Source organism: Streptomyces sp. NPDC001056 (assembly GCF_053598955.1).
This window is the reverse complement of the sequence record NZ_JBSFLI010000013.1, coordinates 55,133-167,606: the sequence shown is the minus strand read 5'-3', so window position 1 is coordinate 167,606 and position 112,474 is coordinate 55,133. Positions and strand designations below refer to the sequence as shown.

The 112,474-nt window shown below is 71.5% G+C and carries 113 protein-coding genes (2 of these 113 cut by a window edge); 50 read left to right on the top strand and 63 right to left on the bottom strand.

Annotation, left to right across the window (positions count from 1 at the left end; all coding sequences use genetic code 11):
• The 14 genes in view from nuoN to ACWDD7_RS18015 are tightly spaced (at most 15 nt apart) and all read right to left on the bottom strand, a layout consistent with a single transcriptional unit that may run on beyond the window.
• Window positions 1–195 carry the beginning of an NADH-quinone oxidoreductase subunit NuoN gene (gene nuoN / locus ACWDD7_RS18080; RefSeq protein ID WP_351864365.1) on the bottom strand. It extends 1,455 nt beyond the left edge of the window, so only the first 195 of its 1,650 coding nucleotides appear in the window; the start codon lies at window positions 193–195; its stop codon lies beyond the left edge, outside the window.
• Window positions 192–1,763 (bottom strand): NADH-quinone oxidoreductase subunit M, encoded by a 1,572-nt coding sequence (locus tag ACWDD7_RS18075; protein ID WP_351864368.1) that lies wholly within the window; start codon window positions 1,761–1,763, stop codon window positions 192–194. The genes nuoN and ACWDD7_RS18075 overlap by 4 nt, the downstream gene beginning before the upstream one ends.
• A 5-nt stretch (window positions 1,764–1,768) precedes the next feature.
• Window positions 1,769–3,715: an NADH-quinone oxidoreductase subunit L gene (nuoL, locus tag ACWDD7_RS18070; RefSeq protein WP_351864370.1), complete on the bottom strand. Its 1,947-nt coding sequence runs from the start codon at window positions 3,713–3,715 to the stop codon at window positions 1,769–1,771.
• A gap of 15 nt (window positions 3,716–3,730) precedes the next feature.
• The gene (gene nuoK, locus ACWDD7_RS18065) at window positions 3,731–4,030 is read right to left on the bottom strand and encodes an NADH-quinone oxidoreductase subunit NuoK (RefSeq protein WP_351864372.1); all 300 of its coding nucleotides are present in this window, start codon (window positions 4,028–4,030) and stop codon (window positions 3,731–3,733) included.
• Window positions 4,027–4,869, bottom strand: coding sequence for an NADH-quinone oxidoreductase subunit J (locus ACWDD7_RS18060; protein WP_351864375.1), 843 nt, complete (start codon window positions 4,867–4,869; stop codon window positions 4,027–4,029). Before ACWDD7_RS18060 ends, nuoK begins: the two co-directional genes overlap by 4 nt.
• Window positions 4,866–5,468, bottom strand: coding sequence for an NADH-quinone oxidoreductase subunit NuoI (nuoI, locus tag ACWDD7_RS18055; RefSeq protein ID WP_351864378.1), 603 nt, complete (start codon window positions 5,466–5,468; stop codon window positions 4,866–4,868). The genes ACWDD7_RS18060 and nuoI overlap by 4 nt, the downstream gene beginning before the upstream one ends.
• Window positions 5,461–6,837, bottom strand: coding sequence for an NADH-quinone oxidoreductase subunit NuoH (gene nuoH, locus ACWDD7_RS18050; RefSeq protein WP_351864380.1), 1,377 nt, complete (start codon window positions 6,835–6,837; stop codon window positions 5,461–5,463). The genes nuoI and nuoH overlap by 8 nt, the downstream gene beginning before the upstream one ends.
• Window positions 6,834–9,338, bottom strand: coding sequence for an NADH-quinone oxidoreductase subunit G (locus tag ACWDD7_RS18045; protein WP_450458006.1), 2,505 nt, complete (start codon window positions 9,336–9,338; stop codon window positions 6,834–6,836). Before ACWDD7_RS18045 ends, nuoH begins: the two co-directional genes overlap by 4 nt.
• Complete coding sequence (gene nuoF / locus ACWDD7_RS18040) at window positions 9,335–10,684, bottom strand: NADH-quinone oxidoreductase subunit NuoF (RefSeq protein WP_450458005.1); 1,350 nt, start codon at window positions 10,682–10,684, stop codon at window positions 9,335–9,337. Before nuoF ends, ACWDD7_RS18045 begins: the two co-directional genes overlap by 4 nt.
• The gene (gene nuoE / locus ACWDD7_RS18035; protein ID WP_351864389.1) at window positions 10,681–11,463 is read right to left on the bottom strand and encodes an NADH-quinone oxidoreductase subunit NuoE; all 783 of its coding nucleotides are present in this window, start codon (window positions 11,461–11,463) and stop codon (window positions 10,681–10,683) included. Before nuoE ends, nuoF begins: the two co-directional genes overlap by 4 nt.
• The gene (locus ACWDD7_RS18030) at window positions 11,460–12,785 is read right to left on the bottom strand and encodes an NADH-quinone oxidoreductase subunit D (RefSeq protein ID WP_351864392.1); all 1,326 of its coding nucleotides are present in this window, start codon (window positions 12,783–12,785) and stop codon (window positions 11,460–11,462) included. The genes nuoE and ACWDD7_RS18030 overlap by 4 nt, the downstream gene beginning before the upstream one ends.
• Entirely contained in the window at window positions 12,782–13,540 is a 759-nt protein-coding gene (locus ACWDD7_RS18025; protein ID WP_351864395.1) for an NADH-quinone oxidoreductase subunit C, read from the bottom strand. Before ACWDD7_RS18025 ends, ACWDD7_RS18030 begins: the two co-directional genes overlap by 4 nt.
• On the bottom strand, window positions 13,537–14,091 hold the full coding sequence (locus tag ACWDD7_RS18020; protein ID WP_007383964.1) for a NuoB/complex I 20 kDa subunit family protein: 555 nt from the start codon (window positions 14,089–14,091) through the stop codon (window positions 13,537–13,539). The genes ACWDD7_RS18025 and ACWDD7_RS18020 overlap by 4 nt, the downstream gene beginning before the upstream one ends.
• A 15-nt stretch (window positions 14,092–14,106) precedes the next feature.
• Window positions 14,107–14,466 (bottom strand): NADH-quinone oxidoreductase subunit A, encoded by a 360-nt coding sequence (locus ACWDD7_RS18015; RefSeq protein ID WP_030494815.1) that lies wholly within the window; start codon window positions 14,464–14,466, stop codon window positions 14,107–14,109.
• A 743-nt stretch (window positions 14,467–15,209) separates the two neighbouring features.
• Here ACWDD7_RS18015 and ACWDD7_RS18010 point away from each other — a divergent pair.
• Window positions 15,210–16,034, top strand: a complete 825-nt coding sequence (locus ACWDD7_RS18010; protein ID WP_351864398.1) for a C40 family peptidase — start codon at window positions 15,210–15,212, stop codon at window positions 16,032–16,034.
• Between the two features lie 153 nt (window positions 16,035–16,187).
• On the top strand, window positions 16,188–16,811 hold the full coding sequence (gene def, locus ACWDD7_RS18005) for a peptide deformylase (RefSeq protein ID WP_392214602.1): 624 nt from the start codon (window positions 16,188–16,190) through the stop codon (window positions 16,809–16,811).
• Here def and ACWDD7_RS18000 read toward each other — a convergent pair whose 3' ends face one another.
• Window positions 16,812–18,095 carry a geranylgeranyl reductase family protein gene (locus ACWDD7_RS18000; RefSeq protein WP_450458004.1) on the bottom strand — a complete coding sequence of 428 codons (1,284 nt, stop codon included), beginning with the start codon at window positions 18,093–18,095 and terminating at the stop codon, window positions 16,812–16,814. It lies immediately after the preceding gene.
• Window positions 18,096–18,192: 97 nt separating this feature from the next.
• Here ACWDD7_RS18000 and ACWDD7_RS17995 point away from each other — a divergent pair, with 97 nt between their 5' ends.
• Complete coding sequence (locus ACWDD7_RS17995) at window positions 18,193–18,723, top strand: GNAT family N-acetyltransferase (RefSeq protein WP_351864406.1); 531 nt, start codon at window positions 18,193–18,195, stop codon at window positions 18,721–18,723.
• A gap of 109 nt (window positions 18,724–18,832) precedes the next feature.
• Window positions 18,833–19,141, top strand: coding sequence for a PASTA domain-containing protein (locus ACWDD7_RS17990; protein WP_450458003.1), 309 nt, complete (start codon window positions 18,833–18,835; stop codon window positions 19,139–19,141).
• Between the two features lie 3 nt (window positions 19,142–19,144).
• Here ACWDD7_RS17990 and ACWDD7_RS17985 read toward each other — a convergent pair whose 3' ends face one another.
• From ACWDD7_RS17985 to ACWDD7_RS17970, 4 genes are all read right to left on the bottom strand, one after another.
• Window positions 19,145–19,837, bottom strand: coding sequence for a demethylmenaquinone methyltransferase (locus ACWDD7_RS17985; RefSeq protein WP_450458002.1), 693 nt, complete (start codon window positions 19,835–19,837; stop codon window positions 19,145–19,147).
• Between the two features lie 84 nt (window positions 19,838–19,921).
• Complete coding sequence (locus ACWDD7_RS17980; protein WP_450458001.1) at window positions 19,922–20,527, bottom strand: hypothetical protein; 606 nt, start codon at window positions 20,525–20,527, stop codon at window positions 19,922–19,924.
• Window positions 20,528–20,534: 7 nt separating this feature from the next.
• On the bottom strand, window positions 20,535–21,734 hold the full coding sequence (gene mqnC, locus ACWDD7_RS17975; protein WP_351864414.1) for a cyclic dehypoxanthinyl futalosine synthase: 1,200 nt from the start codon (window positions 21,732–21,734) through the stop codon (window positions 20,535–20,537).
• A gap of 43 nt (window positions 21,735–21,777) precedes the next feature.
• Complete coding sequence (locus ACWDD7_RS17970) at window positions 21,778–22,506, bottom strand: A24 family peptidase (RefSeq protein WP_351864417.1); 729 nt, start codon at window positions 22,504–22,506, stop codon at window positions 21,778–21,780.
• A 251-nt stretch (window positions 22,507–22,757) separates the two neighbouring features.
• Here ACWDD7_RS17970 and ACWDD7_RS17965 point away from each other — a divergent pair, with 251 nt between their 5' ends.
• Complete coding sequence (locus tag ACWDD7_RS17965) at window positions 22,758–23,237, top strand: hypothetical protein (RefSeq protein ID WP_450458000.1); 480 nt, start codon at window positions 22,758–22,760, stop codon at window positions 23,235–23,237.
• Here the strand turns inward: ACWDD7_RS17965 and ACWDD7_RS17960 are convergent.
• Both ACWDD7_RS17960 and ACWDD7_RS17955 read right to left on the bottom strand, forming a co-directional pair.
• On the bottom strand, window positions 23,234–23,914 hold the full coding sequence (locus ACWDD7_RS17960; protein WP_450457999.1) for a hypothetical protein: 681 nt from the start codon (window positions 23,912–23,914) through the stop codon (window positions 23,234–23,236). The genes ACWDD7_RS17965 and ACWDD7_RS17960 overlap by 4 nt on opposite strands.
• A gap of 173 nt (window positions 23,915–24,087) precedes the next feature.
• The gene (locus ACWDD7_RS17955) at window positions 24,088–24,936 is read right to left on the bottom strand and encodes a menaquinone biosynthetic enzyme MqnA/MqnD family protein (protein ID WP_351864425.1); all 849 of its coding nucleotides are present in this window, start codon (window positions 24,934–24,936) and stop codon (window positions 24,088–24,090) included.
• Between the two features lie 288 nt (window positions 24,937–25,224).
• Between ACWDD7_RS17955 and ACWDD7_RS17950 the strand changes: the two genes are divergently transcribed.
• The 3 genes from ACWDD7_RS17950 to ACWDD7_RS17940 all read left to right on the top strand — a co-directional run bounded on the left by ACWDD7_RS17950 (window position 25,225) and on the right by ACWDD7_RS17940 (window position 26,643).
• Window positions 25,225–25,428: a cold-shock protein gene (locus tag ACWDD7_RS17950; protein ID WP_004984723.1), complete on the top strand. Its 204-nt coding sequence runs from the start codon at window positions 25,225–25,227 to the stop codon at window positions 25,426–25,428.
• 140 nt (window positions 25,429–25,568) lie between these two features.
• Window positions 25,569–26,285 (top strand): class I SAM-dependent methyltransferase, encoded by a 717-nt coding sequence (locus ACWDD7_RS17945; RefSeq protein WP_450457998.1) that lies wholly within the window; start codon window positions 25,569–25,571, stop codon window positions 26,283–26,285.
• A 172-nt stretch (window positions 26,286–26,457) separates the two neighbouring features.
• Window positions 26,458–26,643, top strand: a complete 186-nt coding sequence (locus ACWDD7_RS17940) for a hypothetical protein (RefSeq protein WP_351864430.1) — start codon at window positions 26,458–26,460, stop codon at window positions 26,641–26,643.
• A 267-nt stretch (window positions 26,644–26,910) separates the two neighbouring features.
• Here the strand turns inward: ACWDD7_RS17940 and ACWDD7_RS17935 are convergent, their stop codons facing one another.
• The 5 genes from ACWDD7_RS17935 to ACWDD7_RS17915 form a co-directional block, all read right to left on the bottom strand.
• Window positions 26,911–29,931, bottom strand: a complete 3,021-nt coding sequence (locus tag ACWDD7_RS17935) for an AfsR/SARP family transcriptional regulator (RefSeq protein WP_450457997.1) — start codon at window positions 29,929–29,931, stop codon at window positions 26,911–26,913.
• A gap of 172 nt (window positions 29,932–30,103) precedes the next feature.
• A complete protein-coding gene (locus ACWDD7_RS17930) occupies window positions 30,104–30,898 on the bottom strand; it encodes an AfsR/SARP family transcriptional regulator (protein ID WP_450457996.1) in 795 nt (264 codons plus the stop codon).
• A gap of 113 nt (window positions 30,899–31,011) precedes the next feature.
• Window positions 31,012–31,815 carry a hypothetical protein gene (locus tag ACWDD7_RS17925; RefSeq protein ID WP_450457995.1) on the bottom strand — a complete coding sequence of 268 codons (804 nt, stop codon included), beginning with the start codon at window positions 31,813–31,815 and terminating at the stop codon, window positions 31,012–31,014.
• 152 nt (window positions 31,816–31,967) lie between these two features.
• On the bottom strand, window positions 31,968–32,216 hold the full coding sequence (locus ACWDD7_RS17920; RefSeq protein ID WP_450457994.1) for a DUF397 domain-containing protein: 249 nt from the start codon (window positions 32,214–32,216) through the stop codon (window positions 31,968–31,970).
• Complete coding sequence (locus ACWDD7_RS17915) at window positions 32,213–33,007, bottom strand: helix-turn-helix domain-containing protein (protein WP_450458029.1); 795 nt, start codon at window positions 33,005–33,007, stop codon at window positions 32,213–32,215. Before ACWDD7_RS17915 ends, ACWDD7_RS17920 begins: the two co-directional genes overlap by 4 nt.
• A gap of 177 nt (window positions 33,008–33,184) precedes the next feature.
• On the opposite strand from ACWDD7_RS17915, the gene ACWDD7_RS17910 reads away from it, so the two are divergent.
• Window positions 33,185–33,637, top strand: coding sequence for an ATP-binding protein (locus tag ACWDD7_RS17910; RefSeq protein ID WP_450457993.1), 453 nt, complete (start codon window positions 33,185–33,187; stop codon window positions 33,635–33,637).
• A 34-nt stretch (window positions 33,638–33,671) separates the two neighbouring features.
• On the opposite strand, the gene ACWDD7_RS17905 is transcribed toward ACWDD7_RS17910, so the two are convergent.
• Together ACWDD7_RS17905 and ACWDD7_RS17900 are read right to left on the bottom strand one after the other, a co-directional pair.
• Window positions 33,672–34,433 (bottom strand): G1 family glutamic endopeptidase, encoded by a 762-nt coding sequence (locus tag ACWDD7_RS17905; RefSeq protein ID WP_450457992.1) that lies wholly within the window; start codon window positions 34,431–34,433, stop codon window positions 33,672–33,674.
• Window positions 34,434–34,640: 207 nt separating this feature from the next.
• Entirely contained in the window at window positions 34,641–36,566 is a 1,926-nt protein-coding gene (locus tag ACWDD7_RS17900) for an AMP-dependent synthetase/ligase (RefSeq protein ID WP_450457991.1), read from the bottom strand.
• 271 nt (window positions 36,567–36,837) lie between these two features.
• On the opposite strand from ACWDD7_RS17900, the gene ACWDD7_RS17895 reads away from it, so the two are divergent.
• Both ACWDD7_RS17895 and ACWDD7_RS17890 read left to right on the top strand, forming a co-directional pair.
• Entirely contained in the window at window positions 36,838–37,683 is an 846-nt protein-coding gene (locus ACWDD7_RS17895; protein WP_450457990.1) for a MaoC family dehydratase, read from the top strand.
• A 36-nt stretch (window positions 37,684–37,719) separates the two neighbouring features.
• A complete protein-coding gene (locus ACWDD7_RS17890) occupies window positions 37,720–37,878 on the top strand; it encodes a hypothetical protein (protein ID WP_450457988.1) in 159 nt (52 codons plus the stop codon).
• Window positions 37,879–37,957: 79 nt separating this feature from the next.
• Here ACWDD7_RS17890 and ACWDD7_RS17885 read toward each other — a convergent pair whose 3' ends face one another.
• The 5 genes from ACWDD7_RS17885 to ACWDD7_RS17865 form a co-directional block, all read right to left on the bottom strand.
• Window positions 37,958–38,620 carry an alpha/beta fold hydrolase gene (locus tag ACWDD7_RS17885; protein ID WP_450457987.1) on the bottom strand — a complete coding sequence of 221 codons (663 nt, stop codon included), beginning with the start codon at window positions 38,618–38,620 and terminating at the stop codon, window positions 37,958–37,960.
• A 142-nt stretch (window positions 38,621–38,762) separates the two neighbouring features.
• Window positions 38,763–39,413 carry a TetR/AcrR family transcriptional regulator gene (locus ACWDD7_RS17880; protein ID WP_392214624.1) on the bottom strand — a complete coding sequence of 217 codons (651 nt, stop codon included), beginning with the start codon at window positions 39,411–39,413 and terminating at the stop codon, window positions 38,763–38,765.
• 75 nt (window positions 39,414–39,488) lie between these two features.
• A complete protein-coding gene (locus ACWDD7_RS17875) occupies window positions 39,489–39,788 on the bottom strand; it encodes a DUF4229 domain-containing protein (RefSeq protein ID WP_351864454.1) in 300 nt (99 codons plus the stop codon).
• A 118-nt stretch (window positions 39,789–39,906) separates the two neighbouring features.
• Entirely contained in the window at window positions 39,907–40,434 is a 528-nt protein-coding gene (locus tag ACWDD7_RS17870; RefSeq protein ID WP_450457986.1) for an N-acetyltransferase family protein, read from the bottom strand.
• A gap of 16 nt (window positions 40,435–40,450) precedes the next feature.
• A complete protein-coding gene (locus ACWDD7_RS17865; RefSeq protein WP_450457985.1) occupies window positions 40,451–41,101 on the bottom strand; it encodes a UdgX family uracil-DNA binding protein in 651 nt (216 codons plus the stop codon).
• A 73-nt stretch (window positions 41,102–41,174) separates the two neighbouring features.
• Here ACWDD7_RS17865 and ACWDD7_RS17860 point away from each other — a divergent pair, with 73 nt between their 5' ends.
• Window positions 41,175–42,056, top strand: a complete 882-nt coding sequence (locus ACWDD7_RS17860; RefSeq protein ID WP_450457984.1) for a hypothetical protein — start codon at window positions 41,175–41,177, stop codon at window positions 42,054–42,056.
• 139 nt (window positions 42,057–42,195) lie between these two features.
• Here ACWDD7_RS17860 and mqnE read toward each other — a convergent pair whose 3' ends face one another.
• The 5 genes from mqnE to ACWDD7_RS17835 form a co-directional block, all read right to left on the bottom strand.
• A complete protein-coding gene (gene mqnE, locus ACWDD7_RS17855; protein WP_351864464.1) occupies window positions 42,196–43,359 on the bottom strand; it encodes an aminofutalosine synthase MqnE in 1,164 nt (387 codons plus the stop codon).
• A gap of 38 nt (window positions 43,360–43,397) precedes the next feature.
• Window positions 43,398–43,853, bottom strand: coding sequence for an Lrp/AsnC family transcriptional regulator (locus ACWDD7_RS17850; RefSeq protein WP_285562205.1), 456 nt, complete (start codon window positions 43,851–43,853; stop codon window positions 43,398–43,400).
• Window positions 43,854–43,904: 51 nt separating this feature from the next.
• Window positions 43,905–44,561: a UbiX family flavin prenyltransferase gene (locus ACWDD7_RS17845; RefSeq protein WP_450457982.1), complete on the bottom strand. Its 657-nt coding sequence runs from the start codon at window positions 44,559–44,561 to the stop codon at window positions 43,905–43,907.
• Between the two features lie 105 nt (window positions 44,562–44,666).
• Window positions 44,667–45,566, bottom strand: coding sequence for a menaquinone biosynthesis prenyltransferase MqnP (mqnP, locus tag ACWDD7_RS17840; RefSeq protein ID WP_351864470.1), 900 nt, complete (start codon window positions 45,564–45,566; stop codon window positions 44,667–44,669).
• Window positions 45,563–47,014, bottom strand: coding sequence for a menaquinone biosynthesis decarboxylase (locus ACWDD7_RS17835; RefSeq protein WP_351864472.1), 1,452 nt, complete (start codon window positions 47,012–47,014; stop codon window positions 45,563–45,565). Before ACWDD7_RS17835 ends, mqnP begins: the two co-directional genes overlap by 4 nt.
• Window positions 47,015–47,294: 280 nt before the next feature.
• Between ACWDD7_RS17835 and ACWDD7_RS17830 the strand changes: the two genes are divergently transcribed.
• Together ACWDD7_RS17830 and ACWDD7_RS17825 are read left to right on the top strand one after the other, a co-directional pair.
• Window positions 47,295–47,879 carry a DUF6232 family protein gene (locus tag ACWDD7_RS17830; protein ID WP_351864475.1) on the top strand — a complete coding sequence of 195 codons (585 nt, stop codon included), beginning with the start codon at window positions 47,295–47,297 and terminating at the stop codon, window positions 47,877–47,879.
• On the top strand, window positions 47,876–48,226 hold the full coding sequence (locus tag ACWDD7_RS17825) for a hypothetical protein (protein WP_351864478.1): 351 nt from the start codon (window positions 47,876–47,878) through the stop codon (window positions 48,224–48,226). Before ACWDD7_RS17830 ends, ACWDD7_RS17825 begins: the two co-directional genes overlap by 4 nt.
• A 17-nt stretch (window positions 48,227–48,243) precedes the next feature.
• Here ACWDD7_RS17825 and ACWDD7_RS17820 read toward each other — a convergent pair whose 3' ends face one another.
• Window positions 48,244–50,223 (bottom strand): protein kinase domain-containing protein, encoded by a 1,980-nt coding sequence (locus tag ACWDD7_RS17820; protein ID WP_450457981.1) that lies wholly within the window; start codon window positions 50,221–50,223, stop codon window positions 48,244–48,246.
• 90 nt (window positions 50,224–50,313) lie between these two features.
• Between ACWDD7_RS17820 and ACWDD7_RS17815 the strand changes: the two genes are divergently transcribed.
• The 4 genes from ACWDD7_RS17815 to ACWDD7_RS17800 all read left to right on the top strand — a co-directional run bounded on the left by ACWDD7_RS17815 (window position 50,314) and on the right by ACWDD7_RS17800 (window position 56,183).
• A complete protein-coding gene (locus ACWDD7_RS17815; RefSeq protein WP_450457980.1) occupies window positions 50,314–50,922 on the top strand; it encodes a TetR/AcrR family transcriptional regulator in 609 nt (202 codons plus the stop codon).
• A 160-nt stretch (window positions 50,923–51,082) separates the two neighbouring features.
• Complete coding sequence (locus ACWDD7_RS17810) at window positions 51,083–52,489, top strand: condensation domain-containing protein (RefSeq protein ID WP_450457978.1); 1,407 nt, start codon at window positions 51,083–51,085, stop codon at window positions 52,487–52,489.
• A gap of 86 nt (window positions 52,490–52,575) precedes the next feature.
• A complete protein-coding gene (locus ACWDD7_RS17805) occupies window positions 52,576–54,660 on the top strand; it encodes a hypothetical protein (RefSeq protein WP_450457977.1) in 2,085 nt (694 codons plus the stop codon).
• Window positions 54,660–56,183 carry an ABC transporter substrate-binding protein gene (locus ACWDD7_RS17800; RefSeq protein ID WP_450457976.1) on the top strand — a complete coding sequence of 508 codons (1,524 nt, stop codon included), beginning with the start codon at window positions 54,660–54,662 and terminating at the stop codon, window positions 56,181–56,183. The genes ACWDD7_RS17805 and ACWDD7_RS17800 overlap by 1 nt, the downstream gene beginning before the upstream one ends.
• 8 nt (window positions 56,184–56,191) lie before the next feature.
• Here the strand turns inward: ACWDD7_RS17800 and ACWDD7_RS17795 are convergent, their stop codons facing one another.
• The 8 genes from ACWDD7_RS17795 to hemL form a co-directional block, all read right to left on the bottom strand.
• A complete protein-coding gene (locus ACWDD7_RS17795) occupies window positions 56,192–56,602 on the bottom strand; it encodes a hypothetical protein (protein ID WP_450457975.1) in 411 nt (136 codons plus the stop codon).
• 25 nt (window positions 56,603–56,627) lie between these two features.
• Window positions 56,628–57,737: a c-type cytochrome biogenesis protein CcsB gene (gene ccsB / locus ACWDD7_RS17790; protein ID WP_351864494.1), complete on the bottom strand. Its 1,110-nt coding sequence runs from the start codon at window positions 57,735–57,737 to the stop codon at window positions 56,628–56,630.
• The gene (gene resB / locus ACWDD7_RS17785; RefSeq protein ID WP_450457974.1) at window positions 57,734–59,446 is read right to left on the bottom strand and encodes a cytochrome c biogenesis protein ResB; all 1,713 of its coding nucleotides are present in this window, start codon (window positions 59,444–59,446) and stop codon (window positions 57,734–57,736) included. The genes ccsB and resB overlap by 4 nt, the downstream gene beginning before the upstream one ends.
• A 3-nt stretch (window positions 59,447–59,449) precedes the next feature.
• Window positions 59,450–60,202 carry a cytochrome c biogenesis CcdA family protein gene (locus ACWDD7_RS17780; protein ID WP_450458028.1) on the bottom strand — a complete coding sequence of 251 codons (753 nt, stop codon included), beginning with the start codon at window positions 60,200–60,202 and terminating at the stop codon, window positions 59,450–59,452.
• Between the two features lie 31 nt (window positions 60,203–60,233).
• A complete protein-coding gene (locus tag ACWDD7_RS17775; RefSeq protein ID WP_450457972.1) occupies window positions 60,234–60,824 on the bottom strand; it encodes a TlpA family protein disulfide reductase in 591 nt (196 codons plus the stop codon).
• 117 nt (window positions 60,825–60,941) lie between these two features.
• Complete coding sequence (locus tag ACWDD7_RS17770) at window positions 60,942–62,192, bottom strand: polysaccharide deacetylase family protein (protein ID WP_450457971.1); 1,251 nt, start codon at window positions 62,190–62,192, stop codon at window positions 60,942–60,944.
• Window positions 62,193–62,321: 129 nt separating this feature from the next.
• The gene (locus ACWDD7_RS17765) at window positions 62,322–62,969 is read right to left on the bottom strand and encodes a histidine phosphatase family protein (RefSeq protein ID WP_351864638.1); all 648 of its coding nucleotides are present in this window, start codon (window positions 62,967–62,969) and stop codon (window positions 62,322–62,324) included.
• A 53-nt stretch (window positions 62,970–63,022) separates the two neighbouring features.
• Window positions 63,023–64,339, bottom strand: a complete 1,317-nt coding sequence (hemL, locus tag ACWDD7_RS17760) for a glutamate-1-semialdehyde 2,1-aminomutase (protein ID WP_450458027.1) — start codon at window positions 64,337–64,339, stop codon at window positions 63,023–63,025.
• Between the two features lie 836 nt (window positions 64,340–65,175).
• Here hemL and ACWDD7_RS17755 point away from each other — a divergent pair.
• A complete protein-coding gene (locus ACWDD7_RS17755; RefSeq protein ID WP_351864508.1) occupies window positions 65,176–65,613 on the top strand; it encodes a hypothetical protein in 438 nt (145 codons plus the stop codon).
• Between the two features lie 67 nt (window positions 65,614–65,680).
• On the opposite strand, the gene ACWDD7_RS17750 is transcribed toward ACWDD7_RS17755, so the two are convergent.
• Entirely contained in the window at window positions 65,681–67,018 is a 1,338-nt protein-coding gene (locus ACWDD7_RS17750) for a tyrosine-type recombinase/integrase (protein ID WP_450458026.1), read from the bottom strand.
• Window positions 67,019–67,676: 658 nt separating this feature from the next.
• Here ACWDD7_RS17750 and ACWDD7_RS17745 point away from each other — a divergent pair.
• From ACWDD7_RS17745 to ACWDD7_RS17730, 4 genes are all read left to right on the top strand, one after another.
• The gene (locus ACWDD7_RS17745) at window positions 67,677–67,910 is read left to right on the top strand and encodes a helix-turn-helix transcriptional regulator (RefSeq protein ID WP_285562188.1); all 234 of its coding nucleotides are present in this window, start codon (window positions 67,677–67,679) and stop codon (window positions 67,908–67,910) included.
• 678 nt (window positions 67,911–68,588) lie between these two features.
• Window positions 68,589–69,755 (top strand): DUF3631 domain-containing protein, encoded by a 1,167-nt coding sequence (locus ACWDD7_RS17740; RefSeq protein WP_285562187.1) that lies wholly within the window; start codon window positions 68,589–68,591, stop codon window positions 69,753–69,755.
• Between the two features lie 305 nt (window positions 69,756–70,060).
• Entirely contained in the window at window positions 70,061–70,561 is a 501-nt protein-coding gene (locus tag ACWDD7_RS17735; protein WP_285562186.1) for a plasmid mobilization relaxosome protein MobC, read from the top strand.
• Window positions 70,558–72,255, top strand: a complete 1,698-nt coding sequence (locus tag ACWDD7_RS17730; protein ID WP_450457970.1) for a mobilization protein — start codon at window positions 70,558–70,560, stop codon at window positions 72,253–72,255. The genes ACWDD7_RS17735 and ACWDD7_RS17730 overlap by 4 nt, the downstream gene beginning before the upstream one ends.
• Here ACWDD7_RS17730 and ACWDD7_RS17725 read toward each other — a convergent pair whose 3' ends face one another.
• Entirely contained in the window at window positions 72,256–72,801 is a 546-nt protein-coding gene (locus tag ACWDD7_RS17725; RefSeq protein WP_395483539.1) for a flavoprotein, read from the bottom strand.
• Entirely contained in the window at window positions 72,798–74,069 is a 1,272-nt protein-coding gene (locus ACWDD7_RS17720) for a helix-turn-helix domain-containing protein (protein WP_450458025.1), read from the bottom strand. Before ACWDD7_RS17720 ends, ACWDD7_RS17725 begins: the two co-directional genes overlap by 4 nt.
• Before the next feature lie 309 nt (window positions 74,070–74,378).
• Between ACWDD7_RS17720 and ACWDD7_RS17715 the strand changes: the two genes are divergently transcribed.
• The 11 genes from ACWDD7_RS17715 to ACWDD7_RS17665 all read left to right on the top strand — a co-directional run bounded on the left by ACWDD7_RS17715 (window position 74,379) and on the right by ACWDD7_RS17665 (window position 84,347).
• Complete coding sequence (locus ACWDD7_RS17715) at window positions 74,379–74,675, top strand: ATP-binding protein (protein WP_450457969.1); 297 nt, start codon at window positions 74,379–74,381, stop codon at window positions 74,673–74,675.
• A 39-nt stretch (window positions 74,676–74,714) separates the two neighbouring features.
• The gene (locus ACWDD7_RS17710) at window positions 74,715–75,998 is read left to right on the top strand and encodes a UDP-N-acetylglucosamine 1-carboxyvinyltransferase (RefSeq protein WP_450458024.1); all 1,284 of its coding nucleotides are present in this window, start codon (window positions 74,715–74,717) and stop codon (window positions 75,996–75,998) included.
• A complete protein-coding gene (locus ACWDD7_RS17705) occupies window positions 75,995–77,230 on the top strand; it encodes a metallophosphoesterase (RefSeq protein WP_450457968.1) in 1,236 nt (411 codons plus the stop codon). The genes ACWDD7_RS17710 and ACWDD7_RS17705 overlap by 4 nt, the downstream gene beginning before the upstream one ends.
• Entirely contained in the window at window positions 77,227–77,766 is a 540-nt protein-coding gene (gene dcd, locus ACWDD7_RS17700; RefSeq protein WP_285562182.1) for a dCTP deaminase, read from the top strand. Before ACWDD7_RS17705 ends, dcd begins: the two co-directional genes overlap by 4 nt.
• Window positions 77,763–78,299, top strand: a complete 537-nt coding sequence (locus ACWDD7_RS17695; protein WP_388715425.1) for a dCTP deaminase — start codon at window positions 77,763–77,765, stop codon at window positions 78,297–78,299. Before dcd ends, ACWDD7_RS17695 begins: the two co-directional genes overlap by 4 nt.
• A complete protein-coding gene (locus ACWDD7_RS17690) occupies window positions 78,296–79,417 on the top strand; it encodes a glycosyltransferase family 4 protein (RefSeq protein WP_450457967.1) in 1,122 nt (373 codons plus the stop codon). The genes ACWDD7_RS17695 and ACWDD7_RS17690 overlap by 4 nt, the downstream gene beginning before the upstream one ends.
• Before the next feature lie 111 nt (window positions 79,418–79,528).
• Window positions 79,529–80,572, top strand: a complete 1,044-nt coding sequence (locus ACWDD7_RS17685) for a serine hydrolase domain-containing protein (RefSeq protein WP_285562179.1) — start codon at window positions 79,529–79,531, stop codon at window positions 80,570–80,572.
• Between the two features lie 345 nt (window positions 80,573–80,917).
• Window positions 80,918–81,334, top strand: a complete 417-nt coding sequence (locus tag ACWDD7_RS17680; RefSeq protein ID WP_450457966.1) for a hypothetical protein — start codon at window positions 80,918–80,920, stop codon at window positions 81,332–81,334.
• Window positions 81,331–82,164, top strand: a complete 834-nt coding sequence (locus tag ACWDD7_RS17675) for a C1 family peptidase (RefSeq protein WP_450457965.1) — start codon at window positions 81,331–81,333, stop codon at window positions 82,162–82,164. The genes ACWDD7_RS17680 and ACWDD7_RS17675 overlap by 4 nt, the downstream gene beginning before the upstream one ends.
• 228 nt (window positions 82,165–82,392) lie before the next feature.
• Window positions 82,393–83,148 (top strand): hypothetical protein, encoded by a 756-nt coding sequence (locus tag ACWDD7_RS17670; protein WP_395483534.1) that lies wholly within the window; start codon window positions 82,393–82,395, stop codon window positions 83,146–83,148.
• Between the two features lie 344 nt (window positions 83,149–83,492).
• Window positions 83,493–84,347: a patatin-like phospholipase family protein gene (locus ACWDD7_RS17665; RefSeq protein WP_450457964.1), complete on the top strand. Its 855-nt coding sequence runs from the start codon at window positions 83,493–83,495 to the stop codon at window positions 84,345–84,347.
• Window positions 84,348–84,441: 94 nt separating this feature from the next.
• Here ACWDD7_RS17665 and ACWDD7_RS17660 read toward each other — a convergent pair whose 3' ends face one another.
• The 5 genes from ACWDD7_RS17660 to ACWDD7_RS17640 form a co-directional block, all read right to left on the bottom strand.
• Complete coding sequence (locus tag ACWDD7_RS17660; RefSeq protein ID WP_450457963.1) at window positions 84,442–84,996, bottom strand: flavoprotein; 555 nt, start codon at window positions 84,994–84,996, stop codon at window positions 84,442–84,444.
• 181 nt (window positions 84,997–85,177) lie between these two features.
• On the bottom strand, window positions 85,178–86,680 hold the full coding sequence (locus ACWDD7_RS17655) for a protein kinase domain-containing protein (protein WP_450457961.1): 1,503 nt from the start codon (window positions 86,678–86,680) through the stop codon (window positions 85,178–85,180).
• Window positions 86,681–87,016: 336 nt separating this feature from the next.
• On the bottom strand, window positions 87,017–87,871 hold the full coding sequence (locus ACWDD7_RS17650) for a phosphatase PAP2 family protein (RefSeq protein ID WP_450457960.1): 855 nt from the start codon (window positions 87,869–87,871) through the stop codon (window positions 87,017–87,019).
• Window positions 87,868–88,686, bottom strand: a complete 819-nt coding sequence (locus ACWDD7_RS17645) for a polyphosphate polymerase domain-containing protein (RefSeq protein ID WP_450457959.1) — start codon at window positions 88,684–88,686, stop codon at window positions 87,868–87,870. Before ACWDD7_RS17645 ends, ACWDD7_RS17650 begins: the two co-directional genes overlap by 4 nt.
• Window positions 88,683–89,336 (bottom strand): DUF4956 domain-containing protein, encoded by a 654-nt coding sequence (locus tag ACWDD7_RS17640; protein ID WP_450457958.1) that lies wholly within the window; start codon window positions 89,334–89,336, stop codon window positions 88,683–88,685. The genes ACWDD7_RS17645 and ACWDD7_RS17640 overlap by 4 nt, the downstream gene beginning before the upstream one ends.
• 147 nt (window positions 89,337–89,483) lie before the next feature.
• Here ACWDD7_RS17640 and ACWDD7_RS17635 point away from each other — a divergent pair, with 147 nt between their 5' ends.
• Together ACWDD7_RS17635 and ACWDD7_RS17630 are read left to right on the top strand one after the other, a co-directional pair.
• Window positions 89,484–90,155, top strand: a complete 672-nt coding sequence (locus tag ACWDD7_RS17635) for a response regulator transcription factor (protein WP_450457957.1) — start codon at window positions 89,484–89,486, stop codon at window positions 90,153–90,155.
• Window positions 90,152–91,528, top strand: coding sequence for a sensor histidine kinase (locus ACWDD7_RS17630; RefSeq protein WP_450457956.1), 1,377 nt, complete (start codon window positions 90,152–90,154; stop codon window positions 91,526–91,528). Before ACWDD7_RS17635 ends, ACWDD7_RS17630 begins: the two co-directional genes overlap by 4 nt.
• Here ACWDD7_RS17630 and ACWDD7_RS17625 read toward each other — a convergent pair.
• Both ACWDD7_RS17625 and ACWDD7_RS17620 read right to left on the bottom strand, forming a co-directional pair.
• Window positions 91,506–92,405 (bottom strand): potassium channel family protein, encoded by a 900-nt coding sequence (locus ACWDD7_RS17625; protein ID WP_351864532.1) that lies wholly within the window; start codon window positions 92,403–92,405, stop codon window positions 91,506–91,508. The two genes, ACWDD7_RS17630 and ACWDD7_RS17625, sit on opposite strands and share 23 nt — an antisense overlap.
• 142 nt (window positions 92,406–92,547) lie before the next feature.
• Window positions 92,548–93,426 carry a universal stress protein gene (locus tag ACWDD7_RS17620; RefSeq protein WP_450457955.1) on the bottom strand — a complete coding sequence of 293 codons (879 nt, stop codon included), beginning with the start codon at window positions 93,424–93,426 and terminating at the stop codon, window positions 92,548–92,550.
• 288 nt (window positions 93,427–93,714) lie between these two features.
• Between ACWDD7_RS17620 and ACWDD7_RS17615 the strand changes: the two genes are divergently transcribed.
• The 11 genes from ACWDD7_RS17615 (at window position 93,715) to ACWDD7_RS17565 (ending at window position 104,068) form a co-directional block, all read left to right on the top strand.
• Window positions 93,715–94,680 carry a ferritin family protein gene (locus ACWDD7_RS17615; protein WP_450457954.1) on the top strand — a complete coding sequence of 322 codons (966 nt, stop codon included), beginning with the start codon at window positions 93,715–93,717 and terminating at the stop codon, window positions 94,678–94,680.
• A 107-nt stretch (window positions 94,681–94,787) separates the two neighbouring features.
• Entirely contained in the window at window positions 94,788–95,492 is a 705-nt protein-coding gene (locus ACWDD7_RS17610) for a response regulator transcription factor (protein ID WP_351864540.1), read from the top strand.
• Window positions 95,489–96,856 carry a sensor histidine kinase gene (locus ACWDD7_RS17605; RefSeq protein ID WP_450457953.1) on the top strand — a complete coding sequence of 456 codons (1,368 nt, stop codon included), beginning with the start codon at window positions 95,489–95,491 and terminating at the stop codon, window positions 96,854–96,856. The genes ACWDD7_RS17610 and ACWDD7_RS17605 overlap by 4 nt, the downstream gene beginning before the upstream one ends.
• Window positions 96,857–96,971: 115 nt before the next feature.
• Window positions 96,972–97,340: a hypothetical protein gene (locus tag ACWDD7_RS17600; protein WP_450457952.1), complete on the top strand. Its 369-nt coding sequence runs from the start codon at window positions 96,972–96,974 to the stop codon at window positions 97,338–97,340.
• On the top strand, window positions 97,337–98,302 hold the full coding sequence (locus ACWDD7_RS17595; RefSeq protein WP_450457951.1) for an FAD:protein FMN transferase: 966 nt from the start codon (window positions 97,337–97,339) through the stop codon (window positions 98,300–98,302). The genes ACWDD7_RS17600 and ACWDD7_RS17595 overlap by 4 nt, the downstream gene beginning before the upstream one ends.
• Entirely contained in the window at window positions 98,299–98,985 is a 687-nt protein-coding gene (locus tag ACWDD7_RS17590; RefSeq protein WP_351864552.1) for a ferric reductase-like transmembrane domain-containing protein, read from the top strand. The genes ACWDD7_RS17595 and ACWDD7_RS17590 overlap by 4 nt, the downstream gene beginning before the upstream one ends.
• Window positions 98,982–100,313: an NADH-ubiquinone oxidoreductase-F iron-sulfur binding region domain-containing protein gene (locus ACWDD7_RS17585; protein WP_450457950.1), complete on the top strand. Its 1,332-nt coding sequence runs from the start codon at window positions 98,982–98,984 to the stop codon at window positions 100,311–100,313. The genes ACWDD7_RS17590 and ACWDD7_RS17585 overlap by 4 nt, the downstream gene beginning before the upstream one ends.
• Window positions 100,310–100,522 (top strand): ferredoxin, encoded by a 213-nt coding sequence (locus ACWDD7_RS17580; protein ID WP_351864557.1) that lies wholly within the window; start codon window positions 100,310–100,312, stop codon window positions 100,520–100,522. Before ACWDD7_RS17585 ends, ACWDD7_RS17580 begins: the two co-directional genes overlap by 4 nt.
• A gap of 133 nt (window positions 100,523–100,655) precedes the next feature.
• Window positions 100,656–102,983: a heavy metal translocating P-type ATPase gene (locus ACWDD7_RS17575; protein WP_450457948.1), complete on the top strand. Its 2,328-nt coding sequence runs from the start codon at window positions 100,656–100,658 to the stop codon at window positions 102,981–102,983.
• 168 nt (window positions 102,984–103,151) lie between these two features.
• Window positions 103,152–103,433 (top strand): SHOCT domain-containing protein, encoded by a 282-nt coding sequence (locus tag ACWDD7_RS17570; RefSeq protein ID WP_450457947.1) that lies wholly within the window; start codon window positions 103,152–103,154, stop codon window positions 103,431–103,433.
• Window positions 103,430–104,068, top strand: a complete 639-nt coding sequence (locus tag ACWDD7_RS17565) for a hypothetical protein (RefSeq protein ID WP_450457946.1) — start codon at window positions 103,430–103,432, stop codon at window positions 104,066–104,068. The genes ACWDD7_RS17570 and ACWDD7_RS17565 overlap by 4 nt, the downstream gene beginning before the upstream one ends.
• A 61-nt stretch (window positions 104,069–104,129) precedes the next feature.
• Here the strand turns inward: ACWDD7_RS17565 and ACWDD7_RS17560 are convergent, their stop codons facing one another.
• Together ACWDD7_RS17560 and ACWDD7_RS17555 are read right to left on the bottom strand one after the other, a co-directional pair.
• Window positions 104,130–104,546 carry a YeeE/YedE thiosulfate transporter family protein gene (locus ACWDD7_RS17560; RefSeq protein ID WP_351864568.1) on the bottom strand — a complete coding sequence of 139 codons (417 nt, stop codon included), beginning with the start codon at window positions 104,544–104,546 and terminating at the stop codon, window positions 104,130–104,132.
• A complete protein-coding gene (locus ACWDD7_RS17555) occupies window positions 104,546–105,202 on the bottom strand; it encodes a YeeE/YedE family protein (RefSeq protein WP_450457945.1) in 657 nt (218 codons plus the stop codon). Before ACWDD7_RS17555 ends, ACWDD7_RS17560 begins: the two co-directional genes overlap by 1 nt.
• Before the next feature lie 975 nt (window positions 105,203–106,177).
• Between ACWDD7_RS17555 and ACWDD7_RS17550 the strand changes: the two genes are divergently transcribed.
• On the top strand, window positions 106,178–107,452 hold the full coding sequence (locus ACWDD7_RS17550) for a serine/threonine-protein kinase (protein WP_450457944.1): 1,275 nt from the start codon (window positions 106,178–106,180) through the stop codon (window positions 107,450–107,452).
• A 40-nt stretch (window positions 107,453–107,492) separates the two neighbouring features.
• On the opposite strand, the gene ACWDD7_RS17545 is transcribed toward ACWDD7_RS17550, so the two are convergent.
• Window positions 107,493–108,893, bottom strand: coding sequence for an NAD(P)-binding domain-containing protein (locus ACWDD7_RS17545; protein ID WP_450457943.1), 1,401 nt, complete (start codon window positions 108,891–108,893; stop codon window positions 107,493–107,495).
• Window positions 108,894–109,086: 193 nt separating this feature from the next.
• Between ACWDD7_RS17545 and ACWDD7_RS17540 the strand changes: the two genes are divergently transcribed.
• Entirely contained in the window at window positions 109,087–109,461 is a 375-nt protein-coding gene (locus tag ACWDD7_RS17540; protein ID WP_392214682.1) for an ArsR/SmtB family transcription factor, read from the top strand.
• A gap of 64 nt (window positions 109,462–109,525) precedes the next feature.
• On the opposite strand, the gene ACWDD7_RS17535 is transcribed toward ACWDD7_RS17540, so the two are convergent.
• The 3 genes from ACWDD7_RS17535 to ACWDD7_RS17525 all read right to left on the bottom strand — a co-directional run bounded on the left by ACWDD7_RS17535 (window position 109,526) and on the right by ACWDD7_RS17525 (window position 112,060).
• Window positions 109,526–110,584, bottom strand: a complete 1,059-nt coding sequence (locus ACWDD7_RS17535) for an ArsO family NAD(P)H-dependent flavin-containing monooxygenase (RefSeq protein ID WP_450457942.1) — start codon at window positions 110,582–110,584, stop codon at window positions 109,526–109,528.
• 61 nt (window positions 110,585–110,645) lie between these two features.
• Entirely contained in the window at window positions 110,646–111,755 is a 1,110-nt protein-coding gene (gene arsB / locus ACWDD7_RS17530) for an ACR3 family arsenite efflux transporter (RefSeq protein ID WP_450457941.1), read from the bottom strand.
• A complete protein-coding gene (locus tag ACWDD7_RS17525; protein WP_351864587.1) occupies window positions 111,752–112,060 on the bottom strand; it encodes an ArsR/SmtB family transcription factor in 309 nt (102 codons plus the stop codon). The genes arsB and ACWDD7_RS17525 overlap by 4 nt, the downstream gene beginning before the upstream one ends.
• Before the next feature lie 186 nt (window positions 112,061–112,246).
• On the opposite strand from ACWDD7_RS17525, the gene ACWDD7_RS17520 reads away from it, so the two are divergent.
• Window positions 112,247–112,474, top strand: partial view of an arsenate reductase ArsC gene (locus tag ACWDD7_RS17520; RefSeq protein WP_351864590.1) — the 5' portion only. 222 nt of this gene lie beyond the right edge of the window; only the first 228 of its 450 coding nucleotides appear in the window; its start codon is at window positions 112,247–112,249; the stop codon falls past the right edge of the window.

Here is a 112,474-nt window from a genome sequence, read left to right as displayed (position 1 = left end):
GACGGCCGACACGAACACCTGCGCGTAGTAGCGGGACCTGCGCGGGACGAACGCCTCGACCAGCACGCCGACCAGCGCGGCACCGACGATGATCAGCGTGGGCGACAATTGCCCGTATTCGATCTTCGGCGCGCCGATCTGCGGGATGCGGTCGGCTGCGGTTGTCCACAGGCTGTGGACGGCTGGGGTGCTCACTTGGCCGCCTCCACCTCGGGCTTGGGGTCCTTCTTCTGGACGTCGGACATGGTGTGCCGGACCGCCGGGTTGACGATGTCCGTCACGGGCTTCGGGTAGACGCCCAGGAAGATCAGCAGCGCGATCAGCGGGGCGACGACCAGGAGTTCACGCACCCGCAGGTCGGGCATCGCGGACACCTCGGGCCTGACCGGACCCGTCATGGTGCGCTGGTAGAGCACCAGGGTGTAGAGCGCGGCGAGCACGATGCCGAAGGTGGCGATGATCCCGATCACCGGATGCCGCGTGAACGTGCCCACCAGGACCAGGAACTCGCTCACGAACGGCGCGAGGCCGGGCAGCGACAAAGTGGCGAGGCCGCCGATCAGGAAGGTGCCGGCGAGCACCGGGGCGACCTTCTGCACCCCGCCGTAGTCGGCGATGAGCCGCGAGCCGCGCCGGGAGATCAGGAAACCGGCGACCAGCATCAGCGCGGCCGTGGAAATGCCGTGGTTGACCATGTAGAGCGTGGCCCCGGACTGGCCCTGGCTGGTCATCGCGAAGACGCCCATGATGATGAAGCCGAAGTGGGAGATCGACGCGTACGCGATGAGGCGTTTGATGTCGCGCTGGCCGACCGCGAGCAGCGCGCCGTAGACGATGCTGATCAGCGCGAGGACCAGGATCACGGGCGTCGCCCACTTGCTGGCCTCCGGGAACAGCCCGAGGCAGAAGCGGAGCATCGCGAAGGTGCCCACCTTGTCGACCACCGCCGTGATGAGGACGGCGACCGGGGCGGTGGACTCCTGCATGGCGTTGGGCAGCCAGGTGTGCAGCGGCCACAGCGGGGCCTTCACCGCGAAGGCGAAGAAGAAGCCGAGGAACAGCCAGCGTTCGGTGCTCGTCGCCATGTGCAGCGAGCCGGCCGCGCGCGCCTCGGCGATCTGCTGGAGGGAGAAGTTCCCGGCGACCACATAGAGGCCGATCACCGCGGCCAGCATGATCAGACCGCCGACCAGGTTGTAGAGGAGGAACTTCACCGCCGCGTACGAACGCTGGGTGGCGGCCGCCTCCTCGCCCTGGGCATGGGCGCGGTCCCCGAAGCCGCCGATGAGGAAGTACATCGGGATCAGCATGGCTTCGAAGAAGATGTAGAAGAGGAAGACGTCGGTGGCCTCGAACGAGATGAGGACCATCGCCTCGACCGCCAGGATCAGCGCGAAGAAGCCCTGGGTGGGGCGCCAGCGCCGGCTGCCGGTCTCCAGCGGGTCGGCGTCGTGCCAGCCCGCCAGGACGATGAAGGGGATCAGTACGGCGGTCAGCGCGATCAGCGCCACGCCGATGCCGTCCACCCCCAGCTCGTAGCGCACCCCGAAGTCGCGGATCCAGGAATGGGATTCGGTGAGCTGGTAGCGGGCGCCCCCGGGGTCGAAGCGGACCAGGACGGTGACCGCCAGCGCGAGCGTGCCGAGCGAGACGAGCAGGGCGAGCCACTTGGCGGCGGTGCGCCTCGCGGCCGGTACGGCGGCCGTGGCGACGGCTCCCACGGCGGGGAGCGCCGCCGTCGCTGTCAGCAGGGGAAAGGACATCGGTATCAGACCGCCCTCATCAGCAGGGTCGCGGCGACCAGGAGTGCCGCACCGCCGAACATCGAGACCGCGTAGGAGCGGGCGAAGCCGTTCTGGAGCCGGCGCAGCCGCCCGGACAGACCGCCGAAGCCGGCCGCCGTGCCGTTCACGACGCCGTCGACCAGGGTGTGGTCGAGGTAGACCAGGGAGCGCGTCAGGTGCTCGCCGCCACGCACCAGGACCACGTGGTTGAAGTCGTCCTGGAGCAGGTCGCGGCGGGCCGCCCGGGTGAGCAGGGAGCCGCGCGGGGCGACGGCCGGGACAGGTTTGCGGCCGTACTGCGCCCAGGCGATGGCCACGCCGATCACGAGGCAGACCATCGTGGCCGCGGTGACCTCGCCGGCACTGACCGGGGAGTGGCCCTCGCTGTGCCCGGTGACCGGCTCCAGCCAGTGCAGGAAGCGGTCGCCGATGCTGAAGAAGCCACCGCCGAAGACCGAGCCGACGGCCAGCACGATCATCGGGATCGTCATGACCTTCGGGGACTCGTGCGGATGCGGCTCGGCGTGTTCGCCGCGGTGCTCGGCGGCGGGTTCGGCGCTCGGCGCCTCGGGCGAACGCGTCGCCTGGTTCTTCCAGCGCTCCTCGCCGAAGAACGTCATCAGCATCACCCGCGTCATGTAGAACGCGGTGATGGCCGCGCCCACCAGGGCCGCGCCGCCGAGGATCCAGCCCTCGGTGCCGCCCTTGGCGAAGGCCGCCTCGATGATCTTGTCCTTGGAGAAGAAGCCGGACAGGCCCGGGAAGCCGATGATGGCCAGGTAGCCGAGGCCGAAGGTGACGAAGGTGACCGGCATGTACTTCCTGAGGCCGCCGTACCTGCGCATGTCGACCTCGTCGTTCATGCCGTGCATCACGGAGCCCGCGCCGAGGAACAGCCCGGCCTTGAAGAAGCCGTGGGTCACCAGGTGCATGATCGCGAAGACGTAGCCGATGGGGCCGAGGCCCGCGGCGAGCACCATGTAGCCGATCTGCGACATGGTCGAGCCGGCCAGCGCCTTCTTGATGTCGTCCTTGGCGCAACCGACGATCGCACCGAAGAGCAGCGTGACCGTGCCCACCACGGTGACGACCAGCTGCGCGTCCGGCGCCGCGTCGAAGACGGCCGCCGAGCGGACGATCAGGTAGACGCCCGCGGTCACCATGGTCGCCGCGTGAATGAGGGCCGAGACCGGGGTCGGGCCCTCCATGGCGTCCCCGAGCCAGGACTGGAGCGGCACCTGGGCGGACTTGCCGCACGCGGCGAGCAGCAGCATCAGGCCGATCGCGGTGAGCTTGCCCTGGGAGGCTCCGTCGACGTGCCCGAACACCGGGCCGAAGGCGAAGGTGCCGAAGGTGGTGAACATCAGCATGATCGCGATCGACAGGCCCATGTCGCCGACGCGGTTGACCAGGAACGCCTTCTTGGCGGCCGTGGCGGCGCTGGGCTTGTGCTGCCAGAAGCCGATCAGCAGGTACGAGGCGAGGCCCACGCCCTCCCAGCCGACGTACAGCAGAAGGTAGTTGTCGGCGAGGACGAGCAGCAGCATCGCCGCGAGGAACAGGTTCAGATAACCGAAGAAGCGGCGGCGGCGCTCGTCGTGCTCCATGTACCCGACCGAGTACAGGTGGATCAGCGAGCCGACGCCGGTGATCAGCAGGACGAAGGTCATCGACAACTGGTCGAGGCGGAAGGTGACGTCCGCCTGGAAGCCCTCGACCGGGATCCAGGTCCACAGGTGCTGGATCAGGGTGCGGTGCTCGGCGTTCCTGCCGAGCAGGTCGGTGAACAGGATCAGGCCGAACACGAAGGACGCGGTCGACAGCAGGGTGCCGATCCAGTGGCCGACGCGGTCCAGGCGCCGGCCGCCGAGCAGGAGGACGGCCGCTCCGAGCAGGGGCGCCGCGATGAGCAGCGCGATCAGTTTCTCCACGATTCTCCCGACCCCTTACAGCTTCATCAGGCTGGCGTCGTCGACCGAGGCCGAGTGGCGGGCACGGAACAGCGACACGATGATCGCGAGACCCACCACGACCTCCGCGGCGGCGACGACCATCGTGAAGAAGGCGATGACCTGGCCGTCCAGGTTGCCGTGCAGCCGGGAGAAGGTGACGAACGCCAGGTTGCAGGCGTTCAGCATCAGCTCGATGCACATGAAGACCACGATGGCGTTGCGCCGGATCAGGACGCCGGTGGCGCCGATCGTGAACAACAGGCCCGCGAGGTACAGGTAGTTGACCGGGTTCACTTCGACGCCTCCTCGGGCCGCTTGAACGTCTCCGGTGCGATCGGCGTCCGCTCCAGGCGCTCCTTGGAGCGCTGTTCCAGCGCCCGCAGATCGTTGATGGCCTCCGTGGACACGTCCCGGATCTGGCCGCGTTCGCGCAGCGTCTTGCTGACGGTCAGCTCGGAGGGGGTGCCGTCGGGGAGCAGACCCGCGATGTCCACCGCGTTGTGCCGGGCGTAGACGCCCGGGGCGGGCAGCGGCGGCACGTACCTGCCCTCGCGGACGCGCTGTTCGGCCAGCTCGCGCTGGGTCCTGGCGCGCTCGGTGCGCTCGCGGTGGGTGAGCACCATGGCGCCGACGGCGGCCGTGATCAGCAGGGCGCCGGTGATCTCGAAGGCGAAGACGTACTTGGTGAAGATGAGGGCGGCGAGGCCCTCCACGTTGCCGTTCGCGTTCGCCTGGCCGGTGCCGGTGAAGTCCTTCAGGGAGGCGTTGGCGATCCCGGCGAACAGCAGCACGCCGAAGCCGACCCCGCACAGCAGGGCCAGCCAGCGCTGGCCCTTGATGGTCTCCTTCAGCGAGTCCGCGGCCGTGACGCCGACGAGCATCACCACGAACAGGAACAGCATCATGATCGCGCCCGTGTAGACGACGATCTGCACGATGCCCAGGAAGTAGGCGCCGTTGGCGAGGTAGAAGACCGCCAGGACGATCATGGTCCCGGCGAGGCTGAGGGCGCTGTGCACGGCCTTCCTCATGAGGACGGTGCACAGGGCGCCGATCACCGCGACGGTGCCGAGCACCCAGAACTGGAAGGCCTCGCCGGTGGAGGTCGTGTAGGCGGCGAGCTGCGCGCTCATGCGTCCACCTCCTGGTCCTCTTCCTTCTCCCCCTTGGAGACGGCGGCCTGGCGGACCGTGCCGGGGGCGGCCTGCGTGACCAGGCCCCGGTAGTAGTCCTCCTCGGTGGTGCCGGGGAAGATGGAGTGCGGCGTGTCGACCATGCCCTCTTCGAGGCCGGCCAGCAGCTGCTCCTTGGTGTAGATGAGGTTGGCGCGGCTGGAGTCGGCCAGTTCGAACTCGTTGGTCATCGTGAGCGCGCGCGTGGGGCACGCCTCGATGCACAGGCCGCACAGGATGCAGCGGGCGTAGTTGATCTGGTAGACGCGGCCGTAGCGCTCGCCCGGCGAGTAGCGTTCCTCGTCGGTGTTGTCGGCGCCCTCCACATAGATGGCGTCGGCGGGGCAGGCCCAGGCGCACAGCTCGCAGCCGACGCACTTCTCCAGGCCGTCCGGATGGCGGTTGAGCTGGTGCCGTCCGTGGAAACGCGGAGCGGTGGTCTTCTTCTGCTCCGGGTACTGCTCGGTCAGCCGCTTCTTGAACATGGCCTTGAAGGTCACGCCGAAGCCGGCCACGGGGTTCTGGAAACCGGGCTTGATCTCCTTGGGCTCCTCAGCCATCGGACGCCTCCTTTCCATCCGAAGATCCCTGTGACGATCCGTCACCGACAGTGTCGGTCCCACCACTGACAATCAGCTCCCGCTCCCGGCGCGGGCGGCGCCTGGGCACCGGCGGAAGCTCCTGTCCGGGCAGCGGCGGCACCGGGAACCCGCCCGCCATCGGGTCGAACCCGCCCTGCTCGGCCGCCGGTTGCCCGGCCGTCTGCGCCTTCTCGCGGAAGATGTCGACGACGAAGGAGATCAGCAGCAGGGCGAGCACACCGCCGCCCACGTAGAGGGCGATGTCGGCGAAGTCGTAGTGCTCGTTGCGCAGCGCCCGCACGGACGCGACGAGCATCAGCCAGGTCACCGAGACCGGGATGAGGACCTTCCAGCCGAGCTTCATCAGCTGGTCGTAGCGGACGCGGGGCAGGGTGCCGCGCAGCCAGATGAAGAAGAACAGCAGCAGCTGCACCTTGATGACGAACCAGAGCATCGGCCACCAGCCGTGGTTGGCGCCCGCCCAGAAGGTGCTGATCGGCCAGGGGGCCCGCCAGCCGCCGAGGAAGAGGGTGGTGGAGACGGCGGAGACCGTCACCATGTTCACGTACTCGGCGAGCATGAACATCGCGAACTTGATGGACGAGTACTCGGTGTTGAAGCCGCCCACCAGGTCACCCTCGGACTCCGGCATGTCGAAGGGGGCGCGGTTGGTCTCGCCGACCATGGTGACGATGTAGAGGAGGAAGGAGACCGGCAGCAGCAGGATGTACCAGCGGTCGTGCTGCTGGGCCACGATGGTCGACGTCGACATCGACCCCGAGTAGAGGAACACCGAGGCGAACGCGGCGCCCATGGCGATCTCGTAGGAGATCATCTGCGCGCACGAGCGCAGCCCGCCGAGGAGCGGATACGTCGATCCGGAACTCCAGCCGGCGAGGACGATGCCGTAGATGCCGACCGAGGCGACCGCGAGGATGTAGAGCATCGCGATCGGCAGGTCGGTGAGCTGCATCGTCGTACGGGTGCCGAAGATGGAGATCTCGTGGTCGGCGGGGCCGAACGGGATCACCGCGATCGCCATGAAGGCCGGGATGGCCGCCACGATCGGCGCGAGGACGTAGACGGCCTTGTCCGCTCGGCGGACGATCAGGTCCTCCTTGAGCATCAGTTTCACGCCGTCGGCGAGCGACTGGAGCATGCCCCAGGGGCCGTGCCGGTTGGGCCCGATGCGCAGCTGCATCCAGGCGACGACCTTGCGCTCCCAGACGATGGAGAACAGCACGGTCACCATCAGGAAGGCGAAGCAGAAGACGGCCTTGACGACGACCAGCCACCAGGGGTCGCGGCCGAACATCGAGAGGTCTTCAGCGGCGAGGTACGGGCTCATGCCTCCACCTCCTTGGGGGCCGTGTCGGCGGAGGCCGCCGGGCCGATGCGGACGAGGTTGCCGGGCTGTGCGCCGGTGTCGGAGGCGACGCCGCCGCCGACGGAGTTCAGCGGGAGCCAGACCACCCGGTCGGGCATCTCGGTGATCTGGAGCGGGAGTTCGACGGTTCCGGCGGGTCCGGTGACGGCGAGGCGAGCGCCGTCCTCGACACCCGCCTCGGCGGCCGTGGCGGCCGACAGCCGGGCGCGGGCGGCGTGCCGGGTTCCGGCCAGCGCCTCGTCGCCCTCCTGGAGGACGCCCTGGTCGAGCAGCAGCCGGTGGCCCGCGAGCACGGCCTCCCCGGCGGCCGGGCGGGGCACGGCACCCGCCGCCTCCCGGGGGTCGGCGGCGTACGGGCCGTTCCAGAGGCCGAGCCGGTCGATCTCCGCGCGGACGGTGCGCAGGTCCGGCAGGCCGAGGTGGATGTCCATCGCGTCGGCCAGCATGTGCAGCACGCGCGCGTCGGTCGGGGCCAGGCGGCGCGTCATCTGGTCCGGCTTGAGCGCGGCCTCGAAGAGGCGCACCCTGCCCTCCCAGTCGAGGAAGGTCCCGGCCTTCTCGGCGACCGCGGCGACCGGCAGGACGACGTCGGCGCGTTCGGTGACCTCGCTCGGCCGCAGTTCCAGCGAGACCAGGAAGCCGACCTGGTCCAGCGCCTCGCGGGCGCGGGCCGGGTCGGGCAGGCCGGCGACCTCGACGCCCGCGACCACCAGAGCCGCGAGGGCGCCGTCGGCCGCGGCCTCGACGATCCGCTCGGTGTCGCGGCCGTAGCCCGGCGGCAGCTCGGACAGGCCCCAGGCGGCGGCCACCTCGTCGCGGGCGCGCGGGTCGGTCGCGGGGCGGCCGCCCGGCAGCAGCGCGGGCAGCGCGCCGGCCTCCAGGGCGCCGCGCTCCCCGGCCCGGCGCGGGATCCACACCAGTCGGGCGCCGGTCGCGGTGGCGGCCCGTACCGCGGCCGTGAACCCGCCGGGGACCGAGGCCAGCCGTTCCCCTACGACGATGACGGCGCCCTCGCCGCGCAGCGCCTCGGCGGCCCGGGTGCCGGGCGCCTCCAGACCGACCCCGCTCGCGAGCGCGTCCAACCACTCGGTCTCGGTGCCGGGCGCGGCCGGCAGCAGGGTGCCGCCCGCCTTCTGAAGGCCCCGGGTGGCGTGCGTGGCCAGCGCGAACACCAGCTGCTTGTGGCTCCGCCACGCCTTGCGCAGCCGCAGGAAGACGCCGGGCGCCTCCTCCTCCGACTCGAATCCGACGAGCAGGACGGCGGGCGCCTTCTCCAGGGAGGTGTACGTGACCCCGCTGCCGTCCAGGTCACGCCCGCGGCCCGCGACCCGGGAGGCGAGGAAGGCCGCCTCCTCCGCGCTGTGCACGCGGGCGCGGAAATCGATGTCGTTCGTGCCGAGGGCCACCCGCGCGAACTTGCTGTACGCGTAGGCGTCCTCGACGGTGAGCCGGCCGCCGGTCAGGACGCCGGCCCGGGAGCGGGCCGCGGTCAGGCCGCGCGCGGCGGCCTCCAGCGCCTCCGGCCAGGACGCGGGCTCCAGGGTCCCCTCCGCGCTCCGCACCAGCGGGGTGTCGAGGCGGTCCTTGAGCTGCGCGTAACGGAACGCGAAGCGCCCCTTGTCACAGATCCACTCCTCGTTGACCTCGGGGTCGTTGGCGGCGAGTCGCCGCATGACCTTGCCGCGCCGGTGGTCGGTGCGGGTGGCGCAGCCGCCCGCGCAGTGCTCGCACACCGACGGCGAGGAGACCAGGTCGAACGGGCGGGAGCGGAAGCGGTAGGCCGCCGAGGTGAGCGCCCCGACCGGGCAGATCTGGATGGTGTTGCCGGAGAAGTACGACTCGAACGGGTCGCCCTCGCCGGTGCCGACCTGCTGGAGCGCGCCCCGCTCGATCAGCTCGATCATGGGGTCGCCCGCGATCTGGTGGGAGAAGCGGGTGCAGCGGGCGCACAGCACACAGCGCTCGCGGTCCAGCAGCACCTGGCTGGAGATCGCGACCGGCTTCTCGTAGGTGCGCTTGCGGCCCTCGAAGCGGGACTCGGCGTTGCCGTGCGACATGGCCTGGTTCTGCAGCGGGCACTCGCCGCCCTTGTCGCAGACCGGGCAGTCCAGCGGGTGGTTGATGAGCAGCAGCTCCATCACACCGTGCTGGGCCTTCTCGGCGACCGGCGAGGTCAGCTGGGTGCGCACCACCATGCCGTCGGTGCAGGTGATGGTGCAGGAGGCCATGGGCTTGCGCTGGCCCTCCACCTCCACGATGCACTGCCGGCAGGCGCCGGCCGGGGCGAGCAGCGGGTGGTCGCAGAAGCGGGGGATCTCGATGCCGAGCTGTTCGGCGGCCCGGATGACCAGAGTGCCCTTGGGCACGCTGATCCCGATGCCGTCGATCGTCAGCGTGACGAGGTCTTCCGGCGGGAGGGCCGCCTCTCCGCCACCCGCGGGAGCGTTGGTGGTCACGGTCATGCGTTCACCTCCGGGCGGTCCGCCCAGGCCGTCGACTTGGCCGGGTCGAAGGGGCAGCCCCGGCCCGTGATGTGCTGCTCGTACTCCTCGCGGAAGTACTTCAGCGAGGAGAAGATCGGGGAGGCCGCGCCGTCGCCGAGGGCGCAGAAGGACTTGCCGTTGATGTTGTCGGCGATGTCCGCGAGCTTGTCGAGGTCGGACCTGGCGCCCTTGCCGGCCTCGATGTCCCGCAGCAACTGCACCAGCCAGTACGTCCCTTCACGGCACGGGGTGCACTTGCCGCAGGACTCGTGGGCGTAGAACTCGGTCCAGCGGGTGACCGCGCGGACCACGCAGGTGGTCTCGTCGAAGCACTGCAGGGCCTTGGTGCCGAGCATCGAGCCCGCGGCGCCGACGCCCTCGTAGTCGAGGGGCACGTCGAGGTGTTCGGCGGTGAACATCGGCGTGGAGGAGCCGCCCGGCGTCCAGAACTTCAGCCGGTGGCCGGGGCGCATCCCGCCGCTCATCTCCAGCAGCTGGCGCAGGGTGACGCCGAGCGGGGCCTCGTACTGGCCGGGGCTCGCGACATGGCCGCTGAGCGAGTAGAGCGTGAAGCCCGGGGACTTCTCGCTGCCCATCGACCTGAACCATTCTTTCCCGTTCTTCAGGATCGCGGGAACCGAGGCGATGGACTCGACGTTGTTCACCACAGTGGGGCAGGCGTAGAGCCCCTCGACGGCGGGGAAGGGGGGACGCAGTCGCGGTTGGCCGCGGCGGCCTTCGAGCGAGTCGAGCAGCGCGGTCTCCTCGCCGCAGATGTACGCGCCGGCGCCGGCGTGCACGGTGAGGTCGAGGTCCATTCCGCTGCCGAGGATGTTCTCGCCGAGGTAGCCCGCCGCGTAGGCCTCGCGCACGGCCTCGTGCAACCGCCTCAGCACGGGAACCACTTCACCCCGGAGGTAGATGAAGGCATGCGAGGACCGGATGGCGTAGCACGCGATCACGATGCCCTCGACGAGGCTGTGCGGGTTCGCGTACAGGAGCGGGATGTCCTTGCAGGTGCCCGGCTCCGACTCGTCGGCGTTGACCACGAGATAGTGCGGTTTGCCGTCGCCCTGCGGGATGAACTGCCACTTCATCCCGGTCGGGAAGCCCGCGCCGCCGCGGCCGCGCAGGCCGGATTCCTTGACGTAGGCGATCAGGTCGTCGGGCGACATGGCGAGCGCCCTGCGGAGCCCCTCGTATCCTTCGTGCCGCCGGTAGACGTCCAGGGACCAGGAGCGGTCCTCGTCCCAGAAGGCCGACAGCACGGGTGCGAGCAGCTTCTCCGGGCTGGAGTCCTTGAGTTCGGCTGCCACGCTCATCACTCCCCCTCCTCTTCGGCCTGGCGGGAGGACGGCCCGTCCTGGGGTTCCTGGCCGCGGGGATGCACCACGCGCGCGGGTGCGGGCTCGCCCTTGGCGAGGCGCAGGCCCACCAGCGAGGCGGGTCCGGCGCTGCCGCCCTCCTCGACGGCTCCGGGCCGCTCGTCCGGGAAGCCGGCCAGGATCCGGGCGGTCTCCTTGAAGGTGCAGAGCCGGGCGCCGCGGGTGGGCTGTACGGCCCGTCCGGCGCGCAGGTCGTCCACCAGGTCCCGGGCGCTGGCGGGCGTCTGGTTGTCGAAGAACTCCCAGTTGACCATCACGACGGGCGCGAAGTCGCAGGCCGCGTTGCACTCGATGTGCTCCAGGGTGACCAGGCCGTCGTCGGTGGTCTCCCCGTTGCCGACGCCCAGGTGTTCCTGGAGCGCCTCGAAGATCGCGTCGCCGCCCATCACCGCGCACAGCGTGTTGGTGCACACCCCGACCTGGTAGTCGCCGGAGGGGCGGCGCCGGTACATGGTGTAGAAGGTGGCCACCGCGGTGACCTCGGCCGTGGTGAGGCCGAGCGTCTCCGCGCAGAACCGCATTCCGGTGCGCGTGACATGGCCCTCCTCGGACTGCACGAGGTGGAGCAGCGGCAGCAGCGCGGAGCGGGAGTCGGGGTAGCGCGCGATGACCTCGCGCGCGTCCGCCTCCAGGCGCTCCCGTACGTCGTCCGGGTAGGCGGGGGCGGGCGGTTCGGGCATGCCCAGGCTGACGCCGTGCTCCGAAGAAGAGGTGGTCACCGGTCGACGCCTCCCATCACGGGGTCGATGGACGCGACGGCGACGATCACGTCGGCGACCTGGCCGCCCTCGCACATCGCCGCCATGGCCTGAAGATTGGTGAAGGACGGGTCGCGGAAGTGGACCCGGTAGGGGCGGGTGCCGCCGTCGGACACGGCGTGCACGCCGAGCTCGCCCTTGGGGGACTCGACGGCCGCGTACGCCTGGCCGGGCGGGACCCGGAAGCCCTCGGTGACCAGCTTGAAGTGGTGGATCAGGGCCTCCATGGAGGTGCCCATGATCTTCTTGATGTGGTCGAGGGAGTTGCCGAGTCCGTCCGGGCCGAGGGCCAGCTGGGCGGGCCAGGCGATCTTCTTGTCGGCGACCATGACCGGTCCGGGTGCCAGCCGGTCCAGGCACTGCTCGATGATCCCGAGCGACTGGCGCATCTCCTCCAGGCGGATCAGGAAGCGGCCGTAGGCGTCGCAGCTGTCGGCGGTCGGGACCTCGAAGTCATAGGTCTCGTAGCCGCAGTACGGCTGGGACTTGCGCAGGTCGTGCGGCAGGCCGGTGGCGCGCAGGATCGGGCCGGTGGCGCCGAGGGCCATGCAGCCGGCCAGGTCGAGATAGCCGATGTCGCCCATGCGGGCCTTGAAGATGGGGTTCCCGGTGGCGAGCTTGTCGTACTCCGGGAGGTTTCGGCGCATCTTCTTGACGAACTCGCGGATCTGGTCGACCGCGCCGGGCGGCAGGTCCTGGGCGAGTCCGCCGGGGCGGATGTACGCGTGGTTCATCCGCAGGCCGGTGATCAGCTCGTAGAGGTCGAGAATCATTTCACGATCGCGGAAGCCGTAGATCATGATCGTGGTCGCGCCCAGCTCCATGCCGCCGGTGGCGATGCACACCAGGTGGGAGGAGAGCCGGTTCAGCTCCATCAGGAGCACCCGGATGATCGTGGCGCGCTCGGTGACGTCGTCCTCGATGCCGAGGAGTTTCTCGACGGCGAGACAGTAGGCGGTCTCGTTGAAGAAGGACGTCAGGTAGTCCATGCGCGTGACGAAGGTGGTGCCCTGCGTCCACGTGCGGTATTCGAGGTTCTTCTCGATGCCCGTGTGCAGGTAGCCGATGCCGCAGCGGGCCTCGGTGACCGTCTCGCCCTCGATCTCCAGGATGAGCCGGAGCACCCCGTGGGTGGAGGGGTGCTGGGGACCCATGTTGACGACGATGCGCTCGTCGTCGGCGCGGGCCGCGGACTGGACGACCTCGTCCCAGTCGCCACCGGTGACCGTGTAGACGGTGCCCTCGGTGGTTTCCCGGGAGGCTGCTGACTGGGTGCTGCTCACGAGTACGACCTCCGCTGGTCCGGAGCCGGGATCTGGGCGCCCTTGTACTCGACGGGGATGCCGCCGAGCGGGTAGTCCTTGCGCTGCGGGTGGCCCTGCCAGTCGTCCGGCATCATGATCCGCGTGAGGGCCGGGTGGCCGTCGAAGACGATTCCGAAGAAGTCGTAGGTCTCGCGCTCGTGCCAGTCGTTGGTGGGGTACACGGAGACCAGGGACGGGATGCGCGGGTCGGCGTCGGGGGCGCTGACCTCCAGCCGGATCAGCCGGTTGTGGGTGATCGAGCGCAGGTGGTAGACGGCGTGCAGCTCGCGGCCCTTGTCGTGCGGGTAGTGCACGCCGCTGACGCCGGTGCACAGCTCGAAGCGCAGGGCGGGGTCGTCGCGCAGGGTGCGGGCGACGCGGAGCAGGTGCTCGCGCTCGATGTGGAAGGTGAGTTCGCCGCGGTCGACGACCGTCTTCTCGATGGCGTTGTCCGGCAGCAGGCCCTGTTCCTCCAGGGCGCCCTCCAGCTCGTCGGCGACCTCGTCGAACCATCCCCCGTAGGGCCGGTTCGCCGGTCCGGGCAGGCGGATCGAGCGGACCAGGCCGCCGTAGCCGGAGGTGTCGCCGCCGTTGTCGGCGCCGAACATGCCGCGCTGGACGCGGATCTCCTCACCGCCCTGGCCGCGCTGGCCGGGGAGGTTGGAGGCGGAGAGGTCCTTCTCGGGGTTCACCCCGTTCGCTCCGCCGCCCTGGGTGCCGTTGGCGTCACTCACCGCAGCAGCCCCTTCATCTCGATGGTGGGCAGGGCCTTGAGCGCCGCCTCCTCCGCCTCGCGGGCCGCTTCCTCCGCGTTCACGCCGAGCTTGGAGGACTGGATCTTCTGGTGGAGCTTGAGGATCGCGTCCATCAGCATCTCGGGGCGGGGCGGGCAGCCGGGGAGGTAGATGTCGACCGGGACGATGTGGTCGACGCCCTGGACGATCGCGTAGTTGTTGAACATGCCGCCCGAGGAGGCGCAGACGCCCATGGAGATCACCCACTTGGGGTTGGGCATCTGGTCGTAGACCTGCCGCAGTACCGGCGCCATCTTCTGGCTGACCCGGCCGGCCACGATCATCAGGTCCGCCTGGCGCGGCGAGCCGCGGAACACCTCCATGCCGAAGCGCGCGAGGTCATAGCGGCCGGCGCCGGTGGTCATCATCTCGATGGCACAACAGGCCAGGCCGAAGGTCGCCGGGAAGACGGATGCCTTGCGCACCCAGCCCGCGGCCTGTTCGACGGTGGTCAGCAGGAAGCCGCTCGGCAGCTTTTCTTCGAGTCCCATGTCTTATATGGCCCCTCAGTCCCATTCCAGGCCGCCGCGCCGCCATACGTACGCGTACGCGACGAAGACGGTGAGCACGAAGAGCAGCATCTCCACGAGCCCGAAAAGCCCCAGGGCGTCGAAGGTGACGGCCCAGGGGTAGAGGAAGACGATCTCGATGTCGAAGACGATGAAGAGCATCGCCGTCAGGTAGTACTTGATGGGGAAGCGCCCGCCGCCGGCCGGCGTGGGGGTCGGCTCGATACCGCACTCGTAGGCTTCGAGCTTGGCGCGGTTGTACCGCTTCGGACCGATCAGCGTGGCCATGACCACGGAGAAGATCGCAAAGCCTGCCCCGAGGGCTCCCAGTACGAGGATGGGCGCATACGCGTTCACCGCTCCTCGCTCCTCTCAGTCGGCACTGACTGCTGGCGGTTCGCTGGGCTCACATCCGCCCCACCGGCCCCACGAACCCCGCTCGTCCCGGCGAAGATCGAGAACATGTGAAGCAGGTCACAAGCCCAACTGCCTCGCATCTTATGCCCGCCGATCTGTGATCTGCGACACGGGGTATTCCACAAGCTTTGTGATCTCCACCACCTGACGAAGGATCATGAAGTCGGATGATGGGTGATCTTCATACGCGAAGCGTTCACTTGATCACCAGAAGTGACATTCCCGCCCGTCACCGCAGGCCGGAGGGGGCGTCTCAATATCAAGAGAGTTCGCTTGCATGCAAATTGGCGTTGGACACTCGATCTTGGTAGTGGATCTCGTTCACACATCAGGGGGAGACGGGAGGTGCGGTGTGGACGGGAGTGAAAGCGCGTGCGCGCGTTCACGAGCCCCACACGCGCGGGACGCCGGCCCTCGTGCGACCGTTCCGTGACCTCGGTCACAGTCACAGCAGCCTCCCAGGAACCGGGCTTGGCCAACCACCCCAACCGGTGGTAAGCGTGGGGCAATTCGGACGTAATGATCAAAGACCGTGATCAAGGGCTTGATCACGGGCGTCCGTAATGTCCGTTACGGCGTCAATAAGGAACGACACGCCCGAGGTTTGAGGTCTCGATTGGGCAACTGTGGCGCAGCACACGTTTCTTGAAGATATGGAGTAGCCCCTGATACCGGTTGTTCCCATGTCCCACACCGCTCACATACGCAGCCACCGGAAGCCCCGCCGCAGCGCGTCGTCCCTCGCGATGCGGGCCGGAGTTGCCGGTGGCGTCCTCAGCACCCTGGCCGTCGCCGGGTCCGCCGGTTCGGCCAGCGCCGCCGAGCCGGTGACGCAGACCCTCGAACTGCCCACCCTGACGGCCGACCTGGCCGCCCAGGCGGCCCAGTCCGCGGACGCCACGCAGCAGGCCGCGGCGAACTACCAGCTCCAGGCCGAGCGCGACGCGGCCGCCGCGAAGGCCGCGAAGCAGGCCAAGGCGGACCTCGCCGAGGCCAAGCAGAAGGCGGCCGAGGCCAAGAAGAAGGCCGAGGAGGCCGCCCGCAAGGCGGCCGCCGAGCGCGCCTCCCGCAGCACGGCCCGTACGACCCTCTCGACGAGCGCCTCCACCGGCTCCACCGCCACGAGCACCAGCACCAGCTCCTCCACGGCCACCGGTTCCGCCGCGGCCGTCGTCAGCTTCGTCAAGTCGCAGCTGGGCAAGGCGTACGTCTCCGGTGCCACCGGCCCCTCCGCGTACGACTGCTCGGGCCTCGTGCAGACCGCCTTCAAGCAGGTCGGCGTGAACCTGCCGCGCGTCTCCCAGGACCAGTCGACCGCCGGCACCCAGGTCTCGCTGAGCAACCTCCAGCCGGGCGACATCCTGTACTGGGGCAGCGCGGGCAGCGCGTACCACGTCGCGGTGTACGTGGGCGGCGGCATGTTCGTCGGCGCGCAGAACCCGTCGGACGGCGTCGCGGAGCACCCGCTGTCGTACGACCAGCCGACGGGCGCCGTGCGGGTGCTCTGAGACATCCCGTACCGTTTCGCATACATGGGGCGCTTCGCGCGCCTTGCGCAGGGCCGCAGCCGCTCGGGGGCAGCGGCCCTGCGGCGTTCCCTGGCATGCTCGGGACTCGGCCGCCGCACGGCGGTCTCGTCCACGAGTGAAGGAGAAGACGCGATGCCACGCGTGTTCGTACAGGGCGCCCCCGTCGCCCGATTCCCCCGGTACGCCCCCGAGGCCGGGCGCGGCGCGGTGCGCCGGATCACCGAGGTCGGCGAGGCGGTGCTGCACAAGCCGTGCCGGGACGTCACGGAGTTCGGGCCCGACCTCGCGGCGCTCGTCGACGACATGTTCCGCACGATGTACGTCGCCGAGGGGGCGGGGCTCGCGGCGAATCAGGTCGGGGTCGATCTGCGCCTTTTCGTGTACGACTGCCCCGATGACGACGGGAACCGACATGTCGGACACATCGTCAACCCCGTACTGGAATCACCCCTCGGCGGCCGGCGGCTGCTGGACGAGGGCGAGGGGTGCCTGTCGGTGCCGGGCGCGGTGATGGCCGTACCGCGGCCGGACCGGGCCGTCGTGCGCGGGCAGGACCGGGACGGCAACCCCGTGGAGATCGAGGGCACGGGCTACTTCGCGCGCTGCCTCGCCCACGAGACGGATCACACCGGTGGGTACATCTACCTCGATCGGCTGACCAAACGGGAGAAAAAGGACGCGCTGCGACAGATGGCGGACCGGCGGGAGGAGGTTTACGCCCGCAGGTCCGCCAAAGAGGCCGCCCTCGACGCCTGATCAGGCCTTCGGGGTCACCTTCGTCAGCCCGTTGATGATCCGGTCCATCGCGTCGCCGCCCGTCGGGTCGGTCAGGTTGGCCAGGAGCTTCAGGGTGAACTTCATCAGGACCGGGTGGGTCAGGCCGCGTTGGGTGGCGATCTGCATGACCTTGGGGTTGCCGATGAGCTTCACGAAGGCGCGGCCGAGGTTGTAGTAGCCGCCGTAGGTGTCCTTGAGGACGCGCGGGTAGCGCTGCAACGCGATCTCGCGCTGCGCCGGCGTCGCCCGCGCGTGTGCCTGGACGATGACGTCGGCGGCGATCTGGCCGGACTCCATGGCGTAGGCGATGCCCTCACCGTTGAAGGGGTTCACCAGGCCGCCGGCGTCGCCGACCAGCAGCAGCCCGCGGGTGTAGTGGGGCTGGCGGTTGAAGGCCATCGGCAGCGCGGCGCCGCGGATCGGGCCGGTCATGTTCTCGGGGGTGTAGCCCCAGTCCTCGGGCATGGACGCGCACCAGGCCTTGAGGATCTCGCGCCAGTCCAGTTCCTTGAAGGCGGCGGAGGTGTTGAGGACGCCGAGGCCGACGTTGGACGTGCCGTCGCCCATGCCGAAGATCCAGCCGTAGCCGGGCAGCAGCCGCTCCTGGGGGCCGCGCCGGTCCCACAGCTCCAGCCAGGACTCCAGGTAGTCGTCGTCGTGGCGGGGCGAGGTGAAGTACGTGCGCACCGCGACGCCCATCGGCCGGTCCTCTCGGCGGTGCAGGCCCATCGCCAGCGACAGCCGGGTGGAGTTGCCGTCGGCCGCGACGACGAGCGGCGCGTGATAGCGGACCTCGCGCTTCTCCTCGCCGAGCCTGGCGGTCACACCGGTGATGCGGCCGGTGCGCTCGTCCACGATCGGGCCGGAGACATTGCAGCGCTCGTACAGCCGCGCGCCCGCCTTCTGCGCGTTTCGGGCCAGGATCTCGTCGAAGTCGTCGCGCTTGCGCACGAGTCCGTAGTTCGGGTAGGCCGCGAGGTCCGGCCAGTCCAGCTGGAGACGGGAGCCGCCGCCGATGATGCGCAGGCCCTTGTTGCGCAGCCAGCCGGCCTCCTCGGAGATGTCGATGCCCATGGCGACGAGCTGCTTGACCGCGCGGGGCGTGAGGCCGTCGCCGCACACCTTCTCGCGCGGGAACTCCGTCTTCTCCAGGAGCAGGACGTCGAGACCGGCCTTGGCCAGGTGGTACGCGGTCGCGGAGCCGGCTGGCCCCGCGCCCACGACGATCACATCGGCGGAGTGGTCGGAGAGGGGCTCGGTCACGGCGGGATCTCCCCAAGTTCGAAATCTGCGTGCCGACCGGCACTGGACATGGGCAGTCTATTCAGCGGAATAGATCACCCGGCTGAAGGGCTGCCCTGTGAACCGACCTCTCCCCGCGCTGCGGCTGCGTGTTCCCACCCATGAGGACGCCCTCGACTGGCACCGGGTCTTCGCCGATCCCGAGGTGATGGAGTTCCACGGCGGCAAGCCCGCCGGGCTGTCGGTGTACGAGGAACTGACCGCGCGCCAGCGGCGGCACGACGCGGAACTCGGCTTCTGCCTCTGGACGGTCCTGGACGAGTCCGACGAGGTCCTCGGCTTCACCGGCGCCCAGCCCTGGCGCCCCGAGTGGGGCCCGGTCGGCGCGATCGAGATCGGCTGGCGGCTCGGCCGGGCGCACTGGGGCAAGGGGTACGTCACCGCCGCCGCGCGCGAGACCCTGCGGCGGGTGCGGGAGGCGGGGGTGCCGGAGGTGGTGGCGATGGTACGGCCGGGCAACGAGCGGTCCATCGCGGTGACCCGGCGCCTGGGCATGCGCCCCGCGGAGACCTACCCGCACCCGGTCCTGGACGAGGAAGCGCTCTGCTTCCGGCTGGCCCTCGACCCCCTTGACAGTGACGTAAAGTAACCAACTGTCACAGTATGACACCGACTCCTTCCGGCCGGAACGCACCGGGGCTACCCTGCCAGTACCGCTGGGGGTGACGTCTGTGCACACAACACCCAAAACACCCGAAGTGCGTGTGCCACGGCTGGTCGGTCTGATGGCCGTGGACGCGCGCGAGACCGCCCGGGCCCGGGGCCTGTTCCTGGCCGCGCCGGACCGCCCGGACTTCCAACGGGCGGTCGTGGACTACGTCGTACGCCAGTACCCGCAGCCCGGCGCGGAGGTCCCGGTGGACTCGATGGTGTACGTGTGGTTCGACTTCACGGAGGGCGAGGGCGGCGGGGGCGTGCGCGAACCGCGCGTCCCCCGGCCGCCGACGGGCGGGCTCCAGCGGGAACTGGGGGAACCGGGGGACGCGTTCGAGATGATCGGCCGGTGAGGCTCAGTCCTTGAAGCCGCGGTGCAGGGCGACCACGCCCCCGGTGAGGTTGCGCCAGGCCACCCGGGACCAGCCCGCCTCGCGGAGCCGTTCGGCGAGGCCGGGCTGGTCCGGCCAGGCGCGGATGGACTCGGCGAGGTAGACGTACGCGTCCGGGTTCGAGGACACCGCGCGCGCGACCGGGGGCAGGGCGCGCATCAGGTACTCGGTGTAGACGGTCCGGAAGGGCGTCCAGGTCGGGTGCGAGAACTCGCAGATCACGACGCGCCCGCCGGGCCTGGTGACGCGGTACATCTCGCGCAGCGCGGCGTCGGTGTCCTGCACGTTGCGCAGGCCGAAGGAGATGGTCACGGCGTCGAAGGTGTCGTCCTTGAACGGCAGCCTCGTCGCGTCGCCCGCCGTGAACGGCAGCCAGGTGTGACGCTTCTTGCCGACCTGGAGCATGCCGAGCGAGAAGTCGCAGGGCACGACGTACGCGCCGGTGCGGGCGAAGGGCAGGGAGGAGGTGGCGGTGCCGGCGGCGAGGTCCAGGATCTTCTGCGCGGGGCGGGCGTCGACGGCCCGGGCGACCTCCTTGCGCCAGCGGCGGTCCTGTCCCAGGGACAGCACGTCGTTGGTCAGGTCGTACCGTTCCGCCACGTTGTCGAACATCGAGGCGACTTCGTGCGGCTGCTTGTCCAGGGATGCGCGGGTCACCCGGCCATTGTCGCAGCCCGGTCCCGGCGGACGGCTCCGGGTCGGGCGTGTTCGGGTCCTCGCCGGCTGCCAGGAGGACCGACGTCAGCGACGCCGGTACAGCAGCCGTCCCCCGATCACCGTCGCCACGCACGTCGACGCCCCCCGCTCGGCGAGTTCCGACGCGTCGGACACGTCGAAGACGGCGAAGCGGGCGGCGGAACCCGGCTCACGCGGCGACGGCACCTCCGGGGGCAGCCCGCACGCGAGGGGGTCCAGGGAAGGCACCCCGCCGGGACGGCCCGCGCGGCTCACCAGGTCCAGCCCGGTGCGCCGTACCGCGTCCACGACGGCCGGCCTGCGCAGCGCCTCGCACGCCACCGCCACCGTCCCGTGCGCCAGCATCCGCTGCACCCCGCGCCGTGCGCTCCCGCCCCACCGGACGTCGTCCGGCGCGAGGGCGGCGAGCGCGTCGCCCGTCAGCGGTTCGGTGCCCAGCTCCTCGGCCTCCCGGGGGTCCGGGTGGTACGTCTCCTCCAGCAGCTCCGTGCCGTGGAGGTTGACGAAACCGGGCGTCAGGATGCCCGGCCACCGCCGCACCCGCGCCCGCGGATACGCGTCGGCCAGCTGCCGGACATCGCCCGCGGCCACGACCCACGCGCCCTCGACGGCGAGCGCGTGCCCCGTGGAGTCCGCGTGAATCGTCAGCACGGCGCGCTCAGTTCGCGGAGAGCAGCTTCAGCTCGGGGTGCGCGGTGCCGCCCTCGATCGCCGTGGAGGAGATGTGGGAGACCACGCGGTCGTCGACGGGGTCGTCGGCCGGGTCGTCGTGCACGACGAGGTGCTCGTACGTCGTCGCGCGCTGCGCCGGCACCCGCCCCGCCTTGCGGATGAGGTCGATGATCTCCAGCCGGTTGGAGCGGTGCCGGGCGCCGGCCGAGGAGACCACGTTCTCCTCCAGCATGATCGAGCCGAGGTCGTCCGCGCCGTAGTGCAGGGACAGCTGGCCGACCTCCTTGCCCGTGGTGAGCCAGGAGCCCTGGATGTGCTGGACGTTGTCGAGGAACAGCCGCGCGATGGCGATCATCCGCAGGTACTCGAAGAGGGTCGCCTGGGTACGGCCCTTGAGGTGGTTGTTCTCGGGCTGGTACGTGTACGGGATGAACGCGCGGAAGCCGCCCGTGCGGTCCTGCACGTCACGGATCATCCGCAGGTGCTCGATGCGCTCGGCGTTGGTCTCGCCGGTGCCCATCAGCATGGTGGAGGTGGACTCCACGCCCAGGCCGTGCGCCGTCTCCATGATCTCCAGCCAGCGCTCGCCGCTCTCCTTGAGCGGGGCGATGGCCTTGCGCGGCCGCTCGGGCAGCAGCTCGGCGCCGGCGCCGGCGAAGGAGTCGAGACCGGCCGCGTGGATGCGGGTGATGGCCTCCTCGACCGACACCCCGCTGATCCGGGCCATGTGCTCGACCTCGGACGCGCCCAGCGAGTGGATCACCAGTTGGGGGAAGGCGTCCTTGATGGCCTTGAAGTGCTTCTCGTAGTACTCGACGCCGTAGTCCGGGTGGTGGCCGCCCTGGAACATGATCTGGGTGCCGCCCAGCTCGACGGTCTCCGCGCAGCGGCGCAGGATGTCGTCCAGGTCGCGGGTCCAGCCCTTGTCCGTGTCCTTGGGGGCCGCGTAGAAGGCGCAGAACCTGCACGCCGTGACACACACGTTCGTGTAGTTGATGTTGCGCTCGATGATGTACGTCGCGATGTGCTCGATACCCGCGTACTTACGGCGGCGTACGGCATCGGCGGCGGCGCCCAGCGCGTGCAGCGGGGCGTCGCGGTAGAGGGCGACGGCCTCTTCCGGGGTGATCCGCCCGCCGGCGGCGGCACGGTCGAGGACGGACTGGAGGTCGGCCTTCTCGGTCACCGGGGGGTCCCTTTCGTAAGGGGTACGGACGGACCGGACCAGCCTACGACAGCGCCGTATACGCGCCGATCAGCACCCCGGCGAGCGTCCCGCCCAGCAGGAACGGCCCGAAGGCGATCCCCGCCCTGCGCGACGCCCGCCGCACGGCGACGAGCGCACCGCCGTACAGCGCCCCGGCGAGGACCGCGGCGAAGGTCCCCAGCAGTACGGCACTCCACCCGTACCACCCGAGCACGGCCCCCATCCCCAGGGCCAGCTTCGCGTCCCCGAGTCCCATCCCGCCCGGGTTCACCAGGTGCAGCACCGCGTACCCGACCCCGAGCGCGCCCGCCCCGCCCCACGCGGTGGGCCAGTGCCCGGCGTGCCCGGGGAACAGCGAGGCGAGCCCCAGCAGCGCGAGGGCGGCGGCGGCGAGCGGCAGCGTCAGCACGTCGGGCAGCCGTCGCACCCGGACGTCGACCACGCCCAGCAGCACGCCCACCGGCGCGAGCAGCAGCCAGACCGCCAGCTCGGGCCTCGGGCCGGTCGCGGCGGCGAGGGCGGCGCACAGGAGGGCGGTGACGGCGGAGAGAGGGGCGAAGGGCGCGCCCTGGCGCGCGCATTCCCGGCACTCCACCGGTCCGAGCCATCCCCGCAGTACGTGTTCCCCCGGGCACCGGGCGCGCCACGCCTCCTCCACCGGCACGGCGAACCGGTAGGCGGCCCTGGGCAGCAGCGCTCCCGCCACCGCACCCCACAGCGCGGCGGCGCCCCACAGCGGCACGTCACCCATCCCGGCTCGACGAGTGCACGGGCCGGGAACCGGTCGGGGTCGAGATCCTGCGTCGCGCCATGGCAGGTGTCCTGGGTCGTATGAGCGGGAGAAGTGGTGCTCGGGACGCTGAGAGACTACAGAGATCGCGGGCGGCGGACGGCCGGTCCCGTGAGGTCCGTGACGGTCCGAAGGCGGCGGCGAGGGCGTGGTCGCGCGCTTCGGAACACTTCTTCGATGGGTGGGTTGTGAGCATAACGGAACGGTTGTCCATGAGAGCCGCGGCCGTGGCGGTGGCCGCGTTGGCGGTGACCACGGGCTGTGGAGGTCCGGGCGGCGACACGGATCCCGGGTCGGTGGTGAAGAAGGCACAGTCGCTCGCGCAGGAGACGCTCGACGCGGTCCGGCCCGCCGCCGGGTCGGCCGCCACGTCGGTCGAGGGCGGCAGTTGGGAGAAGTGTCCGTCCGAGGAGCCCGGCCCGGACAGGTTCAGCTACGACTACGGCCTGAGGCTCGATGTCCCGAAGGACTCGTCCCGACGAGTCCTGGACGCGGCGAAAGCCCACTTCGTCAAGGCCGGATACACGCTCGACGCCCCGGACCCGAAGGTGGCCCGGGTCGGGGGGACGCTCCCCAAGTCGCAGTGGTGGGTCGGTGTCGGCGTGCAGAACGCGTCGTCGATGTTCATCAGCACCGGTTCGGGATGCGTCCCCCTGTCCGCCGACCCGAGGTCTGACGCCGGCAGGTCCTAGCCGACCTTCGTCAGCACCGCCACCGTGTCGCCCTGCGTCTCGCTGCCCGAGGTGTACGTCAAATCGCCGTAGGTGGGCGTGAGTTCCACCACGTGGGTGGCCGCGTCGCAGCCGGCGTGGCCGGCCGAGGTGGCGGTCAGCCGAGAGGCGGTGGCCTGTTTCAGGACGAGGACGTCGGTGCAGACCCTGCCCCGTTGATCCGTCTGTCTCAGGCTGCCCAACTCCGCGCCCACCGCGGCCTGGTGAACGGTGAGGCGGTAAGTGCCGATACGCCGGCCGCTGTCCAGGCCGGTGGCCGGCCCCTCCCACGTCCCGAGACAGCGGGCCGGTATCGCGCCGGGACCCTTGGTCCCACCGCCGCCGGAACCGCCCTGGGGAGGGTCCGTGGAGGTCCCGGTGGGCTCGGGCTCGGAGTCGCCGGGAGGTGTCGCGCCCGAAGTCGCCGAGCCTGCGGCGGGGTTGGGCGCACCGCCCGCCTCGCTGGTGTGGCCGCCGGACCACGGGCGCAGCAGGGCGCCCGTCCCGACCGTCGCCACGGCCAGCGCGCCGGCGACCGCGAGCGCCACCGTGCAGCTGATCCGGCGCCCGCCGCGGGGGTCCGAGGGCGACGCGCTCGCCGCCACGCTCACCGAAAGCTTCCCGGGCCGCGCGCCGTCCCCGTCCCGGGGCGCGGGCACGACGGTCGGCGTACCGGGCGGCGCGGGGGCGTGGGCGGGCGGGGCGGGGAAGCCGGAGGCGGGGGCGGACGGGACCGAGAACGCGGACGCGGTTCCCGGTCCGAGTCCCAGCCTCGGCCCCGGTTCCCGGTCCCGGGCGGAATCCCGGTCCCGATCCCCCCGCAGCGTAGTGATTACGGCTGGAGCAGATCCACCTTCACATCCGCCGGGAAGCCCGTCGTCGGACCGACCCGGCGCGCGAACTCGGCGACCGCGGCCAGCTGCGGCTCGCCGAAGCTGAAGTCGAGGGTGGTGAAGTACTTGGCGAGGGTCTCCGCGTCGAAGGCCTCCCAGTGGGCCGCCTGCTCGGCGACCTTGTCGACCTCTTCGAGGGAGATCTTCTTGGACTCCAGGAAGGCCTGGTGCACCTGGTGGGTGATGAGCGGTTCGCGCTCCAGGTAGTCCCGCCGGGCCGCCCACACCGCGAAGACGAACGGCAGGCCGGTCCACTCCTTCCACAGCGCGCCCAGGTCGTGCACGGCGAGGCCGTAGCGCGGGCCGTCGTGCAGGTTGGCGCGCAGGGCCGCGTCGCCGATCAGCACGGCGGCCTCGGCCTCCTGCATCATCAGGCTGAGGTCGGGCGGGCACGTGTAGTACTCGGGCCGGACGCCGTACCGCTCGGCCAGCAGGAGCTGCGCGAGGCGGACCGAGGTGCGGGAGGTCGAGCCGAGGGCGACCTTGGCGCCGTCCAGCTGCTCCAGCGGCACCTGCGAGACGATCACGCAGGACATCACCGGGCCGTCGCAGCCGACCGCGATGTCCGGGAAGGCGACCAGATCATCCGAGTTCTTCAGGTACTCGACCAGGGTGACCGGGGCCACGTCGAGCTCTCCTTGGATCAACCGCTCGCTGAGCTTCTCCGGCGTGTCCTTGGTCAGCTGGAAGTCGAGGAGGGTGCCGGTTCTCGCGAGCCCCCAGTAGAGGGGCAGGCAGTTCAGGAACTGGATGTGGCCGACGCGCGGCCGGGTGCGAGAAATGTCCACATCGCGGGACTCTAGCCCTCGGCTGGTACGGTGCTTGGACCGGCCCCACCGTCAAACGGGTTACCGACTTTCAAACATCCGGGTGAAGTGATCTTGCCCTCTATTGCTTTCGGCTGCCCGCATGCTAGGCTCGCCGCAAGTTGCAGTTTGGTTTCCCTTGCAGTACAGAGCCTGCGGAGCATGTGACCGCGGGCTCTCGTCGTTTTCAGACGTATGCAGTGGTGCAGCAGGTTTTCGCACTTGCAGGTTCTGGAGCAGGGCAAACCCTTTTGAGCCCAAGGAGGGCTTATGGCTACCGGAACCGTTAAGTGGTTCAACGCCGAAAAGGGCTTTGGCTTCATCGCCCAGGAGGGCGGCGGCCCCGACGTCTTCGTTCACTACTCCGCGATCAACGCCACCGGCTTCCGCTCCCTGGAGGAGAACCAGCAGGTGTCCTTCGACGTGACGCAGGGCCCGAAGGGCCCGCAGGCGGAGAACGTCACCCCCGTCTGATCACTGCCTGATCGCAGAACCTGAGAGCAGTACCCAAGGAGCCCCGTGCCGTCTTCGGCAACGGGGCTCCTGCCTTTCCCCGCATCCGGAGCAATTTCTTCCGCTGTTCCCTATTCGTTCATGAACTACGTTCCATGCTCATGACCGAAACCCAGGATCAAACCCAGGACCAGTCCCAGGACCAGACCCGGGACCAGACCCGGGACTTCCCGGACTTCCTCACCGCCACCCGCGCCTTCTACGACACCGTCGCCGAGGACTACGCCCAGCACTTCGCGAATCCGCTCGCCGACAAGCCACTGGAGCGGGCCCTGCTCGCCGCCTTCGCCGAGCTGGTGGGCCCCGGCGGCGCGGTCGCGGACCTCGGCTGCGGTCCCGGCGCGGTCACCGGGCACCTCGCCGCCCTGGGCCTGGACGTCCTCGGGCTCGACCTCTCCGCCGCCATGCTCGACGTGGCCCGCCGCGAGCACCCCGGGCTGCGCTTCGGGCAGGGCTCCATGCTGGACCTCCCGCTCCCCGACGGGGGCCTCGCCGGTGCCGTCTCCTGGTACTCCTCCATCCACACCCCGGACGAGCGGCTCCCGGACCTGTTCGCCGAGCTGTACCGCGTCCTCGCCCCCGGCGGGCAGCTGCTGCTGGCCTTCCAGGTCGGCGAGGAGCCCCTGCGGCCGGCGGACCCCTGGGGCCACCCGGTGACGCTGGACTTCCGGCGGCGCCGGCCCGAGGACATGGCCCGGCTGCTGACGCGGGCGGGGTTCGCGCCCGTCTTCCGCACCGTCCGCGCGCCCGACGAAACGCTCGGCGCGGGTGTCGCCCAGGTCCCACAGGCCTTCCTGGGAGCCGCCAAACCCGCCTGACACCCTTCCGACACCTGTTCTGACCTGCGTCGTCGAACAGGGGTACCGACGGCCTCCCCGGCCCCGGTACCCAGCGGGGACGGCATGGGGACCGCTTACCCCAAACATCGGTCGTGGCGTCGGGGAGGGCCCGGCGACCGGAACACGGTCCGTCTCTCACAAGGGGTTGCACATGCGTTCCATCGCACTGCGTACGAAGACGGTTCTGACGGCTCTGACCGGCGCGGGCGTCCTCGCCCTGGGTGCCGCCGCGGCCCTGCCCGCCACCGGGCTGCACCAGGCCGTGGTGCACGGCACCAGCAGCCACCCGAGCACCGTGCTGGCCGACGACCGTGGTCCGGGCGTCGTCGGCTCCTGACCGTCCGTCCGCACACCAGCGGGCGCCCGCCGCAGCGCGTCACACCCCCCGCCTTCCCCGAACACCGCACCACCGCACCACCGCACCCCCACACCACCGCACCCCCCACACCACCGCACCCCCCCACACCACCGCACCCCCCCCCACACCACCACTCCCCCGCACACGAGCGCTCAACGGCACCGGCCGGGTCCCGCACCCCCGGTGCCGTTGCCGTTGCCGTCCCGTACGACACCGGTGCCGGACGAACCGAAGGCCGGCCGGGTCCTACAGCCGCCGCCCGGCCTCCGTGACCCCCATCGCGTCGTACAGCGCCCGCGCCTCCGCGCTGTGCCGCTCGGCCGTCTTCTCGTCGTCCAGCGCCTGCGCCGCCTCCGCCATCCCGTGCAGGGCGTGCGCGATCTCTATCCGGTACCCGTGCCGGGAGGCCAGTTCGTGGGCCTGCCCGTGCAGTTCCATCGCCCGCTCCGGCGCCCCGCTGCGCAGATGGACGAGCCCCACCACGTTGGACACCGTCGCCTGGCGCAGCGCCGTGCCCTCCGCGGAGACCAGGTCGAGCGCCCGCTCGGCATGCTCCGCGGCCGAGCGGAGATCGCCGAGCCGCTGGCAGACCCGCGCCCAGTGGGCGAGGACCACGGCGACGTTGGCCGGCTTGCGGGACTCGTCGCACAGCTCCAGGGCCTGGGCGAGGCAGGCGCGCGCCCGCTCGTCCTCGCCGGTGCCGAGGTGGGCGAGGGCGAGGAAGGTCAGGGAGTGGATCTCGTTGCTGCGCTCGCCCAGGCGCCGGTTCAGCTCGGTGGCGCGGGCCGCGTTGCGGGCGCCCTCCGCGTAGTGCCCGGTCCAGATCTGCACGGTGGAGAGGTTGACCAGCGCCTGCGCCTCCATCCGGGACAGGCCCAGCTCCCGGTGCAGCGCGATGCCCTGGTCCAGGTAGGCGCGGGCCTGTTCGAAGTTGCCGAGGGAGCCGTGCAGCAGGCCGAGCACGTCCAGGCACATCGCCTCGGAGCGCGGATCGCTGCCCTGGGACAGCTCCAGGCCCTCCTGGGCGGTGGTGATGCCGTCCTGGAAGTCGCCGAGCCACCAGTGCGCCACCGCCAGGTTGCACAGGCTGATGCCGAGCAGCGCCGGGTTCTCCAGCCGGCGGCAGGCGGCGACCCCGATCCGGCCGACCACCCGGAACTCCTCGTAGCGGCCGCGCAGGTCCAGGTAGAAGAGCAGGTTGCGGGCGAGCAGGGCGGCCGGGCGGTGCAGGCCCTGGGTGCCGGCCTGGGCGACGACCGCGAGCAGCGCCTCGTACTCCCGGTCGAACCAGCGCAGCGCCTGCTCGCCGTCGTCCAGGCGGGGCAGGTCGGGCACGCTCCTGGCCGGGTCGTCGCCGTAGCGGCTGCGGCCGGGGAAGAGGGTCTCGCAGGCTTGGTCCGTGGTCTCGATGTAGTACGCCACGAGGCGCTCGACGGCGGACTCCTCGTCGTCCTCCGCCTCGCGGACGCTGAGGGCGTAGGTGCGCACCAGGTCGTGGAAGCCGTACAGGCCCGCCTCGTGCTGCTCCAGCAGGTGCGCGTCGAGCAGGCACTCCAGCAGGTCCTCGGCCTCGTGGCCGTCGGTGCCGAGCAGGGCGGCGGCGGAGGGCACGTCGATGGCGCTGCCGGGGTGCAGCCCGAGCAGCCGGAAGGCGCCGCGCTGGTCCTCGTCCATCGCCTGGTACGACAGCCGGAGCGTGGCCTCGACGCTGCGTTCCCCGGCACTCAGTTCGCGCAGCCGCCGGGTCTCGTCGGCGAGCCGGTCGACCAGGTACTGCACGGTCCAGCGGGGCCGGTTGCGCAGCCGGGCGGTGGTGATGCGCAGGGCGAGCGGCAGCCCCCCGCACAGCCGCGCCAGCCGGTCCACGGCCCGGGGCTCGGCGGCGGTGCGGTCGGCGCCCAGCATCCGGGTGAGCAGGGTGGCGCTGTCACCGGCCGACAGGAGCCCCAGCGACAGCCACTCGGAGCCGTCGAGGTCGAGCATCCGGACCCGGCTGGTGACGATGGCGAGGCAGTCCTCGGAGGCCGGCAGCAGGGGCCGTACCTGGGCGGCGTCGGCAGCGTTGTCAAGGAGCAGCAATAACTTGCGCTGCGCGGAAACGGTCCGCCAGAAGGTGGTACGCCGTTCCAGATCGTCCGGTATTCGATCATCCGGTATGCCCAGTGTGTGCAATAAGGAGTGCAATACGGCCCCCGGTTCCTGGGCCTTCTCGCCCGGACTGAAGCCGCGCAGGTCCACGAAGAGCTGTCCGTCGGGATACTCGGGGGCCAGCAGGTGGGCGGCGTGCACCGCGAGCGCGGTCTTGCCGCTGCCGCCCATGCCGTCCACGCCGACGATCCGGGTGCCGCCGGTGGCCGGGGCGCAGCCCACGGTGACCAGCCGGGACAGTTCCTCGTCGCGGCCGGTGAAGTCCGGCAGGTCGTAGGGCAGGGTGCAGGGCGCGGGCTCGGTGCCGGAGGTCTGGGTGGTGTACGGCGCGGGGACCAGCAGCGCGGCGCGGTCGGCCACCGACTGCGGTACCCGGGCGGCCACTTCGGGGCTGTCGCGCAGGATCGCCTCGTAGAGCCGGGTGAGTTCGGCGCCCGGGTCGATGCCCAGCTCCTCCACCAGCAGGTCGCGCACCCGCCCGAACTCCTCCAGCGCCTCGGCCTGCCGCCCGGCCCGGTACAGCGCCACCATCAGCCGCCCGCGCAGGGTCTCCCGCAGCGGGTGCGCGGTCACCAACTCCCTCAGCGGGCCCACGAGTTCGCCGGACTGTCCCAGCTCCAGCTGGAGTTCGAAGTACTGCTCGGCGACCGCCATGTGGCGTTCTTCGAGGGCCGCCGACGCCGCGCTGATCACGGAACCGCCCGCGCCCGCCATCACCGGGCCCCGCCACAGCTCCAGGCAGGACCGCAGATGGCCGACGGCCTCCTCGGGCCGGCCGGCCGCCACCGCCTGCCGCGCCTGTCGGGACCGTTCGGTGAACTCGTGCAGGTCCAGCTGGCGTTCGCCCAGCACGGCCCGGTAGCCGGCGCCGTCGGTGACGATCAGGGCCGCGCCGTCCGGGATGCGGGTGCGCAGCGCGGCGACGCACTTGCGTATCTGGTGACTCGCGGTCTGCGGTGGCTCGTCGTCCCACGCCGCGGCGACCAGCCGGGCCATCGGGACCATCCGGCCGGGTTCGAGCAGCAGGGTGACCAGCACCCGCTCCTGTGTGGGACTGCCCAGCCGCAACCGGCGCTCGCCGCACCAGCCTTCCAGCGAGCCGAGGATGTTGAAGCGCACGACAGGACGACCGGATGCCGCCGATTCCACGAACCCGTCCCCTCCGCCCCCGCCGCACCGCCCGGCCCGAGATGTTCGGGACCACCCTAGGTTGTACCCGAACGAGCAGCACGGAGGAGGCGATTCCGGCTACCTGGGGTCTTCCTCGGTCCTGGCGAACAGGCTAACCACCTCAGGCGATCTGGAGGAGGGCCGAACGCGCATCGCCGAGGAGGGCCGGATCATGACGGAGGATCGCGCTCTCCACCCGGCGCAGCGCGGGCGAGGGCTGGATGCCCAGTTCGTCGTCGAGCTGGCGGCGCATCCGGCGGAACACGTCGAGCGCGTCCGCCTGCCGCCCCGAGCAGTACAGGGCGACCATCAACTGCTCACAGAACCGTTCGCGCAGCGGGTGGTTGGTATGGGCCTCGGCCAGCTCCGCGAGCACCGCCGCATGCCGTCCGAGCCGCAGTTCGGCGTCGAACCGCAGCTCCATCGCCCGCATCCGGTACTCCTCGTAGCGCGCCCCGGCCAGCTGGCACAGGGGCCCGCCGGCGAACCCGCCGAACACCGGCCCCCGCCACAGCGCGAGCGCCTGCCCCAGCATCCGGGCGGTGCCCTCCGCGTCGTACGGCGACGCCGACTCGGCCTCCCGCACGGTCCGCACGAACTCGGCGGCGTCCACTTCGTCCTCGTCCACGGTCAGCCGGTAACCGGAGGGATGAATCGTCACCCGAGATACCGGACGCCCCGGTTCCAGGGCCTTCAGCTTCCGTCGAAGCCTGCTCACGTGCGCTTGGAGGGCGTTGGCCTGGTTGTCCGGCGCGGCCTCACCCCACATCTCCTCGACCAGGCTCTCCCCGGAAACCGGCTGACCCTCGCTGACCAGCAGCGTTTGTACGAGGGTCCGCTGTAGGTCGCCGCAGATCTCCGCCGGCCCGGACACGGTACGGACCTGCAGTGCCCCGAGGATCGAGAACTTCAGCATCCTTGCTCCGCCTCCTGTTGACGTCGCTGGCGTCGTCGTCCTTCTTCCGGCGACGTATCAACAGTGGGACGGACTCGTACCGGTTCGTTACCGATCCGTTCCCCGGACCGGGGTCAGCTCGCCTCGCCCGCGCCGGGCGCGCCGAGCGAGGTGACCCGCTGGGCGGCGCCCGCCGGGGAGTCGGCGCAGACGACGAAGTGCCCGGGGCGGCGGGCTCCGGGGCCCGGCACGAACCGGACATCCGGCAGCATGGCCGCGGAACCCGGCGGCCGGCTCGATTCCACCGCCGCGGCGAACCGTTCCGGCCGTACCGCCTCCACGAGCTTCCCGGCCAGGACCCGTAGGGCTCCGGCGGCGAGATCGAATCCCCCCGCCGCCTTCAGCAGCTCGGGAATCGGATCGTCCGGGAGGCCCGCCCGGCAGCCGGTGATCACCGGGCCCTGCCGGGTGAGGGTGACGCCGGTGTGGGCGGGACCGTACTGGTACCCGGTCAGGTCCAGCAGCGCGGTCACCACGGCCCGCACCTCCGCCGCGGTGTCCTCCGTCAGCGGGGCCGGGGAGAGCAGGCCGTACGACGTCCGGGCCGTGATCCCCACGGTCTGGTGCATCCCGTGCACGCTCAGCGTCTCCACGGTCAGCCGGGGCGCGCCGGAGACCGCGCCGGCGTCCGGCGACAGCCGGTTGTCCCGGACCAGGCGCTGTACGGCGTCCACGTCCGCGAGCAGGCGCAGGGCGCGCGCGGGATTGACGAAGAGCCCGGCGGCCTCGGCCTCGTCCAGGAGGGGCCGCAGCGCGGACTCGTCGTGCGGGTCGACGCGGGCCGAGCGCACGTGCACACCGGCCCGGTGTGCCTCGCTGAGGAGGCGCGGGTCCGGGTTCAGCAGAAAGATCCGGCTGACGTCGTTGTCTTCTTTCATACCTCTGCTCGGATGACGAAGTCGGCGAGGGGGGAAAGGCAGGCTACGAGCGGGCGTTACCGATCCGGTCCCGGACGGTTCCCCAGCGGTTGGTTGCGGACGGAACGCCCCGTACGGTACTCGTCCCACCGCCCCGCCGACCCGTCAACGGCTCACCTCGCCCGTACTTGGGCAACTGTGAGGAAGGCTGCCCAGGTGGCGGGGCGGATGGTGACGTGCGCGGTGGGCTGTTTGGAGTCGCGGATGTGGATGGCGGTGGGGTGCTCGGCGAGTTCGAGGCAATCGCCGCCCTCGCCGCTGCTGTAGCTGGATTTACGCCAGGCGTAGGCGGCTTCGACGCACTGGCCGCCCTCACCGTCGCTGTAGCTCGACTTGAACCAGTTCAACTGTTCTATGGTCATCGCTTTTCCAGCATCTCCTCGATCAACTCAAGGGACTCGTAGGGGTTGAGAGCCTGCGCCCGGATGATCCCATAGCGAGCAGCAAGGAGGCGGACCTCCTCGCGGTCGGCGATCAGCTTGGGGTGACCCTGGACCTCCATGTATGCAACCTGCTCCTTCCCCTTCGGGATAAGCAAGGTAAATGGGCCGCCCAGCGACGGATGCACCTCACGGCCTGTGGGCATCACCTGCAACTGCACGTTGCGCATGCGGCCGATGCGCAGCAGGTGGCGAAGCTGCCCCTTGTGCACCTCGGGCCCGCCGATCGGTCGCTCCAGGACCGCCTGCTCCATGACGAAGCTGAACTCCGGCAGCGGCCACCGTTCGAAGATCTGCTGGCGCGAGAGCCGGTCGGCCACCCGCTTCTCGATCGTCTCCTCATCCAGCGGCGGATACCTCTGCGTGAACACCGCCCTGGCGTAATCCTCGGTCTGCAACAGACCGAGGACACCCATCGTGCTGTAGTCGTGCAGAGACACCGCCAGCGCCTCCAGGCCGGCGTAATCCCGGTACCACTCGGGATGCCGCGTCCGTGCCCTGGTCATCGCCTCCTCCACGTCGGGGATGACCGCGATCAGCATCCTGTTGGCGCCGAGGATCGGGTCCGCCTTGATCAGGAACTCCGGCCTCGGGGTCCGTACCCCCCGCTCCATGGCCGAGATCTGATCCGGGCCGTAGCCGACCAGTGCCCCGAACTCCGACTGGCTGAGCCCCGCCCGCTCCCGCAGTAACTTCAACTGCCTGCCCACCATGGCGAAGACACCCGCCGCCCCGTTTTCCTCACCGGGTGTCTCCGGCCGCCGCTCCTGCTCCGCTACCACTCCGCCCTCCGCCCATTCCGTACACGCACCGACTCGCACCCGTACGACTACGCAGAGTCGCCGGGCCCCTCCTGGTCAGCGTAGGGAGAACCGGCCACGCTCGGTGATGTGAATCTGGAAATCTCCACCCCCCTCCCTCAGCTGGTCCAGCGCCTCAGCGCCACCCCCCGCGGCGCCCGACTGGCCCGGCGGCTCACCGCGTCCTCGCTCGCCGAGTGGGGTTACTCCTACGACAGCGAGCCGAACGAGACCGCCCAGCTCCTCGTCTCCGAACTCGCGACGAACGCCGTCACCCACGGTCGCGTACCCGGCCGGGACTTCGAGCTGCGCCTGGCCCTCCTGCCGGAGGCGGACACGCTCCGCGTCGAGGTGAGCGACCCCCGGGGCGACCGGCCGCTGAAAACCCTCCGCGCCGCGCCGTGGGACGAGCACGGCCGGGGTCTGATCGTCGTGGACGCCCTCGCCCGGACCTGGGGCGTGCGCGAGCGCGTCGTGGGCAAGACGGTGTGGGCCGAGCTGCCGCTGACACCCGAAAAGCGGGGCGGTCCCGGGACGCCGTAGCGCCCGGGACCGCCCCGCCGAAGCGAGCCGCGGATCAGCTGTGGTTGTAGGTGACCGAGAAGTTCTCCCCGCCGCTCAGCGAGGAGGTCGTGGCCTTGGTGGTGCTGCCCGAGGCCATGTCGATCTTGTCGGGCGAGTAGTTGCCGATCGCCTGGCCGTTGGCCGTGGCGCCGGTGAAGCTCGCGGTGCCGAAGTTCGACAGCGGCAGCACACCGGTGGAGCTGGACGGCGCCTCGGCTATGACCTCGGCGGAGGCGTTGGACAAGCCGCTCTGCGTCTTCGTGGTGGTCTTCGTCCAGCCCCTGGTGGTGTCCGAGAGGGTGAGCGTGTACGTGCTGCCGCTGCGGCTGACGGTGGCGGTGAAGTGGTCACCGGCGCTCACCGTGTTGCTGTAGTTGACGGGGTACGCGGGGTACATCTCGTACCAGGACGAGTAGACCGCCCGGCCGCTGGAGCAGTCCGCCTCGGTGCCCGTCTGCTCCACCGAGTTGCTGCCGTCACCGTCGATGCCGACCCAGAACGAGGAGTACGTGGTCGCGCTGGAGCAGCTGACCGCCGGTTGCACCCAGCTCGCGGAGACGCTGGTGAACGTCGTGCCGGTCGCGGCGTAGCCGGCCCAGTTGGAGCTGGTGCTGTTCCTGATGCCGCCGACCATGTGGTGGCCGCTGAGGTGCCCGCTGACCGGGGTCATGCGCAGCGCCGGCGCGGCGACGGCGGCCGCGGGGGAGGTCGCCAGGGCGGACAGGACGGCGGCGGCTACGGCTGTGGCGGCGGTGAGGCGGATCGTTGCAGACATGCTGCTCCTTCTCGCTGACTCGCGGTGCAGACGTGACTGGCGGCCACCAGTGGGGGGAGACGTGCGCCCGTGCTTGTCAGTGTGCAGTCAATCTGCGGTCCGCTGTCACCCGGCTACCGGGTTTTCACAGCAAAGCTCCTGCCAAGTGCCCGCTACAAAAGGCGTGTTGGCGGTGATATTGCCCGGAAGGCGAAGCCCGGGGACCGCTCACGCCCGGTCGTACAGCCCCTCCACCTCTCGGCCGAAGTCCGCCAGGATCTGCCGGCGCCGGAGCTTCATGGAGGGGGTGAGATGCCCGGCCTCCTCCGTGAAGTCGACGGGGAGGACGGTGAAGCGGCGGATGGACTCGGGGCGGGAGACGAGGCGGTTGGCGTCGTCGACGGCGCGCTGGAGGAGGGCCCGCAACTCGGGGTCGTCGGCGATGAGTTCCGGCGGGACCGGGTGCCTGCCGTTCATCTGCCGCCAGTGGACGATGCCCTCGGGGTCGAGCGTGAGGAGGGCGGCGACGTAGGGGCGGTCGTCGCCGACGAGCATCACCTGGGAGATCAGGGGGTGTTGGCGCAGCCAGTCCTCCAGCGGGGCGGGGGCGACCGACTTGCCGCCGGAGGTGATGAGGAGTTCCTTCTTGCGGCCGGTGATGGTGAGGTAGCCCTCGTCGTCCAGCTCGCCCAGGTCCCCCGTGTGCAGCCAGCCGTCGCGGGTGACGGGGACGACGCCGCCGGCCTGCGGGTCCCAGTAGCCGCGCAGCACATGGTCACCGGCGATCAGGATCTCCCCGTCGGCGGCGATCCGCACCCGGGTGCCGGGCAGCGGCCAGCCCACGGTGCCCAGACGGGGCTTGAGCGGCGGCGTGACGGTGGTGGCGCCGGTGGTCTCCGTGAGGCCGTACCCCTCGTAGATCTCGATGCCCGCCCCGGCGTAGAACGCGGCGAGGCCGCGCCCGAGCGGCGAGCCCCCGCAGATGACGTGCCGGACGCGGCCGCCCATCGCGGCACGGATACGTCGGTAGACGAGGGGGTCGTAGAAGCCGCGCTGGGTCTTGAGCGCGCGGCCGGGCCCGCCGCCGGTGCCGGACTGGCCGGCCTGGAGCGCCTCGCCGTAGCGCCGGGCGACGGCGGCGGCGCGGTCGAAGGCGGCACCCCGGCCGCCCGACTCGGCCTGTGCGCGCGCGGAGTTGAAGATCTTCTCCAGCATGTAGGGGATGGTCAGCAGGCAGGTGGGCTTGAAAGCGGCGAGGTCGGGCAGCAGGTCGTCGGCCTTGAGGCTGGGCGCGTGCCCGAGGCGGACGCGGGCGCGGACGCAGGCGATGGCGACCATGCGTCCGAAGACGTGCGAGAGGGGGAGGAAGAGCAGCACGGAGGGGTCGTTGTCGTGCTGCTTGAAGACGGGGTGGAGGAGTTCGATCGCGTTGTCGACCTCGGCGAAGAAGTTGCCGTGCGACAGGGCGCAGCCCTTGGGGCGGCCCGTGGTGCCGGAGGTGTAGACGAGGGTGGCGAGGGTGGCGGGCCCGAGCATGCCGCGCCGCACCCCGACCTCTCCTTCCGGCACGGGCGCCCCCGCGTCGGCGAGCCGCTCCACGTGCCCCTTCTCCATGACCCACAAGTGCCGTAGACCGGGCAGGTGTTGCAGTTCGGGCCCGAGCGCGGCGGCCTGGGCGGCCGTCTCCGTCACGAGGGCGACGGCGCCGGAGTCGTGCAGGATCCACCGGGTCTGGAAGACGGAGGAGGTGGGATAGACGGGGACGGTGACGAGCCCCGCGGCCCACGCGGCGAAGTCGAGCAGCGTCCACTCGTACGTCGTGCGCGCCATGATCGCGATCCGGTCCCCGGGCACGAGCCCCTCCGCGATCAGCCCCTTCGCCACCGCGAGCACCTCCTCGGCGAACCGCGCGGCGGTGATGTCCTGCCAGTGGCCGCCGGGGAGCTTGCGGCTGAGTACGACCGCGCCCGGGTCCTCGGCGGCGTTGTCGAACGGCAGGTCGGCCAGCGACCCATGGGTCACCGGCGCGGCGAAGGGCGGCACGACCGCTTCCCGCACGGCCCCGTCGAGCCGCCGTGTCCCGGGGGCGACGAGTACCGGTCTGCCGTCGTAGTCCACGGCGGACACAGGGGAGTTGTGGGGGTGGGGGGACACGTGGGGCTCCTCGGGCGTACGGCGAGGCGATCAACGGCGGCCGGAGCGCGCGGTGAACGAGCTGAGGTGTTACCGCCGGTCAGGCGAGTGATCGTACGGGCCCGTTGTGGGGGCTTTGTGCGGTTCCGGGGACGGTCCGGAGGTGGTCCGGGGGTGGTCCGGGGACGGGGCCGTGCGGGGCGGTCGCAGCTTCCGTCACTGGCCCACCTGGTCTTACCTGCGGTAACTTTACTACCGCGTAAAGAAATTGTTCCCGTCCCCAGGGGGTTTCATGTCGACCGTCCTCGACAAGCCGCCGGCCCTGGGTCCGGTGCTGCTGGCCGGCGCGGTGCGCTCCCTGCGCAAACGGCCGTCGCCGGGGGCGCCGTACCCCCGCACCCGCCTGGTCCTGCGGGACGCCCGCGCCGACGGGTCACGCCTGTCGGCCTACTCCCGCCTGTGCGCCTTTCCCGTCCCGGCCGCCGCCCTGCCCCTCCCCTATCCCCATGTCCTCGCCTTCCCGCTGGCCATGCGGCTGCTCGGCACGCGCGACTTCCCGCTCCCGCTGCCGGGGCTGGTGCACACGTCGATCGAGGCCGTGCGCCATGCGCCGCTGCCGGTCTCGGGGTCGTACGAACTCACGGTGTACGTCTCGGGGTTGGCCCCGCACCGTCGCGGGACGGAGGCGACGGTGGTGACGGAGGCGCGACTGGCGGGCGAGCTGGTGTGGGAGTCCCGCAGCACGTACCTGTCCCGGCACCGGACGGCGGGTGAGGGCACGCCCCCGTCTCCCCCGAAGGCGGCGAGCCCCCTCCCCTGCCTGGAGGAGTGGGAGGTGCCGGGGAACCTGGGCCGCGCCTACGCCTCCGCCTCGGGCGACCGCAACCCGATCCATCTCACCGCCCTCACGGCCCGCCTCTTCGGCTTCCGCCGGGCGATCGCGCACGGCATGTGGACGGCGGCCCGGTGCCTGGCGGCGTACGGGGAGGTGCCCGACGGTTCCCTGGTCCGGGTGGAGTTCCGGGCGCCGGTGCCGCTGCCGGGGGTGGTGCGGTACGGGTCGGAGGGCCGCGAGTTCGAACTGCGCGGCCCCGAGGGCCGCCTGCACCTGTCCGGAACGGTGGGCGAGGCGCCGTAGGGCCCGCCGGGACCCGGCCCGCGTCCCCTCGACCGCATGCCTCTCGCCGCCATCCCCTCGCCTTCGGTGAACGGCTTCTTCCTGGGCCCGTTGCCCATCCACGTCTACGGGCTGACGGACATCGTGGGCATCGCCCTCGCCGTCTTCCTGGGCCGCCGCCGGCGGGCGACGGGCGGCGATCCGGCCCGCTCCTGACAAAGGCCGACGACCGCCACGGCTCCGGCACCTCCACGTCGGCGGGGCGGTAGCGGCCGGCCCTTTCGCTCACGGCCGCTCACGTCAGTAGTGCGGCGACGGCGTCCGGGGCCTCGCGCATGGCGTTGTGGCCGGTCGGGAGGTCGTGCACGTGCCAGTCCGGATCGGCTTGGAGCCGGGTGCGGAGTCCGGTGAAGGGGGTGCGGTCCTCCCATCCGGAGCAGTAGACGAACTCGCGGCGGGGCACCTGGTCGACGGCGCCGGTGAGCCGGATCGTCTGCGTGAACGAGGCGAGCGGATGGGGGCGGCGGCGGGGATCGCCGCCGGCCGGCGGAAGCACGGAGTAGCCGGTGGTCGCGGCGCCGGTGATGAACGCCTGCCGGTAGCGCTCGGTGGTCGCCGACCAGCACGACTCGCCGTCGCGCGGCACGTAGGCGTCGAGATGCACCAGGCGGGAGACCCGGCCGCGGGCACGGTCGGCGGCGGCGGAGATCACCATCCCGCCGTAGCTGTGGCCGACCAGCGTGGCGCCGGTGAGGCGAGCGCGGTCCAGGAGGCGCAGTACGTCGTCGGCATGGGTGTCGAGGTTGGCGGCCGCGACCGTCGCCTCGTCGTCGTCGGGCCGCAGACCGGTCAGGGTCAGGGCGTGGACGGTGTGACCGGCGCGCTCCAGCAGCGGAACCACCGCCTCGAACGACCACGAGCCGTGCCAGCCACCGGGCACGAGGACGAACGTCGCCATGGGCTTCCCCCTCTCTTCGGCCGCGGCACCGAGGCACGCTCCCGCGGCTCCCCACCGCTCCAGATCATCATGCCGGGCCATGCCGACCACCAGAATCCGCCGCGTGATGCCCGAGCGCCGCCTCGCACGCGCGAGGTCCGTCTCAGGGCAGGCCGACCGGGGTCGCCCAGCGGTTGCCCGACATCAGGTCGCCCAGGCCGGACCAGGCGAAGTTCATCAGGGTGGCGGCGGCCTGGGGGGCGGTGATGCCCTCGGTCGTGTTGGCCCAGTCCGCGAGGGACTCCGCCGCGCCGATCAGGGCCGTCGCGAGGCCCTCGATCTCGTCGGCGGGGAGGTCGCGGGAGTGGGGGGACTCGTGGGCGGCCGAGGCGATCAGGCGGGTGACGAAGGCGGTCATCTCCGCGCGCATGACGTCGGCCTCGGCGGTGAACCTCGGGCCGTGGGTGCGGGCTTGGAGGTGGAGGACGGTCCAGCCGTCGGGGTGTTCGGCGGTGTAGGCGAAGAACGCCTGGACGCCGTCCCAGAGTTGGCGGTCGGCGGGAAGAGCGGGGCGGACCGCCGCGCGGACGGCCTCGGTCAGGGCGGCGGCCTCGCGGCGGATGCACGCGGTGAAGAGGTCGTCCTTGGAGTTGAGGTAGAGGTAGACCAACGGCTTGGAGACGCCCGCCAGTTCGGCGATCTCGTCCATCGACGCGGCCGTGTACCCGTGCCGGGCGATGACCTTCACGGCGGCGTCGAGCATCTGCCGCTCGCGCTCCGCCCTCGGCATCCGTTTGGTCCTGCCGCCACTCATGAGGGCAAGACTAGAGGGATGCCGGGTCCGTCATCCGGCCTTCGGCGATCTTGGCCGGGGGACGGTGGGTGTCGGTTACGACGGCTGGCTCTGCGCCCGCGCGCTGTCGTCGGCGACGTCCTCCTGGCTGCGGTTCGCCTCCAGGTTCGCCTTCATGCGGTCGACGCGGCCCACGACCTGCATCGACGCCCGGTCCCGCTCCTTGCGCAGCACCACCCAGCTGATCGGCGCCGAGATGACCAGGGCGAGCAGCAGCACCCACAGGCCGTTGGAGGCGCCGAAGCCGCGCGGGAAGATGCCGGAGTAGACGGCTCCCCAGACGACCAGGAGGCAGCCCGCGAAGATACCGAGGCGCATCAGCGTGTAGCGGAGCATCTCAATCCACTCGTCCGATTCCAAAAGGGGTCATCGTCCAGTGAAGCACGTGTCACGGGCGATCATGCAGCGGGGTCGGCGGCGGGTCCGGCGGCCGGGGGCCCGGCCGGCCGGGCGTTCAGCGCCCGAGGGACAGCAGCATGAAGATCTCGTCGCGGTCGTCGTCCGGCGCGACGCGTACGGCGCCGGGGACGCGGCCGACCTCCTTGTAGCCGCAGGAGGCGTAGAACCGCTCCAGGCCGTGGCCGCCCCGGCAGGACAGGCGGATCGCCTCGATGCCGTCGGTCGCGCGGGCCGCGTCCTCGGCGGCGGCCAGCAGATCGCGGCCGTAGCCCTTGCCCTGGTGGCGGGGGTGGACCATCACGGAGTACAGCGACAGCCAGTGCGCGTTCAGGTGCTGCGGGTTCGAGGTGAGGAACGCGGCGGCGACCGGCGTGCCGTGCGGGTCCTGGCCGACGAGGAGTCGGGTGTGACCCTCGGCCATCCGCACCAGGTGGCGCACCAGCTCGGGCCGTATCTCCTCGCGGCGGACCGGCGGGACGAAACCGACGGCACCGCCCGCGTTCGTGACGTCCGTCCACAGGTCGAGGAGGCCGTCGCGGAGGACGGGGGTGATGGGGGGTTCCAGGGTGAAAGTAAGGGACACTGACGCATCTTATCCATTACCCGAGGATGCGAGCGGCGATTTTCAGATCGGCGAGAAAACCCTGGTAGGCCGTGTCGCGGTCGTCCGCGCGAAGCACCGAGGACGGGTGGACGGTGGGGAGGAGGCGTTCGGGGCGGCCGTGGAGCTCCCGCTCGATGACGGTGCCGCGGACCCGGCCGACCCGGAAGGACGACCCGAGGAGGGCCCTGCCCGCGGTGGCGCCGAGGACGACGACCAGTTCCGGCTCGACCAGCGCCAGTTCCCTCGCCGGCCAGGGGGCGCAGGCGGTCATCTCCCGCAGGGTCGGGGCGCGGTGGATCCGCCGCTTGCGGGGCTCGGTCCGCGCGAACTTGAAGTGCTTGACCGCGTTCGTGACGTACGCCTCCGCCGGGTCCAGACCGGCCTCCGCCAGCGCCTTGTGCAGCAGCCGCCCCGCCGGCCCCACGAACGGCCTGCCCTGGCGGTCCTCCTGATCACCGGGCTGCTCCCCCACGAACATCACACGGGCGTCCTTGTCCCCCTCCCCGAAGACGGTCTGGGTGGCCGGGCCGTGCAGGGGGCAGCCCCGGCAGTCGGCCGCCGCCCTGCGCAACGCGTCGAGCCCACCGCGGTCGGGAACGAAGGGGGCCGCGGTGTAGGCGTCCTCGGGGGTGGTCGCGGAGGGCATGTCCGCCGGGTACCCGTGTGGGGGGGAAGGCGAACGGGGAGGCTCTGGGTAGGACGTTTTTTCGGGGGGTCCCATGCGGGTACGGGCACTGCGCTCGGTGAGCCTGTTCGGAGCGGTGGCCTTGGCGGCCGTCGCCGGCTGCGGTGGGCAGAAGGGCGCCGGTGACGACGCGAAGGCGTCCGCGCGCCGGGCCGCCCTGGTCGCGGAGGCGTGGGACGGGTCGGCCGCCGCGGCCGCGTGGCGGGCCGGTTATCACCCCATGGGGGACGTGGTCCAGCTGCCGCGGGGCGGGTTGCGGAGCCGGGCGGAAGAAGAGGCCCTTCGAGACCACGCCGTCGTCCTGCGGGGCACGCTGCCCGGTGCCGGGCCGAAGAACGGACGGGTGACGTGGGTCGGGGGCGGGTCGGTCGCGCGGCCGATGGTGGGGGCGGCGGAGTCGTACGAAGCCCTGGCGGGGGGCCGCGCCGACGGAAAGCCGCACCTCACCGTGACCGGTGCGAAGCCGGGCCGGATGACCGTGGCCACCAGCCGGGGCCCGGCGGTGGTCCCTGCCTGGCTGTTCTCCCTGGAGGGCTACGCGGACCCGCTCAAGCGGTCCGCCGTCACCGCGTCACCGCTCCCCCGGCCGCCGATCGGGTGGAGCCGCGGCGTCCCGGGGCTTCCCCTCGCCCGGGTGGTCCGGATCGCCGCGGACGGGCGTTCGGTGACGGTGATCGCCCTCGACGGCGCCTGCGACGACGGGCCCGTGGTGACCGTCCTGGAGACCGCAGGCAGCGTCGTGCTCTCCGGCGCCGTCGAGAACCGGGAGCACGGCGACTGCACCAAGCAGGCGAGGCTGCGCCAGGTGACGGTGAAGCTCGCGCGGCCCGTCGGCGATCGGGTCGTGCTCGACGCGCACACCGGCCGGCCGATTCCTTGCGAGCCGGCGTACGGACCGTCACCCAGCCGGAGTTGAGGGGGCGCGGTCACGGGGCACGGGCCGGTCGTGGCTGGTCGCGCGGTTTCCCGCGTCCCTCGGGGCGGGCCACTCGCGCCAGCCGGACCGCCACCGCCCACCCGCCGGCCGACCGAGGCGGGTGGCGGGCGAGAGGTCGTCAGATGCGCATCGGCTGGGGGGAGTCCCGGCGTGCCGGGTCGGCGGGGTCGTACTCGCGGATGATCTCGTAGCGCGTGTTGCGTTCCACCGGGCGGAAGCCGGCGTCGCGGATCAGCTCCAGGAGGTCCTCGCGGGTCAGCTTGTTCGGGGTGCCGTAGTTGTCCGCGTCGTGGGTGATCTTGTACTCCACCACCGAGCCGTCCATGTCGTCCGCGCCGTGCTGGAGGGCCAGCTGCGCGGTCTGGACGCCGTGCATGACCCAGAAGACCTTCACATGCGGGATGTTGTCGAACAGCAGGCGGGAGACCGCGAAGGTCTTCAGGGCCTCGGCACCCGTCGCCATCGTCGTCCGCGCCTGGAGGCGGTTGCGGACCTTGCCGTCCTTCATGTCCACGAAGTCGTGCTGGTAGCGCAGGGGGATGAAGACCTGGAAGCCGCCGGTCTCGTCCTGGAGTTCACGCAGCCGCAGGACGTGGTCCACCCGGTGGCGCGGCTCCTCGATGTGGCCGTAGAGCATCGTGGCCGGGGTCTTCAGACCCTTCTGGTGCGCCAGCCGGTGGATCCGGGACCAGTCCTCCCAGTGGGTCCGGTGGTCCACGATGTGCTGGCGGACCTCCCAGTCGAAGATCTCCGCGCCCCCGCCGGTGAGCGACTCCAGACCCGCGTCGATCAGCTCGTCCAGGATCTCGGAGGCCGACAGCCCGGAGATCGTCTCGAAGTGGTGGATCTCCGTCGCCGTGAAGGCCTTGAGGGAGACGTTCGGGAGCGCCGCCTTCAGCTCGCGCAGCGAGCGCGGGTAGTAGCGCCACGGCAGGTTCGGGTGCAGGCCGTTGACGATGTGCAGCTCGGTGAGGTTCTCCGTCTCCATCGCCTTCGCGAGCTTGACGGCCTCCTCGATCCGCATCGTGTACGCGTCCTTCTCCCCCGGCTTGCGCTGGAAGGAGCAGTACGCGCAGGAGGCCGTGCACACGTTCGTCATGTTCAGGTGCCGGTTGACGTTGAAGTGCACGACGTCGCCGTTCTTGCGCGTCCGCACCTCGTGCGCCAGCCCGCCGAGCCAGGCCAGGTCGTCCGACTCGTACAGCGCGATGCCGTCCTCGCGGGTCAGCCGCTCACCGGAGCGGACCTTCTCCTCCAGCTCGCGCTTGAGCCCGACGTCCATGCCAACACCTTTCTACGACAGCTCGGCCTACGGTATCCCTAGACCTCTTCCGGCAGTTCCCCGACCCGGTTCTCCCACTTCGTGGACAGCACGATGGTGGTACGGGTCCGCGACACGCCCTTCGTCCCGCTGAGCCGGCGGATGATCCGCTCCAGGCCGTCCACGTCCGCCGCGCGCGCCTTGAGCATGAAGGAGTCGTCGCCGGCGATGAACCAGCAGTCCTCGATCTCCTTGAGGTCCCGCAGCCGCTGCGCCACGTCCTCGTGGTCGGCCGCGTCGGACAGCGAGATGCCGATCAGGGCGGTGACGCCGAGACCGAGCGAGGCCGCGTCGACCGTGGCGCGGTAGCCGGTGATGACCCCGGCCGCCTCCAGCCGGTTGATGCGGTCCGTGACGCTCGGGCCCGACAGGCCGACGAGGCGCCCCAGCTCCGCGTAGGAGGCCCGGCCGTTCTCCCTCAGGGCCTGGATGAGCTGCCTGTCCACCGCGTCCATGCGATCGAAGCCTTCCGCTGAAGAGTTCTTGAGTGATGAGGGGTAACGGCGCTACTGCTGCTGACGGGCGGAGCCGCCGCCCAGCTCGCCCCTCCAGCGCCGGTACAGCCCGTGCTCGACGCCCGCCGCGTCCAGCACGCGCCCGGCGACGAAGTCCACCAGATCCTGGATGTGCGTGGCACCCGCGTAGAAGGCGGGCGAGGCGGGGACGACCGAGGCGCCGGCGTCGTCCAGGGCGACGAGGTGCCGCAGGGTCTGACCGTTCAGGGGAGTCTCCCGCACGGCGACGACGAGGGTGCGGCGTTCCTTCAGTGTGACGCTCGCCGTGCGCTGGAGCAGGTCCTTGGACAGCCCCAGCGCGACCCCGGCCACACAGGCCGTGGAGGCGGGCACGATCAGCATGCCCTTCGCCGGGTACGACCCCGACGACGGTCCCGCCGCGAGGTCGCCCGCGTTCCAGTACCGCACCCCGCTGAGGTCCACATCGAAGGTCCCGGGCTTGCCGTCGGCGCCACGGGCCAGCCATTCCCGCAGGTCGTCCTGCCAGTGGGCGTCCCGGAACGAGATCCCCGTCTCGTCCAGCAGCGTCAGCCGGGAGGCCCGGCTGACCACCAGGTCCACCGCCTCCCCCGCCCCCAGCAGCGCCCGCAGCACGGCAGCCGCATACGGCGTCCCGGAAGCACCGGACACCCCCACGATCCAAGGCACGCGCCGCGTTTCTCCTGCGTTCACACCTTGAGCGTACCGGCGCGCCCACCCGGGCTCAGGCCGGGTGGGCGCAAGAAGCGGGCCGAGGCCCCTTGTCCGGCGTCATCAGGCCGTGAGACCCCGGACCAGCAGGTCCAGCAGGGCGCACACGAAGAGCGCGATGCCGATGAACCCGTTGACGCTGAAGAACGCCCGGTTCAGCCGGGACAGGTCGTGCGGGCGCACGATGCTGTGCTCGTAGAGGAAGGCCCCGGCGACGATCACCAGGCCGAGCCAGAAGAACGCTCCGGCGTGGGTCGCGAGGGCGTACCAGACGAAGAGCGCGGTGGTGATCGCGTGGCAGGCGCGGGCGCCCCGGATGGCGGCCGGGATGCCGAAGCGGGCCGGGACGGACTTCACGCCGATCGCACGGTCGGTCTCCACGTCCTGGCAGGCGTAGATCAGGTCGAAGCCGCCGATCCAGACACCGACCGCGAGGCCGAGGATCACCGCGTCCCAGGACCAGCTGCCGGAGATCGCGAGCCAGCCGCCGATGGGGCCCATGGCCTGGGCGATCCCCAGGATGGCCTGCGGGAAGTTCGTGAACCGCTTCCCGTAGGGGTAGACCACCATCGGGATCACCGCGACGGGGGCGAGGGCCAGGCAGAGCGGGTTCAGGAGCGCCGCCGCGCCCAGGAAGACCACCAGCGCGACCAGCGCGCCCGTCCACGCGTGCCGTACCGACATCGCGCCGGTCACCAGCTCGCGGTGGGCCGTGCGCGGGTTACGGGCGTCGATCTCCCGGTCGATGATCCGGTTCACGGCCATCGCGAAGGTGCGCAGACCGACCATGCAGACCGTGACCAGCAGCAGCCGGGCCCAGTGGATGTTCTTGTCCAGCTCGAACATCGCCGTCAGCGAGGCGATGTAGGCGAAGGGCAGCGCGAAGACCGAGTGCTCGATCATCACCAGGCGCAGGAACGCCTTGGTGCGTCCCGGCCGGGGGATTGCGGCGGCCGTGCTCACAGGCCGTACTCCTTCCAGCGGCGGTCGACCAGGGCCGCCGTATCCGGGTCCGACAGGACCATCTCCGGCCACCCGCCGTCGCGCGTGTAGCCCTCCTCCGGCCACTTGCGGGTGGCGTCGATCCCGGCCTTGCCGCCCCAGAACTGCTGGTAGGAGGCGTGGTCGAGGTGGTCCACGGGGCCTTCCACGACCGTGAGGTCACGGGAGTAGTCGGTGTTGCCGAGGGCGCGCCAGGCGACCTCGTGCAGATCGTGGACGTCGCAGTCCGCGTCCACGACCACGATCAGCTTGGTGAGCGACATCATGTGCGCCCCCCAGACCGCGTGCATGACCTTCTGCGCGTGCTTCGGGTACTTCTTGTCGATCGAGACGATCGCGCAGTTGTGGAAGCCGCCGGCCTCGGGCAGGTGGTAGTCCACGATGTCCGGCACGATGATCTTCAGCAGCGGCAGGAAGAAGCGTTCCGTGGCGCGGCCGAGCGGGCCGTCCTCGGTCGGCGGGCGGCCGACCACGATCGACTGGAGCAGCGGCCGCTTCCGCATCGTCACGCAGTCGATCTTCAGCGCGGGGAACGGCTCCTGCGGGGTGTAGAAGCCGGTGTGGTCGCCGAAGGGGCCCTCGGGCAGCATCTCGCCCGGCTCCAGCCAGCCCTCCAGGACGACCTCGGCATTGGCCGGGACCTGGAGCGGGACCGTCTTGCAGTCGACCATCTCGATCCGCTTGCCCGCGATGAACCCGGCGAACAGGTACTCGTCGATGTCGCCGGGCAGCGGCGCGGTGGAGGCGTAGGTGACGGCCGGGGGGCAGCCGAAGGCGATGGCGACCGGCAGCCGCTCGCCCCGGCGGGCGGCGACCTGGTAGTGGTTCCGGCTGTCCTTGTGGATCTGCCAGTGCATGCCGATGGTGCGCTTGTCGTGGCGCTGGAGGCGGTAGAGGCCGAGGTTGCGGATGCCGCTCTCGGGGTCCTTGGTGTGGGTCAGGCCCAGGTTGAAGAAGGAGCCGCCGTCCTCGGGCCAGGTGAACAGCGCGGGGAGCCGGTCGAGGTCGACGTCGTCGCCCTGGAGGACGACCTCCTGCACCGGCGCTTCCTTGATCTTCCTCGGCGGCACGTGCGCCATCGCGCCCAGCTTGCCGAAGGCCTCGCGCACACCGACGAAGCCGTGCGGCAGCTCGGGCCGCAGCAGCCCGCCGATCTTGTCGGAGATCTCTCCGTACGACTTCAGGCCCAGCGCCTTCAGCAGTCGGCGGTCGGTGCCGAAGACGTTCATGGCCAGCGGCATCGCCGAGCCCTTGACGTTCTCGAAGAGCAGCGCCGGGCCGCCGGACTTCTGCACCCGGTCGACGATCTCCCCGACTTCCAGGTAGGGGTCGACCTCGGCCTTGATGCGCTTGAGGTCTCCCTCGCGCTCCAGGGCCCGCAGCAGGGAGCGAAGATCGTCGTAAGCCATGCGTCCCAGTATCTGCCACGGCCCACCCGGACCCGGCCACCGGGCCCGGCCCACGGCCGGACGAGGCGTGCTCAACCCCTTGCCAGTGCCGCGCGCGGCTCGCCTTAATGGTCAGTCACCGAGCAGTCACTTCTGCCCGACCTCTGGGGGACGACAGCAGATGCAGTACGGCCAGGGGCCCGAACGCCCCGCGCAGGACCCACCACCCACTCCGGCCACCCCGCCGCCCGGCCCACCGCCCGGCCCGCCGCCCACCCCGGCGCCGGCCTCCGCGCCTCCCATGCCGGACGTGCCCGCGCCCCCGCCGCACCAGGCGCCGCAGATGATCGACCTGCGGGTCAGCAAGCGCATCCTGTGGATCGGCAGGGCCGTCTACCCGCTGGCCAACATCGCCCGCGTCTACTCCTTCGACCTGCGCCCCAAGCGCAAGGAGGCGGTGCTGCGGTTCCTGCGGTACAGCGCCGGGGCCATCGCCGTCGCGATGCTCGTGATGCTGCCCAGCCTGCCCGTGCTGGCGCTGGGCGGGTCGGACGGGCGGTCCGGCGCGGCCGGCTACGTCGGCTTCGTATGGATCGTCACCGCCCTCGCCGAGATCTTCTTCCTGATCGACATGCTCGGCGTCCTGACCGCGCCCTCGCAGTACGTCCTCGCGGTGGAGACCTCGGGCGCGTCCACCGCGCTGGTCACCAGCCCGGACCGGGGATACCTGGACCAGCTCGTGGGGCAGCTCTCGTACGCCATCGAACACCCGGACACCGAGCTGCGGGTGACGGTGCACAGCCTCACCGTCTCGCCCAGGAACTACTACTTCGGCGACAACGTCAACATGTACGGCGGCAGCGGAAACGTGGGGATCGGCTCATGAGCGGCAACAGCTACCACTACGGCGACAACGTGAACATGTACGGCGGTCAGAACAACCGGGGCATCGTCAAGAACATGGGCGGCGCGCAGCCGGCGCAGGACCCCGCGCTGGTCGCGGCGCTCGCCGAACTCCGGCGCCTGGTCGCGGAGTTGCGGACGCAGGTGCCGGAGTCCAGCGCGGCGCTGCTCGACGAGTCCGTGCAGGCGGCGACCACCGACGCGGCCGTGCCCGCCCAGGAACGACAGCGGGCGCTCATGGCCGTCGCCGGGATCGCGTCGATGGTCGGGACGGTGGGGCAGCCGGTCGCCGAGGCGGTGCGGGCGGTCATCGGGATGATCAGCGGCTGACGGGTACGGCGGCGGCGTCAGGTCCTCGCCCAGTTCTGGGCGGCCGTGCCCGGCTGGCAGGTCTGGGTGGAGACGTTGTTCCCGAAGGACAGGGCGAGGCAGCCGCCGTCGAACGCGGTGCTCAGGGTGTTGCCGGAGCCGGTGTGCCACAGGATCGCGGAGCTGACGCTGCCGCAGTCGCCGACGAACACGTTCTGGCCCTTCATGTTGGCGCTGAGGCAGGCGCCCGTGGAGACGTTGATGATCTTCACGGTGCCGCCGGAGGCGCTGCGGAAGGTCCAGCGGGCGGTGGAGGCGTCGCAGCCGCCGAAGCCGGCGGCGCCGTAGACCTGGGTGACGCACTCGCCGTTCTCGGCGTTCTTGAGGCGGAACGAGCCTCCGGTGGACCCGCCCGAGCCGCCGGAACCGCTGGTGGAGCCGCCGCTGCCGGAGGAGCCGCCGGAGGAGGAGCCGCCGGTGGAGCCGCCGCCCGACGTGCCGCCGGTGGAACCGCCGCTCCCTCCGCCGGTGGTGCCCGAGCCCCCGGAACCGGACCCGGAACCGGACCCGGACCCGGACCCACCGCCGGAAGCCGAACCGGCACCCGAGCCGGAGCCGGTGCCGGAGGCCGAGCCCGAGCCGTCGGCGCCCTTGCCGTCCTGCCCCTTCCCGGCCCCCTTGTCGTGCTTCTTGTCCCCGGCCGGGGACGCCGAGCCCTTGCCGGTCGGTTCGGGGGTTCCCGACGCGCCGGACGCCGTGGCACCGGCCGACACGGAGACGGAGGGACCCGGCGTGCCGGCCGCGCCGTCGCGGTGGGGGCCGGTGACGTACGGCACCAGTTGCACGGCGAGGGTGGCGGCACCGGCCACGACCACGACCGGCACGACGGCCAGGAACACCTTGGTACGACGGCTCCGTTCGGGCCGTTTCGCCCCGCCCTTGCCCACGACGACTGCGGGCTCGGACACGGGCTCGGACGCGGGCTCGGACGCGGGCCGGGGGTCGGGCGCGCTCCCGCCGGGCCCCGGAGCGGTCGGCGCGGGCTCGGACACCGTCCGCGCCTCCTCCCCCGCCTCCCCCGCCTCCGGCACCTCCGGCACCTCCGGCACCTGCGCCGCGAACTCGGCCCGGGGCCGCAGGAGTTCGGTGATCGACGCGGGCCAGAGCGGCTCGGCGGACGGCGCCCGGCCGGCGGCCAGTTCCGCCAGGTCCGCCGCCGTGGGCCGGTTCTCCGGGTCCTTGTCCAGGCAGGCGGCGACGACCTCGGCCAGCTCCGCGTCGATCTCGCGCAGTTCGCCGAGATCGGGCTCCTCGTGCACGATCCGGTACAGCACCGCGTGCCCGGACTCGTCGCCGAACGGCGGGCGCCCGCAGCCTGCGTAGGCCACGACCGAGCCGAGCGCGAAGACGTCCACGGCACTGGTCAACGGCCGCTGGCCCGCCGCCTGTTCGGGCGACATGTACGCCGGGGTGCCCACCACCACGCCGGTCCGGGTCAGCTGGCTCTGGTCGGCGGCGCGGGCGACCCCGAAGTCGATGAGGGTCACGCCGTCGAGGGTCAGCATGACGTTGGACGGCTTGACGTCCCGGTGCACCATGTCCAGGTCGTGCACCGCCGCGAGGTCGGCCGCCGCCATGCGGAGCAGCAGCCACAGCGACCCGGCCGGCAGCGGTCCGCCGTGCGCCTCGACGGCCTCGCGCAGGGTCAGGCCGGGCACGTACGCGGTGGCGAACCACGGCGGACGGGCGTCCTTGTCGCCGACGAGCAGCCGGGCGGTGGCGTCGGCGGGCAGCCGGGCGAGGTTGTCCAGCTCGTGCCCGAAGCGGCGGACGAAGTCCTTGTCCTCGCCGACGACGGAGGGCAGCACCTGTTTCACGGCGGCGTAGCGGCCCTCGTACACCCCGAGGTACACCCGCCCCATGCCGCCCGCCCCGAGCCGCCCCACCAGCGGAATCGGCCCGATCCGCCGAGGGTCCGCACCGTCCAGCGGCTCGACCCCGTTGTCTTCCCCGTTCACCTGTCTCCCCCCGCGGGATGTGAGGATGGTGGCACCAGTGTGAGCGGTCCAGCCCACCGAAACAAAATATCCTTCTAGAAAAACACTCCAATGAGCCGCAAGCAGCAGCGTGGCGAGGCCACCGTCGAACAGCTCCTGGACGCAGCGCTCCGCGTGTACGCGGAGACGGGCGAACAGGGGCTGACGGTTGCCGCGATCACCCGGACGAGCGGCGTCAGTCTGGGCAGCCTCTACCACCACTTCGGCAGCATCGACGGCCTGCTGGACGCCCTGGTGGACCGGTGGCTCGGGCACCTGCTCGGGGAGACGCTGGCCGCGCTGGAGCACACGCGTACGGCGCGCACCGGTATCCGGGCGCTGGTCAGGGCGTACCTGGGCTTCGTGCAGGAGCACCGGGACGCGGCGCGACTGCTGCACTCGGCGCACGCCGACCGCCGGGCCGTGGCCGACGGGCGGCGGCTGCGGGACGCGCAGGAGGCCCGCGTCTCGCCCCTCGTCCAGTGGATCCAGGGGTATGTCGAGCGGGGTGAACTCGCGCCGCTGGAGCCCCCGTTGATCGAGTCCCTGATCCTCGGTCCGGTGGTCGGGATCGCCCGGCGGTGGCTGTCCGGGATCGACGACGTTGACCTCGACCGGGCGGCCGTTCTCCTGCCCGAGCGGATCTGGCGGGCGGTCGCGGCGGACCACGGCACCGGCTGAGAAGCGACACCCACGCGGTCACCGTCGGTTAATCAGTCCCCCGTTCGGCCTGACACCCGTTTCGTTGAAATGGTCCGGGCGGGCATGTCCCCGTCGCCCCCCACGGCATTGCCCTGAAGGGGGCCCTGTCCAGCGGGCCCCCTTCTTCGATGGGAGACGCGTGCGAATCACTGACATCCAGCGTTGCGGGGTACGGCCGGGACGGCTCGTCGAGTGGACGCTGAGCCCGGCCACCGTGGCGGCGGCGGCGCGGTTGCCGGAGGACTCCAGGCCGCCGGCCTACATCCAGGAGTCGCACATCCGCACCGCCAAGTGCGTACGGGACGACGGGCTGTTCGTGCCCACCTGGCTCGGCACCGCCTTCGACCTGCCGGGCCGGGCCGACCTCGACGCGCTCCAGGAGGCGCTGCGGTCCTGGACGTTGCGGCACGAGACGCTGCGCAGCGGGTTCCGCTGGGCCGGTGAGGAACTGCGCCGGTTCACCCTCGACCCCGCCGACGTGTCCCTCCACCGGGAGGAGATCGGGGACTTCGACGACGCCGACGCGCTCGTCCGGCATCTCCAGGACCGGTTCGACGCCGTCGCCGACGCCCTGCGCTGGCCCAACCTCATCTACACCGCCGTCGTGCGCGACGACTCCACCAGCGTCTACCTGGCGTTCGACCACAGCAACGTGGACGCCTACTCGCTGACCCGGATCGCCGCCGAGGTGCACGGGCTGTACGCCGCGATCACGGAGGGCCGCCCCGCCGAGACCCCCGCCCCCGCCGCCAGTTACGTCGACTTCTGCGAGATCGAGCGGGCCGACGCGGACCGGCTGGACGGCGGGCACGACACCGTGGCGCGCTGGCGGGAGTTCATCCGGCGCGGCGGCGGCGTGCTGCCGGCCTTCCCGCTGGACCTCGGCCTCACGCCCGGTGCGCTGCTGCCCCGGCAGTCGATGCTGTGCGAACCGCTCGCGGACGCGGAGACGGCGGCCGCCTTCGAGGCGTACTGCCGGCCGTACGGCGGGAGCCTCGTCGGCGTGCTCGCGGCGACCGCGCTCATCGTGCAGGAGCTGGGCGGGCAGTCGGTGTACCGGACGGTGGTGCCGTTCCACACCCGGGTGCGCTCGCGCTGGACCGACTCGGTGGGCTGGTACGTGGGCGGCGCCCCCATCGAGGTACCGCTGACGGGCACCCGCGGCTTCCCGGACGTCCTGCGGGCCGTGCGCGCCGAGTTGGGCGCGGCCCGGAAGCTGGCCCGGATGCCGCTGGCCCGGGTGCTGGCGCTGCTCGGCACGGACTTCCGGCCCACCTCGCCGGACCTGTACTCGATCGTCTCCTACGTCGACACCCGCGCCGTGCCCGGCGCCGACCGGTGGGAGGACATGCGGGCGCACGCGCTGCTGCGGGTGTCGTACGGCGACCAGGTCTGCGTGTGGGTGAACCGGCAGCACGAGGGGCTGTGGGTGGCCGGACGCTACCCGGACACCGATGTCGCCGCGAAGAACATGCGCCTGTACGTGGAACGGCTGCGGGACCACATCGCCTCGGCGGGCCACGGTCGCCTGTCGGCGGTGTCGTGAGCGCACATCGTTATCCAACCGGGCAACACTGGCCCTGGCACGGAGCAACTACCCCTTTCTACACTGCTGTTGAGGGGGGAGATGCGGTGCACACACAGTTGCACGGGCGGGGGGCGCTCTTCGACGCGGAACCGGCCGGCCTCGCGCCGCGCCTGGTGGGCCTGGTCCCCGGACGCCATCGCGCCCACTCCCTGGAGCACCCGGACGAGCCGCCCTTCGTGGTGCTCACCGGCGCCCGGGGAATGGGCAAGAGCGCGGCGCTCGGCGCGCTGCGGGACGCCTACCAGGGGCACACGCCGGTCGCGTTGATCGACTGTGCGGCGCGCCAGTTCGCCGAGCCGCCCACGGGGCGGCCCCCCGAGTCCTGGTCGCCGTCGGCCACGGCGCTGCTGGTGATCGCCGAGCAGCTGGCCGAGCCGGTGACCGGCGCCGGGCGGATCGCCTTCCCGCGGCTGATGGCGGGCCTGGTCGCGGTGGCCGCGGGCGGCTGGGGCGACGCCGAGGCGGACCGGATCCGCCGGGAGGTCGAGCGCATCCTGCTGCTGAACGACCGGGGCGGGAAGTTCGGCGCGTTCGCCGGCCGCTGGGCGGGCAAGGTCGCGGCGAAGGTGGTGGCGGCCACCACCCACACCACTCCGCTGGTCTCGGGCGCCATCGAGGCCACCCTGGAGTCCATCGCCGAGGGGTTCACGGGCCACCGGCAGCAGAAGGCGTCCGAGTGGTACCGGTCGTATCCCAACGCGGGCGGCAACGCCCAGCGCGGGCTGATCCTGCTGTCCCAGCACTTCCGCGACGGCGGTGGCTCGCGCGAGCACGCGGAGCGGTATCTGGTCCGGGCCCTGCTCGCCGACCTCACCGAGGCGTACACGGGGTTCATGGCGAGGATGCAGCGCCTCGGCCGGCCCCTGGTGCTGCTCGACAACGCCCAGACGACACCGGGCCCCGAGCTGACCGCGGCCGTGCTGCGCGACCGCGCCGAGGGCATCGGCGACCGCGTCGCCTTCGTGGCCGCCCGGCGCGGCGACGGACGCGAGGAGCTGCCCAACGCGGCGCGCCGGCAGTTGGCCGAGGTCGCCCGGCGCACCGACTGGGCGCCGGACCCGGCTCCCTCCTCGCGCGCCCTGCTGGTCGCGCTGCCCCCGCTGAGCGCCGACGACACCCTGCACATCGTCGGCGCGCTCTGCGCGGACACCGCCGTCCCCTCCCATCTCCCGTCCGCTACCCACCGGTTGACCGGCGGCAACCCGCTCGGTGTCGTGCTGCTCGCCCAGTCGGCCGCCCAGCACCTGCCCGGGGTCACCTCGCTGGGCGAGCTGCTCACCGCGGAGGTCCGGCCGGCCGAGGACCAGCCGGCGCTGCCCGCCCACCAGGCGCTGCTGGACCGGCTGGTGCCGGCCGAGTACCTGGAGGAGCTGACCGTGCTGGCCGCCGCCCACGACCACGGCTCGGCCCGCGCCCTGGCCGCGGCGCTGCTGCCGGACACCTTCGGGCCCGCGGACATACGGGCTCTTCAGACCTCGCTCGCGGCGGAGGGACTGCCCGTCGTCCCGGACCAGTTCGTCGGCGATCCGTTCGTGCGGGCGCTGCTGTTGCTGAGGCTGCATCTGCGCGACGAGGACCACGCGTCCTGGCGCCGCGCGCACGAGACGCTGATCGAGCACTACGCGGAACCGGAGCAGGCGCCGTACCGGCTGCACCACGAACTCGCCCTCGGGGACGCCGAGCCGGCGGTCGCGCGACTGCGGGACGACTTCGCCACCGCCGACACCCGCGTGTGGCTGCGCACCCTGCGCTTCATCGCGTCCGCGCCCTACTTCCACGCGCACGACGCCGAGGGCCGCGACTTCGGCGGGCGCGGCGACCGGCGGGCCGCGGTCGCGCTCGGGACGACGGACGCCGCCTACCCGGTGCCGCGGGACGTCGACGCCGTACTGCACCTGCGGATACGGCGGTTGCTGCACGCCGTGTGGGAGCTGACGGACCCGCTGGTGCTGCCCGACCCGAAGGTGTGCGACCGGCTCCGCTTCGAGCTGGAACAGCTGTCCAACCTGCGCCCCGCGGCGGGCGCGCTGCTCTGGCGGGCCTCCCGGGACTGGCCGGCCGCGGTGCTGGCCGGGCGCCCGCTGGACGGCCCGGAGGATTCCGATGACGACGGGCGTGGGGAGGCCTGATGGCGGGCGGGGGCATGGGGAGCTGGGTACGCGAGCACGTGTGGGAGATCCCGCTGCGCCGGTATCTGTCCCTGGCGCTGGCGGCGGCGCTGGTGGCCGGCGGGGTCTTCGGGGTGCGCACCGCGATGCGCGAGGCCCGCCAGTGCGCGCCGGGAGTGTCGCGGCCTGCGGGCGGCAGCGAGTGCCTGGGCGTGGCGACCGGGCCGTACGACTTCGGGCAGGACCAGTTCCACCAGGTGGTGGATTCGATCCGCAAGGAGAACTCCACGCTGGAGGCGGGCAGTTACGTGACGGTGGCGCTGATGCTGCCGTTCACCTCCAGCACGCCGACCGATCTGAACGACATCGGGCACCAGCTCCAGGGCGCCTATCTCGCGCAGTACGCGGCCAACCACGACCCCACCGGGCAGCCCCCGAAGATCCGTCTGGTGCTCGCCAACTCGGGTACGGGCAAGGACAGCTGGAAGCCGACGGTCGATCAGCTGGACCGCATGACCCGGAGCGCGGACCGGCTGCGGGCGGTGGTCGGCATAGGGCAGAGCACCGACCCCAACAAGGAAGCCGTCGCGGCACTGACCAAGTACCACATCCCGGTGGTCGGCTCCTCCATCACCGCCGACGACCTCGCCAACGGACGGCCCGGCAAGGACCCGGACCCCTACCCCGGCCTCGCCCGGGTGGCGCCGACCAACACCGACGAGGCCCGCGCGCTCGCCTCCTTCGCCAAGAAGAACGCGAGCAAGCCCGTCCTCGTGTACGACGATCCGGGCGACCCGTACACGAACTCGCTCAAGCGGTCGCTCACGTCCCTGCTGGACATCTCGTACGACAGGCAGCAGTCCTTCGCCCGGTCCGACGCCTCGACGGAGTTCGGGAACATCGTGCCCACGCTGTGCAGCACCTCCCAGGGCACCCGCACGATCCTGTTCGCGGGACGGCACACCCAGCTCCAGCAGTTCATCAACGCGCTGGGCGGCCACAACGGCTGCCCCGGCAACTCCTTCCAGGTCCTCACCGGCGACGAGGCGTCCTACCTCACCTACGACAAGAACCTGGACCGGGACGCCCTGGGGAACAACATCACCTTGCTCTACACGTCCCTCGCCCATCCGGACGCCTGGGCGAAGAACCCGCCGAAGACCGGCGGCTCCACGGCGGACTACGACATCCTGAAGGGGCTGCTGGACAACGACAAGCGGAGGCCGATCGGCCCGGTCGCGCTCGACGACGGCCAGCTGATCATCGGCTACGACGCGATGCAGCTCGCGGTGAACGGCATCCACCACTCGGTGCCGCGGGGCGGGAAGACACCCCCTCTCTCGGCTGTCGGACGTGCCTGGTCGCACGTCCGGGGCCCGCTGAAGGTGCACGGGGCGAGCGGTTGGATCTGCCTGGACGGGCACGGCAACCCCTATGACAAGGCCGTCCCGATCGTGCGGCTCAACGCGAAGAACGGCACGCAGTTCGTCCAGCTGGCCTGGCCGCAGGGCAGGCCCCCGACCGAGAACTGTCCGATGACCTGAGGGCGGGGTCAGGGCGCCGCCCCCAGCATGGTGATCAGTTGTTCGAATTTACGGCGCCAGTCCATGTCCGAAGGGCCGCTCTCGCCCTGGAACTCGTGGGTGAAGCGCAGCACGCACTCCGCCGCCCCGTCCCGCTCCAGGTGGAACCGCAGCCGGCCGCCGCCCTCGTCGAGGGTGTACTCCGCGACCCGGTCCACGTCCCACGCGGTGACCCGCCCCGAGCCGAGGCCCCGCAGCGAGACGGCGCCGTCGAGCCGGGGTTCGAGAGCGTGGACGGCGGTGCACCACGCCCCGATCCCCTCGGGGGTGGCCACCGCCGTCCAGACGTCTTCCATGGGCCTCGGGAGCCGCACCAGGAAGTGGAGTATGTGCGTGTTCCCGTGGGTCTGACTGGTGCCCTGTGCGATGGAACCGCTCATGACTCCAGTGTGGGCGACCCTCGGCTCACACGCCCGCGTAGGAGTGCTTGCCGCTGACGAAGATGTTCACGCCGTAGAAGTTGAACAGCCAACAGGCGAACGCGATCATCGCCAGGTAGGCGGCCTTGCGGCCCTTCCAGCCGGCCGTCGCACGGGCGTGCAGGTAGCAGGCGTAGGCGACCCAGGTGATGAACGACCAGGTCTCCTTCGGGTCCCAGTTCCAGTAGCGGCCCCAGGCGTCGCCCGCCCAGATCGCGCCCGCGATGATCGTGAACGTCCACAGCGGGAAGACGGCCGCGTTGATGCGGTAGGCGAACTTGTCCAGGGAGACGGAGGCGGGCAGCCGCTCCAGGACCGAGGACGCGAAGGAGCCCGGCTTGATCCCGGCCTCCAGCTTGTTCTCGTACGAGTCCTTGAACAGGTACAGGATGGTGGCGACCGCGCCGACGTAGAACACCGCGCCGCAGAAGATCGCGGTGGAGACGTGGATGTACAGCCAGTACGAGTGCAGGGCCGGGACCAGCTGGTCGCTGGCCGTGTAGAGCACGGTCACGGCGAGGCCGAGGAGCAGCAGCACCGTGGTGGTCAGGAACAGGCCCAGCCAGCGCACGTTCTTCTTCAGGCCCAGCAGCGCCAGGTACACGCCGACGGCGACCGTGGTGAACGTGATGCTGAACTCGTACATGTTGCCCCACGGCGCCCGCTGCACCGAGGCCGCGCGGGCGACCACACCGGCCAGCTGCACCACGAAGGCCAGCACGGTCAGCGACACGGCGATCCGGCCGTACAGGTCGCCCTGGACGTCCCCGCCGTGCGCGCCGGGCCCGTCCGGCACGTCGCGGGAACCGGTCGCCGAGCGGACGACGACCTTCGGGCGCTCCAGTACGGCGGTGCCGCCCGCCTTCTGGACGGTGACGGCCGGACGGCTCACCTTCTGGACCGTGTCGGCGGTGCCGGCGGTGAGCGCGTTGGCGGTACGGGCCACCTTGCTGCGGCTGCCGAAGATCCATTCGGCGATGTAGGCAAAGAAGGCCAGGGTGTAGACGGCCATCGCGGAGTAGATGAGCGTGTTGCTCATGCTCGCGAGATGCTCGTTGGTCGCGACGGCCAACTGTGTTGCGGCGGCGAGAGTCACTTCTCAGCCCCTTCGGCAGGTACGACGTGAGGGTCGGGGGAGGTGGAAGGGTCGTCGTCGGGGTCGGGTGCCCCCGGCGCCTGGTCGTAGAGGATTCCGGCGAGGTCGCCCAGTTCCTCCGGCAGCTTCGCGGACTCGCTGCGGCCGAGCCCCGCCATCTCGACGACCGTCACGCCGTCGGCGCCACGCACCGCCCGCACCCACACGCGGCGGCGCTGGATGAACAGGGACGCGGCCAGGCCGAAGATGGCGGCGAGCGCGCCGGCCAGGGCCCAGGCGCTGCCCGGCTCCTGGACGATCTCGAAGCCGGCCCACTGCTTGACGTCCTTCTCGAAGGTGATCGAGCCCGCGCCGTTCGGCAGCGTCAGGGTGTCGCCGGGCTTGAGCAGCTTCTTCAGCAGCTGGCCCTTGTCGTCCTTGAACGCCTTCATGTGGGTCTTGTCGAGCTGGTACACGCTCTGCGGGATGCCCGCGTCCACGCCCAGGTCGCCGTGGTAGGCGTTCACCGCGAGCAGCGGGTTCACCAGCGCCGGGAACTGCGACAGCATCGTGCCGGCCTTCGGGTCGAAGGTGGGCACGAAGAACGCCTGGAAGCCGAGCTGCTCGCTCTTGCCCTGCGGGTTCGTGTAGCCGTCCATCACCTTGACCACACCGTTGGAGGTGACGTTGCCGTCGAGCGGCAGCAGGGGCACGGCGTCCTTGTAGACGATCTTGCCCTTGCCGTCGCGGACCGTGACGACGGGGGCGTAGCCGTGGCTGACGAGGTAGACCTTGGAGTCGCCGATGTGCAGCGGCTCGTTGACCTTGATGGTCGTCGTCTTCCGCGCGCCGTCCGCGCCCACGCTGTAGTCGATCTTCGCCTGGTAGGTGCGGGGCGTGCCCCGGTTGGGCCCGCTGACCTCGTAGGTGCCGGTGAACTTCTTCAGGTCGAAGCTGAACGGCACCAGCCCGTCCGGCTGGAACAGGCTGCCCGACTTGAAGTCGTCGTACATCGGCAGCGCGTTGGAGAAGCCGTCGCCCTCCACCATCAGCTTGGTGCCGTCCGACTTGTACATCTGGCCCCAGGCGAAGGAGATCAGCAGCACGATCAGGGCGACGTGGAAGACCAGGTTGCCCAGTTCACGCACATAGCCCTTCTCGGCGGCGACCGCGTCGCCCTCGGTGTGGGCGCGGAAGCGGCGCTTGCGCAGCAGCGCGAGCGCGGCCGCGCGCACCTCCTCGGGCTCGGCCGTCGTCCGCCACGTCGTGTACGCGGGCAGCCGGGTCAGCCGCTTGGGCGCGCCCGGCGGACGGCCGCGCAGCTGGCCGACGAACTGCCAGGTGCGCGGCACGATGCAGCCGATGAGGGAGATGAACAGCAGGATGTAGATCGCGGAGAACCACACCGAGCTGTAGACGTGGAACAGGCCGAGCTTGTCGTAGACCGGCGCAAGCGTCTTGTGCATGTCCTTGAAGGCGTCGACCTTGTTGACGTCGGCGCCGGTCTGCGGGATCAGCGATCCGGGGATCGCGGCGAGCGACAGCAGCAGGAGCAGCAGCAGCGCGACCCGCATGGACGTCAGCTGCCGCCAGAACCAGCGGATCCAGCCGACGACCCCGAGGGCGGGCATGCCGGAGAGCGGCTCCTCGGTCGGAGCGGTGGACAGCTGGGAGCCGGCGGCGCCGAGGTCCTCCTGGTCCCGGCCGGCGTCGGTTTCGGTCTTGCTCATCGATCAGATCCCCACAGTGAAGCCGTTGGACCAGGTCTGCATCTGCTGCACCAGACTGTCCCAGGCACCGGTCAGCAGCAGCACACCGGTCACGATCATCATCGTGCCGCCGATGCGCATCACCCACACATAGTGGCGTTTGACCCAGCCGAAGGCGCCCAGGGCCTTGCGGAAGGCCACGGCCGCCAGGACGAAGGGCACGCCGAGACCCAGGCAGTAGGCGACCATCAGGACCGCCCCGCGCCCGGCGCTCGACTCCTGCATCGCCAGCATGTTCACCGACGCGAGGGTCGGACCGATGCAGGGCGTCCAGCCGACCCCGAACAGCGCGCCCACTATCGGCGCGCCGACCAGACCGGTGGAGGGGCGCTGGTGGAAGCGGAACTCGCGCTGGGTGAACCAGGGCATCAGCCCCATGAAGAAGACGCCCATGAGGATCATGACGACGCCGAGCACCTTGGACAGCGTGTCCTTGTGCTCCTGGAGGGTCCAGCCGAAGGACCCGAACAGCGCCCCGCCGGAGACGAACACCGCGCTGAAGCCGAGCACGAACAGGGCGGCGCCGGCCGCCATGCGCCCGCGCCGGGCCTCGGCCAGGTCGGTGCCGACCACCCCGGTGACGTAGGAGAGGTAGCCGGGCACCAGCGGCAGCACACAGGGCGAGAAGAAGGAGACGAGCCCGCCGAGCAGGGCGACGGGCAGCGCGACCAGCAGTGCCCCGTGGAGCACTGTCTGGTTGTTCGCGGCCAGCGTCACCGTCTGGCCCAGCGTCACGGTCGCGACCACGTCACTTCTCCGCGACGACCGGCTTGAGCATCTTCAGCAGCGTGGTGTCGTCCAACGCCTCCAGGGCTCGCGCGGCGACCTTCCCGTGCCGGTCGATGACGAGCGTGGAAGGGATCAGCTGGGGGTTCAGGGTGCCCTTCTTGAAGCGCAGCATGAGCTTGCCCGTGGGGTCGTACAGGCTCGGGTAGGTGATCCCGTGCGACTTCTCGAACGCGACCGCGGGAGTCGTGCTGGAGTCGCGGGTGTTGATCCCGACGAACTGCACGCCCTTGCCCTCGTACGCCTTGGACACCTTGGCGAAGTACTGGGCCTCTTCCCGGCAGGGGCTGCACCACGAGCCCCAGACGTTGATGACGACGACCTGGCCCTTGTAGTCGGCCACGTCCACGTTCTTGCCGTCGATCGTCCTGCCGGACAGGTCCGGGGCCGCGGCGCGCTCGTTCGCCGACACGGTGTCGATGCCGTTGTTGCCGGTGACGAAGTTGGTGTTGCCGCCGCCGCCCGAAGTGCCGCCCTTGCCACACGCGGACAGGGACAGGGCCGCGGTGACGGCCACAGCGCTGAGCAGGACGGCGCGGCTACGGGTACTCATGTGAAAAGTTTCGCATGTCGCTCCCGGGGTTCTCGCGCACCCCCCCGTGGTACGGAAAACCGCATTTCAGGAGCTATTTACATGGGACATTCCGGGCGATTTTCGGCTGTGGGAGCGTCAGGCGAGGAACGTCTTCCAGCCACCCGCGGGCTGCTGCCCGACCTCCAGGGTGCGCAGCTTGTCGAGCACCTCGGGCTTCTGGACGTCGATCCAGTCCACGAACTGCTTGAAGGAGACGAGCCGCACGTCGGCGCCCTTGTCCCGCTGGGCCGCGATGTGCTTGAAGGCCTCCTCGACGGAGTCCATGTAGATGCCGCCGTTCCACTGCTCGAAGTGGTTGCCGACGAAGAACGGCGCCCGGTTCGTCTCGTACGCCCGCTGGAAGCCGGCGATGTACGCCGCCGCGGACTGCTTGCGCCAGCCCGGGTAGTTGTAGGCGGGCGCCTTGGTGGAGTTCACGGACTGGTTCGCCAGCATGTTGTAGTCCATGGACAGCACTTCGAAGCTGTGCCCGGGGAACGGCACCTGCTGCAACGGCAGATCCCAGATCCCCTGCCGCTTCACCGGCCACACCTGGCGGCCGCCCGGGGACGAGGCGTCGTAACGCCAGCCCAGCTGGCGGGCGGTGGGCAGCAGGTTGTCCTGGCCCAGCAGACAGGGGGTGCGGCCGCCGGCCAGCTCCTTGTCGTAGTCGAAGGGGAGCGCGGGCAGGTCGTGCCAGCCGGTGTTGGTCTTCCACTCCTTGACGAAGGACTTCGCCTGCTCGATCTCGCTCCTCCACTGCTGTGGCGTCCACCACTTGACCGAACCGTGCGTCTCGCCGCAGAAATGCCCGTTGAAGTGGGTGCCTATCTCGTGGCCCTCCAGCCATGCCCGGCGGACGTTGGTGAGGGTGGCCCTGACGTGCTCGTCGGTGAGGTAGCCGATGGCGGAGGCGCCGCGCGGGTTGTTCGGGGGCTCGTACATCCGCTTCTTGCTCTCGGGGAGCAGGTACAGCCCCGAGAGGAAGAAGGTCATGTGCGCGCCGTGCTCCTTGGCGAGGTCCAGGAAGCGCGGGAAGAGGCCGTTGCCGACCTCGCCGGCGCCGTCCCAGGAGAAGACGACGAACTGCGGCGGGGTCTGCCCCGGCTCCAGCGGCTCGGGCTTCGCGGGCCGGCCCGGCTGCTTACCGGTGAAGGAGGTGGAGCCGTCGCCGATCAGCTTGGCCGGCCGCTCCTTGCCGCCCTGCGCCTGGTGGGAACCGCCCGCGTGCCCGTCGCCGTCCGACGATGTGAGGCTTCCGCAGCCGGACAGCGTGGCGGCGGCCGCCGCGCCCACGCCGAGGCCGAGCATTCCCCTGCGGGAGAGGTTCCGGGAGACGGTGCGCATGAGGAATCCCCGATTCGTCGCGCGTGCTGGTGGTCACCCAGACAGAGGACGCGACGATCGGGGGGGTTCCGTGAACTTGTATGTTTTTCGTAATACTCCCGGCAAAAGCGCAGTAAGTGCCGCTGCGGGTCAGGCGCCGAAGGCCTTCCCGCCGCCCTTCTGCGGCTGGGCCCCGGCCCGCAGATGCGCGGGGACCAGATCGATGGCGGGCTCGCTGTAGCCCACGGACACGATCTTGTCGCCGAGGTAGGTGAAGGTCGTCAGCGACGCGAGGGTGCACTGCCGCTTGCGCGGGTCGTGCCACAGCCGCCGCCGCTCGACGTACGACCGCACGATCCACACCGGCAGCTGATGGCTGACCAGCACCGCCTCGTGGCCGCGCGCCTGGTCCTTGGCCGCGTTCAACGCGCCCATCATCCGCACGACCTGGTCCACGTACGGTTCGCCCCAGGACGGCCGGAACGGGTTGACGAGGTGCTTCCAGTTCCCCGGTCGCCGGAGCGCGCCGTCGCCCACGCCGAAGGTCTTGCCCTGGAAGACGTTCTCGGCCTCGATCAGCCGCTCGTCGGTGTCCAGGTCGAGGCCGTGCGCCTTGGCGATCGGGGCGGCGGTCTCCTGCGCGCGCTCCAGCGGGGAGGCGCAGACGTAGGTGATGTCGCGCGGGGCGAGGTGCTCGGCGACCCGGTCGGCCATCCGCCGCCCCAGCTCGGAGAGGTGGTAGCCGGGCAGCCGGCCGTACAGCACGCCGCTCGGGTTCTCCACCTCCCCGTGCCGCATGAGATGGACGACGGTGACGTCCTTGGCGCTGCCGCTCACGCTGTTTCCGATGGTCACGCGGTGGCCTCCGCAGCCGCACGGGCCGCCGCCGGAAGGGCGTCGGCGATCTTCTGGACGGCCCGCTCGTCGTGGGCCGTGGACACGAACCAGGACTCGAAGGACGACGGCGGCAGGTAGACGCCGTTCGACAGCAGCGAGTGGAAGAACGCGGTGAAGCGGTACGACTCCTGCCGCTTGGCGTCCTCGTAGTTGCGCACCTGACGGTCGGTGAAGAACACGGAGAACATGTTGGACGCGTTCTGCAGCCGGTGTGCCACGCCCTCCTTGCTCAGCGCCTCGGTGACCAGGGACCGGATCTGCGCGGAGACGGCGTCGACGGTGTCGTACGCCGCCTCGTCCAGCAGCCGCAGCTGGGCGAGGCCGGCGGCGGTGGCGACGGGGTTCCCGGAGAGGGTGCCGGCCTGGTAGACGGGTCCGGCGGGCGCGAGATGCGCCATGACGTCCGCCCGTCCGCCGAAGGCGGCGGCGGGGAACCCGCCGCCCATCACCTTGCCGAAGGTCATCAGGTCGGGCTTGACCCCGTCGACGCCGTACCAGCCGGCGCGGCTGGTACGGAAGCCGGTCATGACCTCGTCGGAGATGTAGAGGGCGCCGTTCTTGTGGCAGGCGTCCCTGAGGCCCTGGTTGAACCCGGGGGACGGCGGCACCACACCCATGTTGCCGGGCGAGGCCTCGGTGATCACACAGGCGATCTCGCCGGGGTGGCGGTGGAACGCCTCCTGCACGGCCTCCAGGTCGTTGTACGGCAGCACGATCGTGTCGCTCGCCTGGGCACCGGTGACACCGGGGGTGTCGGGCAGCGCGAAGGTGGCCACGCCGGAGCCCGCGGCGGCCAGCAGGGCGTCCACGTGCCCGTGGTAGCAGCCGGCGAACTTGATCACCTTGGACCGCCCGGTGAAGCCGCGGGCAAGCCGGATGGCGCTCATGGTCGCCTCGGTGCCGCTGCTCACCAGCCGCACCTGCTCCACGGGCTCGACCCGGGCGACGATCTCCTCGGCGAGCGCGACCTCGCCCTCGCCGGGCGTGCCGAAGCTCGTACCGCGGGCGACGGCCTCCTGGACGGCGGCGATGACCTCGGGGTGCGCGTGGCCGAGGATCATCGGGCCCCAGGAGCAGACGAGGTCGACGTACTCCCGCCCGTCGGCGTCGGTGAGGTAGGGGCCGCGGCCGGACACCATGAAGCGGGGCGTGCCGCCGACGGCGCGGAAGGCGCGCACCGGGGAGTTCACACCCCCGGGCGTGACGGCGGAGGCACGGTCGAAGAGCGCCTGGGAGACGGGCGCGTCGTAGGGATAGGGCGTTTCGCTCAGGGCACTCATGACGTGCGGCTTCTCCGGCTTCTCGGACTCCGGTTGCGGGGTGACCTCCTCAGGGTAGGCCGCCGGCCGGGCGTGGTGACGGCCCGCCCGCAGTTCCGCGCCGCTCCGGTCCGCCATCTGCGAGACTGAGACCTGACACACACAGCTCCTGGGCACGGAAGGATCAGGGACCGGGCGGATCCCCGTGGACTGTTGTTCCACCGCACGTTTCGGCGGGCGGCCGTGGGGGAGGTCACTGACACGATGATCGGGTTGCGCGGCGGGGGCCACGCGTCCTAGAAAAGCAGTCGGGTGGAGATATGCATCGCGGTGGCGGACTGGGCGAGGGGACCGATGACCTCGGTCCTCGACGTGCCCGGCGGGGAAGGCACCGGCGCGAAGCGGAGGAAGCGACCGAAGCACGTCATACACAGGGTGCGGCGGGCGAGCCCGAGCGGTACGAGCGGCAGAGCGAACGTCTGCACGACCAGCAGACCGAGCGGGGCGCCGAGCGGCCGGTGGACGTCCCGAGAGAGGTTCGGGGAGATCGGACGGCGGACTTTCCCAGAGACCTTCGCGGGGACAGAGCCGCGGACCGTACGACGGACTTTCCCCGGACCCCGGACCGTACGGCGGACTTTCCCCGGACCCCGGACCGTACGGCGGACTTTCCCCGGACCCCGGACCGTACGGCGGACTTTCCCCGGAACGTGGGCGGCGGCCCTTCGGACTTCCCCCGGGAACTCCCCTCGGACCCTCCGTCGGAGCGGCGGTCCGGCCGCGCGGGTGGCCGGCGGCGCGGCCCCCGGGCCGAGCGCCTGGAGGCGGGGAGCGGGAGTGGTGGCCGGGTGGGGGTGACCTACAAGTACTTCGGCGCACCGGACGGCGCGACCGCGGCCCGCGTCCCCATCTCGATGCGCCCCGAGGAACTCGGCGGCGACGAGCTGGGCATGAACGGCATGTTCACCAGGATCAAGCCGGAGACGATGGCCGCGATGGTCCTGACGGGCATCGAGGGCATCCCCCTGCACAAGGTCCCGCCCCTCGAACTGGTCGTCCTGCACCCCGACTACGCCGTCGTCAAACTCCCCATGACCGTCGTGGACCCCCTGCGCGGCATCGGCGAGGAAGCCGTCGGCGCCGCGGCCTTCATCTGGTCGACGGTCCCGGACCGGGGCGGCCCGCGGGACGCGTTCAACGTGTACCAGTTGCTGCACGAGTGGCAGGACTTCTCGCACCGGCTGCATGAGGCGGGGCATCAGGCGTACTGCCTGGTGTGGCCCTGAACTGGGGTTTCTTGCGGATCGGGCGGGGTCTTCGGGCCTCGCCCTTTTCAGTGCCGGAGAGGGGCCGTCAGGCGGCCAGGGCACATTGAGGGCACATTGGTTTCGTTGGGGGCACGGATGTGCCCTGGGCGGCGGGCGGGGGGCCGTCGTCTTTCGCCTCGGCTTCCGTTTCCGTGAAAGCGTCGTCGATCGCCTTGCGGGTGCGGGTCTCGCTGGACGGCAGCAGGTGCGTGTACGTCCGCAGCGTGAAACCCGGGTCCGAGTGACCGAGGTACTCGGAGAGCGCCTTGATGCTTTCCCCCGCGTCCAGGAGTACGGAGGCGTAAGCGTGCCGGAGGGCGTGCATGCCGTCCTCGGGGGCCGCCTGGAGGTAGCGCGCGCCGCGCTCGCGGGGAGGGATCACGCCGGCGGCGGCCAGGGCGCGCTTCCAGTCGCCCATGTTGAAGACGCTGCGGTTGTACGCCCGCTCCTTCGCGTCGACGAAGAGGAGGTGGAAGGTCTTCGGCTCACCGTCCGGCTTGGCCCAGGGCAGGGTGACCTCGACCGCCGGGAACTCCTTCATGTGGGCCTTGACGGCGACGGCAAGCTGGGCCGGTAGGGGCACCGACCGGATCTTGTTGCCCTTGGGGAGGGCAAAGACGGGCTTCGTGCCGACGAGCCGCACCTGGCGGTTGATGTGGATCCAGCCGCCCTTGAAGTCGATGTCCTCGACGGCGAAGCCGAACACCTCGCCCTGGCGCAGGCCACAGCCGAAGGCGAGCTTGCCGCCGGCCTGGAAGCGCTTCGGGAGAGCGGCGATGACCGCTCGCACGCGCTCCAACGACCAAGGGATGATCCTCTTCTTGGTCGCCGTCGGCAACTTGACCGACTTCGCCTTGCAGGGGTTCTTCGGCAGCAGCCCGTCCTCCACGGCCATGCCGAGGATGCTGGAGAGGATGTCGAAGATGCCCTCGATCGTCGACACCTCCAGTTCGGCGTCTTGGAGCGTGCGAATCCAACCCTGAATGATCGAGGGCTGGTTGAGGGACCGCAGCTCGCGTCGGCCGAGGTGCTCGACGATGTGGTTGCGGACCGTAGCCTCGTAGCGGAGCGCGGTCGTCGGGCCGACGGAGTTCGCGTCGAGCCACTTCTGCGCGTAGGCGCCGAGCGTCTGCTTCGTCTCGGCCGGGACGACGTAGGAGCCGCGCCGGATTTCGACGTCGACCTCGGCGGCGCGGTTGTCCGCCTCGGCCTTCGTGTGGAAGTTCTCCTTGCGCTGATGGCCGTCCAGGTCGCGGTAACGGACCTGCCAGCGCTTGCCGATGCCGTGGTCGGCGGTGGGGACCATCCGCTTCGTACGGCTCTTGTGTTCGCCGCACTCGGCCTCGGCGGGCTTGGGGTGGGACTTGTGCCAGCGGTCGTACACGTCAGCCAAGAAGGGCCTCCTGGATGGGGTTAGGGGACTGGGCGGTGGCGTAGGGCGTGGCGATGCGCGTCAGCCACGGGAGCAACAGGACTGCGGGCGGGGTCGCGAGCTGGCTGCGCACGAGGCGTAGGTGCTCGATAGCGCGGGCGGTGTGGAGGCCGGCGGGGCCTATTTCGATAGGTCGGTTGGGCATGACAAAAAGCTGTAACTTGCAGTCGGCCGTCATGGCAAGAGTTAGTTCTTAAACTCTCCAAAAGTCACCCGAGGGCGAAGTGATGTTCGTCTCGTCGAATTTCGGCACATCACGAGCCGTTTCGGCGGGGAGGTTGTGCTACCTTCCCTCCGTATCAAAGAAGTGGGCGATTTGAGCGACTATCGGGCGCGATGTCCGCTGGACTGGCCACGTCACTCCTCAGCGCTGGACGCCGCCTCTGAGCTGCTGAGGTACCGGATTCCGGCACTTCAGCCAGTTACTGCGCCCCAGAAAATTTCGGCTTTAGTGGGAGCGATTTCGGCAACCGGGGATCCGCCCTTACTGTTTTGGTCTTCCCCGGCGATGCCGAGGAAAGTAGCCGGGGGTTCCAGAATTCACTCTGGACGCTTCCCAGGTGGTGTGGATGTGTTGCCCACGCTTGCCATCCAAAACTCTGATTCCTATATGGAGACCTCATTGCCGAACAACTCCCCGCGCCTTGCCGGCGCCGAGCGTGACCAACTCGCCACTCCCGCCGACGTGGCCGCGTACCTCGGGGTACCGGTGAAGACCCTCTACCAGTGGAAGTACCGGGGCATCGGCCCCAGCGTCCACAAGGTCGGCCGTCACCTGCGCTACCGCTGGCGGGAGGTGGACGCGTGGCTGGATGCCCGGACGTCGTACGACCTCACGGCCTGACCCCGCGTCTGGCGCGAACAACGAAGCAGCCCCCGGCGCGCCAACGCCGAGGGCCGAAGACTTCCAACTGATCGCCCATCCCTGAACGAATGAGCTGGTGAGGAGCGGGACATTGCCCGTCCTGCCCCTCACCGGAGAGGAACGCCTATGGAGGACTCTACGTCCCCCAGCTCCACGAACACCTCCCCGACCGGCTGGCCCACTCCCGCGGTCCCCGGCGAAGGCATCCCCTGGCGCCGCAGAGATCAGGCGGACACACGGTCCCCGGCGTCGGGGACCGTCGAGCACTCGGCGGATGTGGAAGCACACGGGGACCGTCCCCAGCCGTCTGCTGATGCCGCTGTTGGGGACCGTCCCCGCGACGTGGCCGCTGCTCGGTCCCCGCACGTCCCGGTCCCCGTATTGACATCCGACGCAAATCCGCAGGTCAGCGGCGTCAAAATGGGGACCGGTCCCCAAGAGGCTGCAGTTGCACCAGGGGACCGCAGCGGGGACCGTGATCACGGTCTGCGCCAGTCGCTGGGGACCGACAACCCCGTGGCGGGAACCGCCCAGCAGGAGGGGACCGGTCCCGTCGACGCACGGGGACCGGATCACGGGACCGGCTCCCGGCCTCCTCGGGGACCGGCAGGCCCCAGGGAACAGGGTTCTGGCAAGGGTGCGGAACTGCTGGATGAGTTGCGGGCGGCGATCGGCAAGTACGTCGTGCTGCCCAGCGAGGAGGCGCTGACAGCGGTCACCCTGTGGGTGGCGGCCACGCACATCCAGACCGTTCTGCAGCACGCGCCGCGTCTGGCGGTCGTAGGCCCGACGAAGGGCTGCGGCAAGTCCCGTGTTCTGGACGTGCTCCACGAGACCGTGCACCAGCCGATCATGACGGTGAACATGTCCACGGCGGTGCTGTTCCGCGTCATCGGCATGAACCCGCGCACGATCCTGGTGGACGAGGCCGACACCATCTTCAGCAAGGCTGGCGAGAACGAGGAACTGCGCGGCCTGCTGAACGCCGGACACCAGCGCAACCGGCCGGCCTGGCGCATCTCCGGTCCGGAGCACAAGCCGACCCCGTATCCGACCTTCGCCATGGCCGCGCTGGCCTCGATCGGCGACCTGCCCGACACGATCACAGACCGGGCGGTCGTGCTCCGCATGCAAAAGCGCAAGCCGGGCGAGAAGGTGACCCCGTTCCGCTCGCGCTACGCCACACCGGAGCTGAACGCACTGCGGGACAAGCTGGCCACCTGGCTGGGACCGCTGCGCGGCACAGCCGGCCGCATGGCGCCGACGATGCCGGTGGAAGACCGGGCGGCGGACACCTGGGAACCGCTGGTCATCATCGCCGACCTGGCCGGCGGCCACTGGCCCGCCAGTGCGCGTGCGGCCTGTGTGGCGATGACCCGGTTCGAGGCCGTCCAGGACGAGCAGACCAACCTGAAAACGCGGTTGCTGCGCGACATCCACCGCGTCTTCGAGGCACACGGCAACCCCGAGGCCCTGTCCAGCCAGGATCTGGTCGCCGCCTTGCTCCAGGACCCCGACGCCCCCTGGGCGGAGCACGGCACCAAGGGACTCAACGCCTACTACCTGGGCAGAATGCTCCGGGACTTCGATATCCGTCCGGCCAACTACCGGTTCGATAAAGGCAGGCAGGCGAAGGGGTACGCCCGTAACCGGTTCCTCGACAGCTGGGCCCGACACTGCCCCGACCTCGCCGAGACGGCGCCTGCCCCCACGCACGACGCCACGCCCGCGCGCCCGGCCCAGGGCAAGCCGCCCGCCGCCCCGGCGGGCTCGCTGCCCATCGGCCCGCCCGGCGGCACCGCCGGCCCCAAACGCGCCCGCTGACCCGCCTCCCCCTGGGTCCGTATCACTGCGTCGCATCCGTCCCCGCGCAGGTCAGCGCGGGGACGGATGTCCTCACCGGGACGGACATCTCCGTACCTGCCCGCGCGTCCGTACCTGTGCTGACCAGGCATGGGACGCATGCGACGCACGTGACACATCTCCCGCCCCCTCAGCACCGGAGCACCCCCATGCACGAAGAGCACCACGAACTCCCCACAGCTCAACAGCAGACGCCCACCACCTCAGCCCCAGACAGCGCAGCAAGTTGTCGGGTAAGGAGTCCTTACCCGCCTTCCGCCCCTGGGGTGGCGGAGGCACCCGGCGCCGTGGGGGCGCCGGGATCGGCTGGCCTGGGGGAGCCGACCGATACGGGAGACACCAGACCGTCGCCGCACGCCGCGCAGACCCCGAAGCCGCAGCGCCGTCTGCGTCAGCCGCGCCTGCGCGAGCGCCGCGTCCACCCCCGTTACAGCGACAGCGAGTTCACCGACCTCGCCCACGCCGCCGCGCTCAGCCGTATGCAGATCGGCGGCTACGTCGCCGAGGCGTCGCTCGCCGCGGCCCGCGCCGAGGACCCCACGGCGGCGATCGCCGACTACCGCGCCATGGTGCAGGTGCTTATGGCCGCCAACCGGCAGCTCGCCTGGCTCGGCAACAACCTCAACCAGCTCACCTGGCATCTCCACAAGGACGGCGCCTGGCCCGAGCCCGACGTCGTTCACCGGCTCCTGGCCCGCGTCGAAGCATCGATCACCGACGTGGACACCGCGATCGCCCAGGTCACCGAGGGAAGGCAGGGCCGGTGATACCGAAGATCATCACCGGCAAGGGCAGCACCCGCCATCTGATCGCCTACCTCTTCGGCAAGGGCGACGCCAACGAGCACGTCGACCCTCACCTGGTCGCGTCCTGGAACGACTTCGCCCCCGACCCCGGCCGCAGCCCGCACCGCGACCCCAAGGAGGTGGAGAAGCAGCTCTACACCCAGCTCGACCAGCCGGTGGCCATGCTCGGCCGCCGGGCTCCCCAGACCACGGTCTGGCACTGCCCCGTCCGTGCCGCCCCAGAGGACCCCATCCTGTCCGACGCCCAGTGGGCAGAGATCGCCCGCCGGATCGTGGCCGCCGCCGGCATCGCCCCCGCCGGAGACACCGAAGCCTGCCGCTGGGTGGCCGTACGCCACGCCGACGACCACATCCACATCGCCGCCACCCTCGTCCGCCAAGACGGCCGCCGCCCCAAACGGGACTACGACATCCGAGCCGTCCAGCGCAAGGCCCGTCAGATCGAAGTCGACTATGGGCTCAGGCGGTTGAAGCCGGGCGACGGCACCGCCGCCAAACGCCCCACCAGCAAGGAACACTTCAAGGCCAAACGCCTGGACCAGGACGCCACCGCCCGCGAGGTCCTGCGTATGCGGGTGCGCAGCGCGGTCGCCGCCGCGGCCGACGAGGCCGAGTTCTTCTCGCTGCTGGAGGCGACCGGCGTGGACGTGCGCCTCAAGCTCGCTCCCTCCGGCGACGCGCTCGGCTGCAACTTCGCCCTGCCCGGCAACGTGAACGAGGAAGGCGACCCGGTGTGGTTCGCGGGCTTCACCCTTGCCCCTGACCTCTCCCTGCCCAAGATCCGCGAACGCCTCGCCACCACCAGCCCCGAGCCGGCCACCGTCCAGCCTGGCAACCCGTGGCACCAGGCCTCCGCTGCCACCGAACGCATCCCCCACCACCTCACGAAAGGCGACGAGCAGACGGCCCAGGGCCAACTCGTCGCGCTCGGCGCGACGCTGGACCTGCTGCCCGTCATGGCACCGACCACGGCGCGAGCCGAACTCGAACAAGCCGCCGCTGCCTTCGAGCGCGCCACCCGCTCCCGCATCGCCGCCGACCTCGTCAGCACCCGCGCCCTGCACCGCAGCATCCAGACCATCTGGCGCGAGAGGCCACAGGACAGTGACGGCACCGGGCTCATCATGCTCCTGGACGCCGCACTCACCGCGGTCGCCTTCGCGCTGCACTGGCACCGCACCCGCCAGCACGCCCAGCAGGAGGCGGCAGCCGAACAGGCCCTCCTCCATCTACAGACCGCGTACGCGCGGACCGCCGAGCCCGTCCTGGTCGGCCTCGCCAGCCGGGCACCCGGCCCGCAGACCAAGCGCCGCTTCGCCCACCACCTTCAGGATGTGGTTCCGGAGCACGCCGAGCGCATCCTCAACGACCCCGCTTGGGACGCACTCGCCACCGTGCTCGCCGAGGCAGAGGCAGCAGGACACAACGCAGCCACCGTCCTCGGCCAAGCGCTGCACCAACGTGCCCTGGACGACGCCCGCAGTCCCGCCCGCGCGCTGACCTGGCGTATCCGCCGCCTCGGCGAGCGCCACGTTCCCGGTCCGTGGGCCCAGGCAGCCAGGGCCCACAGTGCCATGCAACGGCCCAGCGTGCCGGTCCACCCCGCGGCAGCCATTGGCCGGCCACCACAGGGGTCACCGACACGGCAGCGCTGATCAGGCCGGTGCGGACAGCTTGGGCGCGAGGAGCTCCAGGGCTTCCTCCCAGCGGTAGCGGTCGGCCCCGCCGCCGGCCTTTGGCCGGTGCGGTTCGTACGAGCCGATCAGGACGCCCATCTCGCGTAGCCGTTCCAGACTCCGGCGGTACGCGGGGTGGGCGGCCTGGGCCGAGTTCAGGTACGGCAGCACGGCGACCGGGATGTCCATGGCGGGTGCTTCGCACAGGACGCCCAGGGCGAGATTGTCGGAGATCCCGGCGGCCCACTTGTTGACGGTGTTGAAGCTGGCCGGAGCGACCGCGATCGCGTCCGCGGGCCGAGTCGGGCGCGGTTCGCCCGGTGATCGCCAGGCCGAGCGGATGGGGCGGCCGGTCTGCGCCTCGACCGCCTCCGCGTCGAGGAAGCCGAGTCCTTGTGGGGTGGCAATCACGCCGACGTCCCAGTGCCGTTCATGTGCTGCGGTGATCAGCTTGCCGACGTCGGCGGCGACCCCGGACGCGCAGACCACGATCTGGAGGAACGGCTTGTCGGGCTGATCACTCACGCGGGCACTCCCAGTTGGCGGCTGAAGTGGTGCAGCTCGGGCAGTGCCCGGCGGCGGTCGCGGGCTGCCATGTCGGCGACCAGTTCGCGTACGGCCGGGCGGCGGATGTCCTGTGCCGCGCAGCTCTCGGCGATACGCAGGGCCTGGTAGCCCTCGGCGAGCCTGCCCTGCTGACTGTAGGCGCGGGCGGTCTCCACCCACAGCGCGGCCCGACGCTCGGGGACAGGAATGTGCCGCCGCATGAGCGGCCGTGCGGTTTCCAGGGCGATGCCGGCGTCACCGAAGGAGACGGCTGCGCTGATCTCGTGGAGTGCAACGTTGGTGGGGCTGAAGTTCGCCCAGGCGTCCGGCCGGTCGAAGGCGACGTAGCGAGCAACTTCCTTGGCCTCGGTGAGGAAGTCCTGGGTGGTGTCGCGGTCACCGTTTCTGCTGGCGGCGGTCGCCCCGCGGAGCAACAGCAGACCAACCGCTGCCAGGTACCGGGGCGAGCGCTGGTCGTAGGAGCCGGTGAGCTGGTCGGCAGTGTGGCGGACCATGTTCACGGCCTGGGCCGTGTGCTTCTCCCGCACGAGGACGTGAGCGTGGACGCGGACACTCGCGGCGAGGACGACGGGATCCCCGGACCGTTCCGCCTCGGCCATGGCCCGACCGGCCGCGAGCCAAGCGTTGCCCTGATCGGCCCGCTTCAGCAACAGGCTCACCGATGTCTGGTAGGCGGTCGCGAGCAGCCCGGACACCTCCGCCGAGCCGGATGAGCCTCCGGCGGCCTGACGCAGGTCGGCGATCAGACCCGGCAAGGTCTGCTCCAGTTCCGCGTAGTCGCACGTGCAGAACATCCGGCGTACGGCCCGTGCCCGGTCCCGCAGCTCGTCGATGCCCAGGGCTTGCCCGGTGGCCGCGGGGCTCGTGCCTGGCAACAGGACTTGGATCAGCTCGTGATGTGCTGCGGTCGATGACGGCGGAGCCGCGAGGGCGGCGACGCTCGCGGCAAGGAAGGTACGGCGGTGCATGTCCTCTGTTCCGGGCTCGGCGGGGCTGGCATCAGAAGCGGCGGCGAGGCCGAGACGTTGCGGCGGAATCTCCAGCACCTGCGCGATCTCGCGCAGCACTCGCACGTCCTCCGTGCCCCTGCCGCTCTCCAGGCGGCTCACCTTCGACTGGTGATACCCAAGCGCGGCGGCAACGTCCTTCTGCGAGCGCCGCTGTAACACGCGTGCCTGACGGATCACTTCGCCGATCCGTCTCGCTTCACTCTGTGCCTCGGCCATCTGTGCCACGGCCCCTTCTGCCGTCGCCGATCCTGCCTGCTCAACCGAGAGTAACCGAGCGGCATTTGGCAGTGATGCAGCTCCTGCATAAGTGATGCAGCCTCGGCACACCGACTGGTTCCGCTTACCTCCGGAGCGATTGCGTGGAGTGGCCGAACCGACCAGGAGGCCGCTCATGGAAGCGCATCACATCCGGATTCCCGTCTCCGGCACGCCAGCTGCCGCAGCGTCCGCGCGCCAGCAGCTCGCGGACGGGATAGGACTTTCAGCGCCTTCCTCGGCCCCGAACTCCTGGACGCGGCAGAGCTGGTGGCCGCAGAGCTCATCGCGAACGCGGTCCGGCACGCAAACGGCGGCCCGATCACGGCCGGCGCCTGCCTGAGCGACAAGGGACTGCGGATCGGGGTGAACGACGCCAACCCCGCCGTCCCACAGGTCGGCCTGTCGGATGTGGACGAGGAAGGCGGACGCGGGCTGTTCCTCGTCGCAGCACTCGCGGACCGCCACGGCTTCGATCCGCTGCCGCCCGGCAAACGCTGCTGGGCCGAGTTCAAGGTCAGCACCCTACTACCCACCGCATCACACCTGCCCCTGCAGAGGAGTTGACCGTTGACAGCCGTACGCATTCCCCCCGTCGCCGCAGAAGTGGTCGCCGTGCGACCCGGCAGCCCACTCGCTGGCTCCATCACCGTCGACGGCTCCAAGAACGCGGCCCTGCCCCTGCTGGCCGCCGCCGCGGCCCTGCACCGCCCGGTGCATCTGAGCAACGTCCCGTCGAACACGGACGTCGAGACCATGCTCGCCCTGCTCCAACAGGCCGGCTGGCACACGGCCCGTCCGGTCAGCGATCCGCACACCATCGTGATCCTGCCGAGCGACAAGCCCCAGCCAGACCCCGATCCCGAGGTCGCCGCCCGCATCCGGGCCTCGTACTACCTCGTACCGGCCCTGCTCGGCGCGTCCGGGCGAGCCCGGCTGCCCTGGCCGGGAGGCTGCCGGATCGGGGAACGCGGGATGGAGCAGCACTTCAACGTCTACGAGCGCTTCGGTGACCGCACAACGGTCGATGGACGCGGCTACCTCGTGGAAGCAGCCACTGGTGGGACCGGAACCGTGTCCGTGGTGCTGCCATTCCGCTCTCGTGGGGCGAGCGTCGCTGCACTCCTGCGCGCGGTCGTAGCCGACCGACCCCTGCGCCTTGGCCATCCCAATCTCTCGCCTGAAGTGATCAGCGTCGTAGAGGCGTTGCAAGTAGCGGGATGGGAGTGCCGGGTCAGTGCGTCGGTCCTGACGCTGTCACCACCCACTTCCGTCCCGACGGAGACCACCGTCTGGTCGGTGCCCGGCGACAAGGTCGAAGCCGGGACCCTGGCCTGTGCGGTCGCGGCGACCGGCGGGGACGCACGCATCTGTGGCGTACGCGGCGACGACGTCGCTCCCCTGGTCTCCGCCTTGAACTGGCTGGGAGTCCCCGCCGACGCCGAGGGCGATGCTCTCACCGTCCGGGCCCACGCCGCCGAGCCGACCGGGCGATCGCTGCGCGCCATCGCCTCCCTCTCCCCCGACGGCCTGGACGCCGACTTCGAACCATCGCTGATGGCCCTCGCCCTCGGGCTGCCCGGCACTCACCTGTTCGCCGACACCATCAACCCCGGCCGTCACGGCAACCTGCTCCCCCAGCTCGCGCGCCTCGGCGCCGAGATCCACGAGCTCTCGCCCACCGAATGCCGCCTCACCGGACCGCAGCAGCTGACCGGCGCCGGCGTGGCGGCCACCGACATCCGCACGGGCTCGGCCCTGCTCATCGCCAGCCTCACAGCGAGCGGCGTCACCACCCTCGGCGGCCTCGAACAGCTCCGGCGCGGCCACGCCGACCTGCCCACCAAACTGCACGCCTTGGGCGCCGACATCTGCGAGGTCACTCCATGACCCGGCAGCTCCAGCGAATCACCGCCACGACCGACGTCCACTCCTCCTTCGCCCAGGCCACTCCGATGCTCGCCTACCTCCACGCGGCCAGGGCCGAGAGCCTGGTCGTGGACTGCGGCGACTTCTTCGAAGGCACCGGCTTCTACCGCTTCGGCCAGGGACAGATCGAGCGCGAGGTCCTCACCAGCCTGTACGACCTGCTCGCCCCCGGAAACCACGGCTGGCCGCACTACTTCGAACCGCAGCTGCACGAGATGACCGTGTGCGCGAACGCAGCCGATAGCAGTGGCAAGCCGCTCTTCGACCGCGTGCGCATCGAGCACATCGGCGGCCGGCGAGTTGCCGTCACCGCGGTAATCGGCCTGCAAGCCTTCAACGCGATCCCTGCCAACCAGCGCACGGGCCACCACGTCACCGACCCGGCCCAGGCCCTACGCGAGGTGATGCTGGAGCACCATCACCGTGCCGACGCCTGGATGGTGCTGTCCCACTCGGGCTTCGACGAGGACCTGAAGCTGGCCGCCGCCTGCCCGTTCGTGGACGTCATCTTCGCCGGGCACTGCCACAGCGACACCTACGGCCCCGTGCCCGTCGGTGACACCCTCGTCGTCAAGGGCCACGAACTCGGCGTCGGGTACGCCACCGCCGAGCCGGTCGGGGCCGGCTGGGCCGTCCGCGTAGGCACCTTCCCCGACACGTCCCTCATCCCCGAGGACCTCGCCGTACTGCAGCAGAAGATCGCCCTCGTCGGCAGCACCCTGGGGAGCCAGCTCGGCATCGTAAACGAGCCGTATCTCAATACCCTGCTGGACCGGCGCCTCCTCTTGGACGAGATCGCCACCCGCCTGCACACCGGCCTCGGAGCGGATGCGGTCATCCTTAACGAAACCGCTCTGCGCCCCGTACCGCTAGGCGATGTCCTCACCCTCGGCGACCTGCTCGCCATCGAGCCCTTCGGCAACCAGCTCGTCCACGCCTTCCTCTCCGACGATCAGTCCGAGGACCACGCCAAGCTGCTCGCTCATCTCGTCGAACACATCGGACCCTTGGCAGTCGCGCCCACGCCCCTTCCGCCCACAGCGCGCATCGTGCTGACCACCGACTACATCGCCGACACCTATCTCGGCGGCCGCACTCATCAAGCCGGACTGCGTCTGGGCCAGGCGGTACGCAGCATCCTGGCGGCCCCGTTCGCTGACTCTGCCGATGCTCTTCAAGGGGGCGCTCAATGATCCTCACCGGGCCCGAAATCAACACGGCCGTCGCCGACGGACGCCTTCGTATCACCCCATTCGACCCGAAGCAGACGAACCCCAACAGCTACAACGTCCGCCTGGGCGCCACCCTGCTGACGTACGCCACCAAGGTCATCGACGCCCACCACGCCAACCCCACGCACACGATCCGAATCGACACGGACGGATACGTCCTCCAGCCCGGCGAGCTGTACCTCGGCCACACCGTCGAGGAGGTCGGCTCGGACCTCTTCATCCCACTGCTGTTCGGCCGCTCCTCGGTCGGACGACTGGGGTTATTCGTCGAGATCACCGCCCCTATCGGTGACATCGGCTTCCACGGCCAGTGGACTTTGATGCTGTCCCCCATCCGCCCTCTGCGGGTGTACGCGGGCATGAAGATCGGGCAGATCATGTTCTTCGTCTCCACCGGGGACGTCGACCTGTACCGAGGCAAGTACCAGGGCGCCGCCGGCCCCCAGCCTTCCCGCTACTGGCGGGATGCGGCACACGTGCAGGCGGGCGCCTCGTGATCCTCACCGGCTCCGCCATTGCCGCCGCCGTCAGCGCAGGCGAGATCACCATCGCGCCCTACGACCCGGCACGCCTGTCCCCCAATGCCTACGACTGGCGGCTGGGCGACACGATCCGCATCTGCGACGGCGACCTGGACGCCGCCGCCCCCACCGCCTTCACCGAACTGGCCATCCCCGCCTCCGGATTGGTCCTGCAGCCTGGCGTGCTCTACCTCGGCGTCACGCTGGAGAGGACCGGCTCGGAAACGTATGCCCAACTTCTCAACGGCAACCGCACCATCGGCGCCCTCGGCATCTGGGTCCACGTCTCCGCTCCACTTGGCCACCAGGGCCACGCGATCCGCTGGACCTTGGAGATCCGGGCCGCCAAGCCCGCCCGGGTCTATCCGGGAATGACCTTCGGCAAGCTCGTCTTCCTGACCACTCTCGGCACCCCGGCCAGCTACCAGCAGCAGCGCGCCAAGTACGCCGCAACGCACGGCATCGACATCTCCCGCCTGTACGAAGAGATCCCCCAAGGAGCGCTGTGAGCCCCCTCGTCCGCCCGGCCGCGGGGCCGCTGGCCGCCACCTTCCTCGACCTCCCAGCCGGAAGCCCCGGCGGCAGCGTCGAACTCTTCCTCGACCTGTACACCGGCGACAAGCCCCTCATTCCCGCACGGGCCTTCATGCTGGCCCCCACCCGCCCCAATCCCCACCTCCCCGCCGGGCTCGACCTGCTGACGGTCGCCGGCAAGTGCCTGGAGGGCGCCGCCTTCAGCCGCTACGTCGCGGCCCTGCGCCGGGCGCTGGTGACCGCGATCGATCCAGCCCAGATCGGGGTACTGCACCTCCAGCACCTCACCTTCGGCGCCACGCCCGCCCTGCTCCGGGCTCTGCCCGCCCACCCCAGGATCGCCTTGGTCCACGGCACCGACCTGATCTTCGCTGAGGCCCACCGCGACCAGCTCCAAGTCCTCCGCGAGACGGCGAGGGCCGCCGACGCGATCGTCGTCCCCACCGGCGCGATGGCCGACCGCCTTCTCAAGCTCGCCCCGCAGATCGACCGCCGCAAGGTCGTCTGCATTCCATGGGGCATCCCCGACCATCTGCTCACCGATCCGCCGACGCGGCCCGCCCGCACCTCCACCAGCCACCTACGACTGCTCTACGCAGGCAGGCTGACCGCCGAGAAGGGCGCAGAGCACCTGATCACGGGCCTGGCGCCCATTCCAGGAGTCGAGCTGAGCATCGCCGCCCCCAGAGCCCAGTTCCACGCCTTGGCCCCACTCCTCCAGCGGACCGGAGTGCGGGCCCGGTACCTCGGCTGGCTCCGCCGTCCACAGCTGTGGAACGCCTTCGCCGAGCACGACGTCCTGGTCATGCCGTCCACCACCCTGGAAGCCATGGGCCTGGTCGCGCTGGAGGCCCAAGCATGCGGTCTGCCTGTCCTGTACCAACCCGTGTCCGGCCTCAACGAAGTCGTCGCCTCGTCCGGAGTGGCCACCGACTTCACCCATTCCGCCGCACTCGCCCGCGACCTCGACCGCCTACGGACCGCCCCCGGCCTGTTGCCCGCCCTGCGACAGGCGGGCTACGCGAACGCCGCCCGCTACCCCCTCACCACTACCGCTCAGGCCCTGGCCGACCTTGGCTGCCAGCTCGCCTGAGACGCACACCGATCTGGCCCCGCAGCCGACGTCCGACACGCCATTGCCCCACTGGTGCCGCCCGCGTCACTACGCTGATCCGGCGGGTTGGCCACGGCGAACAGGGAGACCATGACGTACAGCACCGACCGCATCGAAGCCCTCCTGAACGAAGGCGTCCGCGACAAGGTCTACCCCGGCGCCGTATGGGCAGTCGGTGACGCCACCGGCACCCGCGCCCACGGCGCCGCCGGGGTCCTCGACCCCAACGAGCCGAACGTGCCGATGCAGCCCGACACCGTCTTCGACGCCGCCAGCCTCACCAAGATCCTCGCCGTGTGGGCCTCGATCGGAGCCCTGTGGGAGGAAGGCAAGCTCAACCTCGACACCCCGCTCGGTGCCTTCTGGTCCGAAGTCGACGGCCACCCACTCGGCGCCGTGACCGCCCGCCACCTGCTGACCCACACGGCCGGCGCACCGCTCCGCGCCCAACTCAAAAACCTCTACGGCACCGACCCCCAGGACATCCGCGACGGAGTCCTCCACGAGGCCCTGCACCGCCCGCCCGGCGAGGCCGTCGAATACACCGACCGGGCCGCCCTCATCCTCGGATTCCTCGCTGAGCACCTTTCCGGCCAGCGCCTCGACCAGCTCGCCACAGAGCGGACCTGGCAGCCACTGGGCATGGACTCCACCCGGTTCGGACCGCTGCCCGCCGAGATCGCCGCCCGGTGCGCGCCGACCGAACTCGACCAGGACACCGACACTCATCTCAAGGGCATCGCCCACGACTTCTCCGCCCGGCTCCTGGGCGGAGTGTGCGGCATCGCCGGCGCCTTCACCACCCTCGACGACATCACCGTCTTCCTGCGCTACATGCTGGACACCTCGACCGGCCTGGTGCGAGCCGGATTCGGCCCCGCCTGGACCAGACAGTCGCTGACGGTCCAGACCGGCACCCTGGAACCTGTACGCGGCCTGTTCTGGCACCCCGCCCCTGGCACGCACCTCGCCGACGGCATCTGGGTCCACTACGGCTTCACCGGCACCGGCATGTGGATCTCGCCCCAGCAAGGACGGTGGGCAGTACTGCTGACCAACAAGCTCTACTACACCCGTGACCGCCAGCCCCTGACCGACGTCCGCAACGCCTTCCGCGCGCTTACGTTCGCCTGAAGCAACCAGTGCCCGTCCTGGCTACGCCTCGATAAACCACAGGCGACGTGGTGAAGGCTTCGGCCCGTCGTCAGGACCAGCAGGGCCCTGACCAGCACGGTTGCCCGCTTCGGGTCGGTGCAGACCTTGCCCAGAACCCCCAGGTCTTGAGGTGGGCAAAGCCGTGCTCGACCGGGGCGCGGGCCGTGTGAGGACCGAAGCGTCTTTCAGACAGTCCCGCTCGTGGGCGGAGAATGTGGCATCGTCGGCCTCTTCACCGACCTTGAGCCCCTTCCATCTTCCGGTGCCGGATGCTTGGCTCTGTTGCAGTGTCCCGGCCGGAACAGCCCAGCGAGTCGTGTTGGCATGAAGCAGTGTGCCCGTTTCTGCATTGATCAAGCCACCGCGCAGGCGCACGCCCTCATGGGGCCGCGCATGATCGAGGCCGTCACCGGCCACGTCCCGGTGACCGACTGGGAGGACCACACCGGCGGCGGCGCCGCGCACGTTGCCCTCGGTTCCTGGGCGGATGTGCTGGTGGCGCTGCCGGCCACCGCGAACACACCGCGAGTCTCTCCCACCGCGGGCGAGGACAGCGCCCTGCTCGTCCGCGGAACGGACACCGGTGCTTTCCTGCCCGAGCGCAGGCCCGAGTCTGACTTCGACCAGGCCGCCCTGAACGATTCCTACTCCGCTGTCACTCGTCGCCAGAAGCGGATCAACCAGACGGTCCAGAACCGGAACGCCGGGAAAGGCCCTGACACACTCCGGGACCCGTCGTGACGACGGCACGCCCTGCCGGCAAGGAATCCGACTCCACGGTCTCCGAGGCCGCCGACGCCGACTGGCTGTCCGGGATCGCGCCTCCCTGGTGGACGGCCGGAAGCGTCCCTCACCGGATGGACCTGTCCGGCTGGATGCCGCCCGTGATCGACCAGGGGCAGGTCCCACTGTGCACCGCCGCGGTCACCACGGCGATCGCCGGCTATTACGCCCGCCGGGCCAAGCAGATGGAGTTCACCCCCTCAGTCCTTTTCAATTACCGGCTCTCGCGCCGACTCGCCGGTTCCGCGGATCGTAAGGGCTCCCGTCTGGAACACAGCTTCCGCGCCTGGGCGGAGTCGGGGCTGTGCGAGGAGGCAGCCTGGCCGTACGACGAACTCGGTCCGACCCGGGTCGACCGGGATCCGCCCGAGCACTGCCACGTCACCGCGCGGCACTCCCGCCCGATCGCGCGTCCGCTGCGCGCGCCGGACGGGGCCGGCCTGCTCAACCTAGCGCGCCGGTCCATCGCGCTGGGCATCCCTGTGAGCGTGGAGATCCGGCTCTGCCCGTCGATCTCCATGTCCCTGCTGAACGGCGGTGTCATCCCAGTACAGCTGCCCACGGAGCAGTCGGTGGGACCTCATGTGGTGCTGTTGACCGGCTACGACGACGAGGCGGACACCGCTCCCTACGACCGGGGTACCGGCTCGGGAGCCTTCCGCGTCCGGAACAGCTGGGGAACCGGCTGGGGGGTCCAGGGCTACGGCCTCCTTCCCTACGCCTTCCTCGAACAGAAGCTCACTGGCGAGAACTGGATCGTCGTGGAAGAGGACTGGCAGAAACAGTGAGTGCGGCTCGTCCGGACAGCTCTCTTTTTCGGCCCGCGTCTACGAAAGAAAGAAGCCGGTACGGGTCTTCGCGTCGCTTAGCCACGAAGAGCCAGCGGGAATAATAACCAGTGAACCTAACACCCCCCACAGGAAAGTTGGTTGACGTTGCGGAGGTTCCTGGCGACCACCGCCCGTTGGGCGGCACCTACCGTTGTCCTCGCTCAGGTCTGCCTCGTATGGACCGGCGTGTTCAGCCTCGGCGAGGCGGTGGCGGTCGGACTGTTACTCGAACTCCTCCTGGCCGGGATCGTGATCACCGAATTTACCCTTGCCACGCGGGCCTACAAGACCTCCCGGAGCCGGGGGGCCGACGGGCAGGAGGCCCTCAACCAGGCGCTATCCACCGTGCTCCCTGCCCCGGTGGCCAAGGTGATGGGGATGGAATTCGGCCTTTTCCGCGCTCTTTGGCGCTGGATCCGCCGCAAGCCGGACGCACCGGAAGGCCACCAGATCCTGACCTACGGCTCGGAAATCAAGCCAATCATGTGGGCAATGGTGTTTCTCGTGCCTCTGGAGATCCTCGCCGTCGAGTTCCTCGTCCCCTGGTCCGTGGTGCGCATCATCCTGCTGGCGCTCTCCATCTATGGAACCCTCTGGGTGCTCGGCTTCATCGCGGCACTGTCCATCCGCCCGCACAGCGTCGGCGACGGCAAAATGGTGCTGCGGTTTGCTCACTTCGTACAGATCGCGATCCCGCTTGACCTCGTCGAATCGGTCCGCACGACCCGGCACAGCGGCTATCGCAGGGCCGTCCAGATCGACGACGGCGTCCTGGCGATGCCGATCGGCGACTCCACCACGCTCAGCGTCAAGCTGCGCGAGCCGTACCCTGTGGCACCCAAGACTGGCAAGCCACTTCAGGAAGTACGAGAGGTCCGCTTCGCCGCGGACAACACTCGTGAAGCCGTCCGCATCCTTACGGCGAACATCGTCGCCGACTGATCCGGTTGTCGACCCTCGACGGTCACGGTCGCCGAGGGCACATCCAGGGCACATGAGCCCGGGAAACGGCGTTGACCTGTGAGAACTACCGAGACGAGTTCCCGCAGGTCAACGCACACTTCACCGAGAAACCCCGGGTCAGCGCCCCGCCGCCCCCAATCGCTGCACGAGTGGCAGGACTTCTCGCACCGGCTGCATGAGGCGGGGCATCAGGCGTACTGCCTGGTGTGGCCCTGAACTGGGGTTTTGGTCGGTTCGGGCAGGGCTTTCGGGTCCCGCCGGGCCGCAGCGGTGCGCCGGGGCGGCCTAGGGTCGAGATCGCCACAGCAACGGATGGGGGAACGATGCATTCGCTGGACAGTGCGCTCGTGCTCGGCCCGGGCGGACACGTTGGTACTGCCTGGACGGCGGGACTCGCCCACGGCCTGCGCGGCCTGGGCGTCGACCTGGGCGCGGCGGATCTGGTCGTCGGCACCTCAGCCGGCGCGATCGTGGGCGCCGCGCTGGCCACGGGCCAGGACCTCTCGCACTTCGCCGACCCCGCCGGCAGCAGCGGCGACGGTCCCCGGCCGCCGCAGGCCGATCCGCAGCGCATGGGTGAGGTCTTCGCGGTCCTCGGTGCCGGCCTGCCACCGGAGGAGGCCCGTCGGCGGGTCGGGCGGATCGCCCTCGACGCGGCCGATCCGGAGGCCGAGTGGACCTTGGTCGCGGTGCGACGTCGGCTCATCGGCACGGACTCCTGGCCGACTGGGCGTCGCCTGCTCATCCCTGCCGTGGAGGCGGGAAGCGGCGAGCCGGTGGTCTGGGATCGCGACAGTGGCGTTCCACTGGCGACTGCGGTCGCGGCCTCCAGCGCGTTCCCGGGCGCGGCGCCTCCCGTCTCCATCGGCGGACGCCACTACATCGACGGCGCGCTGCGGGCAGGCACCAACGTGGACCTCGCGGCCGGCGCACGTACGTTGGTCGTCGTGGAGCCGATGGCGCGTCAGGCTCCCGGACAGGAGGCGTTGGCCGCGCTGGGCGCGGAGACGGTGGTGTCGCTGTTCCCGGACGAGGCATCGGCGGCGGCGCTCGGCACGGACCCGTCGGACCCCTCGGCGTGGGTGCCTGCGTTCCAGGCGGGGCAGCTGCAGGCCGCTGCCGCGCGGAAGCAGCTGGCCGGCCTCTGGGCGCCGGCGAGAGGCGAAAGCTCGGCATGAACGCCTCCCCAGGCACGTGCCCCACGGCAGGACTTCCCGCACCGGCTGTATGAGGCGGGGCATCAGGCGTACTGCCGTGGTCGTCGAGGACCTGTCACCGCACGGTGCCGACCAGCGGTTCCAGCAGTTCCAGAGCCTCGTCCCAGCGGAAGCGGTCCGCGCCTCCGCCGGCCTTCGGCCGGTGCGGTTCGCACGAGCCGAACAGGACGCCCATCCCTCGCAGCCGGTCCAGGCTCTGCCGGTAGGCGGGGTGGGCGGCCTGCGCGGAGTTCAGGTAGGGCAGCGCCGCGGTAGGGATGCCCGTGCCGTACGCCTCGCACAGGATTCCGAGCGCCAGGGTGTCGGATATCCCGGCGGCCCACTTGTTGATCGTGTTGAAGGTGGCGGGAGCCGCGGCGATCGCGTTCGCCGGGGGCAGGGGGCGCGGGTCTCCCGGTGAACGCCAGGCGGAGCGGATCGGGTAGCCGGTCTGTGCCTCGATCGCCTTGGTGTCGATGAAGCCGAGCCCCTGCGGTGTGGCGATGACGCCGACATCCCAGTTCGCCTCCTGGGCGGCGGTGATGAGCTTGCCGACGTCATGGGCGACACCCGCCGCGCACACGACGACGTACAGGAAGGGCTTCTTGTCCGGGGCGGTCGGTTCGGTCACGCGGGGACTCCCGGTCGGCGGCTGAAGTGGTGTGGTTCCGGCAGCGTACGACGGCGGTCACGGGCGGCCATGTCGGCGACCATGTGGCGGGCATCGGGGCGGAGGAGGTCCGCCCCGGCCTCGGCCAGGAAGTCTCTCGTGGCCGCGCGGTCGCCTCTGCCGCCGGCCGCGGTCACACCCGTCATGTCCTGAGGTCCCGGGGCGAGGTCGTCGTCGGCCGGCGGCCAGGCGTCGTCACGCCGCCGGACGACCCTTTCAGCGCCGCCTCGCTGCGCCCGGCTCGGCCGCGCACGGATCGGACGGTCTCCCATGACACGGAGGCGACGGCCACCAGCGCCAGGAGCAGGTAGAAGACGAACAGTTTGTGCAGGTCGTCCATGAAGTACCAGATCGATGCGGTGGCGCTGAACCAGAAGGCGGCCACTGCGGCGCTGCGCCCCTGGCCGCGTACCGCGCTGATGAGACAACAGGCGGCGGTCAGTGCCAGCAAGGCGGCGATGGCGACATAGGAGCCGGCCCACCCGACCTCGGCGCGCCGCAGTTCGGAGTTGACCGCCACGGCCTCGGCCACCGGTCCCCAGCTCACCGCGCATGCCAGGCGTGCCGACCATGGCAGCGTCACCATTCCCAACACCCCGGCCGCGACGGCGACCTGGCCGAAGTGAGCGGTGTCCACCAGGTCGCCGTGGGCGCACAGCAGCGAAAGCAGGGATCCGAGCAGAGCGAGAGCGCTGTCGGCGGAAGGACGCGGTGAGATGCGGAACCTGTCGCGGGAAGCCGTTCGGCCGCCGGGCCGCATCGCTCGGGACGGGGGCGGCGGAGCGGTGGCCTCGGCCGTCGGCAGAGAACTCTGTGTGAGGGCGTCGGCGAGGGACGCGCGCATCTCCCCCGCATCGGCGAATCGTTCCGCCGGGTCCTTGCGCAGTGCGCGCAGGATCACCGCCTCGACCGCCGGCGGTGTCTGCGGTCGGAGCCGGGAGACCGGCTCGGGTGCGGTGTAGAGATGCTGGTGCATGACGGCGAACGGCGATTCACCGCGGAACGGGGTCTGTCCCGCCAGGAGTTCGTGCAGCAGGCACCCCATCGCGTACAGATCGGCCCGGTGGTCGATCTCCGCGCCGCTGATCTGCTCGGGCGAGAGATAGGAGGGGGTGCCGATGGCCGCGCCACTGCCGGTGATACGGGTGGCGGCCTCGGTGAACGCCTTGGCGATGCCGAAGTCGAGGACCTTCACGGTGCCAGGCCCGGTGACCATGATGTTCGAGGGCTTGATGTCCCTGTGCACGATGCCGCGTTCATGGCTGTGCCGCAGCGCGTCGAGTACCGCGCAGGCCACGTCGATCGCCTCGGCGACGGGGAGTGGACCGCGCCGCAGGGCATCGGCGAGAGTGGCGCCTTCCACGTACTCCATGACCAGGTAGAGCCGCGGGCCGTCCGGGTGCGCCTCCTCGCCGACGTCGTGGATGGTGGCCACCGCTGGATGGTTCAGCGCGGCGACCGCGTGCGCCTCGCGCCGGAAGCGGGCTCGCGACTGCGGATCGTGGGCCAGCTCCGAGGAGAGCAGCTTGACCGCGACGGTGCGGCGCAACTGCCGGTCCACCCCCCGATGGACCGTTCCCATGCCGCCCTGCCCGAGCTTCTCGGCCAACTCGTACCGGCCGCCCAGGACCAAGTCCCGCCCCACTGATACCTCCCCTGAATCAGAACCCGCGCAGCTTACGGCGCGAGGTCGACGGGCCGGTCGCCACCACCGCACCGGCGAGTCGCAGAGAAGGTGCGCACAGGCGCGCCGCCGAACTCACGTGACCGGTCGGCCCGGTCCCGGGACTCGGCGGTTCCGGGCGAGATCAGGCGGACGCCCCGTGGAGCAGGAGCGCGGTGATGAAGTCCGGCCCCTAGGGCACGTACGCGGCGACCGGCACGGCCGACACCTGGCACCCGGTCGTGCTCGACGCGCCACCCCCCTGGCTCGCCACCACCTTCGTGCCCGGCCCTCCCTCCAGCAGGTCGTCCACCGCCCTCAGCGTCCGCTGACGGTGAGTTCGTAGTCGCCGATCAGGTCGCCGAGGAGCGTGCCGGCGGTGATGTCGCTGGTGACGTGGCCGGACATGTAGAGGCGGGAGTAGAGGACCTCGTCCCGCATCCAGCGGTAGTCCTCGGCCCGGTGCGGGGAGAGGGACCCGAGGTAGGTGACGGCGGTGGCCGAGAGGGTGGCGTGCCGGGAGGGGTAGGAGTACGGGCCCTTGGTGCCGGGCTTGATGTGCTTGTCCGGGCGCAGCGTGGGGTCCAGGACGTACGGGGCCGGCTGCCTGTCCTCGGCCGCCACCTGGTCGCTGATCGTCTTGGCCATCTTCAGGGCCGCCTTGAGTTCCGCCTTCTCGGCCGCGCCCTGCCGGGCCGGGACCAGTTCGCGCCGGTCGTGGAGGTAGAGCTTCCAGACGTCCTTCTTGCCGTGGAGTTCCAGCCAGGTGGCCGCCTTCTTCCCGGCCGCCGTACGGGTCCTGGCGAGCCGCTGGTCCTGGTGGAGTTCGGCGGTGCGCTGGGCCGCGGTGGGCGGGGCGGGTACCTGCCGGGCGGCCCAGGCGGCGAACGCCTTGTCGTCGCGGGCGGTGCCGTGCGTCTTCTTCCACCGGGCGAACAGGGCGTCGGCCTTCTTGCGCTGGTCGTCCGCCTGCCTGCCGATCGCGGCGATCTCGTTGTCCGTGAAGAGCGTGGGCGGCGGATCCTGCTTGATCTTGTCCGTCGCGCTGGGCTTCTTCTTCGAGGAGGTGACGGCCGTGACCAGCTGCGGTCGCAGCGCGCCGAGGGCGACGGCCCCGACGGCGAGCAGCGCGACCAGCGCGTAGGGCCATTTGACACCGCGCAGGACGTTCATGCGGCGGGAATCCTTTCGGGGAGCGGCGCGGGGTCGGCCGCTGTGGTGAAGTGGGCGCGGGCGAGGCGGCGTACGTCGTTGTCGGGCAGGCCCGGGGTGAGCAGGGACTGGCCGACGACGTACTTGCTCAGCGAGACCGGCCGCACGCCCATGCCGAGCAGCAGCCGGTCGGCGGGTGCGGGCCGCGGCCCGCCCTTGGTCTCGATGAGGACGTGGCCGTGGTCGAGCGTGGCGGTGCGGCCGTCGCCGTGGCAGCTGAGGGTGCCGTCGAGGGTGACGCGGCTGCCGCGGTCGAGGTCGGCGAGGGCCGCGCGAACGTAACGGACCTCGGCGGTGGCGGACAGTCCCCCGGCCCTGACGGGGACGCCGGCCCGGCCCAGCGCGTCGTCGACGAACCCGGCCGCCTCGGCGGTCAGTTCGCCGTACTCGGCGGCCGGAACCGTGAGGGCGTGCTTGACCGTGGCGCCGCGGCCGTCCTTCGTCTTGACCTCCACCCGGCACAGCCCGTCCTCGGCGTAGAGGCGGGTACGGACCTTCCAGCGCCGGCGACGCCCCTGGACGTGGGCCCGCCAGGCGCCCAGCTCCGGGGTGTCGAAGTAGGTGCTGAGGTAACTCGTCGTACGACGGCCGCCGAGGTCGAGGACGCGGTGGCTGCCGGCGAGAGCGGCGATGAGACGGCGGGCCCGGTCGACCGGGACCAGGTACTTGCGGTCGACCCGGTGCTGGAGCGCCGCGGCCGCGTCGACCTCGGCGAGCGTGGCGCCGCGCAGTCCCTCCAGGCACAGGTCGGCCGCGAGGGAGGAGCCCGGGATCACAGCGCCGTCACCGGTTCACGCGGCTCGGGGTCCGAAGCGAGGGCGGGCTCCTGCGGCTCGGCCGGATAGCGGGCGGAGACCCGGGTGGTCTCGCGGACGTAGTCCACCTCGTCCACGACGACGGACAGCGGCGCCCGGCCGAAGCGGGAGGCCACGTCCCCGGCGATCGCGGAGGCGTCCGGGTAGATCCGGTCGAGGGTGAGCTTCACCGTGCGGGTCGGGGGCCCGTACGACGTGGGGTCGTCGACCATGAGCACCGCCACCAGCACCACGACGTCCAGAGCGACGACGAGCCACGTCTGGCGATGCGGCAGGCCCGTGCACAACGCGATCACCAGCGTGACGAAGGTGTAGGCGACGTCGCGCAGGGTGAAGGCGGCGCTGCGCAGACGGACCAGGGAGAGGATGCCGAACAGTCCGAAGCCGACCCCTGCCGGGAATTTGCCGGCGCTGATGGTGCTCATCGCGGCGAACAGGCCGATGTTCAGCGCGGCCAGCACCAACGGCATCGCCGGGGCGCTCGGGCGGCGCCGGTAGAGCCGGCCGACCAGGATCAGCAGGGCGATGACATCGAGACCGCCGCGGGTCAGCAGGTCGGTGACCGCGAGGTGGTGGGTGATGCCCTTGGCGGCAAGCACCAGTGCGTGCATGGCTGTTCCTTCCGTCGCGGCACGTCGGACGGCGGACCGGTCGCGGTCCGCGGAGCACCGCGACCGGAAGGACAGTAGGGATTTCACATGAACAGACCATGAAGGCTTCCGGCCGGCCCCGTCCGGGGGGCGGCTAGTCTGCCCGGCATGCACTGCCTGGTCGTCGACGACGAGACCCGCCTGACCGATCTGGTCGTCCGCTACCTGACCGAGTCCGGACACACCGCCGAGGGCCGCTACGACGGCACCTCCGGCCTGGCCGCGGCCCGCGATCCACGAGTCGACGGCGTCCTCCTGGACGTGATGCTGCCCGGCCTCGACGGCATCGAGGTGTGCCGCACACTGCGCGAGGAGGGCATCGACGTGCCCGTCATCCTGCTCACCGCGCGCGGGGCGATCAGCGAACGCGTCGCCGGCCTGGACGCCGGCGCCGACGACTACATGGTCAAGCCCTTCGCCATGGAGGAGTTGCTCGCCCGGCTGCGCGCGATATCCCGGCGCCGCCCCGACACCGCCGGCCGCCTGCGGGTCGGCGACCTCGTCCTCGACTCCGAACAGCAGCGTGCCTGGCGTGCGGACACCGAACTCGACCTGTCCCGGCGGGAGTTCGCCGTACTGCGGGTGCTCATGGAGAACGCCGGCCGGGTCGTCTCGCGCCTCCAGCTGCTCGACGAGGTCTGGGACGGCGAGACCGACCTGCGCAGCAACGCCATCGACGTGCACGTCTCCAAGGTGCGGGCCAAGGCCGACCGGGCCTTCGGCCGTACGAGCATCACGACCCTGCGCGGACGCGGCTACCGGCTGGAGACCGCCTCGTGAGACGGGCCGGACGCCTGTGGGCGTGGTTCAGGCGCCTGCCCGTCGTGGCCCGCCTCGTGCTGGCCGTCGCACTGACCATGTCCATGGTCCTGGCGGGTGCCGCCGGCCTGGTCTACTGGCGGGTCCAGACCGCCCTCGACCAGCAGCTCGACGACGACCTCACCACCTACCGGCACAGCCTGGACCAGGCCGTCCGCACCGGCACCCCGCTGCCGCCCGGCCCCAGCGGAAGCCTCCACCAGGTCCTCGACGAGCGCGGCCGCGTCCTGGGTTCCAGCGACGCCGTACGCCACCGGCAGCTCCTCACCGTCGCCGAACTCTCCGCGGTCGCTCGCGGGCGGACGGTGCGGCACGACGTCGGCTCCCTGCTGCCCATCACCTCGGGCACACTGCGCCTCCAGGCCAGGCGCGTCACCACCGCCGGACAGGTGCGGATCGTGGTCGCGGCCGTCCGGCGCGGCCACCGCGACGAGGCGCTGCGCGAACTCCTCGGCCAGCTCGCCTTCGCCTCCGGGCTGACGCTGATCGCCGCGTCGTACGTCGGTTACCGCACCGCCCGCGCCGCCCTGCGCCCCGTGGAGCGCTACCGCCGCGGTGCCGCCACCTTCGCCGACGGCGCCCAGGACCTCCGCCTGGACGTGCCCGCCGACCGCGACGACGAGATCACCCGCCTCGGGCACACCCTCAACCACATGCTCGACCAGCTGGCCGCCGCCAGCGCGCGCGAGCACCAGTTCATCGCCGACGCCAGCCACGAACTGCGCACCCCGCTCACCCTGATGCGGGCCGAACTCGATGTCGCCCTGCACCGCCCGCGCACCGCCGAGGAGCTCACCGAGACACTGCGCTCGGTCGACACCGAGGTCGGCCGCCTGGTCACCCTCGCCAACGCCCTCCTCGATCTGGAGCAGTTCGCGAGCGGCGAGCACATCCAGCGCGCCCCGGTCGAGCTGGCCCGCTTCCTCGACGAGGCCTCTGCCCCCTACCGCAGCGCCGCCGAGCGCGACGGACGCGGGTTCGAGGTCGAGTACGACCAGAAGGCCACCGTCGAGGTCGACCCGCGGTGGCTGGAGCCGGCCGTCGGGACACTGCTGGACAACGCCCTGCGCCACGGGACCGGCACGATCCGGCTGCGCGCCGTCACCCGCGGCGGGCGGCTGTGCCTGTCGGTGTCCGACGAGGGCCCCGGCTTCCCGCCCGACTTCCTCGCGCACGCCTTCGACCGCTTCACCCGCGCCGAGTCCAGCCGCACCACGTCCGGCACCGGCCTCGGCCTCGCCCTGGTCGCGGCGGTCGCCGCCTCCCACGACGGCACCGCACGCGCCGGGAACATCTCGCCGGGGGCCGTCGTCACCCTCGACATCGCGTGCTGAGGCGGGTCCCCGTACGGTCTCCGTGGTCGCGGGCGTAGGTCGCGAAGACGCCGGCCGTGGCCGCCCCCGTGTGCAGGAAGCGTTCGTCCAGGATGACCGCCAGATCGTCCAGCGCCCTGCGCAGCACCGCGGCGGAGAGCCGGACATCGGGATGCCGGGCGCCGGCGGCCCGCTCCGCGAGGTCGGTGGCGTGGCCGAGCTGAAGGGGCAGCGAGGTGTTCTCGTCGCCGTCGTAGAAGTAGTACGACTCGGCGTACTGGAGGAAGTCGACCGTGATCACCGAGACGGCCGAGGCCAGGCTGTCCAGGAGGGCCGCGCCCCCGTCCGAGTCGAGCGCCTCGGAGGTCACCCCGCCGCGACGCACGTGGGAGAGGCGCAGCGCGAAGGTGCGGCGCCTGGCCAGAGCGGGGTAGATGCCGAGGATCCACGACACGGTCGCCGACAGCAGGGCGAAGCCGACGAGCGCCTCCAGCGGGCCGGCGACGCGCAGCCAGCCCGTGGCCGGCGCGATGTCCCCGAAGCCGAGGGTCGAGAGCGTGACCAGGGAGACGTACAGGGCGTCCACCGGCCCCGCGTGCTCGGCCGCGACGAGTTTCGAGGAGTACGCGAAGCTCTCCGGCATGTGCGGCCAGTAGACCAGGGCCCACCCCACGGCCACGGTCAGCGCCCACACCGCGACGACGCAGACCATGCCCATGGGGCCGGCGAGCCCGGCCGCGCGCCACCGCATGCTCAGGCGCGAGGACAGGCGCCACAACCCCGTCATCACCATCCTGCTCAGGCCGCCATGGCGGGTCGGGTGCCAGATGGTGTGGAACACGTCCCGGAGGATGACCATCACGAGGACGACGCCGAGGAGCGTCACGAACCACGTCATGTCCTCGCCCTTCCCGCCCGGGGCGGCGGCCTCCCGCACCCGGGGTGGTCTCAGCCCGTGCGAGTGACCGGAGCGTCACCCCGGTCGGGAGCCACCGCCACACCGGTCGGGGAAAGGGCGGCCGGCAGGCGGGAAGCGGTGGTCACTCCTTGCCGCGGACCACCGCGACGGAGCAGTGCGCGTGATGCAGCAGGGCCTGGCTGACCGAGCCGAGGAGCAGGCCGGCGAAGCCGCCGCGCCCGCGTGCGCCACACACGACCAGCTGTGCGTCGCGACTCGCCTCGATCAGCGCCGAGCGGATCCGCGAGCGCACCAGGCGCCGCTCCACCACGACCTGCGGGTAACGCTTCTGCCACCGGGACAGCGTCTCGTCCAGCAGTCGCTGCTGCTCCTCGCGGAGCCGCTCGATGTCGACGACCAGGTTCAACGGGTCGCCCGGCCCCTCGTACGGCCGCTCGCTCCGGGTGTTCCACACGTGCAGGGCCAGCAGGTCCGCCCGGCGCATCGACGCCTCGGCGAAGGCGAACTCGACAGCGCGTTCCCCGGCCGGGGAGCCGTCCACCGCCAGCAGCACGGGACCGGCCGGGTTCGGCCTGCCCCGGACCACCAGCACCGGGCAATGGCTGTAGGCGGCCAGATGCACGGTGGTGGAACCGAGGAGCAGGCTGCCGAACCCGCCGAGCCCGCGGCTGCCCACCACGACGAGCGAGGCGGTGCGCGACTCCAGTTCCAGCACCATCAACGGCTCGCCGACGGGGACCTCTCGGGTGATGTCCACCCGCGGGGCGGCCTCGCGTGCCCGCCGTTCGGCCTCGGCCAGAGTGCCGTCCACCAGCTCACGCACCCCCGCTCTGGCGGGATCCCAGGGGGGCCCGCCGGACGGCGGATGGATCGACGGCCATCCGAAGGCGTGCACCAACCGCAGGCCGACCCCGCTGAGCGCCGCCTCGTGCGCCGCCGCCTCGACCGCGTCCAGGCTGGACGGTGAGCCGTCGACTCCCACGACGACCGGTTTCGCCATGCCGCGCCTCCTCGCCTCGCCGCCCGTGCGTTCGCCCTGCCCGGCTCTCGTCCATCGTCCGCCACCGTGCCGGGCTGCGCATCGGACCGAAGCCTTCCGGCAACCCCTCAGCATCGGTGCCGAACCCGGCCATGGGCGGCCCCTGGATACCGCGGCAGCCGCCGCGCCCTGAGCCTGATCACACTCCGTCATCACCCGGAAGGCTCAGCAGAAACGGCGTGGGCGCACCCGTGCGGGTCGTATGAGGGAGGAGTGCCGTCACCCGGAAGGCCCCCGGAGGAGGACATCGTGTTCCGCCACTCGATACGCACGCTCCTGGTCGGTCTGTGCGCGCTGACCGCGGCATCGCAGGCGGTCTCCGCCGGGGCCGTCGCCGTCCCGGCGGGCCCCCGCCCCGAGGCTCGTGCCGGCCGGGCCATGGAAGCGCGGACGCTCACGGACCTCACCACCGCCATGAAGGGCGAGGCGTTCGCCTACGCCTCCTACAGCCTCTTCGGCGCCCAGGCCGACGGCGCGGCCCACGCCGCCGCCGGACGGCTCTTGCGGACCACGGCGCGAACCGAGCTGAACGAGCATCTGCGCGAGGCGGCCACGCTGGCCGGGGTGGTCGGCACGAACGCGGCCGACCTGCGCCAGGCCGTCCAGGGGGAGTCGTACGAGCACCAGGTCATGTACCGGGGCTTCGCGACCCAGGCCCGGCAGGACGGGGACACGAAGGCCGCCGAACTGTTCACGGAGCTCGCCGCGGACGAGGGCCGCCACCGTGACGCCTTCCGCACGGCCCTCACGGTCGTGACGTCCGGCCACGGCACCGTCCCGGCGCCGCCCGCCGCCCGGACGGTGTCGGTGCCCGCCGGGCCGCCGAAGGTGCGCGCCGCGCGCACGAAGGCCAACCTGGACACCGCGATGCACGGCGAGGCCCTGGCCCATGCCAAGTACACGCTGTTCGCGGCGCAGGCGAAGCGGACCGGCGACCCCGCGCTGGCCCGGCTGTGGGAAGGGACAGCCGCGGTGGAACTGCGCGAGCACTTCGCCGGCGAGGCGGCCCTGGCGGGACTGGTGCGGACCACGAGGGAGAACCTGGACAGGGCCGTGACCGGAGAGCGCTCCGAGGCGACCGCCGTCTATCCCGGGTTCGCCCGTCGGGCGAAGGCGGTCCATGACACCGCTGCCGCCGCCTACTTCCGCAACACCGCCGCGGACGAGGCCCGGCACGCCGCCGCCTTCCGGGGAGCCGCCGACCGGCTGCGCTGAGCACAGCACAGCCGAGGGACGAACGGCCCTGCCGTCGGCCGCCGCGGAGGGAGCAGGCTGGACGTGCCGTACGGACAGCTGTTCCCACCACCGAGGAGACGGGTGGCATGAGTGCCGAGGCCACGGGCGAGGCCGATGAGACGCGTGTGCTGGTGGTCGAGGACGACCGGGGCATCGCGGAGTCCCTGGTGCGCGGGCTGCGGCAGGCCGGCTACGCGGTCGAAGGGGTGCGGACCGGGCGCGCGGCACTGGCCGCGCCCAGCCCCGACGTCGTGCTGCTCGATCTGGGGCTGCCCGACATCGACGGCGTCGAGGTGTGCCGGAGGCTGCGGGCGCGGTCGGACGCCGCGATCATCGCCGTCACCGCGCGGGGCGAGGAGGCGGACCGGGTGGTGGCCCTGGACGAGGGCGCCGACGACTACCTGGTCAAGCCGTTCGGGCTGGCCGAGCTGCTCGCGCGGATCAGGGCCGTGCTGCGCCGCCGGCGCCCGGCGGAGCCGGAGGTCCTCCGGCACGGCCCGCTGGTGCTCGACCTGCGCACCCGGCAGGTCTCGGTCGACGGCCGCCCGGTCACGCTGACGCCGAAGGAGTTCGGCATCCTGGAGTGCCTGGCCGCCGACCCCGGCCGGCTGCTGAGCCGGCAGCAGGTCCTGGAGCGGGTCTGGGACGACCACTGGTACGGCCCCACCAAGGTGGTGGACGTGCACATCGCGGCGCTGCGCCGCAAACTCGGCGCCCCGGGGCTCATCGAAACCGTCTACGGACACGGCTTCCGGCTCGGGGAGGTCCAAGAGCCCCGGGAGGGGGCGTGACCCGCCGGATCACCTGGACGCTCCTGGTCCTCACCTCCGTACTGCTGGTGCTGGCGGTCGTGCCGCTCGCGGTGTCGCTGACGGCCCGCGAGCGGGTCGCCTTCCGCGACAGTCAGCGGGCGGCCACCCGGGTGATCGCCGCGGCGGCCGAGGAGCACCTCTCCGACCGCAGGCCCGCCACCGTCATGCGCCAGGAGCTGGATGCCGCGGCCCGGGCGGGGGACTGCGCGGCCGTGTACGACGCCTCCGCGCGCCTGGTGGCCAGTACGCCCTGTACGGCGGCCCAGGGCGGGGAGGCGGAAGAGCTGGCGGAGAGGGTCCTCGCCGGGCACGAGCCCGAACCGCCGGAGAACGAGGGCCGGCTCCTGACCGCGGAACCGGCCGGCGAGGTCCGCAACCCCTCCGGCGCGGTCGTCCTGGCCCGCTCAGCGGCCCCGCTCGACGCCCGGATCGCCGCCATCTTGGGCTGGTCCGCCGCGATCGGCGCGGCGGGGCTGGCCGCTTCCGTGCTGCTGTCCGTCCGCCTGGCCCGCTGGGTCAGCCGCCCGCTGTCGAGGCTGGACGTCAGCGCCCAGCGGCTGGGCGAGGGCGCCCTCGACGAGCGGGCCGAGGTCGACGGCGGCCCCCCGGAGGTACGCCGTCTGGCCGCCACCTTCAACACCATGGCGGCCCGCATGGAGGCGCTGGTGCACGGCCACCGGGCCGTGCTCGCCGACGTGTCCCACCAGCTGCGCACCCCACTGGCGGCGCTGCGGCTGCGGCTCGACGTCCTCGGCGCGGGGGCGGGGGGCGACACCGCCGCCGAGGTGGCCGCCGCGCAGGAGGAGATCGCCCGGCTGTCCCGGCTGGTCGACGGGCTGCTCGCGGTCGCGCGGGCCGAGCAGGTGACGCCCCGGCCGGTCGCCGTCCGGGTCGACGAGGTGGTGGCCGAGCGGGTGGCGGCCTGGGCGCCGGTGGCCGCGGAACGCGGGGTACGGCTGACCGTCGCGGACGGGCCTGCCCTGTCCGCCGCGCTCGGCGCGGGCCACCTGGAGCAGATCCTCGACAACCTGGTCGCCAACGCCGTGGAGGCCGTGTCCGAGGGCGGGAACGTGCGACTCGACCACCGGGCGACCGCCGGCGTCATCCGTGTGCGCGTGCAGGACGACGGTCCCGGAATGAGTGCCGGGGCCAAGGCGGTCGCCTTCCGCCGGTTCGGCAATCCGGAGGCCAGGGGCGCCGGTCTGGGGCTCGCCATCGTCCACCGGCTGGTCACCGCCAACGGCGGTACGGCACGGCTGGAGGACACCCCTGGCGGCGGGCTGACCGTCGTACTGGACCTGCCGCCGTGGCCGCAGGGCCGGCTCGGGCCGTCGCCCCGGTGAACCGAAGATCTTTACCAGTCCTGAAAAGGACGTGAGCGAGTTCCTGGGTGCCGCCGTCACAGCCTGAAGGTGCACGCAGCCGATCCGGGCCGCCGAATCACCAGGAGCCGCTGCCATGGCACCCTCGCCCGCACCCCACGACTTCGACCAGGACTCCCCCTCGGCCGGTTCGCCCGGCGCACGCGATCGCGGACTGCGCCGGACCCGCCGCCTCACCCGGTGGCTCGCCGTCACCGCCGTGGCCGCCACGGCCGCCCTCGGCGGCCTCTACACCCATCTGATCCCGGGGAGCTCGTCCTCGCCCGCGGCGCCGCCCGGATCCGGGCAGAGTCCGCCCACGTCGTCCGCCGCCCGAGGGGACGACGAGGAGGGCGATTCCGACGACGAGGAGGAAGCCGCCGCCTCGAAGCCCGCGCCGCGGGCCCCGGCCCAGCCGCCCGCCCCCACCCAGCAGAAGCCCCACACCACGACGGGGGCGTCATGACCACGCACATCCCCAAGCCGTCCCCCGCCGAGGTCAGCTTCCCGGCGCTCGGCACCACGGCCGCGCTGTTCGTCACCGAGCCGGGTGCCCTGCCCGCCGCCGAGGTGATCCTGCGCGCCGAGCTGGCCGCCGTCGACCGCGCGTGCAGCCGCTTCCGCGCCGACTCCGAACTGACCCGGGTCAACCTCGGCGCGGGCAGCCCGGTGACGGTCGGCGAGCTCTTCGCCGAGGCCCTCCTGGCCGCTCTGCGGGCCGCGGACATCACCGACGGGGCGGTGGACCCGACCGTCGGCCACGCGATGACCGCGCTCGGCTACGACCGCACCTTCGCCTCCCTACGCCCCGACGACGTCCGCCCGCTGCCCCCGGCCCGGCCGACCCCCGGCTGGCGCCGGATCGACTTCGACCCCGGCACCGGACGGCTGTGTCTGCCGCCGCACACCTCCCTCGACCTGGGCGCCACCGCCAAGGCCCTCGCCGCCGACCGCGCCGCCCGCCACGCCGCCGCGGCCACCGGCTGCGGCGTCCTGGTCGGTCTCGGCGGCGACCTCGCGACGGCCGGGCCGGCGCCCGAGGACGGCTGGCGCATCGCCCTGGCCGACGACCACGCCCGGCCCGCCACGGACCACGGCCCCGCCGTGGCCATCACCGGCGGCGCGCTGGCGACCTCCGGCATCCGCGTGCGCACCTGGCGGCGCGCCGACCGCACCCTGCACCACATCGTCGACCCGGCCACCGGCGAACCGGCCGCCCCGGTCTGGCGCACCGTCACCGTGGCCGCCGCCACGTGCGTGGACGCCAACACCGCCAGTACCGCGTCGATCGTGCTGGGCGACCGGGCCGTCGACTGGCTGCGCGGCACCGCCCTGCCCGCCCGGCTGGTCGGCCTCGACGGCCACGTCGTACGTCTCGGCGGCTGGCCCCCCGACTCCGACGCTCCGGCCCCGGGAGGCTCGCGATGACGACCCTGGCCCTCACCGGCAGCCCCCTGTGGTACGCCAGCCGGGCAAGCGGCACCCTCGCCCTGATCCTGCTCACCGCCGTCGTGGTCCTGGGCATCGCCTCCGGCGGCCGCGCCGCGCCCTACCGCGTCGGCCGCTTCGAGATCGCCCTGCTGCACCGCAACCTGTCCCTGCTCACGCTGGTGTTCCTCGCCGTGCACGGGGTGACGGCGGTGCTCGATCCGTTCGCCCACCTGGGGTGGGCGGTGACCGTGGTGCCGTTCGGGGCGTCGTACCGGCCGCTCTGGCTCGGCCTGGGCACGGCCGCGCTCGACCTGCTGCTCGCGGTGCTCGTCACCAGCGCCCTGCGCCGGCGCCTGGGCGTGCGTCGCTGGAAGGCCGTGCACTGGCTCGCGTACGCGGCTTGGCCGCTCGCCCTCTTCCACGGTGTCGGCACCGGCACCGACACCCGGCTGCCCCTCCAGCTCTGGCTCTACGCCGGATGCCTCGGCACGGTGGTGGCCGCCGTGTGGTGGCGGTCGGCCAAGGCCGGGCCGGGCCGGATCGCCGGGCGCCTGCTGACCGCCGTGGCCGCGACCGCCGTACCGGTCGTGCTCGGTGCGTTCCTCGCCGCCGGCCCGCTCCAGCCGGGCTGGGCCCAGCGCGCGGCGGCCACGACGATCCTCCTGGGAGGTGGACGGTGAACCCCTCGGCCACGGCGTCCCGTTCGGCCCGCCTCTCCGCCGCGCCGGGCGAACCCCGGCTGCTGGCCGGCTGGAACGCCACGGGGCGGCCGGCCGACCTGTCCGATCACCTCGGACGCTACGGGCCCGCCCCGGTCCCCGCGGGCAGGGGCAGGCGTACGTCCGTGCCGCTCGTGGAGGCGGTCGAGGCGGCCGGACTCACCGGGCGCGGCGGCGCGGGTTTCCCCACCGCCCGCAAGCTGCGCGCCGTGGCGGAACGCCGTGGCCGCGCGGTGGTCGTCGTCAACGCCATGGAGAGCGAACCGGCGAGCCGCAAGGACCAGTTCCTCGTCGCCGTCGCACCGCATCTCGTGCTCGACGGTGCCGTACTGGCCGCGGCCGCGGTCGGCGCGGACACCGTCCACGTGTGCCTGCCCCGCGACCGCACCGCCCAGTACCAGCAGCTGAGCGCGGCTCTGGACGAACGCCGACGCGCCCGCCTCGATCCGGTCCGGCTGCGGCTGCACGCCCTCCCCCATGCCTACGTCTCCAGCGAGTCGACCTCCCTGGTGCGCTGGCTGAACGGGGGCCCGGCCCGGCCGCAGGGCAGCCCTCCGCGCACCCACGAGCGCGGCGTGGACCGGCGCCCCACACTGGTCGACAACGCCGAGACCCTCGCCCACCTCGCCCTCATCGCCCGCTACGGCCCTGACTGGTACCGGCAGGCAGGCACGCCGGAGGAGCCCGGCACCACGCTCGTCACCGTCTCCGGCGCCGTCGCCGCACCGGGTGTGCTCGAAGCCGCGCTCGGTACACCGATCACCACGCTCCTCGACCGCGCCGCGGGACCCACCGACCCCCTGCAAGCGGTCCTGCTCGGCGGCTTCGCCGGCACCTGGCTCCCGGCAGCGCGCCTGGACACCCCCCTCGCCCGGCGCGATCTCGCCCCGCTGGGCGCCGCACCCGGCGCCGGGGTCCTCGTCGCGCTGCCCCGAGCGGCCTGCGGGCTCGGCGAGACGGCGCGGATGCTCGCCTACCTGGCCGCCCACAGCGCGCGCCAGTGCGGCCCCTGCCACTTCGGCCTGCCCGCCGTGGCCGAGGACTTCACCACGCTGGCCACCGGACGTGCCGACCCCGGTCTGCCCGCGCGCCTGCGCCGTCGCACCGGTCTGCTGCCCGACCGCGGCGCCTGCCGCCATCCCGACGGCGCCGCCCGCCTCGCCGCCTCCGCCCTGAGCGTCTTCGCCGACGACGTCGACCACCACCTCACCCACGGCCCCTGCCCCGCCGCCCACCAGCCACCCCGCGTCCCCGTACCGCCCGCGACACCCCCGGAGACATGGCGATGAGCCGCACCCGAAGCCTGCGCGTCGACCGCGTCGCCTGCACCGGCCAGGGCCTGTGCGCCGAGCTCCTGCCCGAACTGATCGACCTCGACGAATGGGGCTACCCCGTCCTGAAAGGCCGAGCGGTGCCCGACGAACTGCGCGCCCACGCCCGCCGAGCCGTCGCCGCATGCCCCCGGCTGGCCCTCCACACCGACCGGGACCGGCCATGACCGGCGCGGGCACGCGCCGTCCGCAGGGCCCCGAAGCAGGGCCGGACGTCCCCTCGCGCCGACACCCGGGACGCGGTGTGCTGGAGGGGGGACCGGTCCCCCGATCGCCGCGCCGGACGAACCGAGGTATGCCATGACCGACCGCACGTTCCCGACACCGCCGCGCCGTCCGACCGCGGCGGTCGCGCGACGGCTCGAACCCGTCCTCCTGGCCGTCACCGCGGCGGCCCTGACGGCCGGCGGCATCGCCTGGCTCGTCGGCGCGGGCGGCCTCGCCGACCTCTTCTGGGCGCTGGGCACCCTGTCCGCCGTCGTCCCGGCCGTGGGATGGGTGCTCTCCGCGCTGCGCCACGGGCGCGCGGGCGTCGACCTCATCGCCGTCCTCGCGCTCGGCGGCACCCTGGCCGTCCACGAGTACCTGGCCGGTGCGCTGATCGCGCTCATGCTCGCCACCGGCCGCACCCTGGAGGCGGCGGCCCAGCGGCGCGCCTCCCACGACCTGCGCGCCCTGCTGGAACACGCGCCGCGCACCGCGCGCCGTCGCACGGACGCGGGGGTGACCACGGTGCCGCTGGCCGAGGTCGCCGTCGGCGACCTGCTCGTCGTCGGTCCCGGCGAGGTCGTCCCCGTCGACGGCCGCGTGGAGAGCGACGCCGCCGTCCTCGACGAGTCCGTGCTCACCGGGGAGTCCGTCCAGGTGGAGCGCGCCCGGGACGGGGCGGTGCGCAGCGGCGTGGTCAACGCCGGCGGCGCCTTCGAGCTGCGCGCCTCGGCCACCGAACAGGACAGCACCTACGCCGGGATCGTACGGCTGGCCCAGCAGGCCGGCGCCGAGTCCGCGCCCGTGGTGCGGCTGGCCGACCGCTACGCGGCCTGGTTCCTCCCGCTCTCGCTGGCGGTGGCGGGGCTGGCCTGGCTGGTCAGCGGCTCCGCCGTACGGGCGGTCGCCGTCCTGGTGGTCGCCACCCCCTGCCCGCTGCTGCTGGCCGCGCCCGTCGCCATCGTCTCCGGTCTCTCCCGCGCCTCCCGCCTGGGCGTCGTCATCCGGGACGGCGGCGCGCTGGAGAACCTCGGCCGCGCCCGCACCCTGCTGCTGGACAAGACCGGCACCCTCACCCGCGGCCGTCCCCGCGTCCTCGACGTGATCGCCGCGCCCGACGTCAAAGCCGCGGAGGTGCTGCGCCTCGCCGCCTCCCTCGACCAGTACTCGCCGCACGTCCTCGCCCAGGCCATCGTCGGCACCGCCCGCGAACGCGGCCTGGTGCTCTCGGTCCCGACGGACGTCACCGAGGAACCCGGCCGGGGTGCCACCGGAAACGTGGACGGGCACCGGGTCTCCGTGGGCCGTACGGGTGCCGCGACCGCCCGGCCCGCCTGGGCGAAGGCCGTCGACAACCGTGCGCTGCTCGACGGCGCCGCCGTCGCCTGGCTCACCGTCGACGGGCACCTGGCCGGCGCGGTCCTGCTGCGCGATCCCCTGCGCCACGACGCCCCGCGCACCCTGCGTCACCTGCGGGCGGCGGGCATCGACCGGATCCTGATGCTCACCGGCGACCGGGCCGCGCCCGCCCACGAGGTCGCCGCCGTCCTCGGCCTGGACGACGTCCGGGCCGAGCTCGGCCCGGCCGACAAGGTCGCCGCCGTACGCGCCGAGCGCGAGCGCGCGGTCACCGTGATGGTCGGCGACGGCGTCAACGACGCCCCCGCCCTCGCCGCGGCCGACATCGGCGTCGCCATGGGGGCCCGCGGCTCCACCGCCTCCTCCGAGGCCGCCGACATCGTCCTGACCACCGACCGCGTCGACCGTCTCGCCGACGCCGTCGCCATCGCCCAACGAGCCCGGCGCATAGCCGTCCAGAGCGCGCTCGGCGGCATGCTGATGTCCCTGGCCGCCATGGCCGTGGCCGCCTTCGGTCTGCTCCCGCCCGCCGCCGGCGCCCTGCTCCAGGAGGGCATCGACGTCGCCGTCATCCTCAACGCCCTGCGTGCCCTGCGGGTCGACCAGGCCGCGCGGCCGGCGCTCACCCCTGACGCCGAGGCCCTCATCCACCGCTTCGCCGCCGAACACGACGACCTCCAGGACGTCCTGGAAGCGGTACGGGACGCGGCCGACCGTCTCTCCGACAGCTCCGGCCCGACGGCTCTGGCGGCGGTGGAGGAGACACACCGGCTGCTGACCGAACGGCTGCTGCCGCACGAGTACGCCGAGGAGCACCAGCTCTACCCCGCCCTCGCGCCGACGCTCGGCGGTCCCGAGGCCACCGCCACGATGAGCCGGGCCCACACCGAGATCGAACGGCTCGCCCGCCGCATCGCCACGCACCTGCAACTGGCCCGTGCCGACGGCCGCCTGTCCGCCGGACAACTCGACGACCTGCGCTCCTGCCTCTACGGCCTCAACACCGTCCTGCGCCTGCACTTCACCCAGGAGGAGGAGAACTACTTCTCCCTCGCTCCGTGACCGGCAGGTGGCCACGGACCTCGGTGACCGACCGGCCCGAGACGTCGGCCGCATCCGGGTACCGACCGGCCCATCGCCTCGGGCGAAGGGCCCTGGCGCCGGGATCGGGCCGGGCGGACGATGAGGAATGTCAGCAGCGTGAGGAGCCTCCTGAGGAGGTGGGTTCTGGTGATGTACTGGGACGGTGGCGGCTGGGCCTGGATGGCGTTCATGCCGCTGTTCTGGCTCGTGTTGATCGGGCTGGTGGTCTGGGCCGTGGTCCACCTGACCCGGCACCCGGGTGAGGGCCGGGGTGGCGGTCCCGATCGCGGCGGTTGGGCTCCCCGAGAGACGTCGCGGGAGACACCGGAGGAGATCCTCGACCGTCGCTTCGCCTCGGGTGAGATCGACGCGGACGCCTATCACGAGGCGCGCAGGCATCTCTCCTCGTACCGGGCGGGGCCGAAGTGAGCCGGCTCCGGGGCCGTCGGCTGCCGCTGGCCGTGCTGGTCGGTGCGCTGGCCGCGCTGATCGCGTCCGTGGTCTGGACGGCGGGCGGCGGCTTCGAGCGGACGGGCCCCGCTCCCGGCACGGCTGCCCGCGCCGGCCCGGTGCGCGACCTGGCCGGCGCCGACCGCGCCGCCGAGCGCTTCGCCGGCCGGTGGAACCTGCGTGTCGGCGAAGTCATGCAGTTCAGCGAGAACTACTACGCGGAGCTCCTCGACGCCCACGGCAGGCACGCCACCGAGGTCCTCGTCGAGCCCGGCTCGGGCGCCGTGCACCTGGAGTACGGCCCGGCCATGATGTGGAACACGGCCTACGGCATGATGCCCGGCCACGGCATGACCCCCGGCCGCGCCCCGGGCGGCGCCCCGGCCATCGGCCCCGACCGCGCCGTACGCATCGCCGACCAGTGGCTGCGCGGCCACCGCTCCGGGCTGCACGCCGCCCAGCCGGACGCCTTTCCCGGCTACTACACCCTGCACACCCTGCGCGACGGTCGCGTCGTCGGCATGATCTCGGTCAACGCGACCACCGGTGACGTCTGGGACCACACCTGGCACGGCCGCTTCCTGCGGATGCGGGAGGACCGCGGCCACGCATGACCGGGCGGTCCGGCCGAACCCGCCCCCGGCGCCCGCAGGGCCTCGGTAAGGAGCGCCTCGGCTACAGCCCGCAGGAGCCGCGGTCGACGTTGAGGTAACGCGTGGACACCCAGCGGCACAGCCGCATACCGACGACGACGCCGGCGATGGTGACCAGGGCAGGCAGGTATCCGCCCGCGACCTGGATGATCGGGATCGTGGGGCACCCACCCGAGATCGCCCAGCCCGTACCGAACATCACGGCGCCGGGGATCACGCCCGCGTGGATGCGTTCCGGGGTTCGGCGGACCCGCAGCAGGGCGAAGACGCACACGATGATCACCACCGCGCCGGCGAAGGCGAGGAGCATGCGCGGGTCCTGGAAGGTGAACATCCGGTTCAGCTGGGCGTAGTCACCGAAGCCGATGTTGCTGACGGTGTAGCCGAGAAGGAGGCCGGTGATGATGTTGGCCAGCAGAACCGCGCCCCGGGTACGCATCAGATCACCTTCCACAGGAGGAACGACACCGCGACGGCGGTGCCGAAGAAGACGGCGGTCGCGACGATGCTGACCGGACGGAGACGGCCGCAGCCGCTGAGTCCGTGGCCGGAGGTGCACCCGCCGGCCAGTCGAGTGCCGAAGCCGACCAGCACGCCACCCGCGAACAGCACGGCGATCATGGTGGCCGGATCGGCCGTGACCAGGTTCCGGAAACCGGGGCCCATGTCGTAGCGGAGGTGGAACCGCCCGGAGGTGACCGCGGCGATGAACCCGCCGACGAAGACCGACAGAAGCAGGGCGGCCTGGGTGACCAGCGGGACCGGGCGCAGACTCGTGCTCGCGGGGCCGTCACATGTCGCCGGTCCGGCGTCCGCTTCGACCGGCCGCGACTTCTCGTCCGAAATCCGCGGCACGGGGGACGGGCCGGTGCCCGTGCCGAAGTGCTCCGCCGTGGCCGCGGCGAGCGCCTCGACGAGCGCCTGCTCGTCGGCGAATTCCTCGTCCATCCGTTCGAGGCGACGTTCACGGCGCCAGTGCAGCACGCGGTCCCACGCGGACGACACTCCGAAAGACCGGTCGGTGACGAGGGTGTAGTTGACCGTGACCAGAGCGAGTCCGATAGCGCCCGCCCACCAAGGCCAATAGGTACTCATGCGGGTCCTCTCATCCAATCGGCGAATCGCGTCCACCAGCCGCTCTTCGATCCGGTCGCTCGCCGCGTGTGTCCGGCGCGGCCGTCCGAAGGCCGGGGAACCCGTGGAGGCGGTGACGATGGGTCACGCGGGACAGGCGCCGGTGGCGGTGCCGCCCCGAACGGGGGCGTGGCCTGCGGTGTCGCGGTTCCGTGTGCTGCCCGCTCATGCGGCAGGCCCGGTGCCGACCGGGGGGTGGCGCCGGAGCGGCCCGCCTCGGCCTCGGCTTCGAGGTGCCGCGCGCGGGCTCCGTTGGGCAGCAGGCTGATCGGCACGCGCTCGCCGGTGAGCGACGTCTGGTAACGCGCGCAGCCGAGCCACTGGTTCTCACTGTCGCAGTAATATTCGCGCCAACCTTGCAGACTCCCCCTAAGTAAAGGGAAAAGGGGGCATCCTGCGGCGTGCGGGCAACCCACGTCGCTCCCTTCCGACCGCGCCCCATCCATTCGCGGGGAGCGGTTCCTCGATCGGCTTGATGCAATCACCGTTTCGATGCCGTGAGCAACTTCAGGGCATTTTCCGAATCAGCCGAGTTGGCACCACCTGGTGAGATAGTCCGCGCGACGGATTTGATACCCCTGTCCCCCATGTCGGGACATTCGCGACCGAAAGAAGAGTAACTCGGGTCACAATTAACCCTCATATCGCTGGTCCGCGCGGACGTAAGTCAGCTATTCACGGAGAGGGTGAGAACCCTGGGTTTCTTGTGACGATGACGTGAATGTCATGGGCCGCGAATGAAGAACCGCGGAAAGAAAACGTGCTGCCGGGACCGCCGGTTCCCCTGCCCCTCCTCGCGGGGTGAGCGCCAGGGCCAGGCCGCGGGGGCCGGTACGCTTGGGCCGCTGCGGCACCCTCCCGTCCGATGATCCGCTCCCGCGGTGAGTCATGGCCTGCGGCGATCGAGACGTCTTTGGGCATGGGGATGAAGAACAAGTGCTTATAGCGGGCCGATACAGGCTGCGGGACACCATCGGGCGGGGCGCGATGGGGGAGGTCTGGCGGGCCGACGACGAGATGCTCGGCAGACCGGTTGCCGTGAAGCTCCTGCTCCCCCACGACTCCGACCCCACCGCGTCCTCCCGCTTCCGGCTGGAGGCGCAGACCGCCGGCCGTCTCAGCCACCCGAACGTGGTCGGCGTCCTCGACTTCGGCGAGTACGAAGACCGTCTGTTCCTGGTGATGGAGCTGGTCGACGGGGGCAGCCTCGCCGGGCTGCTCACCGCCTGCGGGCCCCTGCCCGTCGAGCGGGTGGCCCACGTCGCCGCACAGGCCGCCGTCGGACTGGCCACCGCGCACCGGCAGGGCATCGTGCACCGGGACATCAAGCCGGCCAACCTCCTGCTGGACACCCAAGGCACCCTGAAGATCGGCGACTTCGGCATCGCCCGCTTCCTCGACGACCCCGGCGCCGCGCTCACCGCCACCGGGCAGATCGTCGGCACCAGCCTCTACCTCGCGCCCGAGCGGGCCCTGGGCCACACCGCCGGCCCGGCCTCCGACGTCTACTCCCTGGGCTGCGTCCTCTACCAACTCCTCACCGGGCGCCCGCCGTTCCAGGCGGACAGCGCGCTGGCGGTGCTTCATCAGCATCTCGACGCCACCCCGCTGTCACCCCGGAGCCTGCGCGCCGATCTCCCGCCCGCCTTCGAGAGCTACCTGCTCGGCCTGTTGGCCAAGGAACCCGAGGGCCGCCCCACGGCCGAGGAGGTGGCGGACTGGTTCGGGCGCGGAGCCTGGCGCGGCGCGCCGGAGCCGCTGCCCAGCGAACACCACGGCCACGGCCACCCGGCCCTGGCGCACGCCACCGGCTTCGAAGCCGCCGCCCCGGCGAGCCTCGTCCCCGCTCCCGCCACCCACGGCGCCTTCGCCCCGGCGGCGGGCACCGAGTGGCAGACGAGCGTGCACCGGGCCGCGCCCCGCCGCCCGCGCGTGCCGTTCCTCAGCCGTTCCCGGCTGGTGGCCGCGCTGGGCGGCACCGTCCTCTTCGCCCTGGCGTTGCTGGTGGGCATGGTGTGGTTCTCGCCCGGCGCCGGCTCGTCCCAGGAGCCGCAGACCACGCCGTCCACGAGCACGAGCCCCACCGCTTCCTCCACGACCACGCCGTCCCTCCCGACGGCCTACGACACGGCCTCCCCGCCCCCGGCACAGCCCGCCGGGCAGGACGCCCAGGAGGGCGCCGAGCACGGCAAGGGCAAGGGCAAGCACTGACAGGGGCCCCCGGGCTTCGAGGCTTCGGTGAGAGCGGTCGTCAGCCGCAGCAGCCCTCGCCCGGCCGCCGCGCGGTGTCCGCGCCCGGTTCGGCTGCCGGAGCGGTGCCGAGCTGGACGAGGGCGGGGGCGGGGGCGCAGCAACCGCCCCCCTGGTCGGCGTCGGGGGCGTCGAAGAGACCGGCGCCGCCGCACACCCCGGTCTCGGGGAGGGTGAGTTCGACACGGTCGGCGGATTCCAGGTCGCCGGCGATCGCGGCGACGACGGAGCGGACCTGCTCGTACCCGGTCATGGCGAGGAACGTCGGGGCGCGGCCGTAGGACTTCATGCCGACCAGGTAGACGCCCTGTTCGGGGTGGGACAGCTCGCGGTGGCCGTGGGGGTAGACGGTGCCGCAGGAGTGCTGGTTGGGGTCGATCAGCGGCGCGAGCGCGACCGGGGCCTGGAGGCGTTCGTCGAGGTGCAGGCGGACCTCGGACAGGAAGGACAGGTCCGGGCGGAAGCCGGTCAGCACGATCAGCTCGTCGACCGCCTCCAGCCGTCGGCCGTCCTCGGCGACCAGGACCAGACGGCCGTCGCCGTCGCGCTCCACGGCGTCGGTGCGGAAGCCGGTGACCGCGTCGGCGTGACCCTTCTCGACCGCGGCCTTCGCGGCCAGGCCGAGCGCGCCGCGGGCGGGCAGCTGGTCGGCGGTGCCGCCGCCGAAGGTGGCGCCGGAGATGCCGCGGCGCAGGATCCACAGCGCCTTCGTGCCCTCGCCCTCGCCGGACTCGGCCAGGTCGGCGAGGTAGGCGAGCGCGGTGAACGCGGAAGCGCCGGAGCCGATGACCGCGGTGCGCTTGCCCGCGTACCGCGCCCGTACGGCGGAGTCCTTCAGGTCGGGGACGCGGTAGCTGATCCGGTCGGCCGCCGCCTTCTCGCCGAGGGCCGGGAGACCGCTGCCGCCGGCCGGGGCGGGCGTGGTCCAGGTGCCGGAGGCGTCGATCACCGCACGGGCGAAGAGGCGCTCCTCGCGGCCGTCGGCGTGGGTGACGTGAACGACGAAGGGCTGGGCCTCGCGGTCGGCGTCCACGATCCGGTCGCGGCCGGCGCGGGAGACACCGGTCACCGTCACGCCGACGCGGACCCTGTCGCCGAGGACGTCGGCGAGCGGCTGGAGGTACCGCTCGGCCCAGTCCCCGCCCGAGGGGTAGGTCGCCGCGTCCGGCCTGGTCCAGCCGGTCGGCGCGAGCAGCTTCTCCGCCGCCGGATCGGTGACCTCGCCCCAGGTGGAGAACAGCCGCACGTGCGACCACTCGCGCACGGTCGCGCCGGCGGCCGGACCGGCTTCCAGCACCAGGGGCTCGATGCCGTGGTCGACCAGATGGGCGGCGGCGGCCAGACCGACAGGTCCGGCTCCGATCACCACGACGGGCAGCTCGGTGACGGCGGGCAGGTTCACGGCGACTCCTCGCGTGTTTCGACATCTGTCGATGGATTGCGACGCCAGCATCCCATCTGATTCGATGAACTTCAACATAGACATGCATCGAATTCAGGAGACGGCTTCGATGGGGCGCGTCGGCGTGGCGGCCGTTCGCGCCGCGCCTTCTCGACCCCTCACCTCTTGGTTCGAAGCATGTCAACATAGACGCATGTCGAACCCCAAGGTGCTGCCGCTGATCGCGCCCGAGTCCGGCGCCGTGGTGCCGTGCTGCCCTTCGCTCACCGAGCGCCCGTTCACCGCGGAGGAGGCCGAGACCGCGGCGCGCATGTTCAAGGCGCTGGGCGACCCGGTGCGGCTGCGGCTGTTCTCCGCCGTCGCCTCCCACGAGGGCGGCGAGGCGTGCGTGTGCGACATCTCCGACGTCGGCGTCTCCCAGCCGACCGTCTCCCACCACCTGAAGAAGCTCAAGGACGCCGGGCTGCTCACCTCCGAGCGGCGCGGTACCTGGGTGTACTACCGGGTCGAGCCGTCGGTGCTGGCGTCGATGGGCAAGCTGCTCAGCTTCGCCCCGGCCGCGGCCTGACGTTCCGCCGCTCCCTCACGGGCCCGGTTCGCCACGGTCCGGACGGGGTCGGGTTCGCCGCGACTCAGCGCAGCAGCGCCGCGATCTCCCGCGCCGCCTCCCGCGCCGGCCGGCCCACGCCGATGAGGGTGGCCGAGGCGGGGCCGGTCCAGTCGCCGTACCCGAGCAGGTGCAGGCGTGGCTCGTCCGCCGCGCGGGTGCCGGTGGTGGCGATGCGGCCCCGGCGGCCTCGCAGCCGGAGCGGGGCGAGGTGGGAGAGGGCGGGCCGGAAACCGGTGCACCAGATGATCGCGTCGGCCTCGGCGCGGGTGCCGTCCGCCCACTCGACCCCGCCGGGGAGCAGGCGGGTGAACATCGGGCTCGCCTTGAGCAGACCGCTGTCGCGGGCCTCGCGGACGGGCGGGACGGCGACGATGTCCCCGAGGGCGGCGACGCCGCCGGTGTCGGTGCGGCCCGCGTCCAGGGCGCGGCGGCGGGCGGTGGCCGCGTCGAAGAGGGCGCGGCCGTCGATGTCGTCGGCCAGGAAGCGGGGCGGGCGCCGGGTGACCCAGGTCAGCTCGGTGTCGTGGGCGAGGTCGGCGGCGATCTGGGCGCCGGAGTTGCCGCCGCCCACCACGATCACCCGCCGACCGGCGAAGTCCCGCGGGCACCGGTAGTCGACCGTGTGCAGCTGGCGTCCCTCGAAGTCGCCACGGCCGGCGTCGGCGGGGAGGAAGGGACGCCACCAGGTGCCGGTCGCGCTGATCACCGTACGGGCGTGCCAGGTGCCCGAGTCGGTCTCCACCCGCAGGAGCCGGCCGTCGCGGTGCACCCCGCGCACGCGCACCGGCCGTCGGACCGGCAGCTCGTAGCGCTTCTCGTAGTCCGCGAGGTACTCCACGACGTGCCGCGCGTCCGGCCAGGTCCCGCCCGGCTGTACGGGCATCGGACGGCCGGGGAGGGAGGAGTGGGCGGCCGGGGAGAACAGGCGCAGGGATTCCCAGGTGTGCCGCCATGCCCCGCCCGGGTCGGGCCGGGCGTCGAGGATGACGAAGTCCAGGCCGAGGCGGCGCAGGTGGTAGCCGGCGGCGAGCCCGGCCTGGCCGCCGCCGACGATCACCACCTGCGGGTGCCGGACGCTCATCGCGATCCCCGGCCGGCCGCCCCGGGCTCCCCGGGCTCCCCGAAGCGGTCCGGGCCGGGCATCAGCGGTCCCGGACGGCCGGGGCCGGCAGCGGGTCGGCGCCGAACTTCCGCCGCCAGGCGAGGGAGACGTAGACCAGGGCGACCAGGACCGGCACCTCGATCAGCGGGCCGACCACGCCGGACAGGGCCTGGCCGGAGGTGACGCCGAAGGTGGCGATGGCGACGGCGATGGCCAGCTCGAAGTTGTTGCCGGCGGCGGTGAAGGCGAGGGTGGCGGTGCGGTCGTAGGCCAGGCCGATCGCCATGCCCAGGGCGAAGACGCCGAACCACATGATCGCGAAGTAGGCCAGCAGCGGCAGCGCGATCCGGGCCACGTCCAGCGGCTGGGAGGTGATCGTCCTCCCCTGGAGCGCGAAGAGGATGACGATCGTGAACAGCAGGCCGTACAGCGCCCAGGGGCCGATCTTCGGCAGGAAGCCGGTCTCGTACCTCTCGCGCCCGAGCCTCTTCTCGCCGACGCGGCGGGTGAGGAACCCGGCGAGCAGCGGGACGCCGAGGAAGACGACGACGTTCAGGGCGATCTTCCACATGGAGATGCTCAGGTGCTGGCCGTCGCCGAGGCCGAGCCAGCCGGGCAGCAGGTCGAGGTAGAACCAGCCCAGCAAGCCGAAGGCCAGGACCTGGAAGACCGAGTTCAGCGCCACGAGGACGGCGGCCGCCTCGCGGTCGCCGCAGGCGAGGTCGTTCCAGATGATGACCATGGCGATGCAGCGGGCCAGGCCGACGATGATCAGGCCGGTGCGGTACTCGGGCAGGTCCGGCAGGAAGATCCATGCCAGGGCGAACATCACCGCGGGCCCGACGAGCCAGTTGATGACCAGCGAGGAGACCATCAGCCTCTTGTCGCCGGTGACGGCGTCGAGCCTGTCGTAGCGGACCTTGGCCAGGACCGGATACATCATGATCAGCAGGCCGACGGCGATCGGGAGCGAGATGCCGCCGATCTCGACCTTCGCCAGCGCGTCGTTCAGCCCGGGGACGAGCCGGCCGAGACCGAGGCCGAGGGCCATGGCGAGCAGGATCCAGACGGCGAGGAAGCGGTCGAGGGTCGACAGCTTCGCGACGACCGAGGTCTCCTCGGTCGTCGCGGGCGGTTCGGTGCGGGTCACGGGCAGGCCCTCTTGGTGTCGGCGGCGTTCCGGGCGGACTCGGCCAGTCCGGCGAACCGGTCGGCGAGCTGGGCGATCACGTCCGGGCGCAGCTTGTAGTACGTGTACCGGCCGCACGGCTCCGTGTCCACGACCCCGGCCTCGCGCAGCACCTTCAGATGGTTGGAGAGGTTCGTCTGCTTCGCGCCGGTCTCCTCGACCAGGTGCGTGGTGCAGAGCGTCTCCTTGGCGAGGAGGGTGACGATCTGGAGCCTGAGCGGGTCGGCCAGTACCCGGATCAGATCAGTGTCGACTGACGTCAGCATGCACTGATACTCTCACATCAGTCAGGACTGACACCAGTCAACACTGATACCAGTCTGGGGTGATTCGTCACTCGGCGGAGCCGACCTGCCGTTCGGCGGAAACGGACGCCTCGCCGGGCCGCGGACCGCCCGCGGCCACCGGGACCCCGGCCCGCCCGCAGCCGTACCTCCAGCGAAGGAAGAACCATGCCCTCCAGTCCGATCGCTTCCGTGCTGTTCGTCTGCGTCCACAACGCCGGCCGCTCCCAGATGGCCGCCGGATTCCTCTCGCACCTCGCGGGCGACCGGGTCGAGGTCCGTTCCGCCGGCTCCCTCCCGGGCGACCAGGTCAACCCCGCCGCGGTCGAGGCCATGAAGGAGGTGGGCATCGACATCTCCCGGGCCGAACCCAAGGTCCTGACGACCGAGGCCGTC

Bases quoted from the DNA above. Each gene is read 5' to 3' on its own strand.
- ACWDD7_RS17825 (WP_351864478.1), top strand. From the start codon at position 47,876: ATGAGCGGCAACAGCTACCACTACGGCGACAACGTGAACATGTACGGC.
- ACWDD7_RS17850 (WP_285562205.1), bottom strand. From the start codon at position 43,853: ATGGACGCGGTGGACAGGCAGCTCATCCAGGCCCTGAGGGAGAACGGC.
- ACWDD7_RS17770 (WP_450457971.1), bottom strand. From the start codon at position 62,192: ATGCGCACCGTCTCCCGGAACCTCTCCCGCAGGGGAATGCTCGGCCTC.
- ACWDD7_RS17590 (WP_351864552.1), top strand. From the start codon at position 98,299: ATGACGACCCTGGCCCTCACCGGCAGCCCCCTGTGGTACGCCAGCCGG.
- nuoH (WP_351864380.1), bottom strand. From the start codon at position 6,837: ATGAGCCCGTACCTCGCCGCTGAAGACCTCTCGATGTTCGGCCGCGAC.
- ACWDD7_RS17620 (WP_450457955.1), bottom strand. From the start codon at position 93,426: ATGGCGAAACCGGTCGTCGTGGGAGTCGACGGCTCACCGTCCAGCCTG.
- dcd (WP_285562182.1), top strand. From the start codon at position 77,227: ATGATCCTCACCGGGCCCGAAATCAACACGGCCGTCGCCGACGGACGC.
- ACWDD7_RS17885 (WP_450457987.1), bottom strand. From the start codon at position 38,620: ATGGCGACGTTCGTCCTCGTGCCCGGTGGCTGGCACGGCTCGTGGTCG.
- ACWDD7_RS17795 (WP_450457975.1), bottom strand. From the start codon at position 56,602: ATGAGCGGTTCCATCGCACAGGGCACCAGTCAGACCCACGGGAACACG.
- ACWDD7_RS17880 (WP_392214624.1), bottom strand. From the start codon at position 39,413: ATGAGTGGCGGCAGGACCAAACGGATGCCGAGGGCGGAGCGCGAGCGG.
- ACWDD7_RS17600 (WP_450457952.1), top strand. From the start codon at position 96,972: ATGGCACCCTCGCCCGCACCCCACGACTTCGACCAGGACTCCCCCTCG.
- ACWDD7_RS17895 (WP_450457990.1), top strand. From the start codon at position 36,838: ATGTCGACCGTCCTCGACAAGCCGCCGGCCCTGGGTCCGGTGCTGCTG.
- ACWDD7_RS17890 (WP_450457988.1), top strand. From the start codon at position 37,720: ATGCCTCTCGCCGCCATCCCCTCGCCTTCGGTGAACGGCTTCTTCCTG.
- def (WP_392214602.1), top strand. From the start codon at position 16,188: ATGCCACGCGTGTTCGTACAGGGCGCCCCCGTCGCCCGATTCCCCCGG.
- ACWDD7_RS18020 (WP_007383964.1), bottom strand. From the start codon at position 14,091: ATGGGACTCGAAGAAAAGCTGCCGAGCGGCTTCCTGCTGACCACCGTC.
- ACWDD7_RS18045 (WP_450458006.1), bottom strand. From the start codon at position 9,338: ATGACCGTGACCACCAACGCTCCCGCGGGTGGCGGAGAGGCGGCCCTC.
- ACWDD7_RS17945 (WP_450457998.1), top strand. From the start codon at position 25,569: ATGACCGAAACCCAGGATCAAACCCAGGACCAGTCCCAGGACCAGACC.
- ACWDD7_RS17650 (WP_450457960.1), bottom strand. From the start codon at position 87,871: ATGAACGTCCTGCGCGGTGTCAAATGGCCCTACGCGCTGGTCGCGCTG.
- ACWDD7_RS17610 (WP_351864540.1), top strand. From the start codon at position 94,788: ATGAGTGCCGAGGCCACGGGCGAGGCCGATGAGACGCGTGTGCTGGTG.
- ACWDD7_RS17575 (WP_450457948.1), top strand. From the start codon at position 100,656: ATGACCGACCGCACGTTCCCGACACCGCCGCGCCGTCCGACCGCGGCG.
- ACWDD7_RS17745 (WP_285562188.1), top strand. From the start codon at position 67,677: ATGGAGACCTCATTGCCGAACAACTCCCCGCGCCTTGCCGGCGCCGAG.
- ACWDD7_RS17680 (WP_450457966.1), top strand. From the start codon at position 80,918: ATGAAGCAGTGTGCCCGTTTCTGCATTGATCAAGCCACCGCGCAGGCG.
- ACWDD7_RS17525 (WP_351864587.1), bottom strand. From the start codon at position 112,060: ATGCTGACGTCAGTCGACACTGATCTGATCCGGGTACTGGCCGACCCG.
- ACWDD7_RS17665 (WP_450457964.1), top strand. From the start codon at position 83,493: ATGCATTCGCTGGACAGTGCGCTCGTGCTCGGCCCGGGCGGACACGTT.
- ACWDD7_RS17950 (WP_004984723.1), top strand. From the start codon at position 25,225: ATGGCTACCGGAACCGTTAAGTGGTTCAACGCCGAAAAGGGCTTTGGC.
- ACWDD7_RS17640 (WP_450457958.1), bottom strand. From the start codon at position 89,336: ATGCACGCACTGGTGCTTGCCGCCAAGGGCATCACCCACCACCTCGCG.
- ACWDD7_RS17540 (WP_392214682.1), top strand. From the start codon at position 109,087: ATGTCGAACCCCAAGGTGCTGCCGCTGATCGCGCCCGAGTCCGGCGCC.
- ACWDD7_RS17835 (WP_351864472.1), bottom strand. From the start codon at position 47,014: ATGGCTTACGACGATCTTCGCTCCCTGCTGCGGGCCCTGGAGCGCGAG.
- ACWDD7_RS17920 (WP_450457994.1), bottom strand. From the start codon at position 32,216: ATGACCATAGAACAGTTGAACTGGTTCAAGTCGAGCTACAGCGACGGT.
- ACWDD7_RS17905 (WP_450457992.1), bottom strand. From the start codon at position 34,433: ATGTCTGCAACGATCCGCCTCACCGCCGCCACAGCCGTAGCCGCCGCC.
- ACWDD7_RS17965 (WP_450458000.1), top strand. From the start codon at position 22,758: ATGAGAGCCGCGGCCGTGGCGGTGGCCGCGTTGGCGGTGACCACGGGC.
- ACWDD7_RS17685 (WP_285562179.1), top strand. From the start codon at position 79,529: ATGACGTACAGCACCGACCGCATCGAAGCCCTCCTGAACGAAGGCGTC.
- ACWDD7_RS17555 (WP_450457945.1), bottom strand. From the start codon at position 105,202: ATGAGTACCTATTGGCCTTGGTGGGCGGGCGCTATCGGACTCGCTCTG.
- ACWDD7_RS17930 (WP_450457996.1), bottom strand. From the start codon at position 30,898: ATGCTGAAGTTCTCGATCCTCGGGGCACTGCAGGTCCGTACCGTGTCC.
- ACWDD7_RS17815 (WP_450457980.1), top strand. From the start codon at position 50,314: ATGAGCCGCAAGCAGCAGCGTGGCGAGGCCACCGTCGAACAGCTCCTG.
- ACWDD7_RS17970 (WP_351864417.1), bottom strand. From the start codon at position 22,506: ATGGGTGACGTGCCGCTGTGGGGCGCCGCCGCGCTGTGGGGTGCGGTG.
- ACWDD7_RS17580 (WP_351864557.1), top strand. From the start codon at position 100,310: ATGAGCCGCACCCGAAGCCTGCGCGTCGACCGCGTCGCCTGCACCGGC.
- nuoI (WP_351864378.1), bottom strand. From the start codon at position 5,468: ATGGCTGAGGAGCCCAAGGAGATCAAGCCCGGTTTCCAGAACCCCGTG.
- ACWDD7_RS18075 (WP_351864368.1), bottom strand. From the start codon at position 1,763: ATGTCCTTTCCCCTGCTGACAGCGACGGCGGCGCTCCCCGCCGTGGGA.
- ACWDD7_RS17860 (WP_450457984.1), top strand. From the start codon at position 41,175: ATGCGGGTACGGGCACTGCGCTCGGTGAGCCTGTTCGGAGCGGTGGCC.
- ACWDD7_RS17875 (WP_351864454.1), bottom strand. From the start codon at position 39,788: ATGCTCCGCTACACGCTGATGCGCCTCGGTATCTTCGCGGGCTGCCTC.
- ACWDD7_RS17800 (WP_450457976.1), top strand. From the start codon at position 54,660: ATGGCGGGCGGGGGCATGGGGAGCTGGGTACGCGAGCACGTGTGGGAG.
- ACWDD7_RS18060 (WP_351864375.1), bottom strand. From the start codon at position 4,869: ATGAGCGCGCAGCTCGCCGCCTACACGACCTCCACCGGCGAGGCCTTC.
- ACWDD7_RS17535 (WP_450457942.1), bottom strand. From the start codon at position 110,584: ATGAGCGTCCGGCACCCGCAGGTGGTGATCGTCGGCGGCGGCCAGGCC.
- ACWDD7_RS17705 (WP_450457968.1), top strand. From the start codon at position 75,995: ATGACCCGGCAGCTCCAGCGAATCACCGCCACGACCGACGTCCACTCC.
- ACWDD7_RS17865 (WP_450457985.1), bottom strand. From the start codon at position 41,101: ATGCCCTCCGCGACCACCCCCGAGGACGCCTACACCGCGGCCCCCTTC.
- ACWDD7_RS17940 (WP_351864430.1), top strand. From the start codon at position 26,458: ATGCGTTCCATCGCACTGCGTACGAAGACGGTTCTGACGGCTCTGACC.
- ACWDD7_RS17595 (WP_450457951.1), top strand. From the start codon at position 97,337: ATGACCACGCACATCCCCAAGCCGTCCCCCGCCGAGGTCAGCTTCCCG.
- ACWDD7_RS17625 (WP_351864532.1), bottom strand. From the start codon at position 92,405: ATGACGTGGTTCGTGACGCTCCTCGGCGTCGTCCTCGTGATGGTCATC.
- ACWDD7_RS17765 (WP_351864638.1), bottom strand. From the start codon at position 62,969: ATGCGGCACGGGGAGGTGGAGAACCCGAGCGGCGTGCTGTACGGCCGG.
- resB (WP_450457974.1), bottom strand. From the start codon at position 59,446: ATGAGCAAGACCGAAACCGACGCCGGCCGGGACCAGGAGGACCTCGGC.
- ACWDD7_RS17720 (WP_450458025.1), bottom strand. From the start codon at position 74,069: ATGGCCGAGGCACAGAGTGAAGCGAGACGGATCGGCGAAGTGATCCGT.
- ACWDD7_RS17635 (WP_450457957.1), top strand. From the start codon at position 89,484: ATGCACTGCCTGGTCGTCGACGACGAGACCCGCCTGACCGATCTGGTC.
- mqnE (WP_351864464.1), bottom strand. From the start codon at position 43,359: ATGGACGTCGGGCTCAAGCGCGAGCTGGAGGAGAAGGTCCGCTCCGGT.
- ACWDD7_RS17830 (WP_351864475.1), top strand. From the start codon at position 47,295: ATGCCGGACGTGCCCGCGCCCCCGCCGCACCAGGCGCCGCAGATGATC.
- ACWDD7_RS18010 (WP_351864398.1), top strand. From the start codon at position 15,210: ATGTCCCACACCGCTCACATACGCAGCCACCGGAAGCCCCGCCGCAGC.
- ACWDD7_RS17915 (WP_450458029.1), bottom strand. From the start codon at position 33,007: ATGGTGGGCAGGCAGTTGAAGTTACTGCGGGAGCGGGCGGGGCTCAGC.
- ACWDD7_RS17775 (WP_450457972.1), bottom strand. From the start codon at position 60,824: ATGAGTACCCGTAGCCGCGCCGTCCTGCTCAGCGCTGTGGCCGTCACC.
- ACWDD7_RS17925 (WP_450457995.1), bottom strand. From the start codon at position 31,815: ATGAAAGAAGACAACGACGTCAGCCGGATCTTTCTGCTGAACCCGGAC.
- ACWDD7_RS17560 (WP_351864568.1), bottom strand. From the start codon at position 104,546: ATGCGTACCCGGGGCGCGGTTCTGCTGGCCAACATCATCACCGGCCTC.